The sequence below is a fragment of the Martinezella lusitana genome (assembly GCF_014207095.1).
In the GTDB taxonomy this organism is placed as follows: domain Bacteria; phylum Pseudomonadota; class Alphaproteobacteria; order Rhizobiales; family Rhizobiaceae; genus Rhizobium; species Rhizobium lusitanum_B.
In genome coordinates this window covers 1-83,498 of sequence record NZ_JACHBG010000025.1, presented here as the reverse complement: position 1 = coordinate 83,498, position 83,498 = coordinate 1, and the positions used below count along the sequence as shown (strand labels likewise).

Annotated in this window: 88 protein-coding genes and 2 pseudogenes; 45 read left to right on the top strand and 45 right to left on the bottom strand. The window is 57.8% G+C overall.

Translation table 11 applies throughout. The annotated features are described in order from the left end of the window. Window positions 1–91: 91 nt before the first annotated feature. The 8 genes from GGD46_RS29195 to GGD46_RS29160 form a co-directional block, all read right to left on the bottom strand. Window positions 92–664, bottom strand: a complete 573-nt coding sequence (locus GGD46_RS29195; RefSeq protein ID WP_184710340.1) for a hypothetical protein — start codon at window positions 662–664, stop codon at window positions 92–94. Beyond that, complete coding sequence (locus GGD46_RS29190) at window positions 654–1,214, bottom strand: hypothetical protein (protein ID WP_184710338.1); 561 nt, start codon at window positions 1,212–1,214, stop codon at window positions 654–656. Before GGD46_RS29190 ends, GGD46_RS29195 begins: the two co-directional genes overlap by 11 nt. Continuing rightward, window positions 1,214–1,807, bottom strand: a complete 594-nt coding sequence (locus GGD46_RS29185) for a hypothetical protein (protein WP_184710336.1) — start codon at window positions 1,805–1,807, stop codon at window positions 1,214–1,216. Before GGD46_RS29185 ends, GGD46_RS29190 begins: the two co-directional genes overlap by 1 nt. Before the next feature lie 157 nt (window positions 1,808–1,964). Beyond that, window positions 1,965–2,696, bottom strand: coding sequence for an RNA polymerase sigma factor (locus GGD46_RS29180; protein ID WP_184710334.1), 732 nt, complete (start codon window positions 2,694–2,696; stop codon window positions 1,965–1,967). A 37-nt stretch (window positions 2,697–2,733) separates the two neighbouring features. Continuing rightward, on the bottom strand, window positions 2,734–3,057 hold the full coding sequence (locus tag GGD46_RS29175) for an amicyanin (protein ID WP_184710332.1): 324 nt from the start codon (window positions 3,055–3,057) through the stop codon (window positions 2,734–2,736). A 7-nt stretch (window positions 3,058–3,064) separates the two neighbouring features. Next, window positions 3,065–3,583 (bottom strand): DUF4142 domain-containing protein, encoded by a 519-nt coding sequence (locus GGD46_RS29170; RefSeq protein WP_184710330.1) that lies wholly within the window; start codon window positions 3,581–3,583, stop codon window positions 3,065–3,067. Window positions 3,584–3,774: 191 nt separating this feature from the next. Next, a complete protein-coding gene (locus GGD46_RS29165; RefSeq protein ID WP_184710328.1) occupies window positions 3,775–4,623 on the bottom strand; it encodes an EamA family transporter in 849 nt (282 codons plus the stop codon). After that, the gene (locus GGD46_RS29160) at window positions 4,620–5,234 is read right to left on the bottom strand and encodes a nitroreductase family protein (protein WP_184710326.1); all 615 of its coding nucleotides are present in this window, start codon (window positions 5,232–5,234) and stop codon (window positions 4,620–4,622) included. The genes GGD46_RS29165 and GGD46_RS29160 overlap by 4 nt, the downstream gene beginning before the upstream one ends. Before the next feature lie 107 nt (window positions 5,235–5,341). Here GGD46_RS29160 and GGD46_RS29155 point away from each other — a divergent pair, with 107 nt between their 5' ends. Together GGD46_RS29155 and GGD46_RS29150 are read left to right on the top strand one after the other, a co-directional pair. Next, the gene (locus tag GGD46_RS29155) at window positions 5,342–6,280 is read left to right on the top strand and encodes a LysR family transcriptional regulator (protein WP_184710324.1); all 939 of its coding nucleotides are present in this window, start codon (window positions 5,342–5,344) and stop codon (window positions 6,278–6,280) included. A 166-nt stretch (window positions 6,281–6,446) separates the two neighbouring features. Next, window positions 6,447–6,845 (top strand): DUF1236 domain-containing protein, encoded by a 399-nt coding sequence (locus tag GGD46_RS29150; RefSeq protein WP_184710322.1) that lies wholly within the window; start codon window positions 6,447–6,449, stop codon window positions 6,843–6,845. Between the two features lie 196 nt (window positions 6,846–7,041). Here GGD46_RS29150 and arr read toward each other — a convergent pair whose 3' ends face one another. From arr to GGD46_RS29135, 3 genes are all read right to left on the bottom strand, one after another. Then, window positions 7,042–7,464, bottom strand: coding sequence for an NAD(+)--rifampin ADP-ribosyltransferase (gene arr, locus GGD46_RS29145; protein WP_184710320.1), 423 nt, complete (start codon window positions 7,462–7,464; stop codon window positions 7,042–7,044). A gap of 205 nt (window positions 7,465–7,669) precedes the next feature. Next, window positions 7,670–8,083: a type II toxin-antitoxin system VapC family toxin gene (locus tag GGD46_RS29140; protein ID WP_246806502.1), complete on the bottom strand. Its 414-nt coding sequence runs from the start codon at window positions 8,081–8,083 to the stop codon at window positions 7,670–7,672. After that, on the bottom strand, window positions 8,083–8,325 hold the full coding sequence (locus GGD46_RS29135; RefSeq protein WP_184710316.1) for a type II toxin-antitoxin system VapB family antitoxin: 243 nt from the start codon (window positions 8,323–8,325) through the stop codon (window positions 8,083–8,085). The genes GGD46_RS29140 and GGD46_RS29135 overlap by 1 nt, the downstream gene beginning before the upstream one ends. Window positions 8,326–8,550: 225 nt before the next feature. Between GGD46_RS29135 and GGD46_RS29130 the strand changes: the two genes are divergently transcribed. The 3 genes from GGD46_RS29130 (at window position 8,551) to GGD46_RS29120 (ending at window position 11,203) form a co-directional block, all read left to right on the top strand. Next, window positions 8,551–9,099, top strand: a complete 549-nt coding sequence (locus tag GGD46_RS29130) for a hypothetical protein (RefSeq protein ID WP_184710314.1) — start codon at window positions 8,551–8,553, stop codon at window positions 9,097–9,099. A 346-nt stretch (window positions 9,100–9,445) separates the two neighbouring features. Further along, the gene (gene hmpA, locus GGD46_RS29125; protein WP_184710312.1) at window positions 9,446–10,654 is read left to right on the top strand and encodes an NO-inducible flavohemoprotein; all 1,209 of its coding nucleotides are present in this window, start codon (window positions 9,446–9,448) and stop codon (window positions 10,652–10,654) included. A 75-nt stretch (window positions 10,655–10,729) separates the two neighbouring features. Further along, window positions 10,730–11,203, top strand: a complete 474-nt coding sequence (locus tag GGD46_RS29120; RefSeq protein WP_184710310.1) for an Rrf2 family transcriptional regulator — start codon at window positions 10,730–10,732, stop codon at window positions 11,201–11,203. A 326-nt stretch (window positions 11,204–11,529) separates the two neighbouring features. Here GGD46_RS29120 and GGD46_RS29115 read toward each other — a convergent pair whose 3' ends face one another. The 3 genes from GGD46_RS29115 to GGD46_RS29105 all read right to left on the bottom strand — a co-directional run bounded on the left by GGD46_RS29115 (window position 11,530) and on the right by GGD46_RS29105 (window position 12,662). After that, window positions 11,530–11,739 (bottom strand): hypothetical protein, encoded by a 210-nt coding sequence (locus GGD46_RS29115; RefSeq protein WP_184710308.1) that lies wholly within the window; start codon window positions 11,737–11,739, stop codon window positions 11,530–11,532. Then, on the bottom strand, window positions 11,736–12,026 hold the full coding sequence (gene rpsU, locus GGD46_RS29110; RefSeq protein ID WP_184710306.1) for a 30S ribosomal protein S21: 291 nt from the start codon (window positions 12,024–12,026) through the stop codon (window positions 11,736–11,738). Before rpsU ends, GGD46_RS29115 begins: the two co-directional genes overlap by 4 nt. A gap of 426 nt (window positions 12,027–12,452) precedes the next feature. Continuing rightward, window positions 12,453–12,662, bottom strand: a complete 210-nt coding sequence (locus tag GGD46_RS29105) for a cold-shock protein (RefSeq protein ID WP_184710303.1) — start codon at window positions 12,660–12,662, stop codon at window positions 12,453–12,455. Between the two features lie 714 nt (window positions 12,663–13,376). Here GGD46_RS29105 and GGD46_RS29100 point away from each other — a divergent pair. The 3 genes from GGD46_RS29100 (at window position 13,377) to GGD46_RS29090 (ending at window position 14,946) form a co-directional block, all read left to right on the top strand. Then, a complete protein-coding gene (locus GGD46_RS29100; RefSeq protein WP_184710301.1) occupies window positions 13,377–13,706 on the top strand; it encodes a PadR family transcriptional regulator in 330 nt (109 codons plus the stop codon). 2 nt (window positions 13,707–13,708) lie between these two features. Next, window positions 13,709–14,092 carry a DUF1048 domain-containing protein gene (locus GGD46_RS29095; RefSeq protein WP_184710299.1) on the top strand — a complete coding sequence of 128 codons (384 nt, stop codon included), beginning with the start codon at window positions 13,709–13,711 and terminating at the stop codon, window positions 14,090–14,092. Window positions 14,093–14,181: 89 nt separating this feature from the next. Next, complete coding sequence (locus GGD46_RS29090; protein ID WP_210325755.1) at window positions 14,182–14,946, top strand: alpha/beta fold hydrolase; 765 nt, start codon at window positions 14,182–14,184, stop codon at window positions 14,944–14,946. A gap of 609 nt (window positions 14,947–15,555) precedes the next feature. On the opposite strand, the gene GGD46_RS29085 is transcribed toward GGD46_RS29090, so the two are convergent. After that, window positions 15,556–17,127, bottom strand: a complete 1,572-nt coding sequence (locus GGD46_RS29085) for an acid phosphatase (RefSeq protein ID WP_184710297.1) — start codon at window positions 17,125–17,127, stop codon at window positions 15,556–15,558. Window positions 17,128–17,293: 166 nt separating this feature from the next. Here GGD46_RS29085 and GGD46_RS29080 point away from each other — a divergent pair, with 166 nt between their 5' ends. After that, entirely contained in the window at window positions 17,294–18,532 is a 1,239-nt protein-coding gene (locus GGD46_RS29080; protein WP_184710295.1) for a cytochrome-c peroxidase, read from the top strand. On the opposite strand, the gene GGD46_RS29075 is transcribed toward GGD46_RS29080, so the two are convergent. Next, window positions 18,514–18,777: a hypothetical protein gene (locus GGD46_RS29075; RefSeq protein WP_184710293.1), complete on the bottom strand. Its 264-nt coding sequence runs from the start codon at window positions 18,775–18,777 to the stop codon at window positions 18,514–18,516. The two genes, GGD46_RS29080 and GGD46_RS29075, sit on opposite strands and share 19 nt — an antisense overlap. Window positions 18,778–19,210: 433 nt before the next feature. Further along, entirely contained in the window at window positions 19,211–19,522 is a 312-nt protein-coding gene (locus GGD46_RS29070) for an ArsR/SmtB family transcription factor (RefSeq protein ID WP_184710291.1), read from the bottom strand. A 119-nt stretch (window positions 19,523–19,641) separates the two neighbouring features. Between GGD46_RS29070 and GGD46_RS29065 the strand changes: the two genes are divergently transcribed. The 3 genes from GGD46_RS29065 (at window position 19,642) to GGD46_RS29055 (ending at window position 23,864) form a co-directional block, all read left to right on the top strand. Continuing rightward, the gene (locus GGD46_RS29065) at window positions 19,642–21,057 is read left to right on the top strand and encodes an MFS transporter (protein WP_184710289.1); all 1,416 of its coding nucleotides are present in this window, start codon (window positions 19,642–19,644) and stop codon (window positions 21,055–21,057) included. Window positions 21,058–21,530: 473 nt separating this feature from the next. Then, on the top strand, window positions 21,531–22,859 hold the full coding sequence (locus tag GGD46_RS29060; protein WP_184710287.1) for an ABC transporter substrate-binding protein: 1,329 nt from the start codon (window positions 21,531–21,533) through the stop codon (window positions 22,857–22,859). Window positions 22,860–22,931: 72 nt separating this feature from the next. Beyond that, window positions 22,932–23,864: a carbohydrate ABC transporter permease gene (locus GGD46_RS29055; RefSeq protein ID WP_246806501.1), complete on the top strand. Its 933-nt coding sequence runs from the start codon at window positions 22,932–22,934 to the stop codon at window positions 23,862–23,864. Window positions 23,865–23,955: 91 nt separating this feature from the next. Here the strand turns inward: GGD46_RS29055 and GGD46_RS34330 are convergent, their stop codons facing one another. After that, window positions 23,956–24,081 (bottom strand): hypothetical protein, encoded by a 126-nt coding sequence (locus GGD46_RS34330; protein ID WP_281414754.1) that lies wholly within the window; start codon window positions 24,079–24,081, stop codon window positions 23,956–23,958. On the opposite strand from GGD46_RS34330, the gene GGD46_RS29050 reads away from it, so the two are divergent. The 3 genes from GGD46_RS29050 to GGD46_RS29040 all read left to right on the top strand — a co-directional run bounded on the left by GGD46_RS29050 (window position 24,080) and on the right by GGD46_RS29040 (window position 27,563). Then, entirely contained in the window at window positions 24,080–24,703 is a 624-nt protein-coding gene (locus GGD46_RS29050) for a carbohydrate ABC transporter permease (RefSeq protein ID WP_210325754.1), read from the top strand. The two genes, GGD46_RS34330 and GGD46_RS29050, sit on opposite strands and share 2 nt — an antisense overlap. A 17-nt stretch (window positions 24,704–24,720) precedes the next feature. Next, window positions 24,721–26,487, top strand: coding sequence for a glycoside hydrolase family 36 protein (locus GGD46_RS29045; RefSeq protein ID WP_184710285.1), 1,767 nt, complete (start codon window positions 24,721–24,723; stop codon window positions 26,485–26,487). 89 nt (window positions 26,488–26,576) lie between these two features. Beyond that, entirely contained in the window at window positions 26,577–27,563 is a 987-nt protein-coding gene (locus GGD46_RS29040; protein ID WP_210325753.1) for a LacI family DNA-binding transcriptional regulator, read from the top strand. A 266-nt stretch (window positions 27,564–27,829) separates the two neighbouring features. Here the strand turns inward: GGD46_RS29040 and GGD46_RS29035 are convergent, their stop codons facing one another. From GGD46_RS29035 to alr, 5 genes are all read right to left on the bottom strand, one after another. Next, complete coding sequence (locus GGD46_RS29035; RefSeq protein ID WP_184710281.1) at window positions 27,830–28,828, bottom strand: NAD-dependent epimerase/dehydratase family protein; 999 nt, start codon at window positions 28,826–28,828, stop codon at window positions 27,830–27,832. A 14-nt stretch (window positions 28,829–28,842) separates the two neighbouring features. Next, a complete protein-coding gene (locus tag GGD46_RS29030) occupies window positions 28,843–30,054 on the bottom strand; it encodes a glycosyltransferase family 4 protein (RefSeq protein ID WP_184710279.1) in 1,212 nt (403 codons plus the stop codon). A gap of 424 nt (window positions 30,055–30,478) precedes the next feature. Next, a complete protein-coding gene (locus tag GGD46_RS29025) occupies window positions 30,479–31,507 on the bottom strand; it encodes a M20 family metallopeptidase (RefSeq protein WP_313206340.1) in 1,029 nt (342 codons plus the stop codon). 162 nt (window positions 31,508–31,669) lie between these two features. Beyond that, window positions 31,670–32,590, bottom strand: a complete 921-nt coding sequence (locus GGD46_RS29020) for a DMT family transporter (protein WP_184710275.1) — start codon at window positions 32,588–32,590, stop codon at window positions 31,670–31,672. 97 nt (window positions 32,591–32,687) lie between these two features. Next, window positions 32,688–33,848 (bottom strand): alanine racemase, encoded by a 1,161-nt coding sequence (alr, locus tag GGD46_RS29015; RefSeq protein ID WP_184710273.1) that lies wholly within the window; start codon window positions 33,846–33,848, stop codon window positions 32,688–32,690. 766 nt (window positions 33,849–34,614) lie between these two features. Here alr and GGD46_RS29010 point away from each other — a divergent pair. Genes GGD46_RS29010 through GGD46_RS29000 form a run of 3 tightly spaced genes read left to right on the top strand, consistent with a single transcriptional unit; the run spans window position 34,615 to window position 37,256 of the window. Further along, window positions 34,615–35,592: an ABC transporter substrate-binding protein gene (locus tag GGD46_RS29010; protein ID WP_184710271.1), complete on the top strand. Its 978-nt coding sequence runs from the start codon at window positions 34,615–34,617 to the stop codon at window positions 35,590–35,592. A gap of 8 nt (window positions 35,593–35,600) precedes the next feature. Continuing rightward, a complete protein-coding gene (locus GGD46_RS29005; RefSeq protein WP_210325752.1) occupies window positions 35,601–36,473 on the top strand; it encodes an ABC transporter permease in 873 nt (290 codons plus the stop codon). 9 nt (window positions 36,474–36,482) lie between these two features. Beyond that, window positions 36,483–37,256 carry an ABC transporter ATP-binding protein gene (locus tag GGD46_RS29000; RefSeq protein WP_184710267.1) on the top strand — a complete coding sequence of 258 codons (774 nt, stop codon included), beginning with the start codon at window positions 36,483–36,485 and terminating at the stop codon, window positions 37,254–37,256. 112 nt (window positions 37,257–37,368) lie between these two features. On the opposite strand, the gene GGD46_RS28995 is transcribed toward GGD46_RS29000, so the two are convergent. Then, window positions 37,369–38,214: a LysR family transcriptional regulator gene (locus GGD46_RS28995; RefSeq protein ID WP_184710265.1), complete on the bottom strand. Its 846-nt coding sequence runs from the start codon at window positions 38,212–38,214 to the stop codon at window positions 37,369–37,371. A gap of 106 nt (window positions 38,215–38,320) precedes the next feature. Between GGD46_RS28995 and GGD46_RS28990 the strand changes: the two genes are divergently transcribed. Genes GGD46_RS28990 through GGD46_RS28975 form a run of 4 tightly spaced genes read left to right on the top strand, consistent with a single transcriptional unit; the run spans window position 38,321 to window position 41,894 of the window. Then, window positions 38,321–39,478, top strand: a complete 1,158-nt coding sequence (locus tag GGD46_RS28990; protein WP_184710263.1) for a M20 family metallopeptidase — start codon at window positions 38,321–38,323, stop codon at window positions 39,476–39,478. Next, on the top strand, window positions 39,472–40,218 hold the full coding sequence (locus tag GGD46_RS28985) for a gamma-glutamyl-gamma-aminobutyrate hydrolase family protein (protein WP_184710261.1): 747 nt from the start codon (window positions 39,472–39,474) through the stop codon (window positions 40,216–40,218). The genes GGD46_RS28990 and GGD46_RS28985 overlap by 7 nt, the downstream gene beginning before the upstream one ends. Continuing rightward, window positions 40,211–40,687 carry a RidA family protein gene (locus GGD46_RS28980; RefSeq protein WP_184710259.1) on the top strand — a complete coding sequence of 159 codons (477 nt, stop codon included), beginning with the start codon at window positions 40,211–40,213 and terminating at the stop codon, window positions 40,685–40,687. The genes GGD46_RS28985 and GGD46_RS28980 overlap by 8 nt, the downstream gene beginning before the upstream one ends. A 4-nt stretch (window positions 40,688–40,691) precedes the next feature. Beyond that, on the top strand, window positions 40,692–41,894 hold the full coding sequence (locus GGD46_RS28975) for an FAD-dependent oxidoreductase (RefSeq protein ID WP_184710257.1): 1,203 nt from the start codon (window positions 40,692–40,694) through the stop codon (window positions 41,892–41,894). A gap of 143 nt (window positions 41,895–42,037) precedes the next feature. On the opposite strand, the gene GGD46_RS28970 is transcribed toward GGD46_RS28975, so the two are convergent. The 4 genes from GGD46_RS28970 to GGD46_RS28955 form a co-directional block, all read right to left on the bottom strand. Next, window positions 42,038–42,310 carry a transposase gene (locus GGD46_RS28970; protein WP_184710255.1) on the bottom strand — a complete coding sequence of 91 codons (273 nt, stop codon included), beginning with the start codon at window positions 42,308–42,310 and terminating at the stop codon, window positions 42,038–42,040. A gap of 7 nt (window positions 42,311–42,317) precedes the next feature. After that, window positions 42,318–43,763 carry an HlyD family type I secretion periplasmic adaptor subunit gene (locus tag GGD46_RS28965; RefSeq protein ID WP_184710253.1) on the bottom strand — a complete coding sequence of 482 codons (1,446 nt, stop codon included), beginning with the start codon at window positions 43,761–43,763 and terminating at the stop codon, window positions 42,318–42,320. Window positions 43,764–43,778: 15 nt separating this feature from the next. Then, complete coding sequence (locus GGD46_RS28960; RefSeq protein ID WP_184710251.1) at window positions 43,779–45,494, bottom strand: type I secretion system permease/ATPase; 1,716 nt, start codon at window positions 45,492–45,494, stop codon at window positions 43,779–43,781. Window positions 45,495–45,597: 103 nt separating this feature from the next. Further along, entirely contained in the window at window positions 45,598–46,170 is a 573-nt protein-coding gene (locus GGD46_RS28955) for a PE-PGRS family protein (RefSeq protein WP_184710249.1), read from the bottom strand. 589 nt (window positions 46,171–46,759) lie between these two features. Here GGD46_RS28955 and GGD46_RS28950 point away from each other — a divergent pair. The 3 genes from GGD46_RS28950 to GGD46_RS28940 all read left to right on the top strand — a co-directional run bounded on the left by GGD46_RS28950 (window position 46,760) and on the right by GGD46_RS28940 (window position 49,862). Continuing rightward, window positions 46,760–47,848 carry a hypothetical protein gene (locus tag GGD46_RS28950; protein ID WP_184710247.1) on the top strand — a complete coding sequence of 363 codons (1,089 nt, stop codon included), beginning with the start codon at window positions 46,760–46,762 and terminating at the stop codon, window positions 47,846–47,848. A gap of 647 nt (window positions 47,849–48,495) precedes the next feature. Next, window positions 48,496–49,194: a response regulator transcription factor gene (locus tag GGD46_RS28945; protein WP_184710341.1), complete on the top strand. Its 699-nt coding sequence runs from the start codon at window positions 48,496–48,498 to the stop codon at window positions 49,192–49,194. Between the two features lie 245 nt (window positions 49,195–49,439). Further along, window positions 49,440–49,862, top strand: coding sequence for an SgcJ/EcaC family oxidoreductase (locus GGD46_RS28940; protein ID WP_184710245.1), 423 nt, complete (start codon window positions 49,440–49,442; stop codon window positions 49,860–49,862). A 286-nt stretch (window positions 49,863–50,148) separates the two neighbouring features. Here the strand turns inward: GGD46_RS28940 and GGD46_RS34465 are convergent. The 3 genes and pseudogenes from GGD46_RS34465 to GGD46_RS34575 form a co-directional block, all read right to left on the bottom strand. Continuing rightward, window positions 50,149–50,253: pseudogene (locus GGD46_RS34465) on the bottom strand (MarR family transcriptional regulator); the annotation flags it as partial. 397 nt (window positions 50,254–50,650) lie between these two features. Continuing rightward, window positions 50,651–50,851 (bottom strand): hypothetical protein, encoded by a 201-nt coding sequence (locus tag GGD46_RS34085; RefSeq protein WP_246806500.1) that lies wholly within the window; start codon window positions 50,849–50,851, stop codon window positions 50,651–50,653. Between the two features lie 58 nt (window positions 50,852–50,909). Beyond that, a pseudogene (locus GGD46_RS34575) lies at window positions 50,910–51,014 on the bottom strand (hypothetical protein); the annotation flags it as partial. Window positions 51,015–52,243: 1,229 nt separating this feature from the next. On the opposite strand from GGD46_RS34575, the gene GGD46_RS28925 reads away from it, so the two are divergent. From GGD46_RS28925 to GGD46_RS28875, 12 genes are all read left to right on the top strand, one after another. Next, the gene (locus GGD46_RS28925) at window positions 52,244–52,924 is read left to right on the top strand and encodes a MarR family winged helix-turn-helix transcriptional regulator (RefSeq protein WP_184710239.1); all 681 of its coding nucleotides are present in this window, start codon (window positions 52,244–52,246) and stop codon (window positions 52,922–52,924) included. A gap of 224 nt (window positions 52,925–53,148) precedes the next feature. Next, window positions 53,149–53,697, top strand: coding sequence for a carboxymuconolactone decarboxylase family protein (locus tag GGD46_RS28920; RefSeq protein WP_184710237.1), 549 nt, complete (start codon window positions 53,149–53,151; stop codon window positions 53,695–53,697). A gap of 61 nt (window positions 53,698–53,758) precedes the next feature. Beyond that, a complete protein-coding gene (locus GGD46_RS28915; protein WP_246806499.1) occupies window positions 53,759–54,334 on the top strand; it encodes a TlpA family protein disulfide reductase in 576 nt (191 codons plus the stop codon). 1 nt (window position 54,335) lies between these two features. Continuing rightward, window positions 54,336–55,046, top strand: coding sequence for a glutamine amidotransferase (locus tag GGD46_RS28910; protein WP_184710235.1), 711 nt, complete (start codon window positions 54,336–54,338; stop codon window positions 55,044–55,046). Continuing rightward, window positions 55,043–55,729 carry an MOSC domain-containing protein gene (locus GGD46_RS28905; protein WP_184710233.1) on the top strand — a complete coding sequence of 229 codons (687 nt, stop codon included), beginning with the start codon at window positions 55,043–55,045 and terminating at the stop codon, window positions 55,727–55,729. Before GGD46_RS28910 ends, GGD46_RS28905 begins: the two co-directional genes overlap by 4 nt. A 334-nt stretch (window positions 55,730–56,063) precedes the next feature. Next, entirely contained in the window at window positions 56,064–56,189 is a 126-nt protein-coding gene (locus GGD46_RS34325) for a hypothetical protein (protein WP_281414753.1), read from the top strand. Then, window positions 56,173–57,174: a glycosyltransferase family A protein gene (locus GGD46_RS28900; protein ID WP_184710231.1), complete on the top strand. Its 1,002-nt coding sequence runs from the start codon at window positions 56,173–56,175 to the stop codon at window positions 57,172–57,174. Before GGD46_RS34325 ends, GGD46_RS28900 begins: the two co-directional genes overlap by 17 nt. Beyond that, window positions 57,171–58,994: an ABC transporter ATP-binding protein gene (locus GGD46_RS28895; protein WP_184710229.1), complete on the top strand. Its 1,824-nt coding sequence runs from the start codon at window positions 57,171–57,173 to the stop codon at window positions 58,992–58,994. The genes GGD46_RS28900 and GGD46_RS28895 overlap by 4 nt, the downstream gene beginning before the upstream one ends. After that, entirely contained in the window at window positions 58,975–60,198 is a 1,224-nt protein-coding gene (locus GGD46_RS28890; RefSeq protein ID WP_184710227.1) for a glycosyltransferase family 2 protein, read from the top strand. The genes GGD46_RS28895 and GGD46_RS28890 overlap by 20 nt, the downstream gene beginning before the upstream one ends. After that, window positions 60,195–61,511: a glycosyltransferase gene (locus tag GGD46_RS28885; protein ID WP_184710225.1), complete on the top strand. Its 1,317-nt coding sequence runs from the start codon at window positions 60,195–60,197 to the stop codon at window positions 61,509–61,511. The genes GGD46_RS28890 and GGD46_RS28885 overlap by 4 nt, the downstream gene beginning before the upstream one ends. After that, complete coding sequence (locus GGD46_RS28880) at window positions 61,508–62,248, top strand: class I SAM-dependent methyltransferase (protein ID WP_184710223.1); 741 nt, start codon at window positions 61,508–61,510, stop codon at window positions 62,246–62,248. The genes GGD46_RS28885 and GGD46_RS28880 overlap by 4 nt, the downstream gene beginning before the upstream one ends. Further along, window positions 62,245–63,474 (top strand): glycosyltransferase family 4 protein, encoded by a 1,230-nt coding sequence (locus GGD46_RS28875; RefSeq protein ID WP_184710220.1) that lies wholly within the window; start codon window positions 62,245–62,247, stop codon window positions 63,472–63,474. The genes GGD46_RS28880 and GGD46_RS28875 overlap by 4 nt, the downstream gene beginning before the upstream one ends. A 3-nt stretch (window positions 63,475–63,477) precedes the next feature. Here GGD46_RS28875 and galE read toward each other — a convergent pair whose 3' ends face one another. Both galE and GGD46_RS28865 read right to left on the bottom strand, forming a co-directional pair. Next, window positions 63,478–64,452: a UDP-glucose 4-epimerase GalE gene (galE, locus tag GGD46_RS28870; RefSeq protein WP_184710218.1), complete on the bottom strand. Its 975-nt coding sequence runs from the start codon at window positions 64,450–64,452 to the stop codon at window positions 63,478–63,480. Beyond that, window positions 64,449–65,423, bottom strand: a complete 975-nt coding sequence (locus GGD46_RS28865) for a UDP-glucuronic acid decarboxylase family protein (protein WP_184710216.1) — start codon at window positions 65,421–65,423, stop codon at window positions 64,449–64,451. Before GGD46_RS28865 ends, galE begins: the two co-directional genes overlap by 4 nt. A 677-nt stretch (window positions 65,424–66,100) precedes the next feature. Here GGD46_RS28865 and GGD46_RS28860 point away from each other — a divergent pair. From GGD46_RS28860 to GGD46_RS28850, 3 genes are read left to right on the top strand one after another with little or no spacing between them, the layout of a single operon-like run. Beyond that, complete coding sequence (locus tag GGD46_RS28860) at window positions 66,101–66,421, top strand: hypothetical protein (protein ID WP_184710214.1); 321 nt, start codon at window positions 66,101–66,103, stop codon at window positions 66,419–66,421. Window positions 66,422–66,474: 53 nt separating this feature from the next. Beyond that, the gene (locus tag GGD46_RS28855; protein WP_246806498.1) at window positions 66,475–66,636 is read left to right on the top strand and encodes a BON domain-containing protein; all 162 of its coding nucleotides are present in this window, start codon (window positions 66,475–66,477) and stop codon (window positions 66,634–66,636) included. Between the two features lie 14 nt (window positions 66,637–66,650). Beyond that, window positions 66,651–66,794: a hypothetical protein gene (locus GGD46_RS28850; RefSeq protein WP_184710210.1), complete on the top strand. Its 144-nt coding sequence runs from the start codon at window positions 66,651–66,653 to the stop codon at window positions 66,792–66,794. A gap of 6 nt (window positions 66,795–66,800) precedes the next feature. On the opposite strand, the gene GGD46_RS28845 is transcribed toward GGD46_RS28850, so the two are convergent. The 3 genes from GGD46_RS28845 to GGD46_RS28835 form a co-directional block, all read right to left on the bottom strand. Continuing rightward, the gene (locus GGD46_RS28845) at window positions 66,801–67,127 is read right to left on the bottom strand and encodes a hypothetical protein (protein ID WP_184710208.1); all 327 of its coding nucleotides are present in this window, start codon (window positions 67,125–67,127) and stop codon (window positions 66,801–66,803) included. Between the two features lie 46 nt (window positions 67,128–67,173). Beyond that, the gene (locus tag GGD46_RS28840; RefSeq protein WP_184710206.1) at window positions 67,174–67,497 is read right to left on the bottom strand and encodes a hypothetical protein; all 324 of its coding nucleotides are present in this window, start codon (window positions 67,495–67,497) and stop codon (window positions 67,174–67,176) included. 462 nt (window positions 67,498–67,959) lie between these two features. Next, window positions 67,960–68,829, bottom strand: a complete 870-nt coding sequence (locus tag GGD46_RS28835; protein ID WP_210325751.1) for a LysR family transcriptional regulator — start codon at window positions 68,827–68,829, stop codon at window positions 67,960–67,962. Window positions 68,830–68,995: 166 nt separating this feature from the next. Between GGD46_RS28835 and GGD46_RS28830 the strand changes: the two genes are divergently transcribed. Then, window positions 68,996–69,904 (top strand): quinone oxidoreductase family protein, encoded by a 909-nt coding sequence (locus GGD46_RS28830; protein ID WP_246806497.1) that lies wholly within the window; start codon window positions 68,996–68,998, stop codon window positions 69,902–69,904. Between the two features lie 155 nt (window positions 69,905–70,059). Here the strand turns inward: GGD46_RS28830 and GGD46_RS28825 are convergent, their stop codons facing one another. The 7 genes from GGD46_RS28825 to GGD46_RS28795 form a co-directional block, all read right to left on the bottom strand. After that, window positions 70,060–71,268 carry an MFS transporter gene (locus GGD46_RS28825; protein WP_184710201.1) on the bottom strand — a complete coding sequence of 403 codons (1,209 nt, stop codon included), beginning with the start codon at window positions 71,266–71,268 and terminating at the stop codon, window positions 70,060–70,062. Between the two features lie 57 nt (window positions 71,269–71,325). After that, window positions 71,326–72,315 carry an AraC family transcriptional regulator gene (locus tag GGD46_RS28820; RefSeq protein WP_184710199.1) on the bottom strand — a complete coding sequence of 330 codons (990 nt, stop codon included), beginning with the start codon at window positions 72,313–72,315 and terminating at the stop codon, window positions 71,326–71,328. Between the two features lie 247 nt (window positions 72,316–72,562). Then, window positions 72,563–73,549, bottom strand: a complete 987-nt coding sequence (locus GGD46_RS28815; protein WP_184710197.1) for a GlxA family transcriptional regulator — start codon at window positions 73,547–73,549, stop codon at window positions 72,563–72,565. A gap of 348 nt (window positions 73,550–73,897) precedes the next feature. Beyond that, window positions 73,898–74,824 (bottom strand): alanine--tRNA ligase-related protein, encoded by a 927-nt coding sequence (locus tag GGD46_RS28810; RefSeq protein ID WP_184710195.1) that lies wholly within the window; start codon window positions 74,822–74,824, stop codon window positions 73,898–73,900. 100 nt (window positions 74,825–74,924) lie between these two features. Next, window positions 74,925–75,410, bottom strand: a complete 486-nt coding sequence (locus tag GGD46_RS28805; RefSeq protein ID WP_184710193.1) for a hypothetical protein — start codon at window positions 75,408–75,410, stop codon at window positions 74,925–74,927. Between the two features lie 330 nt (window positions 75,411–75,740). Then, on the bottom strand, window positions 75,741–76,289 hold the full coding sequence (locus GGD46_RS28800) for a DUF488 family protein (protein ID WP_184710191.1): 549 nt from the start codon (window positions 76,287–76,289) through the stop codon (window positions 75,741–75,743). 8 nt (window positions 76,290–76,297) lie between these two features. Then, the gene (locus GGD46_RS28795) at window positions 76,298–76,507 is read right to left on the bottom strand and encodes a DUF2945 domain-containing protein (protein WP_184710189.1); all 210 of its coding nucleotides are present in this window, start codon (window positions 76,505–76,507) and stop codon (window positions 76,298–76,300) included. Window positions 76,508–76,885: 378 nt separating this feature from the next. On the opposite strand from GGD46_RS28795, the gene GGD46_RS28790 reads away from it, so the two are divergent. Next, a complete protein-coding gene (locus tag GGD46_RS28790) occupies window positions 76,886–77,392 on the top strand; it encodes a hypothetical protein (RefSeq protein WP_184710186.1) in 507 nt (168 codons plus the stop codon). Between the two features lie 184 nt (window positions 77,393–77,576). On the opposite strand, the gene GGD46_RS28785 is transcribed toward GGD46_RS28790, so the two are convergent. Both GGD46_RS28785 and GGD46_RS28780 read right to left on the bottom strand, forming a co-directional pair. Next, a complete protein-coding gene (locus tag GGD46_RS28785) occupies window positions 77,577–77,795 on the bottom strand; it encodes a DUF4287 domain-containing protein (protein ID WP_184710184.1) in 219 nt (72 codons plus the stop codon). A gap of 282 nt (window positions 77,796–78,077) precedes the next feature. After that, a complete protein-coding gene (locus tag GGD46_RS28780; protein ID WP_184710182.1) occupies window positions 78,078–79,487 on the bottom strand; it encodes a diguanylate cyclase domain-containing protein in 1,410 nt (469 codons plus the stop codon). A 358-nt stretch (window positions 79,488–79,845) separates the two neighbouring features. Here GGD46_RS28780 and GGD46_RS28775 point away from each other — a divergent pair, with 358 nt between their 5' ends. The 3 genes from GGD46_RS28775 (at window position 79,846) to GGD46_RS28765 (ending at window position 83,182) form a co-directional block, all read left to right on the top strand. Then, window positions 79,846–80,088 (top strand): hypothetical protein, encoded by a 243-nt coding sequence (locus GGD46_RS28775; RefSeq protein WP_184710174.1) that lies wholly within the window; start codon window positions 79,846–79,848, stop codon window positions 80,086–80,088. Window positions 80,089–80,631: 543 nt separating this feature from the next. After that, the gene (locus GGD46_RS28770; protein WP_184710172.1) at window positions 80,632–82,641 is read left to right on the top strand and encodes a putative bifunctional diguanylate cyclase/phosphodiesterase; all 2,010 of its coding nucleotides are present in this window, start codon (window positions 80,632–80,634) and stop codon (window positions 82,639–82,641) included. Between the two features lie 88 nt (window positions 82,642–82,729). Beyond that, window positions 82,730–83,182, top strand: a complete 453-nt coding sequence (locus tag GGD46_RS28765; RefSeq protein WP_184710170.1) for a hypothetical protein — start codon at window positions 82,730–82,732, stop codon at window positions 83,180–83,182. The last annotated feature ends 316 nt before the right edge of the window (window positions 83,183–83,498 follow it).

The following is an 83,498-nucleotide window of genomic DNA, read 5'->3' as shown; positions in this document are numbered from 1 at the left end:
GCGTTCCGATCTGATCCCAATCAACGGCCATACTTTGATCCCCAGCGCTTCACACCATGGTCGACGTTAAACGCAAATTTGTCCACGCCGCCTAGTGCAGGCGCAGTGGAAATGCGATGGCGTTTGGCCGTGTTGAGGCAAAGCTGAGCCGCACCGACAATAGGGGGATCACATCGGCCGGCACGACGAACTTTTCCTCGATGAGCGTGCCGGCTCCCTTGGCGGGAGGTTTGCGGGATGCCGCATCGCAGCCGTCGGCCGGCGTTGCCTGCGGATCGAGATCGCGGCTGATACTATCGGATAGAAGAAAGTTGAGCGGCAGCCATCGCCGCCCGCTCGGATCTGTGAGGGTCAGCTGGCACTCGCTCCAGGAACTGCCGATCTCTTCTTCGGCCTGTGCGGTCATCTGTAGGATCAAAAGCCGCATTTGCCCCGGGAAGGTGATTTTCGTGTTGCGACCGTCGCCGATCAATCTTGTCTGGCTGATGGACCACAGGGCTCCGGCATAAGCCTGTCCGCTGATGCTGCTGTGCACTTGCAACTCGTTTCGCCGAACATATTCCTTGGCATTGCGCCATGCATCAACGGCGAAATTGCCTGCCAGCAGCAAGGGCAGGCTCGCCATGGATACCAGCCAAAGCCGTCGTTCCCGCCTAGATGCCATTGTCGCCAATCTCCGCCCGATCGCGCGTTTCAACGGTGTGTTGATCCAGTTTTACGTGAATTTCGGAGGCCAGTTGCGGTGACGGCTGTTTGGAAACGATCAGCGTCATGTCATGCGCGTCTTCTTCGGGCAGCTCGAATATCATTATGCCGGCGCTCGACAGTCCCGGCTGAAGCATCTTGGTCGACGCGAGGCGAGGGGCACCATCCGCACGGTGGCTCTGTCGATAAAGACGCCCGGAAGCACCCTTGATCGCTGCAGCCTGGATCGTCATCGTTTCCCGTTTTGTCTGAAGCTCGACGCCGGCGATCACCCAGACGCCCTCGCTCTGTCGTTCAATCGGCTTTCCGTAGCGCGTGAACGCCAGTATTCTGGCGCGTATGATCTTGTCGACCTTGATGCTGAAGGTTCTGCTTGAAAGGGTATCCTTCTGCTGACCCACCGTCTTGATCGGGCCTGTCAGAAGAGCATAACTTGGCGTCGTCGATTGCAGGAACGCCAGCAGCAGCGCGCTGAGGCCGATCAGCAGCAGGGAAAGGAGCAGCCGCATCAAGGAGGCGCTCCTTCAGCGGCGACAGCAATCGGCAGATCGACACGCGCTTTGTTGGTGGGATTGAACCAACCGGGCGCGACATAGAGATTGTCCTTGGGCTTATATGTCGTGCCGACGACGGTGACTTTCAGGACCTTGGGCAGTGCCTGTGTTGCCGGCAGCTCCCAAACCGCCTGAACGGTTTCAGGCATCATCGGTTGAAGATCCCAAAGCAGCTCGCGATCCCGAACGAGATAGAATTGCGGCATGGGTGCGTTCGGAATGTTGTCGAGTTTGATTGCATCGCGATAAAGGTTCGAGCTCTCTGCGGTCAGGTTCTCGAGCGTAAGATCGACCGTCAGCGCTTCCTTGCCATCAGATACACGGAGCCCATCCATTGTCTTGGTGGCAAGGCTTGCGGAATTGAGCGTGACTTTCCACTGACCGCCATCGACGGCGGCGCCAACTGCTGCCTGCGGCACGTCTTCACCCGTGCGGGTCTCGTAGATCGATAATCCCATGGACAGCGCACCGGCCAGAAGGCCACCGATCCCGGCGGCAATGCGTGCATAAAGCGCCTTGTTGGTCTTCCTGATGATCGATTGTTTCATCGCTGCATTCAGTTGGAGCTTAAATTTGCCACCAGGAATCGAAGATTTACCAGGCAACAATCTCTATGTGGCACATGCGTGCGATACGGCAAGGGTCAAGTCTGCAATCCGGTCCAATTCAAGAAGCTGGCAATGCCTGCCGCAATTGCAGCGTTGCCTAATCCGTCGATAAAATCATGTTCGACCGCGCGTCTCTCAATTGCCTGACCACGCGGTCCGCCATCGCGGCGCATCGCGCTCCGTCGAACGGGAATAGCTGCGTGAACGCTCCCACCAACTGCTTTTCGATGGCGCCACGCATCATCTTGCGCGCCCGGTGTAGTCGGGTCTTGGCAGTCTCCGGCTTGATGCCGAGATACGACGCGGCTTCTTCGGTGCTCATGCCCTCGACGTCCCGCAATACGAAGATCGCGCGGAATTCGTCAGGAAGCCCATCGATCGCCCGCTCAAGCAGACGGCGTGTCTCGCTGCGGGAAAATTCAGCCTCGGGGTCAGCGACGAAAAGCGAGGTCGGAAATTGCAACAGCTCGCCTCGCCGAGGTTCCGCAGTCATGTCGATCTCCTCCAAACCGACGCTTGGCCGGCGGCGCCGGACACGCCCGAGCGCCTCGTTAAGTGCGATCCGGGTGAGCCAGGTCGTAAATTGTGCCTCATCGCGAAACGTATCGAGACGCGTAAAGGCATGGACATAGGTTGCCTGGACCACGTCCTCCGCTTCTGCATCATCGTGGACGATGGCGCGGGCTGTTCTAAACAGGCGACGATTGTGCCGTTGCACGAGGATGCGTATAGCCACCTCGTCACCTGTTCTGGCATGGGCGACGACATCGGCATTTGATAGAGCTGCCATGTCCGGTATGTGCTGCGCCGCGGCGGGAATACGAACCATGACCACTCCAACATAGTTCAGTGAATGCGAGACCAGCCTATGGCTGAACATCGAGCGTGCCCGTCATCATCGGATGAAAGCGGCAATAGAAATCCACTTTCCCTACCTGTTTGACCACCATGCTTTTTTGCGACTTCGGCGGCAGGTCGATATCGAAGCTCTTGTCACGCGCGGTTGCACTGTGGCGGAATATATCATCATTATGCCAGGTGATCACGTCGCCGACATGCAAAGGCCGCACCGTGCCGAATTGCATCTGGGCGATGATGATGTCGTGATTGGCGGCCACCGCATTTGCGGGGCCTCCAACCACGAACCCTGCAAATGCCAAAACGGCCAAGGCGCGAAGCGTTGCGGGCATGGCGGGCCTACTTGACCATCGCTGCAAGATGCTCGGCATGCGTCTGATGCTCCTTGAAGAGCTTCAGGCCTGTCTGCAACAACGCTTTCAACTCGCCATTCTGTGCTGATGGGATCAGCAGGGTCTCGAGCGCGCCATTGACCTGTTTGTGATAGGCAACTTCATTGTCGACATAGGCCTTGTCGAATGCGGCGCCATGAAGCTTGGAGAGCTTTGTCAGCTCAGCCTTGGCGTCAGACGATAGAGACTTGCTGGTATCGTTGTCTTCTGGCCTGACCTTCAATTTTTGCAGCAGGGCAAGCGCTTGTTTGTTCACGGCCGCATGGTCGCGCTCCATTGTCTCGGCGAACTGCCGAACCTCGGCGTTCTTGCTCATCATGAGCGCCTGTTTGGCAGCGGCGATATCGATCTCGCCGGCCGTATAGGCAATATGCGCGATCTGCGGATCCGTCGGCTTGTCAGCGGCGATTGCCGCGGTCGCGAGGGTTGCCGCCATCGCGGTTGCCGCTAGAAGTTTCGTGAACATGTTGGCCTCCTATCTTCCATGGAATACTCCAGACGTTCCGGCGCCTGAAACAGCCATTAGATGCCGTGGCCAGCAGAAGGTTCCCGAAAATCTCTGCTGATCGCCATCACAGCCGCCTCTCACTCATCAAATTCTGGCTATTTGTCTGGACCTATGGACCGAGACATTCTTCTGTTGAGCGGCGCTGACCATCAGGCGCTTGCGCGCTGACTTAGCCAGATGCTTCCGATGACGAGCCCGATGCCTGCAATTTGAGGTGCGGTTAGAGTTTGCCCGAGGAATGCCCATCCGAGCAGGACAGCGGTCAATGGGCTGAAGAACAGGAGAGAGGATGCGGCCGAAGGCGCTAGTCGTCCGAGCCCGCGGAACCACAAGACATAGGTCAATGCGGCCCCGATTAGCCCCAGCCAGACGAGCCCGAGCAAGTTGGCGACCGTCGGGATGGGAATGGTGTGATCGAAGACGATAACAGCGGGAAGCAACAAAAGGCCACCGGCCGTCAGTTGCCAGGACGTAAAGGTGAGCGGCGACACCGGCGGTTGCCATTTGCGCGCCAAAGTGCCTCCCAAAGCCATGGAGGTTGCGCCTGCCAAACCGGCAGCGATGCCAATCGGATCCAAAGCAGCGTTTGGGGTCAGCACAAGTAAGGCCACGCCACCCATGCCAATTATGGCGCCGGCAATTGCCAGAGGTCGCAGCGGGCTCGACAGGATAAATGACGCCAGGAAGACGACAATCAACGGCTGAGCCGCGAGAACCGTGCCGGCGACACCGCCTGGAAGTCTGTAGGCTGCGACGAACAGCATGCTCAGGAAGATCGCGATGTTCAAGGCGCCAAGGACAAGGGAGCGCCACCACCAGTCTCCCCTGGGGAGCTCGCGTACGATGGCAAGCAGGATAAGTCCGGCTGGCAACGCTCTCAGCATGGCGACCGATATCGGTGAAAAACCCTGCAGAAATTGGGTGGTCACGAGATAGGTGCTGCCCCAGACAACCGGTGCAAGGGCGGTTGATGCGAGATCTGAACTGTTGGTTTTCATGATAGCTGCAGAACCTCCGAGAGCGGACGGCGCGGCTTCTGGGGCCAGTTGCCGGAGGCCGCGCGCCCCACGGCAAGCAGCATCACCGGCGTCTCGCCAGGCGCCAGGCCAAATTCCCGGACGACGCCATCCGCATCAAAGCCGACCATCGGGCCTGTTGCGAGACCCAATGCTTCGGCAGCATAGATCAAGGTCGCTGCACCGAGCGTGGCAGATCGGATAGCTTCATCACGGGCCGCCTGCGGATCGGCATATTGCGCCCTTGTGGCGTCCTGCCATCTCAAAGCCATCGCCTCCGGCATGTGACCGGCTTCGACGAATGGCCGCAGCCTGCTGGGAAGCGTGGCGTCATCGGGGCGTTCTCCGCAGATGATGAAGGTGACGGCCGCATCCGAGACTTTTGCCTGGTCGAATGCCAATTTGCGAAGCCTGGCTTTCGCTCCGGGCTTTCGGACGGCGATAAAGCGCCAATTTTGAAGATTGTAAGCGGTTGGTGCGCGTGTCGCCAGGCGAACCAGCTCCTCGATTTCCGCGTTCGTCAATGTGTGATGCGGATCGAAACGATTGGCCGAGACACGACGCTCGATAAGACTGATGGTTGGGTTTGGCATTGCTTAGAACTCCGGGAAAAATTGCCTCCGCCTTTAGATATTGAGTTCGCTCTTGGATGATAATGCGGTAATTTTGAAAGAGATTATTTGCCAGAGGAAAAGAATAAATGGATCGCTTTACGGCTCTTCAGGTCTTCAAGATTGTGGCAGACCTCGGAAGCTTCGCCGGAGCTGGGCGCAAGCTTGGTCTGACGCCACCGGCCATAAGTAAGAATGTCGCAGAATTGGAGGCCCATTTAGGGGTGCGCCTGATTAATCGGACGACGCGCCGCATGGCACTGACCGAAGAGGGAAAGATCTACCTTGAATATGTCACCCGAGGGCTTGAATCCTTGGCGGAGGGTGAGGCCACGCTTTCATCGGTCAAGTCATCCCCGTCCGGAACGTTACGCGTCAGTGCGCCCATGACGGTGGCGCTTGTTCGCTTCTCCGAAGCCATTCCGGCCTTTCTCGCTCGTCATCCGCAATTGAAACTCGATCTTCATCTCGACGACCGCCGTGTCGACCTCGTCCGCGAGGGGTTCGACGTTGCAATCCGCGGCAGCAGTGCGCTTGATGATTCCAGCTTGATTGCCAGAAAGCTGGCAACGATGCCGCATGTCCTTTGCGCAGCGCCGGCCTATTTCGAGCGATACGGCAGGCCCAAGACGCCGTCAGACTTAAAAGCGCTGGATCAGATTCGCTTTCCATTCGGTGGGAATGCCGACGTATGGGAGTTCAGCAAGGATGGGCGGACCGAACGGATTGCCGTCGATGCGCGCTACTCCGTCACATCGAGCCTTGCCGTCCGCGACGCGCTACGCGGCGGTTTCGGGGTAAGCCTGATCCCGCTCCCATATGTCGTGAATGATTTGAAGGCCGGAAGACTGCAATCGGCTTTGGATGATTGGACCACAGCCGAGACGACGCATTATGCGGTCTATCCCTCTCGTCAGCATCTTGCTCCGAAGATCCGTGTTTTCCTTGAATTTCTGACCGAACAGTTTGGTCGCGATCCCCAATCGGATTTCGAAGCCAACTCGCTTATGGATATCGCCAATCTTTGACCGACCCTCCAAGCGATATCGGATGGAGCTTTAGTCCGAATTTTCGTGGGACCAACGCCCCAAGACATCCGACTGAAGCCCAAGCAAAGGAACAGATCGCGACGTAGTCCTGTTTCACTGACAGTTCCGTCGATGACGGACGAATAGAAGGTGAAAGGAAATTGTTATGAAAACGAAAGTACTTAGTATCGCTGCACTCTCGCTTGGCCTGGCCGCCGGCTGCGCCTTTGCCCAATCGTCGACCGTTACCGGCGCTGCTGGCGGCGCTGTCACCGGAGCCGTGGTTGGCGGACCTGTCGGAGCCGCTGTTGGCGGCGTAGCAGGGGCCATCGTCGGTACTGCCATCGATCCGCCGCCGCAGAAGGTCGTCACCTATGTCCGCGAGCAGCCGCTGCCTGAAGAAGGAACGGTTGTCCGCGAGCGGGTCGTTGTTGGCCAGCCTCTGCCGGGCGCGGTCATCGTGCGAACCGTTCCTGAGAATCCGCGATACGCCTATGCGGTTGTCAACCACCAGCGTGTGATCGTTGAGCCGTCATCGCGCAAGGTTATCCAGATTCTCAACTAACAGCCACTTTTGGAGAGCGGAAAACCGCTCTCCAACCCTTTTTGGGGGCTGAAACCGTCTCTCTCAAATATGTCTGGTAATGAGCCAAAGCGGGCAGTGCAGGAATGATCTGGACATGCCTTAGATTGCTGGAAAGCTGACGGTCTCCTTTTAGCGATTCGATCGCGTAATAAGCACAAGCCCGTTTCGCCTCGCATCAGTTGATGATTTCGCCTCGTTCGTCTGAGCGCAGTGCGCTCAGCCGTTCTCTCCATACCTGTAGTGCTTCAGGCGTCAATCTGGTCCAATACCTGATTTCGCCAATGACTTTGAGCGGTGCGCTGCTGCGATACGATCGAGTAGGGTTGCCGGGAAATTTCTTGTCGGTCACATTCGGGTCGTTCTCGAATGTCCCGGTCGGCTCTACGATGTAAACACGCGGGACCGTGCCGCCCTCGGTGAGTTCAGCAGCGATTTCAGCGGCAAGCCCGGCACCATTCACAACGCTAGTGAAGTAGATGTGGTTCATCACCACTTCAGGACGATAGTTCGACCGGTATCCTGCAGTGAGGAAATCACCCACGCGCAAATCCGCGATTGTGCCATGAAAGAAAGGTCCCTTGTCCAGCACTTCGGCCATCGTGATCGTCCTTCTCTTATGCGTCTGCTTCAAGTCAGAGAGCTAAGCGGTGCCGACGTCCCAGTTGGTGTCGAGAGCGGCTTTCCACAAACCAGACGAGGGATGTTCGTCTTCGGTGCACTCAGACCAAAGGCGCCTTGATGCCACGTCGAGTGTTCTCATAGAATTCACCGGAAATCGTGCATCTGGCTCAGTTTGAGGCGGCTCAGCGCTCGTTGGACAACGCGCTCTTAAGATCGGTTTCACCAAAATCATGACCCTTGAACAGGATCGGCATGTTGAGAGTATCGGCACAGGCATAAGACAAGCAATCGGCAAAATTAAGCTGAGCGGGATGGCCTTTTCCCTTGCCGTAGAGGGCGAAAGCTTCGACTGCGCGTCTGGCGACCGCATCGGTAATCGGAGCCACAGTAATTTTGGCTGCTTGCAGAAAGGAGTCGAACATCTCTTGGGCATCCAGGACCTCCAGGCCGAGAATGCGCGCTAGGTCGATGGTGGCTTCGAGCCGAACATGCGCGCCGGTTTGTCGGCGTGTGGCGCCATCGATTGCGGTAAGGTAACTGTCGGCCTCCGGCTCGTCGGCGAGGATGGCGACGAACGCTGAGGTTTCGATGAACATCATTGACCCCAAAGTGCGTCGCGTTCTTCTTTCGTCAAGGGCGGGGCGGGCGGAAGCTTCGCCTTCGTCAGCGCGCGGGCACGGATTTCTGCGACGTGCTGCTTCAAGGGGACAGCTTCGTCAGCCCGCTCAATTTCGTGCTGCAATGCAAGCTTGATAGCCGCAGTGAGGTTGAGAGCGCCGCGTTTGCGCATGACGGTCTCCGCTAGGGTGCGAACTTCCTGATCCCTGATACTGAGCATGCTGCCCTCACTGTCATGACATTCAGTGTATATACGCAGGTACACCATTTGTCCATACGCAGCGGGAGCCGGGCTCACGGTCGCTTCCCGCTGTCTGGTCCACTTGTGGGCTCCATCTTATCGTGCCATCAATCCACAGCGGTCTCCGGAGGTCTGCATTGCCGTTGGACGGGTGTGCCGACCCCTTCCATAAGCCTGTCTTGTCGAGGATAAGCAGCGTGTCGGATGACGCCGATCGACGCTCCGACCATGAAGAAGATGCGCATGACCGCGCGGGCCGACAATCACCTGCCGTGGCAGGCCGATCAGGTCCGCTCCGGTGAATTTGCCGCCGGCGCCGCCGTCCGTGTCGTCGCGGAGAACATCGCCACCGCTAGTCTGACGCTCGGTATGGATGCTGTTGCTGGCCCAGTTGCAGTCATCAGAGGCGCCCAGTTTCGTGTTGACGAACGGTGCGGTCGGCGCGGGCCAGATGATGCTGTTATCGTCGCGGCTCTTTCCGGATACCAAGGCATGGGCGGACAGGAGATTGCCAGAAGTCGCTGCTCCATACCGATCGACTATCTTCAAAGTAGGTTGCGCCTTCTTGTCACTCTGTCGTGCAACCATCCGCGGCATGGTCGATACCGACGTCAGTGGCAGCAATCCACGAGTGGAGATCGGCAAATGTACGCCAGCCCACGTTCCTGTGGTGTGCGAATTGCCCGTTGCTGCTTTGGAGCAGTGGCAGAATGGATTTTCACCGGAGGAGGCTCTCAAGGATCTATTGCGTGAACATTGCGGGGCTCGCGAGAGCCGTATGTGGACGTCGTTAATTTACCTATGGTTCGCTCTCAACCGATTACCGAGACGCAACGCAAGCGATATTCGACACAGGCCCGCATAGAAGCCATTCAGATGTGAAGCTACTGGGCACGATATCGGGCTGCAATTGCGCTCGAAGGACCGGAGACACCAGTTCGAATTTTCCCGACTTGGTTCCGCCGGTCTCAATGTCCCGCCGCAATGGTCTAAGTGTGACAGAACCGCACAGGACAGGCTCAAGCCTAAAAGATATATTGTAGGTATATGTTTATGGGCGTACATGGGTGCCGCCACCATAACATCACGGAGATCGGAAATGGCTAGAGAGCTGAGCGCGACAACCAAGGCAATCGTGAAGGCCACGGTGCCGGCGCTAGCGGCGCATGGCACGGACATCACCGCTGCAATGTACCTGCTGCTTTTCAAGAATGAGGAGGTTCGCAAGCTATTCAATCAGTCGAACCAAGGCGAGGGCGGCGGTCAGACGAAGGCGTTGGCGCAAGCGATCCTCGCCTACGCGCAGAATATCGATAACCTTGCCGTCCTCGGCCCCGCTGTCGAGCGGATCGCACAGAAGCATGTCGGCCTGCAGATTCAGCCGCACCATTATCCCTATGTTGCCAATGCGCTGCTTGCCGCCATCAAACAGGTCATGGGTGAGGCTGCGACCGACGAAGTACTCGCGGCCTGGGGCGAGGCCTACTGGTTTCTGGCGGATATTTTGATCGGCAGGGAAAAGCAGGTCTATGAGGAGCTGAGCTCTGCGGAGGGTGGATGGAATGGCTGGCGCCGCTTCCGCATCGTCGGCAAGCAACGCGAGAGCGATATCATCACCTCTTTCGTTCTGGAACCGGAAGACCATGAAGCGGTCGTCCGCCATCTCCCGGGCCAGTATTTGACCTTCCGGATCGCAGTGCCGGGAAAGGGAGAATATCGCCGCAATTACAGCATCTCTTCTGCACCAAATGGAAGGACCTACAGAATTTCCGTCAAACGCGAGCCGTCAGGGGTCATTTCGAACTATCTGCATGGCAGCGTGGTGGAGGGCGATGTGCTCGACGTTGCGCCGCCGGCCGGTGATTTCTTCCTCAAGGAGGATACAACGCGGCCGATCGTTCTGCTGAGCGGCGGCGTCGGCCTGACGCCGATGATCAGTATGCTGGAGGCCATGGCGGCAAAAGACGGAAATGCGAGCGTTTACTACGTTCACGGTGCTGAGGATGGCAGGGTCCATGCGATGGGCGAGCATGTGCGCAAGCTCATCCTCGGTCGCGAAGGAATGAGATCGGCAATCTTCTATCGGACACCGCATTCCGAAGACCGGAAGGGCGTTCATTACGATCAGGAGGGCTTTGTCACTCTTGAGTGGCTCGCCGAAAACACGCCGCTGAAGGAGGCCGACATCTATCTCTGTGGGCCGAAGCCGTTCCTTGCCGTTTTCGTCAACGGATTGGCAAAGGCTGGTATCCCCAACGACAGGATCCACTACGAATTCTTCGGTCCTGCCGACAATCTGGCAGCGTAAGGCGAACATCAGGCGGTTGGAACTCGCCCCGCCGCCTGGTTGCCACTATGCTGCAATGGAATCGGGAGAGAATCCATGCGGCTGACAGTTTATTCGGACTATGCGTTGCGGTTGATGATGTATCTCGGCCTGCGCAAGGGCGGAAGCCTGTCGACAATCGACGACGTGGCCGCAGCTTACCATATCTCGAGGGCCCATCTGATGAAGATCACCCATGAACTCGGCCAGAAGGGCTTGATCGAGACCATACGGGGACGCCAGGGAGGAATGCGTCTCGCCCGTGAGGCATCGGCGATCCGTGTCGGGGATATTGTCCGTGCTTGCGAGCCGGACTTCGCATTGGTTCCTTGCATGGAGCCTGACGGCGGCAAGGGCTGCGTTGTCCTGCCCGCCTGTGTTCTCAAGCGCGCGCTTGCAACGGCAGCCGCAGCCTTTCTCGAGGTCCTCGACGGCTACACGCTGGCAGACCTTGTCGGGCCTGCTATCGCGCTCCGGCAACTTCTGGGCATTGAGAATTCCGGCGCTCTGGAGAGTGCGATGAAACCCTGAACAGTCCCGCTTTGCAGTCCTGCCTCTATTGATCGGCAATTGTCATTGGTTCGGAGGCTGCTGCGACAGGCGCTCACCGCGGCCTTTGGTTCCTTGGCAAGAAGATGGCGGCGCTCAAGGCGTGAGCAACCGATCCGGTACTCAAACTCCTCCGAACTGTCTTGCGAGTAACTGCTGCGTTAGAGGCGAACGCACCTGCAAGGCCTGTGCTCGAGGGCTTGTGCCTGCGATGTCACAGCCTTTGCGGCCCTAATGACCAAATATGGCGCCGTCGTTGTTACAGCTTTCAGCGAGCGATTGACTTGCCAAACTCCGGCATCGACCGGCTATACCGTCTTGCCTGTCTTTTTTGTTTTCGGCGCTGGCGAAGTCGCTGCCTCTTGCGCCAACCGGAGCGCGCGAAGTCTGTCTGTCTTCTTTTGCCGAGCAGACGCTTCGCCGGCCAGGATATCCTTGGCAATCGACGTCGTCTGCTCGGACTTCGCCTGCGCTGACAGCTTTTCAGGCTTGAACAGATTGTCTTTCGTCTCTGTCATGTTTCCTCTTTATTAGCGGAAGCACTTGCAAGCGACGGCGGGCGTCCACGACCCAGCCCCATGACTTTTTTCTTAGGCGCGGGTAACAGGCCTTCGCGCTGAGCCTGCTTGCGGGCAAGCTTTCGGGCACGGCGGATTGCTTCGCTCTTTTCACGAGCGCGCTTTTCGGATGGCTTTTCATAGGCGCTGCGGGCCTTCATTTCCCGGAACACGCCTTCGCGTTGTAACTTCTTTTTCAGGACGCGGAGCGCCTGTTCAACGTTGTTGTCTCTGACCAGAACCTGCAAAGTTTCTCCTTACTCAGCTCGCGCTGCGCCAATTTCTTTGTACGGATTGAGCTTGTATTGATCCAGCTCGATTTCGACGTTCTCGGCAATTCGGGCTGCTGTGGCGACAGCGATGATGCCGCCGCCTCAACGTCGATCTCATCGTGTCGGATGCCCCGCTCGAAGGTCTCGTTTTGAAACCGGACCCTGTAGTGAACAACGCCCTGCGAGACCGGCAGGACAGACACGATTCTGCTGGTGCCGGAGGGTTGGGCGCTTCCAAGATTTCCAGGCTCCAGACAATGTTGTCGCCCGGCCGATAAAGACCATGCGCCATGTCGGTCTTCGTTCGAAATAAAAAACAAAAGGTCGGGACGTATCCCGACCTTCCTCGGTCATGATTTCAGCGCGTACGTATATCAACGGTTGCGCGAAGCCGTCAAAAACTTATACGGCCCGAAGATTGTCAGCCGAGCTCTTGCCAGATCTGCGATCCTGCACGATGTCGTAAGAGATCTTCTGGCCGTCGTTGAGCGAGCGCATGCCGGCACGCTCTACCGCGGAAATATGGACAAAAACGTCCGTGCTGCCATCATCAGGCTGAATGAAGCCGAAGCCTTTTGTGGAGTTAAACCACTTTACAGTACCAGTGTTCATAACGATTTCCTTTCGTAGTAACCGTTGTTGCTCCCGCGATACCTTGCGGGGATTGATCGATTATTTGAGAGGAATCCGTCGGGGGCGATAGAGCTCCTCGACGACGTCACAAGCAATGGTCGATGCCTCTGATATAGGTTTAATTTAAATTTTGGCAACAGCAATTTCACAGAAGGTTCTTGCCGGCGACAAGGTTTGTCGGACCGCAGCACGTCCGGCGGCTGATGCTAGGTTGGGTGGCGTGGCTATGGCTCTCTGTCGATCGACGTCCGACAGGCGACTACGTCTTCACCCTCGCTGACTTCGGCCGCCATGTGTTGAACGAAAGCGTGTCGCCGAGTTCGATGAAAAGAGCAGTCTCTCCACTGGAGCTCTTGCAGCGAAGAAGGGCAGGGGAAGCGGGTGAATTATCTGGCCAGCATCGCCTTGGTTGTCCGTCTTGCCAGTGGCCCGAACGCTCGCGACGGGACGACGCTGCGCCGACGCCGGGCCGCATGATTAACGCCAGAGGTAAAGCCCGATCCTTCTGGCGAGTGGCAGCTATCTGCCCGTTGCGACGCGATGTCTTCGTCCGTCCTTGCCGATTCCAATGGCACTCGCTTTTGCAACGGATTGCTGAAGAAATCCGGACAGTTTTTGCAGGCTTGACGCTACTACATAGTAACGCTATATACCGGTACTCAGTCTCGCTGAATAGTCATCTAAGGAGATGCCGTGAGCAAGCAAATGACGGAGATGCTCAAGGGTACGCTGGAGGGCATGGTGCTCGCCATTCTGTCTGGCCGTCAGGCGTACGGCTACGAGATTACGACATGGCTGCGGGAGCAAGGTTTCTCCGATATCGCCGAAGGAACCGTCTACGCGCTGCTTGTCAGGATAGAGCAGCGTGGTCTCGTCGAGGTGGAGAAGGTTCCATCCGAGAAGGGGCCGCCGCGCAAGGTGTACTCCCTCAATGTCGAGGGGCGGAAATATCTCGAAGAGTTCTGGAGGAACTGGCGGTTCCTCGCAGATCGACTGGAACAGCTCCATGAAGGAGGAAGATAGACATGGCTGCAGGATGGATAGAGCTCATCACCGGAACGCTCGAACAAAAGAAGCAATACCAGCAGTCCAAAGCGAGGATCAGCGCGCTACCCGCGAACTATCGGGCGGCCGCCGAGGCGCTGGAGCGGTATCTGATGTACGTTGGAGGGATCGCCAAAGGCGAGGTCGCGGCGCGGATGTATCACGATCTTGCCGACCTGTTCGAGCAGAGCGTAGCGAACGGCACGCCGGTCCGAGATATCGTTGGAGCAGACCCGGTTGAATTCGCGGAGACGTTCATCGCGAACTACTCGGATGGCCAATGGGTCAAGAAAGAGCGTGATCGGCTGACTATGGCTATCGATCATGCGGCCGCAGGAACGACGTTCCATACGGATGACGAATGATGATCCAACCATCCTTCGCTGAGGGCCGCACTTGGCGACCAAATGTGACAGCGGAATGGACAGGTTTGCTTCCAATTGAAGATACAGCCTTGGCCGTCACCGACCTCGGCGGCCATAGCGTAGCTGTAGTTTATCTCAATGGCTCATTTGCCGACCAGTCGCGATGGCGCAAGGTCGTGGCCGACCTCGGACCCAACTGGCGGCATATCCTGTATGATGAGCGCGCACGTGGCCGTTCCAAGCGTTCTGCAGATTATTCCTTCGAGGCGTGCATTCGCGACCTCGATGCCGTCCTGGGTGCCAGAGGTGTGAATCGCGCGCTGCTGGTGGGGTGGTCCTATGGGGCATATATCGGCGTGCAATGGGCAGCTCGGAACCCGGATCGCGCTTTGGGCGTCGTGGCAGTGGAGGGGGCGTTTCCTTGGGGCTGGATCGAGGCGGCCGGGCACGAGAGGATCCGCACTTTGTTTCGGTGGATGCGGTTAGTGTTGCCAATAGCCAGTCGACTGGGCGTTGCGGCGCACATGAGCGCCGAACAACATGCCGAGATCACCATTGAGAAGCATAAGGTTGCTGCCGCCTTCGATCCGGTGCTCGACGGTATAAGAGTGCCCGTCCGATACGTGCTTGCCACCGGTGCCAGTCTCTGCGGTTGTGAAGAGGAATTCAGGGCGATGCGCGAAAGCATCATCCCTGCGCTCGCCCGCAATCGGTACCTTGAGGTTAGTGCGAAGGTCGCCAGCAATCACCGGACGATCCTGCACAAGGACTTTCGCGCAATCGCCGAGGCGGTGCGTGAGATTGCCTCAATGCCACCCATTTGGGGCCTTTCGCGCCAGCCGCTAAACGGTTGACGATGAGATCGGATCCAGCATCTTGGGCCTTCATGGCAAACTTGATGCTGGAGGCGCTGACCATTGCGGAAGGAAGGCAAGCGATGCGCTGGTACTTCCAATCGGCGCGGTGCTTCCACGCGGCCAATCGAAACTTGCCGCCCTCTAAGGCCTTGATCACCATGCTCAGCATTTCATGGCGGGTTGCCCATCGGTGGGCAGAGCATGCTGTGCGAGCTGTTCCAGCAATAGGAATTGCTGATGGAGCGCGGCGATGGGTTCCGATTCAATTGGCGGGTCGCCACGACGCTTCTGACGGCGGAAAATAGCCAAATCCAACGGTGGCGCATCGACGAACTATCGTGGATACTTCAGCATCCCAACGTGACTTTCGTTTCGGATGGGGAGTTGTCTGTGGCCGCTACCGCGATGATCCGACGCCTGAACATCTCCGTCTATTAGTATCACCCCATTGTGGTGGCGCAGCCGTGATCGCCGAGATCAAATCACTCGCATGGACTTCAAGCGGAAATCACTGCTGCTTGCAGTAGCGACAGTAGAGCGGCGGAAGCGATATGGTGACGCCTCCTTCCGCCGCTCACACCACATATGCTGTGCCGATACCCGGTCTTACTTGTCCTTCAGCACGAGCGCGCTGGTCAAGTCGCCGAGCGGCTTTTGTTTATGGGCAGCGACGGAGGCGTCTCGAACGGTGATCCCGTGGAGGGTCGGCAACTCGTAGCGGCGTGTGATGAAGCGCAGGATGGAGGTCGTGTCCATCGGCGTGTGATCGACATAGCCGTGGCGTGCATAGGGCGAGACGATAATGGCCGGAATACGCGAACCGGGACCCCAACGGTCACCCTTGGGCGGCGCGACATGATCCCAGAGTCCACCATTCTCGTCATAGGTGACGACGACAAGCATATGCGGCCATTGCGGGCTCTTCTCAAGATGGCCGATCAAGTCGGCAATATGGGCGTCACCAGCATCGATATTGGTGTAGCCTGAGTGTTCGTTAAGATTGCCCTGAGGCTTGTAGAACGACACTTGCGGTAGCGTTCCGGCGTCGATTGCCTTGATGAACTCAGCCCCGGCGAGGCCGCCATCCCTCAGATGCTCGGCTCGGGCAGGCGTGCCGGGGGCGAAGTTGGCATAATAGTTGAATGGTTGATGGTGATATTGAAAGCTCGGTACCGGGTCCTTGTTGCCATGGTCAAGCACATCCTGCCAGGCACCTCCGTACCAGGCCCACGTCACATGCTTGAGACTAAGCATGTCGCCGATGGTGGGCTCGGTCTGCGCCGGTAAGGTCGTTGGCTTGCCCGGATCGGCAAGCGTCTTGTCTCCATCCGCAGCAGGACCATTGCCGCTAGGTTGATAAGGAGGCTGCATAGTGTTGACGGCATAGAAATCGGGTGTGAGATTGCCATCGCTGACAAACTTCGGGACGCCGTCGATTGCCGATTTCGGTGAGTTGGGGGCGGCCTTCAACGTTACCCCATCTGCCTCGACCGCCGCAATGGAAGGTTTGGCAGCACTTGTGTCGGCATTCGCGTAATATGGCGCGCAGGCGCAGATCAGCCATTGATGGTTGAAGAAGGAGCCGCCGAAAGCGCCCATGAAGAAGTTGTCGGCCAGTACGTATTTCTGCGCGACCTTCCACATAGGCATCTTCGAGCCATCCCAGAGGCTCATCGTCAATGCGCCTGAATCGGCATAGGCGACGAACTTGTCGTTTCGGCCGCCGTTGATCTGCATCTGGTTTTGGTAGTAGCGGTGCCATAGATCGCGCGTGATCGTATTCATGGCGATGTTAAAGCCCTTTGGATCATCCGCGCGGAATGGGCGATTGGGCAGGTGCTCGGTCGCAGCCTGTGTTATTGGTGGCGTCACGCCTTTGGCAGTGAGGCCCTCCCAGATCGGTGGTAGTTCCTTAAACGGCTTGCCGTCCCGGTCGCGCTGGATCCGTGCGCTTGCCGGCGCCTTCGAGACACCGTTAGCGCCTGGGAAGTTGCCATAGAGATTGTCGAAACTGCGGTTTTCCGCATAGATCACGACGACGGTGTCGATCAGCTTCAGGTCACTGGCGGCTTTCCCGTTTGGTCCGGTCTTTGTGTCAGAACTTCCGGCAAAAGCAGGGCCAAAAACGGCCACGGAAAGACCTAACGCACTGATGGCTGCAGCAGTGATCGACTTCATTTGGATTTTCCTCTCCAGGATTTCGGTGGATGCGCCTCCACCTCAATGAGGCAGCATATTCTGGCGGGTAGCCAAGGCAAGTGCTAATTGAAACAGGTCCAAAACCCGGCTAACGATGACGGCTGGATGATATGTGACATTGTGGTAAGGGATAGCGACCATAGCGATGCAATTGACGCCGCATAGAGGACAATGGCTCAGGATCGGCGGTGTCGCCGCAATGTTGCTGTTGACGACCTCGGTCCAATTGGGTCAGGCCCTGTCGCGCGACGAGGTGCGACGAAAGACATCGGCGCTGGCAGCACTCGGCAAGGCTCTCTTCTTCGATCCGTCGCTATCGGCATCAGGCAGAACAGCCTGTTCCTCCTGCCACGACCCTTCCCATGCATTCGGGCCGGCTAACGATCGCTCGGTTCAGCTCGGCGGCGGCGATCTGAACCAGGTGGGGTTGCGGGCGGCACCCTCGCTCAAATATCTGCAGGTCGTCCCGCCCTTTAGTGAGCACTTCTTCGAATCCGAGGATGAGGCGGACGAAAGCATCGACAACGGACCGACCGGCGGTCTGACCTGGGACGGTCGGGTCGATCGCGGCAGTGAGCAAGCCAAAATTCCACTGCTTTCCGATTTCGAGATGGGCAATAAAAGCGGAGTTGAGGTCGGTCGCCACGTGCTAAAGGCTGGCTACGGCAAGGCGATCGCTGATATCGCGGGGCCGAAGGCTGGCGGCGACCCGGCGATCGCGTTTCGCACCGCGCTCAAGGCGCTTGAGGTGTTTCAGCAAGATTATAAGACCTTCTATCCCTACTCGAGCAAATATGACGCAGTGTTGGCCGGCAAGGTCGCGCTCACCCCTCAGGAGGCAAGAGGGCTTGAATTGTTCAATGCCCCTGACAAGGGCAATTGCGCGTCCTGTCATGTCAGTCAGCGCGGACACGACGGCACGCCGCCACAGTTTACCGACTATGGGCTGATTGCCATCGGAGTGCCCCGTAACCGCGATATTCCTGCCAACAAGGATCCGGCATTCCGCGACCTTGGTTTGTGCGGACCTTTGCGCACTGACTTTATCGGACGTCAGGAATATTGCGGGCTGTTTCGTACGCCAACGCTGCGCAATGTCGCCCTGCGTAAGGTTTTCTTCCACAATGGCGGTGTTCATTCGTTGCAAGACGCAGTGCGCTTTTATGTCGAGCGGGAGACCCATCCGGAGCGTTGGTACCCACGAAAAGCCGATGGCAGCCTCGATAAATATGACGATCTGTCGGAGGAGGCGAAAGCCAACGTCAACATGGATCCCCCCTTTGATCGCAAAGCGGGCGAAGAGCCAGCGCTTTCTTCAACCGAGATTGATGATGTGGTTGCCTTTCTTGCCACGCTTAGCGATGGTTACGAGCCGCCAAAGTGAGACGGACGCCCCGTGCGTGGCCGCTGCGCCTTTGATTTCGTGGCGCCGCTTGACCTCAGGTCGAGAAGGCCAAGGACGGAATCGGCACCTTTGCCCGAAGCGTTGATCTTGCCGTCGTCACCGATCTGAAGCTCGGCGCCATTGGCGAAACTGAGAGACCAGCCATCATCTGAAATGGTTCGGCGCCTGTCCGTCAGCTCGATCCCCGCTGCCGAAACCACTGCAATCACTTTGTCAACGTTCATGCTCGTGCTCTCCCTGTTGCTCCACTTTATTCATCCGAAACCTGAGCTGGCTCACTTCATTCCCATCACCGACCCAAATAGCCTCTCGCGAGATCGTCCTGAGGGAACGCTGACGACCTTCAGACCTACCTTACCAAAACTAATTGAAATGAGCTCGACATCGTTACACACTTCGCTGGTCGGTAACGATGCATTTCCTTTCGCGCTTCGAGGGCGCCGTCCCAAATTTGCCCTGCCGTAAACTCGGCGGGGAGCTTGGGATTCCGACTTTTTGCCTGCGCCCTGTCGTCTCTAGCCTGATATCGGCGACCAATGCTGGGGTCTCAGCCCCAGCGCGTGGTCCACAATAGACGTGCGTCATGGAGTTCGGCTCACGAATCTCTGCGGACCTGGATCGCAAACCAACGGTGCGGTAGCGGATCTGGGTGCTTGCTTATCGTGCCTCTATGCGCATTGAGCTTAGCAGCGCATCGATCAAGCCCGGGAACCGCGCATTCAAGTCCTCGCGGCGGAGAGATAACAGAAGCTCTCGGCCCGAAGGTTTTTGCCAGACGACGCCACTTTCACGCAGCGCGCGCCAATGATGCGTCAATGTCGACTTCGAGACACCCTCAAGGATAGAGCCGCAAGGGTGCTCTCCCCCGTCGGCGAGCTTTTTCAGGACACGTAGACGCGTCGGATTGCCGAGCGCCGCCAGCACGTTGGCAAGCTGGATCTGGTCGCGAGATGGGTGAAAGGGCAACATGAGATATAATTGTCCAAATGTACGTGTATTGTCAAACTATTTTTTAATGGTACGTATATACGCGTACAATCGTACGCGCTGCTCTGAAGCCGGCGTGTTAAACCTGTCTGGGGATTTCAATGGATGCTTATAATCAAACGCGATCTCATCACGGTCAAACTGGCCTTGGCTGGAGCTTGGTGCTTCTTGCCTTCGCCCAGCTCATTACCTCTCTCGATTTCAATATCGTCTATGTTGCGCTGCCGGAGTTAGGTGCCAGGCTCGGATTCACCAATCAGTCCCTGCAATGGGTCGTCAGTGCTTACGCATTGACCTTTGGCGGTTTTCTGCTCCTGGGCGGTCGGGCAGCCGATCTTCTTGGTCGACGCACCATGTTCATCGGCGCATTGCTGATTTATGCCCTGTCGTCGCTGCTCGGCGGACTAGCAACAAACTCAACTCTCATTATCGCTGCTCGCGCGCTCCAGGGTATGGGCGGAGCGCTTCTATTTCCGGCCACGCTCTCTCTGATCAACACGATCTTCGAGGAGGGGACGGCGCGCAACAGAGCGCTTGCCGTGTGGGGTGGAGCCGGCGCCAGCGGGCTTACGCTCGGGTCGCTTCTCGGCGGTTTTCTCACTCAGTCGTTCGGCTGGTCCTCGGTATTTTTCGTCAATGTACCGCTGGCGCTGATCGTTGTCCTCGGTGCGATCGTCGCAATTCCAAAAGATGCTGCCGGAAGCCTAAGCGGGCGATTTGATATTGCCGGAGCCGTCACCGTGACAGGTGGTGTCACCCTTCTCGTTTTCTCCCTCATTCAGGGACCCTCATATGGTTGGAGCGCGCCTCTGGTTCTGGCCTCCGATGTTTGTGCTGCCCTCCTGCTTTTGGCGTTCATTGCCGTTGAGAGCCGTAGTCGAGAACCGCTCATGCCGCTTCGATTGTTCGCCAATCGCAGCCTCGTCACGGCCATGCTGATCACCTTCATCTTCATGGGCACTTTCAGCGCACTGCCTTATTTTCTGACTGTACTCTTTCAGAGGGTCATGGGTTACGACGCGCTTCAGACCGGGCTTGCCTTTCTCGTTCCGTCTTTGTCGATTGCACTTGGTACCCAGATCGGTGAGCGGTTGGCGACAAAACGCGGGACGCAATACACTCTCATGATCGGTCTCATCATCGGTGCTGCCGGTACCGCCATCCTTGGTCGTTGCATCTATCCGGGTGGCGGTTACCTTGTACTCGTCCCCGGGCTGATCGTTGCCGGTATAGGCCAGGGTATGACGTGGACGGGCATGTGGATTGCCGCCGCGGCCGGTGTCGACGCGAAGGAACAGGGTGTTGCATCCGGTATGGCATCGACCAGCCTTCAGGTTGGTGGCGCCGTCGGTCTGGCGGTGTTGGTTGCGATCGCGGGTTCTTCTTTTGATGCCTCCGCTGAGGGCATGTCACACCTTGGTATCGTTGAAGGAACGCGAAATGCCATCTATGGGGCAGCTATCGGCATATGCGTTGCGCTTGTCGTCGCGCTATCGGCTCGACGGTCCGCTGAGTAGCAAAAATCGTTGTCGACTTCCGGGTAGCAGGGCAACTGCTGCCCTCTCGAACTGAAAGCCCTGGTCGTACCCCCTTGTCCTCCGCTCCCCTGACAAGAGGGGGCCATCCGGATAGTCGTCTGCGCCAAGATCCAGGTCCTCAGCTCGCGCCAGCGGCGCGTTTCTCGCCGTCAGCACAATGACAGATGTCTCGCTGCTTGCGCGGTGCCGCTGATAGCCTGACAGCGAGCTCCGTCTCATCTTCGACCAGCGAGGGTCGTATCGCCCTATCACCTTCACCATCATTTTCTGGTCAGACATAAGTCTCGGCCATCGAATTCTCGACTGCTCGATAAACTCGCTTGATCGAGCCGCATTTCAAACATTTTCGGCGTTGCAAATTTGCAAAAATAAATTGCAAGAAAATTGAAATGTGCTATCGAATATCGTCAGCGCCGAACATTGCAACGGCGCTTGCGGTCGGGAGGAGGACCATGGCCATGAGTTTGCAGGGGAAAGTTACACGCCGAACCTTCGGCAAGGCAGCGATTGCACTGGCAGCGACAATGACCTGGACCAGCATTGGCTGGGCGCAAGATCTATCCGGGGAAATATCAGTCTGGACCTGGAAAACGCCGGGCGAGGGCCTCAAGGCCGCAGTGCCAGCGTTCAACAAGAAATATCCGAATGTGAAAGTCACCATCGAAGACGTCGGCAACCCGGCGATATGGGACAAAATCACAACCGGTATGGCGGCTGGCGGCATTGGTTTGCCCGATATCATGAACATTGGTATCGACTACATGGGAAACTATGTTGAGACGTTTCCCGATGGCCTTGTCGATTTAAATGCGCTCGGCGCCAAGGATCTGGCCGGCAAGTTTCCAACTGGCGTCTGGGCGAGCGGCTCCGGCGCGGATGGCAAAGTGTACGGCATTCCCTACGAAGCGAACACGGCTGGTTTTTTCTATCGAAAGGACCTGTTCGACAAGGCCGGCATCGACATTTCCAAGATCGAGACCTGGGATGACATGCTCAAGGCCGGCGTGACGCTCAAGCAGCAGACCGGCGTGCCGATGTTCGGCACGGACAAGGCGGCGACCAGGCAGGAGGCGTCGAATCTGTGGCAATTGCTGGCGGCCCAGCAGGGTAGCTTCTTCTTCGATGCCAAGGGCGATATCGCCATGAATGATGCTGCAGGTGTGCGTGCGTTGACGATCATGAAGCAGGCCAATGACGCCGGGATCATGGCCGACATCCCCGGTGGCTGGGATTCGACGATCAAGCAGGTAAAGGGTGAGATCGGGGTGGCGGTGTTGCCCGTCGCCTCATGGATGGCGGGCGTCATTCGAGCTCAGGCACCCGACATGAAGGGTAAGTGGGCCGTCCGCCGCCCGCCGGCGGTTGAGTCCGGTGGGTTGACCGCGGCCGTCACCGGCGCCACTTATCTTTCCATCAACGCACAGAGCGCCAACAAGGACGCTGCATGGGCCTTCATCAACTTCGCCCTCGGCACGCTTGAAGGTCAGAAGCTCGTCTACGGCGGTGGCGGTCTGTTCCCGGGTTATAAGCCGTTGATCGAAAGCGCCGATTTCGTCGCTCCCGATCCATATTACGATGGCGAGAAGGTCAACCAGCTGTTCGTGGACGAACTGGCGCAAAAGACGCCTGCCATCAATTTCACGGGAGATTATGCGCAGGCGCTGAAGGCCTACATGGATGCGCAGACCCAGGTATTGCTGAAGGGCGCCGATCCGAAACAGGCGCTCGATGCGGCAGCAACGCTAGTTGCCGGCCAGACTGGCCGTAAAATCAAGCAATAATGTCTTCCGGCGCCCGTACCCACCCGGCGGGCGCCCGTTCCACCGCACCTCTCAGGCACCGGTACCCTCGTCATGACCATCGACAGAACATTCGCAAGGGATAAGAGATTTGTGGTCAGCCGCGCGATGGTTAAACCAAAAGGTCAATTTTTCCGGCGATTGACCCCATATCTCTTTCTAAGTCCGGTCTTCATTCTCTTTATTGCGTTCAAACTCTACCCATACGGCTATGCATTCTGGCTGAGCTTCACGAGCAGACGTGGGGGAAAAGTCACTTTTGTAGGGGTAGACAATTATCTCCGGCTACTTGGCGATCCGCTGTTTCGCAAGGCCCTCTCCAATACCGCGACGATTCTTGCCATTCAGGTGCCGATCATGCTCGTGCTCGCCATTGCGCTGGCCGTTGCATTCAATTCTATCCTGCTGAAGCTTCGCAGCTTGTGGCGCATGACATATTTTGTGCCGATCGTCATGGGATTGGTTGCCTACGGTATCCTATTCTCGATGCTGCTGAACAATCAGTACGGCCTCGTAAACTATGCACTCAATGCCGCGGGATTGCCGCGTATTCCCTGGTTGGCGGATCCGTTCTGGGCGCAAATATCGATCATGCTGGCACTGACCTGGCATTATACCGGCCAGAACGCCATCATCTATCTCGCACAGCTGCAGACTATCCCGTCGGATCTCTACGAGGCTGCGGCAATTGATGGTGCCAGCGGCTTTCAGCAGTTCCGGCATGTAACCCTTCCGGGACTTAAGCCGGCCATCATCCTAACGACCGTGCTGTCCAGTATCGGTACCTTGCAGCTTTTTGACGAACCCTATGTCCTTACCAATGGCGGACCTGACAATGCGACACTTACCATCGGCATGTATCTCTATCTGAACGGGTTCAAGTATTTTGATTTTGGCTATGCATCCACGATCGGCTATGCGCTGACCATTATCATTGGTGTTGTCTCGTTCATCCAGTTTCGCTTGCTCGGAGATGCTCGCTCATGATGGTCGGTTCTCAATCCAACTTTGGCCCTACGCGCTCGATCGCCCTCAATTTGGTCATAGCATTGGGCGGTCTTTTTATGGTCGCGCCATTTTATTGGTTGCTGATCGCCAGTACCCAACCAGGCACGTCATTCTTCAGCGGTCGGCCCATATTGCTGCCCGGAACGAGCCTTTGGGCGAACTTGTCACGGCTCTTCAGCGAGACTGAATTTGCCATGGCGATTGTCAATTCAACGGTTGTCGCTGCGCTCTACACATTCTTCGGCATGATCGTCTGTTCCATGGCAGGCTACGCTTTCGCCAAATTTCGTTTCGTCGGACAGAGTTTTTTGTTTGGCGTCGTTCTCCTGGCATTGGCATTGCCGTCGCAGGTGACCCTCGTGCCGCTGTTTCAGATCATGGTAGCGCTCAAATGGCTGAACACCTATCAGGCCCTGATCCTGCCGAACCTGGCCCTGCCATTCGGAATTTTCCTCATGCGGCAGTCGATGACATCGATTCCGGACGAACTCATAGAGGCAGCTCGCATGGACGGTGCCGGTGAAGTTCGAATCTTTGCGCAGATCGTAATTCCTGTCGTGCGACCGGCACTGGCGGCGCTCGCGATCTTTCTGTTTCTGGCTCAGTGGAACGAGTTCGTCTACGCGCTGATCGTGTTGCGCGAAAAGCATGCGTATACGATTCCAGTCGCACTGGCATCCATGCTGGATTCCCGCGGAACCGATTACGGCGCGTTACTGACAGGAACCATGCTTTCGGTTCTCCCGGTCCTCGGGGTTTTCCTCCTTCTCCAAAGACATTTCGTGGCCGGCATGCTTGCCGGTGCCGTCAAACAGTAAAACTTAGGAGCTTGTCCTTGATACTCGAAGAATTCGCATCGGATTTGGTGCGCCTTAACGGAACCTGGGCCGGCGCATCGGTCGACATCTCCAAGGATGCGCACCTGGCCGAAGAAGGCAGGTCGAACGATCTCAACGTCTTGAAGATTATTCCCGGTGAAAGTGATGTGTTTCGTGTCGCCATCCGGATTCCCCTCGAATGTGCGGAAGGATACTGGTATCCGGCCGGGCTGCACGAGCGGCCGTTGATGCCGGACTGGAAGGGGACAGATACGATCGGCATCGTGTCATCCTCACCGCTCGGTTGTCTCTACGACGGCGACGGTCGAGCAATGCTTGGTTACGCGACAGATTGGCTGGTGAAGGACTGCCAGCTGCAGTTTGGCGTCTCGGAAGAGGAGATGGCCTTTGTCATCCTCATCCAGCGCAAGCGCGCAGTCGCTGGGGAGCCTCTACAACTCGCTTTGGCCGATCGAGGCGATACGCTTTCCAGGACCGTCGCCGGTTTGCGCCAATGGCAGACAAAGCGTGTTGGCAAAGTGGGTCGCAATCTGCCCGAAGCCGCCAAGGCACCGGTTTACTCCACCTGGTACGCCTATTCCCAGGCAATCGATGCAAGTCTTATCGAGGCTGACGCTCTGGTTGCGCGCGACATCGGATGTCGTGCCGTTTTCATCGATGACGGCTGGCAGAAGATGGCCAATGGTCGCTGGTATGCGGGATGCGGCGATTGGCTGCCCGATGTCGGCAAGTTTCCCGATTTCAGGGCGCATGTGGCTCGGCTGAAAGCTCTTGGCATGTCGGTCGTCGTCTGGGTAGCTCCGCTGTTGCTGGGCAATAAAAGCGATGCATTTTCTCATATGGCTGTCTATGCTCCGCATCACGCGCCTCGTCTGCGCGCAAACATACTCGATGTGCGTTTTCGCGAGGTGCGCGACTTCTTCGTGTCGAGCTGTCTGCGGGTGATCGAGGATTATGATCTCGACGGACTGAAAATAGACTTTCTGAATGATGCGACCGTCTACGTCGGCACTCCAGGTCGCGGCGACATCAATGACGTTGGCGAAGCGATGCAACAGACGCTCGAGCAGCTTCGCTGCTCGCTTGAAGAGCGAGGGCGCGCCGACGCGATCATTGAATTCCGTCAGCCCTATGTGAATACAGCTGTGGCGGCTTATGCGAATGTGGTTCGCGCTTTCGATTGCCCCACCGATGTGGTGGTGGGGCGTCGTGCGATTATCGATACGCGCATGACGTCCAGCGCCGTGGTTCATTCCGACCCGTTGGTCTGGGATCGTTCAGGAGGTGCCCAAGCAGCGGCACGCCAGATCCTGGCGGGATATTTTTCGGTGCCGCAAATATCCATGCGGCTGACCGAGCTTCCCTCGGACCAGCGCGCGGTGATCAATCATGTTCTTGCTCATTGGGAGCGAACACGGGATATCGTCATTCATGGGAAACTGGATGGCGGACTTCCTTCTGCTGGCTACCCCGTCGTCCAATGTGTCGACGGCGCGGGAAATGGCGTTATCGGTGTCTATAGCGACACAATCGTGGATCTGGATTGCTCGGTATTCAGGCAACTGACCTTGCTCAACGCGACCACCAAAAGCAAGCTTGTCCTCCGTTTGAGCGGAGCACCGGCGGAGGTGATCGTCGACGTGAGCGATATGGTCGGGGCTCGCGTTCGGATAGCGAGCCACCGGCTCGATCAGGGGTTCTGGCTCGTTGATGTTCCGCCTTGCGGGATTGCCGTGCTCGATATACGGAGGGTGGACGAATAGATGAGCTCAGAGGAAGTCTGACCGCTGGAATGAAGGAAAAGCCGACCCCAAAACCACGGAAAGGGCGCCCCAGCGCCAGCAATGTAGCATTGGCGACGGTTGCCGAAATGGCTGGCGTCAGCGAAGCAACCGTTAGTCGTGTGCTCAACAGGCGCTATGGGATAGCGAGTGCTACGCGGCAAGCAGTTGAGGACGCTTTGCGCAAGTCCGGCTACGAACGGAGCACGCGCGGCAACATTGTTCTCATCCTGGTGCCGGGCTTGGCGAGCTTCTTTTTTTCCGATTTGTGCGACGCGTTCGCCGTCGAGCTGGGTCGCGCCGGATTAAACACCATCGTCGGGCCGGTCTATCCCGGAACCGTTCAGGAGCGTGATTATGTCGAGTCCCTGGTTCACCGCGGCATCGCTGCGGTGGTGTTCCTTTCGGCAAGCAATACGCTCGTGAATTCCGATCCTGTCGCGCATCAGTTGCTGCACGAACGTGGTGTACCTTTCGTCACCTTCAATGGGGCGTTTGCCGGAGTTGAAGCGCCAGTCTTCTCTACAGACGACTGGCGTGCGGCGGAACTGGCAGTCGGACATCTCTATGATCTCGGCCACCGCAGAATCGGTATCTGCACCGGTCCCGAAGGCAATATGCCCGCCGACCGAAGGCTTGAGGGCTTCCTGACGGCAATGAGGCGCCGGAATATCGCCGGCGTCGAGAAGCTTTGGGTAAGGCAGCCCTACGGGACTGAAGGAGGTCGGCGCGGAGCGGAGATGCTGCTCGCCGAGGGTGTCACAGGGATCGTTGCGGCCAGTGACGAGATGGCACTTGGCGCCATCAGGCATATCACGCGGGAAGGCTTGCATGTCCCGAGCGATATTTCGGTGGTCGGCTACAACGATTCACGTTGGCTGGATTTTACGGATCCTCCGCTTACCAGTGTGCGGCAGCCGGTGGATGATATTGTTAGAAGCATCACGTCCACCCTAAATGACATCATCGCCAACAGATCCTATGGTGTTGGTGAAATTCTGCTTGAGCCGGAACTGCGGGTCCGTGGTTCTACTGCCCCGGTGCCACCGGATAGGTGAGTGTTGTCGCTGAAGTGATGACGTGGGAAATCCTCTTTCTCCCGCAGGCACAATAGGTTCTGACCGATCTCTACTTGCCGCAAATCCGGCATTAACTCGTTTGCGGAGATCATCAAAGGCCGAGAAGATTGCGTCCTTCTATCATGTCGAACACCGTGCGGGGCCAGTCTACCACGAAGTCCTTGACTGGCCGGAAAAGGGTGAGGCTCACGGCGGCGGGCCGCAACATCGGTGTGTAAGCTCGAACTTATATCGGCAAATCCACCCTATATGCCAAGGCGCTGCTGCCCATATGGCGGCTGTTGTGCTCGCAGATACTCCAGCATCCGCGCGATCCCCTCGTGCAGATGGACCAACGGCGCCAGCCCGTAGGAGCGTTGCAGGGCCGTATCACCGCAGCGGTAGAAGACACCTTCGGGATGGTTCGACCGACCCGTGACTGTCGGTTGCCAGCCGATCTGCTGACTGATGGCCTCGGCCAATTCGATGAAGGATATTGCAATTCCGGTCGACAGATTGAGGCTGGCACCGTCGGGAAGCAACTCCTTCGTTTGCCAGATGAATTCGATGCAGTCGGAAATATGGATGAAATCACGGCACTGACGGCCTGAACCCCAAACAAAGACTTCCGCCGCGCCTTGCTCTGCAAGCAGACGGCGACATATCGCCGGGAAAGGGTAAGCCAAATCCTGATCCTCGCCGTAGCCGCTGAACGGCCTGTAGGCGATGGCGCGCTGGCCATAGCGCTCGACATAGAGCTTCATCAGATATTCGCCGGTCAGTTTCGCCCAGCCGTAGCTGAGGTCCGGCATGCCGATGGCCGCGTCGAAATTGATCATCTCCTCCGACAGCAGCCGATGATTGTCGACGGTCTGCAGTGATACAGGATAGGCCGCACTAGAGCTGAAGAATATCACCGAACCCGGTTTGGCGCGTACGGCCCACTGCCATAGCTTCGCATCGACAGCCAGATCCTCGGCGACGTCGAGCGCCTGCGTCTCGAGCGTCACGCGACCGCCGACCAGCGCGGCCAGATGGAAGACATAGTCAAAATACTCCGGCGGGCGAGCGAAGAATGTGCGGCAGTCTTCCTGGAGAAAGACCAAGTGGGAACCCGCAAATGACCGCCACAGATCAGGATGAAGCGCGCCCGTCCCCATGACCAGGGGATCGACGCAGACGACATCCAGTCCTTCCGCGACAAGCCGTCGGATAAGATGTCGACCAACGAAGCCGCAACCGCCCGTCACCAAAGCACGTGCCATTGTCCATCCCCCAACTAATGCGCAAGAAAACCGCTGCGCCCCGTATAAATGTCTACCATTCGCCGCCCCCATTCCGCCCTGCTCGGCGCGATGCGTTGGCCAAGGGCAAACGCACCCTTGCTCAGTCTTCGCATCAGGTGGTCGTCATCCGTCGCTGCCAATTTCTCGGCCAGTGAATCCGCATCGCCGCTTTCGAAGACCAGACCGGCGCTGTTGTTTTCGACCTCCGCCGCAATCAGTGCATTGCTGCTGACAATCACCGGGATGCCGGACATCAGCGCCTCGGCTGCGACCAGACCGTAAGGCTCAGGCATACGCGACGGCATGACGAAGACGCGCGCTTCGCCAGCAAGCCTCGTTACCTCCTCATCACTTAGCCAGCCGGGCACGAAGCAATGCGGCAGAGCGCGCTGCATCTCCCCAAGCAACGGTCCGCGGCCGATGAGTGTCGCCGTCCTTCCGGTCTTGTTGAGCGCATCCGCCAGTGTCCGCACTCCTTTCTCCCAGCACATGCGGCCGAGAAAGATCGTGCGGTGGTTGCGCCATGCTTCTACCGGTCCTCGCGTCAACGGTTCAGTCGGTGTGCGCAGCGTCGTGAAATGCTGGAGAGGGCCGGAGCGCAAATGCGCCTCCATGTTTTCATGCGCCAGCACGATGCCGATGCGGCCCCAGAAATCCTCGCCGACATTCCGCTGCGTCAAAGTACGGCGGAAACGCCAGAGCTTGTGGAAGTAGTTGCGCTTGTCGCAATTGCTCGTGAGACATGCGGCGGACAGCGGCTTGACATGGCAGACATCACCGCTGCGAAAATCGATAAGTCCTCCGTTCGGACAATTCAGGAAGAAGTCATGCGCGGTGACAATGACCCTGGCCTCATGTTTGGCAAGCGCATAAAAGATCGATGGCGACAGGATCTGCGACCAGCCATGGACATGCACGACGGTCTCCTCCGCCGATTCCTGAAGCAATCCCTCCATCGCCTCGTAGGCGCGCCGGTTGTAGTTCTTTGTGAAAACATCGGTGAGGGTCGGGCCTTCCCGAAGAGGACGCTCGCCAAGCGCAACTGTCCGGATGCCGGAAAACCGCGGCTTGAGGCCTTCACCGTCATCGCCGACCAGCACGGCGCAAGTCAGACCAGCATCCCTGCTTGCCTCAAGACATTGCAACGCCACCTTGGTCGCACCACCGCGAACGGTTGAAACATCATTGACGAGTATGAGACGCATGAGATTCGAAACTTGCCCCCCTTATGTCTCTGGTCCGGCTGAAAGATATTGGTGTCTCCCATCACAGGCCCGACACATATAAAGCGACCTAACCCCGTGACATTTCAATTCATCCATTCGCAGGAGGGCATCCTGCTTTCAGGTTGAATCACGCCCTTGTCGGCGGTTCCTCGCTGACAGACCGCCGCGCCAGGTGGTACCTTGCGCGGCGGTGCCCGTACTCGCATCTACTGTGGCTGGAATGGCCGAATTCAATGAGCCACGATCAGCATCTGCAGACAGTGATGCGGCCATGAATACCTGCTGTCTCAACATGCTTCCCGCGAAAGGATGCCAATCTGCGATCATTCTGTATCATGTCGGAAGCAGTGAACCCGCACCGGGAGTTGAAATCCTTCCCAGAGCGGCCAAACGGTCAAGCAGCCTACTTCAAGTAGGATTCTGCGATGGCTCTGTAGATCGCAATAGCCTGATTGAATTTCTCGATCTCGACAAACTCGTCCGTCTGACCGCTCATGCCAAGCTCTCCCGGTCCGATGATCACAAATGGCGTTTCGAAGGCCGAGGTGTAGATCGTCGCATCGGAATAGTAGGCTACACCCGATATCCGAGGAGCCTGCGATCGGTTTGCGGCGCAGGCCTGCAGGCAGGTTTGCGTGAATGGATGATCGATGGCTGTCTCGACGGACGGCTTGAAGTCGAGGATCTCCAGATCCAGTCCTAACGGTTCCAGCAGATCGAGTATTTCCGAGGGAGCGGTTCCGGGGTGGATCCTGACGTCGATGTCGACGAAGCAGCGATCAGGCGTCACGTTCACCGCCGCGCCCCCATGGATCGTTCCGATCCGGATTGTCGGCTCCGGTAGAAGCGGATGATCCGTGCAAGGCAGTGGGACGGACTGAATCTGCGGAAGAATGGATACCATCTTCATGATCGCATTGTCGCCGCCATCACCCGAAACATGCCCGACACGGCCGAAAGCCGTTGCGCGTAACCACAGGACGCCCATTTCGGCAATGATGAGCTCAAGGGATGAGGGCTCGCTGACCAAAATGGCTCCCGCCTCGGCGAATGTCCGCCGCTCCACAAAGCGCTTCGCACCGAGACAGTTGGAACTCTCACCAGCGGAGAAAGCGAGCAGCAGGTCACCGGTCAGCGGCGTTCCCGTGGCCGCGATCTCAAGAAGCGCGGCCGTCATTGCGACAACGCCGCTTTTCATATCCGATGCGCCCCGACCATATAGACGGCCGTCCCTGATATGACCACCGAACGGCTCCTCGGTCCATCCGGTGGTTCCGACCGGGACCGTATCGAGATGAGCGGAGAAGACGAGCGGAGGCTTTGTGCCGGCGCCGGGCAGGCGCGCCAGGAGATTGGCCCGTCCCGGCGCAAACTCATCCAGTTCCACTTGGACTCCGGCGCGGATCAATTCCGCCTCGAGGCTGCGCGCCACCTCGATTTCCCGGCCTGGTGGATCGCAGCTTTCAATCCTCACAAGTTTGCACAGGAGATCGAGTGGCGTGTCGCATGTTCCGGAGGTTAGCTTGTCTTCGATATACATCGCAATTCACCTTTGAACTTGTTCGATCGATCTAAAAAACGGAGGTGGGCGACTTCACCGCTCCTGCGCGGTAAGTTGAAGAGACGGCCGGAGATATGCGGAACGGTCGCGCTCCTGCCGCCTCGCGGCGATCGCGATATAAGCAAAAACCGCGGTCATGATGATCACGCCGCTTACCATCGTTGTTGGCGTCGGCTGTTCGCCGAAAGCCAGCCACACCCACAAGGGAGAAAGCGGACCCTCCAGCGCATTGATCAATGCCGTTTCCTTTGCCGGCAGCATGCGGGCGCCGATGGTGAATAATGTGAAGCTCAAAGCGACCTGCAGGAAGGCGAATAGTGCGAGAAGCGCCGCATCGTGCCAGGAAATGGCCAGTGAAGGAGCCAATGGCAGCGCGATGGCCGCTACGAAGACGTTGGCCAGACAAACATAGGGGAGGAGCGAATATCCCGGCCGGGCTCGTATGGCCAGAGCCACAAAAACCAGTGCCGCCGTCGAGGCAAACGCGAGGAGATCTCCGCCAATTCCATGGCCTTGGCTTGAGGACGACAGCAAGAGAGCGGCTCCGAGAACGACTGCTAGCGCGCAAAGGACCGTGACGCTGTCGAGCCGCTCGCGGAGCCAGAAATAGGCGAGCAATGCGGTAAGAATGGGTGCAGTGGCGTAGATCAAGGCGACATTTGCAACTGATGTGAGCGCGAGGGCCGGCAGAAATGTCGCCATGCTGGCCGCAATGCCGAGCGATACAACGAGCCCGTGACGGACATCTCCTCGCGGCGCTGCAAATCCTTGGCGCTGATGCGCGATGAACGCATAACCTGCCAAGAACATTGCGGCAAAAATGCTTCGCCAGAACGAAGTCGTCCATGGATCGAGGGCGATCGCGCGGAAAAACAGACCGCCCAGACTCCATGCGACGGCTGCGGCGCCAACGAAAAGAACGCCTTTCAGATGGTTTGAGAGATGTGGAGGCATGATGACGCATTTCTCCTTTCGAGCCTTCCGGTCAGAAGGCCGATCGTGTGGAATGGTGGATGGATTTGCCGCGAGGGCTAAAGGCCGCCCGCAAGCATCATGCGACCTTTTCGATCACGGAGCCCGTGTCGCTGCCGCGGCGGCCGACCATGCTGGCGACAGCACCCCATTCGATGGCACGCTCGGGATAGTCGCGCGGGCAGGAGGCACCAAGCCGAATGGCAACTTCCTGGCTGTTCACGCCCGCCGCAGCCGCGAGTTCGTCAATCCCGAAATCATCATAGAGGAAATCAACTGCGCCACCGCGCTCGCGGGCGAATTCGGGCACATCCGTCAAGTCTACCGTGGTGTATTCCATCGAAATGCGACCGACGACAGGAGCGATGTATTGTCCGATCTTGACGTTGAGCTTGTTTGCGCAGGCCCACGGAAGTCCGTGCTTGTACCCGATGCCGACAATTCCCAGACATGTGTCCCGCCTGGTACGGAAGGTTGCTCCATATCCGACAGCCTGGCGGTGGGGCACGTTTCGGATGTCGACAAGAGGTGCCCGGAGCCGAGCAACCGATCGCAACGGGTTCGGATAGATGCGGGCATTGTTCAGGCCGTAGAGGGCCGATCCGATCCGCGCGATATCGAAATGATAGGCTCGGCCGAGCCATAAGCCCGCCGACGCGCTGAGGCTCCTGCTTGCTTCGGGAAACATCTTCGCCGCAGCGATGAAGCGATCCCGTTGCTGCTTGTTCGTGAGATCGTGGGCATTGTCGCTGCACGCGAGATGGCTGAAGATACAGGATGGTGGATTGTTCTGGAAAACCCCCGATGCCTTGAGATCCTGCAAACCATCAATGTTGAGGCCAAAGCGGGAAAAGCCCGTCTCGACATTGAGGAAATAGGGAGCCGGAGCGGTCGCGTCCGCGATCCCCACCAGATCTTCCCTGCTGTTGACGACGGCAACAAGATTTGCCTCACGGTAAACATCTCGAGACTTCACCACGTCGCCTGAGAAAACGACAATTCGGGCGTTCAGACCCGCTGATCTCAGCGATAGCGCTTCATCCAGATTGGCAACGAAAAACAGATTGCAGCCGGCATGGCTAAGTGCTTTGGCGACGCTGGTCAGACCGAGACCATATGCGTCGCTTTTCACGACGGCGGCAATCTCGGTGGCCTTGCCGGCTATGGTGTGCGCATGCCTGTAGTTGAATTCTACGGCGGCCAGATCGACTTGAAAGACTGCACTGGGGATGATCGACATGTTTTCCATCCTGTGAAATCGCAGCGGGTTTGGTTCGACCCTCCCAAGTCGTGGCCACGCCGGTGAACGACCGGCGCTGTTTCCAAGCGTTATAGTGCCCTTGAATCCCCTTTTGAGATTGTTTTTCAGGCGCTTTGCAAACCCCATGCTCGACAACGGAGCTAAGCATTTGCACGTAATTTATGCATCTCTACATTGAACGTTTTATGTCAGGCGCGCGGCGAAATTTTGAATATCAATGATTTACAAATTGATGAATTATAATATCAATATGTCGTTTATTCTACATTTTTCGATGATACTTCCTAAAGTTGCGTGAGTCATAGCAATATATACATTAATAATTCTATATATGTGCCTGATATTGTTTATTATATAATTTAATTGAGTCGTTTGTATCGGAAATATGACTATAGGCGCGTTTTTTGTTGCGGGATTTCGATGCGATCGCCTTTGATGGCCTCGGAATCTGACAAATCCTGGTTGTGTTTCCTACAAATAAGGGTCGAGGCAATTTCTTTAGTTGCCTATTGTTTGGTCACATACATTCGGAATGTAGAGACAAGACAGGGGCTTATAAACCTCGGTCGTTATGCCTTCGGCTATCGACAGGCTGTGGAAGATCTAACCCGATTAAACGAATTCGCGCATCAATCGATAATGAATTTTCGTTAAATATTTCCCGCCACTTGTGGTCCGATCAAAGGTGTATCCAGCGACATCCTGTCGGATCAGGCACGCCAGCAAGAATAAAGGGGATCAAAATATGCTGTCGAAAGTCATTACAAGTGCAATAATTGCGGCCTCATTCCTTGTGACAACCGCATCCGCTTCAGAAAACAAGCCGCTGACCGTCGGCATGACGACGTGGGTCGGCTACGGCCTCCTGCATCTTGCCGACCAGAAAGGCTTCTTCAAAAAGAATGATGTCGAGGTTTCGCTCGTGACGGTTCAGGATAAACCATCCACCTCCGCCGCGATCGCCACCGGTCGCCTCGACGGCTGGTCGACGACGGTCGACACCTTCATTTTCTATAATGCGCAGAAACTCGGCATCAAGCAGGTGCTGGCCGTCGACTTCTCCAAGGGTGGTGAAGGTATCGTTGCCACGAATGAGGTGAAGTCCGTTCAGGATCTCAAGGGAAAGACGCTTGGCGCCGAGGAAGGTTCGAGCACCTACTTCTTTCTCTTGAATCTGCTTGCCGACAACCAGATGACGACGAAGGACGTGAAACTGCAGTCGATGCGGGCCGGAGATGCGGGGGCGGCATTTGCGGCCGGTCGCCTGGATGCTGCGGCGACATGGGATCCCTGGCTCTCGAAAGCCAAGGAGCGTGGCGGGCATATCCTGGCAAGCTCCGCCGACAAACCGGGCCTGATCGTCGACACTGTCGCGTTTCGCACAGATGTGATCGAAAAACGCCCTGACGATATCAAGAATTTCATCAAGGCCTATTTCCAGGCTTATGACTACTGGAAGTCGTCGCCCGACGAAGCCAACGCCATCATGGCCAAGGCGCTGGGCGTCAAGGACGAGGAATTCAAATCGTCACTTGCCGGGCTCGAATTCGTCTCGCGGGAGGCGAACGAAAAGTATATCGGCTCCGGCACTTCTTTGGGCGAGATCAAGAATGTCACCCAGCGTGGTGTCGGCTTCTATACGAAGGCTGGGCTCCTGAAGGAAGCCCTCGATGCCGGCAAGGTCGTCGATGCCAAACCGCTGGCCGCAGCACTCGGAAAGTGAGGCGTCGAATGACCGTCGATTCAATAAAGGAACAGATTGGGGTCATGAGCGGCCCCCATGATGGCCGTTCGGTCAGGAATTCGAGGGCTCGTGGCCTGTTTGCAATCCGCAATCCGCTTTCCAGGCCCGTATCCCTGGCGCTTTCGGTCGCATTTTTCCTCGTCCTTCTGGCCGTGTGGGCATTCGTCTCGGCCACTGGCCTGGTCAGCGACTTTTTCCTTCCCGGCCCTGTCCAGGTTATAGGCGCGGCCTGGAGCCTCTATATCGACAAGGGCTTCCTTGGCGATATCGCTGTCAGCATATATCGCGTGCTCGTCGGCTTCGGCCTCGCCGCGATCGTCGCCGTACCTCTCGGCCTGATGATGGGATCGGTCCAGTTCTTCCGATCGCTTCTCGAACCCTGTCTTGCCTTTACGCGCTACATGCCCGCCACCGCTTTCATCCCATTGCTGGTGCTGTGGCTCGGGATCGACGACGGGCAGAAGTTCTCCGTCATCTTCGTCGGCACCTTCTTTACGTTGACGCTGATGGTGATGGTCAGCACGCTGGCGGTTTCCGTTGCGCTGATCGAGGCGGCGATCATGCTGGGGGCCACCCCCATGCAGATCATCTTCAAGGTGATCCTGCCGGCGGCGAAGCCGGCAATCTTCAACGATCTTCGGATCGTCCTCGGCTGGGCCTGGACTTACATCGTCATAGCCGAGATTGTCGCAGCGTCGAGTGGCGTCGGCTACATCATCCTGAGCGCCTCGCGTTTCATGGACACGGCTACGATCTTCGTCGGCATCATCTCGATCGGCCTCATCGGTCTCATCAGCGACATGATCTTCAATGTCGCGGGGCGTTATTTCTTTCCCTATCTCCAGCGCGGGCGGTCCTGAGGAAAAATCATGTCTGACATTATCGGAATCCATCGCGTCACCAAGACTTTCGGAGACGGTAAAAGCAGGGTCACGGCCCTCGAAGACGTGTCCCTGACTATCCGAGACGGCGAGTTCGTCGTCTTCCTCGGGCCTTCGGGCTGCGGAAAGTCCACGCTACTACGGATGATCGCTGGTTTGAGCACCCTGTCGGCCGGCAACATCTTCATTGATGGCCGGCCCGTCGACGGACGCGATCCGTCGGTCGGCATGGTCTTCCAATCCTATACCTCCTTTCCCTGGCTGACTGTCGAAGACAATATTGCTTTCGGCCTCAATCTCGCGCGAACGGACCGTCATACATGCCGTGAAAAGGTGAGCCGTATCCTTGAGCGGGTATCGCTGACGAAATTCGCCGCGTCCTACCCATCGCAATTGTCCGGCGGTATGCAGCAGCGTGTCGCCATTGCAAGAGCATTGGCGATGGAGCCTAAGATCCTGTTGATGGATGAGCCGTTTGGGGCGCTTGATGCGCTGACACGCGTCGAGATGCAGACCTTCCTGCTGGATCTCCGATCCCAGGATCGAAAGACGGTCGTATTCGTTACGCACGACATCGATGAAGCAATGCTCTTGGCCGACCGGATCGTGGTGTTCTCTCCGCATCCCGGTCGTGTCGCCGAGATCATTGAGGTGGATATTCCGCATCCACGCACCATTGAGCAAACCGAGCGTCCAGATTTCACGCAGCTGCGGCATAGGCTCAGGCACCTGCTGTTCTCCATGGCGAAAAGCGCGGCCTAAATCAGGGCGATTTGAACGCTATTCGACCTTCACCCTGAGCAGTGCCTATCCAAGAATTCAAAGCGGGATGGCGGAAGCTATGAGAGATTTCCGCCAACCCGCTTTGATCACACTACGCATTCATCAGCGCATCCGCCATGACACGCGCAAGAGCCTTGGCGGCAAGGCTTGGCTGCTTTCGGGAATATTTGATGCTGAGCGTGGTATGCGGCAGGAGCGGCAGCATCGCCGTGTCGTCCAGTATCCGTACACCGTTGGTCGCATCGCCCTCCGTCACGACCGAGATTGCAAGACCGGCTCGCACCACTGAGAGAACCCCTTCGAGGCTCGTGCAGGAAAACTTGCATTTCCACGGAATGTTCTGGGCATCCAGTACGGCAGTCGCGGTTCTGCGATAGGCGCAACCACCATTCACCGCGGCGAGCGACACCACCCCATCGACCGGCGGCGACCAGGTCGGCCCGGCAATCCAGACGATCCGCTCGGTCCTCAAGATCTCGCCTGTGCTGCCGCCGACTTCCCGCACCAGCGCGAGATCGAGATTGCGGTCTTGCAGGTCACGCAGATGGTTGGCGCCGAGGCCGGCGCGCATTTCCACCGCGACGCCGGGCTTGTCGGCCATAAAGCCGCCGAGGGCCTCGGTAATCAACCCGAAGAGATAATAGTCGTCCGGAACGCCGATAACGACGGTTCCGCTCAAGAGCTGCGGCTTGAAGCTCTGCTCCAACTCGTCGACGGACTGCAGTACCCGCGCGGCATGGGGAACAAGATCGCGGCCATCCGCGGTCAGCCGGCAATTACGCGTCGTTCGCTCGAAGAGCTGTTTTCCCAGATGTTCTTCGAGCCGCGCGATCTGATGGCTGACCGTGGATTGGGTGATGTTGAGCCGCGCGGCCGCCGCCGAGAAGCTCTTGGTGTCGGAAACGGTCAGGAAGCAACGAAGTAGGGATGTGTCCATGGCGCTCGACTGTATTTATTGCCGTTGTCGATTATTCCATGACAGATTATCGCTTCTTTGAATGAAACGGAACGGCCATTCTTCAATGATCACCAGAGGATGGCTCATGCACGCAACAAATTTACGACAGGACGCCGGCGCGGCCGGACAATTCGATCCGATTACATTTCTGCAGGCGATCGTCGCGATTGACAGCTGCGATCCGCCGGGAGGCGAGCTGGATGTCGCCAGAGAGGTTCACCAACAACTTCTGGCTCTGGGCATCGAATCGGAACTTGAGGAATTCTTGCCGGGTCGGGCGAACGTACTCGGAAGGGTCCGTGGATTGGGCGAGAAGCAAGGCCTCGTGCTGTCCGCCCATATGGATACCGTGCCGGCCGGCACCATGCCATGGCGGCACGATCCGTTCTCTGCCACGATTTCGAACGGACGTCTCTACGGTCGTGGCTCATCTGACATGAAGAGTGCTCTGGTCGCAATGATCTCCGCGGCGGCAAGTCTTGCAGCGCGCAAGAGCCTGCTGAAAGGCGACGTGATCCTGGCGTTCACGGCGGGGGAAAGCGCAAACCTTCTCGGCGCCCGACGCTTCATCGAGCGCGGACTGAAGAACGAGATAGGAGCCTTCCTGTGTGGCGAGCCAAGTGGTCTCGACATTGTTATCGTCGAAAAGGCAGCACTCTGGCTTCGGGCAACCGCCACGGGGCGTCTCGGCCATGTGTCCGGCGACGCGGGTATCAACGCCATCACCACCATTAATGGATTTTTGGCGCGCCTTGCTGAGCTTGAATTGAACTGCGTGGCTCACCCGCTTCTCGACGGACCGACCATTCGTGTCGGTCGCATCGAAGGGGGCTCGGCCGTTAACCTGACGCCTGATCGCTGCTTTGCGGATTTCGACATCCGACTGCCTCCGGGTGCCGATCATCTCGCGGTCATTCGACAAGTCGAAGAGATTGCGCCGGAGACGGTCTCAATCAGTGTTCTGGACTTCAAGCCGGCTGTGGAAAGCGGGTCCAACGAGCCATTCGTGCGACTCTGCAGTGAGGTCTGCACTCGGCACATCGGCCGCGAGCCAGCGCTCAAGGGCGTGTCCTACTACAGTGACGCGACCGTTCTTCTTGAGGGGCTCGATGTGCCCTTTGCGATTGTCGGGCCTGGGGATCTCGGTCTCAGCGGCCAGCCGGACGAGTCGGTATCCGTCGACAACGTGCTGAAGGCCGCGCAGATCTATGCTGATATCGCGGAGGTATGGCTCTCATGCTGATGAAGACGCCGTCACGCCCTAGGGTCGGCATCACGCCCGATCTCAACGATCTCGACGCGCCGGAGACCGAATATGTGGTTCGTCGCAATTACGCCGACGCCCTTTTGCGCCACGGCGGACTTCCTCTCATCCTGCCCTATGTGGATGACGTCACGCCCTATCTTGAGACAATCGATGGTCTTCTGGTCACGGGCGGAATGTTTGATATCGACCCCGCTCTCTACGGCCAGGGCGCCTCGCTAAGCTGTGTCATGAAGCCGCTCCGGACCGCTTTCGAAAAGGCGCTGATCGAAGGAGCACTCGGGTTGGGAATTCCTCTTCTTGGAATCTGCAATGGGATGCAGCTCTTGGCAGTGTGCCTCGGCGGCCAACTCGTCCAGGACATCCCGAGCCAGGTGCCAGGCGCGCTGGAACATAAGCCGGATCAGCCGGCATTTCGTGCGCAGCACGAAATCACAATTGCCTGCCAGCCCCGCTGCCTTCGGGCGGTTGCGCCGGGAAGATATTGGGTCAACAGTGTTCATCACCAGGCCGTTCAGCCCTCCACAGCATATCGGCCAATCGCCGTCGCGTGCGATGGTGTGATCGAAGCGATCGAGGCCGTCGACCATGGCTTTGCCGTTGGCGTCCAATGGCATCCCGAATATGCGGCAGGCGAAGCGGATGCACCGATCTGGCGGAGTTTCATCGACGCGGCGACGGAATTTTGTCTCACCCGATCGGCGGTGCTCCATGGTTGAGACACCGGAACATCGTCTGCAGGCCATGGGATTGCGACTTCCTTCGATCTTGAAGCCCGCCGGCAACCTGCCCGGCTTCAAGATCGACCAGGGTCTGATCTTCGTGTCCGGGCAACTGCCTCTCGAAGACGGCCAATCGCGCCATGTCGGGAAAGTGGGCGCATCAGTTGCCGCAGAGGAAGGTAACAAGGCGGCAGCGTTGGCGGCATTGAACGTCGTCGCTCAGCTTAAGCTGGCGACCGGCGGCCATTTGTCGAGAGTGCGCGAGATCGTCAAACTCTCGGGGTTCGTGAACTGCGCGCCGGATTTCGTCGACATTGGCGCCGTCGTTGACGGCGCATCCGACCTGCTTGTGTCAGTATTCGGCGAGCAAGGGCGGCATGCACGCTTCGCGATCGGGGTTCAGTCACTGCCGCGTGGGGTGCCGGTCGAAGTCGAGGTGATCGCCCGCCTCTCCAACGAGGAATAGCCTGATGTCCGAGATCGTCATATTGGGTGCCGGTGTCGTGGGCATGACATCGGCCTACGCGCTTGCACGGAAAGGGCACGCCGTCACGATCATCGACGCGGCCAACGCTCCGGCTGAAGCAGGAGCGAGCTTCGGGAACGGGGCGCAGCTCAGCTATTCCTACACGGATGCGCTCGCCTCACCATCTCTGGTCCGAAACCTGCCGAAATACATGCTCGGCCTCGATCCGGCATTCCAGTTCCGGCCGACGCTCTCGCCCGGTTTCTGGTCGTGGGCCGCCGCCTTTCTAGCAAATGCGACCAGGGCCAAATTCGAGGCCAACACGATCGAAGTGCTGAAACTGGCCATGGAGAGCCGGCGGGCCTTCGCCAAAATCCGTGATTTGCTAGACTTCGACCATCGTGCGACAGGCAAGCTCACGCTCTATTCCAGCCTGCAGGCCGTGCACAGTGCAGGGGCTCTCAGTCGGTTGAAGAACGCCCACGGAGCTGGACAGGTCATGCTGTCGCCGAAAGAGGCGCTCGAACGCGAACCTGCCCTTGCGCGTTACGGGCATTCCTTTGCCGGTGCTCTGTGGTCGCCATTTGACGAGTCGGGGGATTCGCAACGCTTCTGCCTCGGCCTGCGACATCTGCTCGAGAACCAATATGGCGTGACCTTCAGCTTCGGCACAAAGGTTCGGGCCTTGACGAAACGGGCAGGCAGGCTCGTCGCCATAAGAACCGAAAAGGGTGAGCGGGCCTGTGATCGGGCGGTCCTGTCACTCGGCGTTTGGAGCCGGGACGTCGCGGCAACGGCTGGCATCATGCTTCCGGTCTGGCCGATGCAGGGCTATTCGATGACGATCCCCGCGACGGCGCATGCGCCCATCGCCAGCATCACCGACAGTGCCCGCAAGATCGTCTTCTGCCGGGTTGGCGATCGGCTGCGCATCGCTGGCCTGGCCGACATCGGCCGCAGCAACGGACAATTTGATCCGTCCCGCTTCAATAGGTTGGTGGAGACGGCAAGAGAGATCTTTCCCGACGCCGGCGAGTATGCTGCGGACAAGACTGCCTGGACCGGCTTCCGACCAATGTCCCCCGATAGCCGGCCGATTGTCGGCCCGAGCAAGGTCAAGGGCCTGTTCCTGAACTGCGGCCACGGCTCGTTGGGATGGACGCTTTCGATGGGAACCGCGGCGCGCCTGGCTGAGCTTTTCGATTGACGGGCGAGGGCTGCTCATCTCTCATCGTCCGCCTTTCCAGGATAGGGGAGGGGCGTCGCGAATTTAACGGAATTTGCGCCAGGCTGCGGGATGAGGAACCCTGGCGGGCCGAGACCCGCGCAACCCCTGCTAAAGCCTTGGCTTCATCCTTTTGATGCCTTCGCCAGCATCTCGCTGAGTGTTGCCGCAGAGAGCATGGCCTCGGCCAAAAGCTTCTTGAGCTTCTGGTTCTCGTCCTCCAATGCTCTTACCCTCTTTGTATCGAGACCGGCATTTCCGAACTGCAGGGATTGCCACCGATAGAAGGTCGGCTCGCTGATGCCGTGCCTGTGGCAAACATCGGCAACCGTCACCCCGGCTTGGTGCTCTTTCAGAATGCCCGTAATCTGGTCGTTGTCGAATCTTCTCTTGCCCATCACCGCTTTAGTCCTCACGAAATGCTCTGTTGAAGCTGTCGAGGAGTGGCCTGACAGCATAGAATGCCACGCTGCTTTCGCCCGTTTCGATCATTGTCTGTGCAGGCATGCCTGCGACCAGTTCGACATCGCTCATTTTTGCCAACCGCTCGTCCGTTACCCGGACTGTTGCGGCAAAATAGGGCTGGCCGGTCTGTGCATCCGTGAGACGGTCTGCTGACACGTACTCGACACGACCTTTCAGGAGCGGAACGCGCCGCTGATTGTAGGGGAGGAGGTGGACCCGTGCCTCAAGCCCAGGGCGGACGAGATTGATGTCTTCGGGTCGGACGTGCACAGACACGATCAGGCGATCGGAGCTCGGCAGAAGATCGACGAGCGGTTCGCCCGCGCCGATCACCCCGCCGGCTGTGTGGATGTGCAGGTTCATGATCGTTCCGTCTTCGGGAGCGCGGATATCGGTCCTTGAAAGTTGGTCGTCGATTGCCCACAGGCGCTCGCGCAATTGCATGATCTGGCTTTCCGTGTCGCGCATGCCTTGCGCGACCTCGCTCAACCGGCTGCTCTCAAGCTTTGCAAGGTCGGCCTGCGATTCGCTGATCACCTGATAGGCGCGAGAGATCTGCGCTTCTACCTGTCCCTGCTGGCCGGCAAGGTCTGCCTTTTCCCGCTGCAGGTTGAGAACTGTGTTCTTTCTTTCCAATCCTTTGGCGTTAAGGGCCGTAACCTGATCCAGCTCTTGCTGCGAGATTGCGGCTCTTTCGGCGAGAGCTGTCTTCTGCGCGCCAAGTCCGACAATTTCCTGTTGCACCTGCGCGACTTTCTCATTGGTGATCCCAATTTCGGCTTGCATGACGCTGCGACGCGCTTCGAAGATCTTCCGTTGTCCCGCCAGAATCGCTCCGACAGATGGATCTCTGTCCATTGCTGCCCTGAGGTCCGGTGGATAGGCGACATGGTCGGAGCCCGTCTGCTCGGCAAGCATGCGGGCGCGGCTTCCTTCGGCGTCCCAAAGCTGCCCTTGAATACTGTCGCGCTCCGAGCGGGATTTTGTATCGTCGAGTTCTATTAGAACCTGTCCGGCCGTGACCGTGTCGCCGTTTTTGACGAGTATCCGTCGCACAATGCCGCCTTCCAGGTGCTGAATGGTCTTACGGCTGGACTCCGGCTCAATGACGCCGGGTGCAACGGCAGCGCTTTTCAGCGGTGCCAGAACAGACCAGGCTCCCAATCCGACTATGAAGACACCAACCAACAGGTTACCCGTCCAGATAACGCCTCTAAGTCCCGGCATGGGCGAAGGGGGGGCAGGGCCGCGCTGTTTGGATTCGATCACCGGCGCATAGGCGGCCTGCTGTCTCGCCGGCGCTGCCGATGGTTCAGCAAGCCGCTGGGCCGGCTTTGGTGTGTTCGGAAATCTCGTCGATGTCGCGTCCAGTCGAACAAGGGTCATGGCAGCATCCTTCCCTTATGTTCCTGTCCGCGATGGCGGTTGAAGATAGGTCTCATAAATCCGCTCGCTGTCGCCAAAGGCAGCCACGGTCCCGTTACGCATAATAGCAATCTTGTTGGTGACTGGCAGGATGCCCATACGGTGAGTGATGATGACGACGATCATTCCTCTGGATTTCATGCGCTCAATCGCTCTGTAGAGCATGCGTTCACCGTCATAATCCTGGCTCGAATTCGGGTCGTCGAGCACGATAAGAGACGGATTTCCGTAGGCCGCCCGTGCCAGCCCCAGCTGTTGGCGCTGAGCTCGAAGGAGTAGGTTTCCACCTTCGCCGATATCGGTCTCGTAGCCCCCTGGCAGCCGCATGATTGCTTCGTGCAATCCAACCAGTTTCGCGGCATCAATCGCCTTGCCGGGATCTCCTCCGTCCAGCCGACCTATCACATCCTTGATTGCGCCGCCGAAGAGCTCGATGTCCTGCGGCAGATAGCCGACGTGCCGACCGCCACCGCACAGGCGCAGAGCCGAGATATCCACGCCACCAAGAAGAGCGCATCCGCCCGTCGCTTGCACAACGCCTGCCATGATGCGACCGAGTGTCGATTTTCCCGATCCCGAGGGGCCGATAATCGCTATGCAATCGCCTGGCGCGAGGCGCAATGTGATGCCCGCCAATATCTGCCTGTTGGCAAATGGCTGAACATAGCTGACGTTTTCGAGAATGAGGCCATTGGGTTCCGGTTGTGGCACCGTTCGGGCATCGCGATCCGATGCAACGGCGATCAGCATCCTGTTCAGCCGATTGAAGGCGCTCCGCGCAAAGGTAAAGGAGCGCCATGCACCTATTGCGCCCTCGATCGGTGCGAGCCCGCGCCCTAGCAGTAAGCTGGCAACGAAGATGATACCGGGATTGCTGTTGCTTGCGAGTATCAGCCATGTCGCAGATCCCATCATCAAGATCTGCGCGAGCGTGCGGATCGATTTGGAGAACCCGAGAATGATCTCCGTACGATGCATCGCGACGTCCTGCGCCCTTCTTGCCATTTCCGCATCGCGATAGACGAGCAGTGCTGCACCATATTGCATGCCCATTGCTCGGATGACCTCAATGTTCTTGAGGGCGCTCGCAAATCGCAGATAGCTCCTCGAAAGGGCAATATTGGCCTGGGTAAGCGGCTCTTGTGTCGCCTGTTCCGTCAGGAACGCAAACAGAAGAAGTGCAACTGCACTCAAAAGCCCGATTGCCCCAAGCAGCGGATGAACGAGAAAGAGCAGAAGCAAGAAGACCGGTGCCCAGGGAACGTCGAAAAAAAGCGCGCTGGCCGGTGAATCGAGAAATTGGCGCAGAGTGGCCAGATCCCTGTAGCACTCCGTGGCGGTTCCAACATCGGCGCGGGCAGCATATTCGAACGATGCGGTCAGCACCATCGGCCGCAATCTGTGATCAAGCCAGCTGCCGATGCGGGAAAGAGCTGCCCTGCGAACGATATCCAACACGGAGCCAACCACCACGGCGATGGCGATGATTATTGTCAACATCAGGAGCGTGTCGGTGCTTCGGCTCGACAGGACCCTGTCGTAGATCTGCAGGAGATAGACCGAAGGCGCTAGAAGAAAGAGATTGTAGCCGCAGCTATAAAGGAAGACCAAACTGAAGGCTCCGGCACAAGCGCGGAGTGCAACAACGAGTTGTGTCTGCGGGGTCGATGGCTTTAAAGAAAGCGTTGTCATTACCAGATCTCGCTGCACTTGATACTGACAAGAAGGGGCAGCCGACCGGCTCCGCAGCCTATGAGGGCCGCCAGCTGACACCGGCGACCCTCAGGGCCTGATTTCATGAGCCAAGATGGCTAAGATCGATATGGCCGAAGTCGTTGGTGAAATGATCGAGAGCATTGTTCACCGTCGTCGTTGCGGGATCCGTGTGAACCAATGCCGACGAGATATCGCCGCCTCGAGCTATGTTGCCGTTACCACCGTTGCCGCCGACGCCGGCAAGTATGGTGGCATGCTGATCAGCCAAAAGCTGCGTATATTGTGTCGCCGTCGTATCCGCACCTACAGCAGCTGTATCGCCGCCGCTTGAGTTTCCCTGGCTGCCGTTGGAGTGAGCATCTCCTCCTGCACCGCCGGCCCCGCTGTTCGAGAGCGACGCAAGGAATCCGTTTTGGGCCTGAGTAAACCCACCGGCTCCGCCATCGGCGCTCCAGCCTGCCGTCAGCCCGACATGATCGCCGTTGTGTAGATCGGTAGATGCTCCTTCGACCGATTGCACATTCGCGACATAGGCAACCGGATTGTAGTCAATGTTCCCATTATTATACCCGCCAGCGCCATTGCCGGCGCTCGCGTCGCCTGCGTGTGGGTCGTTGAGTTGAATCGTGTCAGATAATTGTGGAATAGGCATCGATATCCCTCCTACTAACTCGTTTGGTACGTGTTCATTCTACCGCGTGGGTGTCCAGCATCTCACCGCCGTAAATACAACCGCAGGTAAATATTACCCGCGATTTAATCTGCGAGCTATCTAGATATTCGGCGACGTTCTTTCGGGCGTATGCTTGGAGGCAACAAAGCGTCATTTTGACGTGGTACCTGATGATTTGGCACAAGATGGCTTGGTGATGATCGTGTCCCCCTCTGTCCGAGGCGACGCGCTTTTCCGCGCGGCGATCGTCCGCGCCAACGGGCTAAATTGAGGGGTTCCGATCAGGCTTTGCTTGGCGAAGGAGATCTTCCTCTAGGCTGAAAAACGAGTATGTCCGATCATGCGAAAGAGGCTGCGCGCACCAGGAGTTCTAATTCTAGCGCCCTCAAACTCTTGCAGCAGGCCCCGCATCCATGACAGCCAAATGGTTAGAGTATTAGGCAAATGGATGTAGACGAATTGCAGGCTCTGCTTTTCCCACATTCAGATGCACAATGATGGGACAACTCACGCTGCATAAGCTGTACGCTCGGTGGGGCGCGCAGTTGACCGCGGAATGGAGACGGTGATGACGGAAATTCGTCCCTTATCGGAAGATTTGCCCAAAACTGGCACCGATCAGAACCTTACCTCCAGTTTGGCGGCGGGGCATCTAGCTCTGGTGCCAACTTGGCTTCCATTGGATGTTACTTCTGGTCCGAGCTACAATTCAGCCGGCAGCGGTGGCGACGGGATAAGCGACGGTGTCATCAACAGCAACGCATTGGCTGCCTTCGTGCCGTCGAATGCGGCCATTGCAGGCCCCCATTCGGGTGCTGACGCCTTCCAGGGCAATGACGCGCTCATCAATCAGCACCCCACCGAAATGGCCGGGATCGGTGGGAATGGTGGAAACGGCAATATCGCCATCGGCGACGGCGGTGAGGGCAATCATGCCGGCACCGGAGGCAATGGCATCTTCTACGGTGGCCTTGTAAGCTCCGACGTTGCGGTGTTTGCTCCCGTCAACGCTGCCGTGGCCGTCGGGCCTGGTTCGGTGGCTCACGCTGACCAATCGAACAACGCGGTGTTCCTGCAGGGAGCAACCCAGATTGGCGGTATTGGTGGCTCGGGCGGAGACCATAATATCGCGAGCCACGACTCGCCGTTAAGTCCCGGAACTTCCCTGACATTTACCGGAGATAATTATGCGGGCCACGGTGGCGATGGCTACTTCGTTGGCAGCATGGTCGACGTGAACATCGCAATCTTCTCACCGATCAACATCGCCGTGGGCGCTGCAGGCGGCTCGGCGGAGGCCCATCAGACCAACAATGCAATATTCGATCAGGGCGCAACGCAGATTGCAGGCATTGGCGGCAACGGCGGTGGCTTCAACCTATCGTCAGGGACGATTTTTACCGGCGGCCATGAGGGTGGGGGTGGCGGGGTTGGATCGTCAACCGGCAGCATGGTTGACGTCAATCTCGCCTATTTTCACCCCATCAACATCGCCGTCCCCGCCGGCGGGACGGCGGACGCTCAACAAATCGATCATGTTCTCTACGATCAGCATGCGCTTCAATTGGCTGGCATCGGTGGTCACGGGGGAGGCGGCAACCTTACGGATGCCCATTCTGCTCTCGTCGATGACATTCTGGGCCTAATTCATACTTAATTGATAGCGGCCACACTCGCGTTGCGCAGGAGAGCTGGCACGAATCCACTTTTCATGCAATTCTTCAACGCATATGCTACATCATTTTCTCTACCATGCCTTCGTCTTTTCGGCGGAACTCGTGCCGTAGGACAAATCCCCTGAGATACCGAAAATTCAACCCTTAGCCTATCGATATTGCCGAAGATCTCGACTTACGGAGGCCGTTATATCCTGTCGATATACAGCGTGCTCATTCGTCGATGTATCTGCTTTAAGTTGATATATACTATCAAAACAAGATAGATATGAAGATCGTTTAAGGTAAAGTTGATATAGTTCTCATGACTTTCAATGCGTTTCGGAGTGTTCCTGCTTCAATTGATAAACGTGAGTTATCCGAATAATTCGATCATATGTGGCAATTTACATATATAAATATACCCATGAATAATCTACCGCATTCAATATGCAGTCTTTGGTTGCATTTCTATCACATATTGTATGTTTTGATAATTATCGTGATAGATAAGACTATTGATATCGATAGTACCTCTTTTTTATGCCATGACATGAAACGATAACGGGAATAATGTGTCCTGCTGTTGGGCTGAGATAGCCCCCGGGGGAGCACACAGGTGTCCAACAGTGCCAAATCCAGGCGCCAAATGCGGCGCAATACACCGACGATTGTTGTTATTCAGCACTCCACACTGGCACGGACGACTGTGGTGAGGCTTCTTGAGCGTGAACTCACCGGTTGGAGCTTTATCGATATGATCTCGACTGAGAGTCTCGATAAAGCCCTGGGATGTGAGGTGCGTTTGATTGCACTCGATCTGGCCGGCAGAGGTGTTGAGAGCGCAAGTCTGCGCGATGATCTTGCAGCTATTGTTGCACATTTTCCCGAGGCTCCCATCACATTGCTCCTGGGCACGGATGATGCCGACATCGTCCGTCAGGCGCTCAAAATGGGTATTCGCGGCTTTTTCTCGACGTCGCTTCCGATTGACATTGCCCTTGCCGGCCTTCGTCTCGTTCTGGCGGGAGGAACATTCTGCCCTCAACTCTTGGGCGCTGTCACAAGCGATCACAGTCTGTCCAGAAATGAGGTTGAAAAAAGCCTGGACGTCAGGGCGCAGCATTTGGCGATTGCCGATTTCACTCCCCGAGAGGCGGATGTTCTCGCGGAGTTGCAATGCGGTTGCTCAAATAAGGTAATTGCAGGAAAACTCAATCTGTCTGGGCATACGGTGAAGATGCATTTGCAGCACATCATGCGCAAATTGCAGGCGCAAAACCGCACTGAGGTGGTTGCACGTCTGGTTCGCAGAGCTGCTGATGGGGAAGACGCGTCACCGAGCTAGATGGTGTCGCCGTGAGCGAGGCGATGCCGGTGGGATGGCGCGACGTCTCATAGTGAAAACAGCTCCAATGGATATTGACTGCTCGCGCTTCTGACGCTGGCCGTCAAGGGCATCTCCAAAAGTCTATTGCATTATATCTTACTAGTAAGATAAATGTAAGAATAATTGGATCCTGTTGCGGACGAAGAGCCTCATGCGCAGATCCGCCAGATGATAGTGCGATTGGAACGCTGGTGAGAGCTGAGATGAGCGAGATGACCCGACCGGAGATGGTGGCTGGAGCTTTCCAAGCCGCTTGGAACGCCCATGACATGACTGTGCTTGGAGGGCTGTTTCATGAGGATGCGACATTTGTAAATCGGTTCGGACACCTCGTTCGTGGGGCCGATGAAATTGTTGCTCTCCACGCTCCGATCCACCAAACGATTTACAGGGATTCCACACTCGAGAACGAAGTGATCGATGTGATTGCGGTTGGCAGTGACGCAGCCGTCGTTCATTTCTGGAGTAGGCTCACGATCGGCGCTGAGCATCCGGCGGGACCACATTTGGTGGATACTTTGATCCAGGCAGTGTTGACCTGCAACGAAGGCCTGTGGCTGATTAAGGCTCTCGAAAATGTCACGCTGACGGATCCTCGCACTGGCAAACTCGTCCTGCGAAAATAGCCGCGCTTGCAACGGCAGGATTGCGCCGCGAGGTGACGCCTTGAGCGTGACGCTAGATTCAAAGGCGCTGTGTGTCGCCAAGAGACTGCAGGAGTGTCCGCAGGAGATCGGCAAGTTGATCGAGCTTATCGCGATCGAGACCCTTTAGTAGTTGCACCTCATTCTCAATGTGTGGCGCGAAAAGCTGATCGACCATTGCAAGACCATGCTCGGTCAATTGGACCTGGACGATACGCCGGTCAAAACTGGCGGGGATTCGTTGGACAAGCCCTTTGGTTTCGAGACGGTTGATGCGTTTTGTAACGGCGCCAGAGGTAACCATCAACGATTTCACGAGCTGTGTCGGCGTCAATCCATATGGCGCACCGGATCGTCGCAACGTGAACAGCATATCCACCTCGCTCGTATCCAAACCGGACTGCCGGAAAAAAGTCTGAAGCTCATCTTCGAAAAGGCGGGCGAGGCGCTGGGTGCGCCCGATTACCCCGACCGGCCAATTGTCGACGTCGGGCCGCTCTCGGCTCCACGCTCGCTGCGCAACATCTATCGCGTCACTCACTTAAAACCTCACTCGAGCAATCGAGACACTCTTCATGCTATCTTGCCAGAAAGATACCAGAATATGAACTCCTGGTTTCAGGACTGCTTTCGTCCAGCCGTGCCGTCGTCAGGTGAAACGAAGGGCGAAGTCGAGGCGGAATTCAACAGGCCATGCTGTAGATCTCGCTCGGCGTCGCAGATTGGCTTCGGCCCACTCCTGTGCACCCGATGCGTGGCTTCTCTATGCCTCAGATGATAGGGAGCACGACATTGATCATTGTCGGTATTGCAACAATCGCCATGGCCACGAACAAAATCGTCATCTGGATCCGCGGCGATGCTTGCAGGCCTCTGCCGGGGATAAATGCACCACCATTTCGATCTTTTCCGGCGGCGCCACAAGCAGGAAAGGTGCCGACACATTGTGAATGGCCGTGAACCACAGACATTCACTCCAAGCGAGCGGGCAATGTCCGCCTGCGTCGTTGCGAATATTGCATTCGCACCGGCAATGGAACCTGTCACGATCCCGCCGACGGCTCCAACGAAAGGGGCAGCATCCAGATAGGCCATTCCTGCGCCAGCCAATGTCTTCGCCAGAAATGCGGCCATATCCGATGCAGCCATCATGTTACTAAGCACGACGAACAATCTCGTCACGGCAGCGACGCCCAGCCACGATACCCATGCCGCAACGGCTCCTTTGCCGAGTGCCCGGCGCAAACCAGAACGCCGCGGCGAACAGCCACAGAGCGGGCGTAGCAAGGTAACGCCAGTTCTCGGGAAGACCGGCGATCTGTATCGCCGAACCCGCGGCCAATACCTCGCCCAAAAGGATGCGCGCCCGCATTTTCCGCTGTGGCTTTGGTTCACCGGCGGCGCTATTCGGACAATTATGTCAGAGTTGATCTCGCACGCTATCTGGGTGAACTGTCCAACGAGCTTTTTCTGTCCATGGGTGCGAAATGGCGCAGTCGGCGAAATTTGGCCGCGGAGCGAGTTCGTAGACCGACACTCCACGAAAGCATGACGATGGACCAGGCTCACAGGACAAGGGGGCAGCAGCTCGCCTCACTGTCCATCGGATGGGAATCCGACTAGCCTTCGGTTTCCACTCGACGTAAGATCAAATAGCATCTCGCTTCATAGTAGATAGTCAAAGAGAGCATTGGGGATGTCTATGCCGCAGGTCCAATACAGTCTCACAAAGGCAATTGCCCTTGGCATTGTGATAGTTTTTCCCGCTCTTTTCGCTGCGTCTTGCTCGACAGGCGGCGGAACCGGTCGCCAAACTGCTACAGTAGCCGCCAGCAGATCGACGGATCCCGCTAATGCCAAAGACAAGGCAGCAAACCGTCGGCGGTGGGAAGAGAGAGTCCAACGAGATAATGACCTGGCTCCAAGCGGATCGACACCCGGCTATTATGGCTCTTTCGGTCCACGCATCAGTTTTTGAGCGGCAGGTTTGCAGGTTTCCTAATATCAGGCTTTACGGAACGGCCTCGGCATAAATTCCCGATCACCAGTTGATACCCTCAAGGCGAAGAACCTGGGCTTTCAATGAAGGCGGTTTCCATGTTTCGTACTGAACGTTCATCGTGTTCGCAATGTGCGGGCGAATAGGACGCAGGTGATATGAAACGGGATGGTGAGGTGCTGCGGCTTGGCGGCAGCCTCTTTCGGTGCAGACAGCGATCTGTCATCGCGCAAAGCGCAAGCGGAGCATTTTTGCCTAACAGCATCAGAGGTCGCTTCCATGTGCGATCTGCAAGCGATGGCAGACGCCCAAGGACTCCAAAAATAGAGTTGCATTTAAATAGGAGTCCTATATTAATGAAGGTATGGAACCATCGAAGAACCCACTCTCGCTTCATCTGCGCATCCGCGATGGCCTCTCCCGCATCGCCATGGTGATGCGGGTCGACGATTGGAATGCCGCCAAGACGACCGCCCTCAACCCGACTCAGTTTGCGATCCTCTCATTGCTTGCCGCGCGAGCGCGGACCGGCCTCGCCGTTAAAGAGATCGCCGCGCATCTCGGCGTCTCGCAGCCCACTGCAACGGACTCGATCAATGCCCTCGAGCGCAAAGGCTATCTGAGAAAGACGCCAGATCCGAGAGACGGGCGAGCGGTGAGTATTGGATTGACGCCAGAGGGGAGCGAAGCGCTCTTGGCAGGCAAAGCTGAGGACGGTCTTGCTGCGCAGGCAGTCGAGGCGCTTGATGGCGGTGAGCAGGAGGATTTGCTCCTTTGCCTGATCAAAATGATCCGACATCTGCAGGAGCGCGACGCCATTCCGGTCCAGCGCATGTGCGTGACCTGTCGATTTTTTTCACCATACGCACATTCTGATAGTGAGCGCCCGCATCACTGTCATTTCGTGGACGCGCCTTTCGGACAGTCAGAACTCCGTGTTGATTGTCAGGATCATCATGAAGCCGATCCTGCTGCCCGGGCTGCCGCCTGGACTGCCTTTAAAGCGGGATTAACCGACCCCCATTCCCAAAGCGGTAAGGAATAGTATCGTGCTCCGACTATCGCCGACCGATCTCTTTATCGCTCCCGGGCCAACTGTGGCCCGCTCATCTGCCATCAACCGATTTCAACCTCTTCAAGGTCGTTGCCATCAGGCTCAAACCCATAGGTAGGTCTGAGCCTTGCCATGCGATCCTTGTCGCGCCGGTCCGCCGACTGCAATCGACGAACCGGCTTATTCTCCCCTCCAGACCAATAGAGAGAAAGAACATGAGCAGAATTACTCTTATTGATCCCGCAAGCGCAACAGGTATGGTTGGCGATCAGCTCCAACAAATCAATGGCGCCTTTGGCGTCGTTCCCAACATGTTCAAGGCTGTCGCGAACTCGCCAGCGGCTCTTGCCAGCATGTGGGGCTCCTTCGGAGCGCTTGGCGGCGGCAAGATCAGCGCCAAGCTTGGCGAGCAGATCGCCGTTGCGATTGCCGACCGCAACAATTGTAACTATTGCCTCGCTGCTCACACGGCTTTGGGCCGCAAGGCAGGTGCGACCGCCGAGGATATGGCTGAGGCACAGGCGGGACGTTCGGGTGATCCCGGGACCGCCGCCGTGCTTCAGTTCGTTCTCAAAGTCGTCGAGGACCGCGCCGACCTCGCCACAACGGATGTCGACGCGCTGCGCAGTGCCGGTTTCAACGACGAGGAAATCGTCGAGATCATCGCCCACATCGCGCTCAATCTGTTCACCAACTACATCAACGTCGCACTCGATGTACCGGTCGATTTTCCGGGCGTGAAGCTGATGCGCGCTACGCGCTAAGCGTTCACCGCTGGGCGGGCCTCTTCTGGTCCGCCTGGCTTTCGGTAAAAGGATCAAAACAATGGCAACTGCTGCACATCGACTTGCGCCCGAACTCGCCATCAGCGAATGGTTCAACGTCTCAGAGCCACTCTCTCCTGCGAGGTTGCGCGGCCGACCGATCTTCTTACATACCTTCCAGCTTCTGTGTCCTGGCTGCGTGACCGAGGCGATCCCGCAGGTCAAACGCATCGAGCGCCTGTTCGGTCAAACCGACCTGGAGGTGATCGGCATCCATACCGTCTTCGAACATCATGCGGCCATGTCGCCGACGACCCTCAAAGCCTTCCTGCACGAGTATCGTTTGACGTCGCCGGTTGGTGTCGATCTTGCGGAGGAAGGCTCCGACATTCCGGTGACCATGCGTCGGTATGGGCTGCGCGGCACGCCGTCGTCTGTGTTGATCGGGAGAGACGGTGCAATCCTCCATCATGCTTTCGGCGTCGAGGATGATTTGGCGGTTGGCGCGCGGATCGCTTTGGCACTCGCAGCAGCGCCTCCTGAAGATCTCACGGTCGCGGAAGACCAGGACCAGCAGAACTGCAGCGGTGGCCGCTGCTCGGCGACAGCGCCGAGCTTCGAAGGTTCACGAGGTTAACATGCCCAATACCACCCTTGTTTTGCGCCATGTGTATTTTGAAGATCTTGGCTGTTTCGCCGATGTCCTGGAAAGAGCAGACTATACGGCACGCTACAGTGACGCCGGCGATCCCGATTTCGGGCGTGGCGACCCGCTTGAGCCCGATCTTCTTGTGGTTCTCGGAGGGCCGATCGGCGCCTATGAGGATCATCTCTATCCATTTCTGGCACAGGAGCGCGAATTCATTCGCGCTCGGCTGGCTGCGGACTTGCCGACGCTCGGCATATGCCTTGGCGCGCAGCTGATCGCGGCGGCCCTCGGCGAAAAGGTGTTCGCGATCGGTTTGAAAGAGATCGGGTTTTCAAGGCTTTCTTTGACCGATACGGGGACGGCGAGCCCGATCAGGCATCTAGCTGACACTCCCGTGCTGCACTGGCACGGCGATACCTATGGGCTGCCGATCGGGGCAGTGAACCTTGCATCATCGGCGCTGGTCGAGCAGCAGGCGTTTTCACTCGGCTCGAACGTACTTGGCTTGCAGTTCCACCCAGAGGCGTCACTCGATGAGAGATTTGAGCGCTGGCTTGTCGGACATGCAATTGAACTCACTGTGGCCGGAATAGATCTTTCTGCGTTGCGGCGCGAGGCTCAGGAATTCGGCCCACGCCTCCGCGTGGCGGCGATGCAGATGTTTGAAGACTGGTTGACGAATCTGGAGCCTCGCACATGAACGGGATCCCGATCCGAAGCCTTCGTGTCGGAGCGCTGGCGCCGCTTGGCCCGCACGAGGTGCCAAGCGGCATCGCCAAATCCGAGGTGACGTCGGCGCTCTCGCTGGCGGCGACAGGATTGAGCGGGGACCGGCAGGGTGATCGTGAAAAGCACGGTGGCCCGGAGAAGGCGGTCCATCACTATCCATTCGAGCACTATGCCGCATGGTCGAGCGATCTCGGCTCACATTGCCTCCTTGCGGAGCCGGGGGCCTTTGGTGAGAACATCTCAACACTCGGACCGACGGAGGAGAGTGTAGCGATCGGCGATGTCTTCGAGGTCGGAAGTGCCGTCGTCGAGGTCAGCCAGGGTAGGCAACCCTGCTGGCGCCTCAACGCGCGGTTCGGGCGCAAGACCATGGCGCGTGAGGTGCAAACGACCGGCCGTACCGGCTGGTATTATCGCATTCTAAAGCCCGGCATTGTCGCTCCCTCCGATCGCCTGATCCTTGTCGATCGCGCTTCGCCGGAATGGACGATCGGCCGGATTTGGCGGGCCTTTTACGTCGACACGCTCAATCGCGATGAACTCGCCGGCATTTCCGCTCTCAATCATCTCTCGGAGAGTTGGCGAGGTCTGGCGACGCGCCGGCTGGAGAACAATGCAATCGAAGATTGGAGCAGGAGATTGGGAGATCGCTAGTGACCTCCCGGCTGCCCGTGGTCCGGACAGGTGGTCGTATCTCAGAAGCTTGATCGTTGTTCATCTTGTTGGCATCCGCCAAGCTCGGCGACTTTGCAAATGGGGATTGAGGTAAAGCGAATAGGGTGTTCGACATGATCGCAGCTGGCAGTCGTTCCGCTGATTTGAGCAAAGAAGCCGGTTTGTCAGACTAAGGTCCCGTTCCGGACCAGACCTAGGTCCGAAGAGACAATCTTTGGTCCTAATGCCATGGATCGTCCCGACCTTTGCGCCAGTTGTTTCCGGCGATGGAAGCGGCGGGATATCCAGCTGCTCGTGCATGCGGAGAAGATCGATGACGATGAACGGCGTCCTTGAGAGCGGCATCCCGGCCATGGCACGTGCCAATGCTTCCGGCAGCAAGGGCATTATCGGGTTTGTTGGCTTGGCCGCCAACGGTGGCAATGATTGTGGACGATAAGCGAAGTACCACGGTTGCGGTCGTCGTGCCGATGTTCAACGCCGAACGAACGATTGGCGCGACCCTGGCCAGCATCAGCTGCCAGACGCATCAGGCTCTCGATATCATCGTTGTTGATGACGGTTCATCGGATCGATCCCCGTCAATCGTGGCCGAATATGCAAAACAGGATCCGCGAATCCGGATCCTGCAGCAGGCCAATAGCGGCGTGGCCGTAGCGCGGAACCATGGTGCTGCCGCAACCACCGCCGAGTTTCTCGCATTTATCGATGCCGACGATCTATGGGCTCCGTCAAAGATCGCCCTTCAATGGCGTGCTCTTGAAGAGGGCGGGCCATCGGTTGGCTTGGCCTATTGCTGGTATGCATTGATCGACGAACATAGCCGCGTATTTTCCCTGCATAACCGGCCGAGCCATGAAGGGTATGTGCTTCAGCGCATGTGCAGAAACAATTTTGTCGGCAATGGCAGCTCGATGCTTATGCGCCGTTCCGCATTCGAAGAAGCCGGGCAGTTCGACGCGTCCCTAAGGGCACGCAATGCCCAGGGCTGTGAGGATCTTCTGATCTGCCTCAGAATTGCGGAGAGCTACGAATTCCGCGTCATACAGCAGCACCTGATCGGCTATCGCATGACGAATACAAATATGTCGAGCGATGTGAAGCGGATGCTCGCTTCGTGCGAAATCGTCCTTGCCGAGTATCGTGGAAAATATCCGCAATATGGCAGCGACCTCGACGCGCATTTGGTCGACATGATCCACTGGCTGGTCGTTAGAGCTTTTGTCAGCGGGCGATTCTTCGACGGCTGTGATCTGTTGAGGCGATTTCTGGCATTGGAGCCACGCCTGGCGATTTCAAGCCTGCCGAATATGCTGGATGTCTATTGCCGCGCCCGGCTGGTTCCCGATTGGCTCAAGGCCCGCTTGAGGGGGCTGCAACGGAACGCCGAGTTGCGGCCTCTCTACTCGGAGACGATCCAGTGAGCTCGGGCAATTCCCTCCTCGCGCAGCTGCAACGGCTCTTCCGCCTGGCGGAGGCGCCCGCCTGGGCAGGGCTAACCATCGTCGGGCTCGGCCTTGCCGCTGCGGTCCTGGAGGGGGCGGGGCTTTTTCTCTTCATTCCCCTCATTCAAAGCCTCGGTGCTGCGGCGGCGCAAGGGGGAGCATGGCAGCGGATCTTCGACCGCCTTCTCGCACCTGTTCCGCAGAGCCATTTGACGGCATTCCTCGTGGGGGTTCTGTGCGCGAGCATCCTCCTCAAGAATGCCGTCCACCTCATCAATACCTGGGTGACACGGTATATCGATGGTCTCGTCGCACATCGGCTAAGAGCAAAGGTCTTCGACCAGACGATCAGCTCATGCATCGACTACCGGGTGGACAACAAGCGCTCCGATATCATCACGACGATCGCCAACAACACCTGGAAGGTCAGTCAGGCCCTAAGCCTAGCCTATCGTTTGATGATCTGCTTCTGCACCTTCGTCGTCTTCATGCTGCTGATGCTGCTGATTTCCGTCAGGCTGACGTTCTTCTCGATGACGTTCCTGTTCTTCGGGGCCATGGCCATTCGCCTGGCGACGCGTCGCGCAGACCAGACCGGCAAGGCTGTCGTCGAGGAAAACAAGCAGTTCGGTTTGAGAATGTGGGAGAGCATCAACGCGCTGCAATTGATCCGTGCCTTTGCCCAGGAAGACTATGAGCGCAACCGCTTCCGCAAGACCTCAGACAATGTACGCCGGCGCCTTCTAAAGCTCGACATGCTTTGGGCGACACCGGGGCCTGTCTCGGAAATTTCGATTACGATCCTGATCGGCGCGCTCGTTTTGGTCGCTCAATCGGTGGGCCTCGGCATCGCAGCGCTGGCAGCCTTTCTGTCGCTTCTATACCGTCTTCAGGGTCCGACCCGCGAACTTCTGCAATCGAAGATCGCACTCGACGGGCTCGCCGGCAGTATCGACGATGTCGATGATTTCCTTCGTGCAACGGAGAGGCCCTTTCTTTCGCAAGGGCATGTGCAGGCCCCAGCCTTCAGACAGACCGTCGAATTGCGCAATGTCTCCTTCCGCTATGCACCCGGCCAGCCGCTCGCACTGGAGGATGTCTCCTTCAGCATTCCCGCCGGCAAAACCACGGCGATCGTCGGCGAGTCGGGGGCCGGTAAATCCACACTGATGGCATTGCTCTTTCGCTTCTTGGATCCGACATCCGGGGAGGTCGTGGCAGACGGAATACCGCTTACCGAGTTCGATCTGGCTAGCTGGCGCAAGCGCCTGTCGCTGATGTCGCAGGAGGTTCATCTCTTCAATGACGCGATATCGGCCAACATCTCCTACGGCGATCTGGATGCCGGGCCGGCCGAAATCCGCAAGGCGGCCGAAATCGCTAAGGCTGACGATTTCATCCGGTTGCTTCCGGATGGCTACGAGACGCGGATCGGCGATCAGGGAATGCGCCTGTCGGGCGGACAAAGACAGCGCGTGGCGCTCGCCCGAACGATCCTTCGAAACCCCGATATTCTGCTCCTGGACGAGGCGACGAACGCGCTCGATGCCGAAACTGAACAGGCGTTTCAGCTGGCACTCGACGAGTATTCACATAACCGCACCGTCGTCGTGATTGCTCACCGACTATCGACCGTTCTGGCCGCCGATCAGATCATCGTGATGACGAAGGGGCGCGTGGTCGAGGCCGGTTCGCCGGACGAGCTCTTCAAACGGCAGGGACATTTTTCGAGGCTCCTCGAATTTCAGCACGGTCGTCGTGACGGCCGGGAGTTGGGTCATGAGTTACAAGCTAATTGATATCGAATTGTCGAAGCCTCTGGAGCCGATCGAACTTGCGGCCGGACAGACCGGTGTTGGTCTGATCGCGCGGTGGCAAGGCCGGTTGATCGCATTCGAAATGATCGAGCAGCCGGCCGGATCGACACTGACGGTCGAAAATTTGAGAGTTCTTGCCGATGAGCGCTTCGCCCAGCGCATCCTCGTTGCCAAGATGGAGGAGGAGCTGACGGCGCGGTCGCCAGTCAAGGACGCGCCGCTGCCAAGCCTCAGCATCGCCATCTGTACCAAGGATCGGGCACAGCGCCTTTCCCGACTGCTGCGCTCGCTCGACCGGGCAAGGACAGAAGCTGCCTTCCGGTTCGTCGAAATCATCGTGGTTGACAATGCCTCGGTGGATTCGACCACGCGCGAAGCCGTAGAGAGTTTTCAGGATATCCGCTACGTTTTCGAACCGAAGGCCGGGTTGGATTTTGCTCGCAACGCCGCCCTTCATGCGGCCTGGGGCGATATCATTGCTTATCTCGACGACGACGTCGTGGTCGACTGCAACTGGCTTGCCGGTCTTGCCAAGGCTTGCCGCGATAACCCCGGCGTTGGTGGTTTCACCGGCCTCGTGCTGCCGTTTCGTCTGGACACCGAGGCGCAGATCTTCTTCGAGAGGCGTGGAGGATTTGGCCGCGGTTTTGCACGCAGGGAGTTCCACAAGGCGCGCTTCGACAATCCGCTTCATCCCGTCGGTGCCGGCATTCTCGGCGCCGGCTGCAACATGGCCTTCGACCGGTCTTTGCTGCTGGAGCTCGGCGGTTTCGACGAGGCGCTCGATACGGGAGCGCCGCTGCCGGGAGGCGGCGATCTTGATATATTCTACCGTGTCCTGCGCTCCGGACGTCCGATGATCTATGAGCCGGAATATGCCGTTTATCACGAGCATCGCGAAACCATTCCGCAACTGAGGCGTCAATACTGGACTTGGGGCCTCGGCATGATGGCCTTTCTCGTGAAGAGCTATCGCACCGACGACGAGATGCGAGCCCGTCATCGCGCCATGGTCCGCTGGTGGTTCTTTGACCAGTTGAAGGCGCTCGCCCGTGCTGTGACGCGGCTGCGCGGTCACGAGCTGCGCTTCAGCATAGCGGAACTGTGGGGTGGGATCTATGGTCTTGCAGGCGAATATGACCGCTCGCGCGCCCGTATCAGGTCGATCCGGGAGCGCAATCCATGAGGAGAGAACGATTTGAAGTCCGACATATCGATCTGGCCGATGCCGACAACGACAGTGAGGCCGACCGCGGGCCCGCATTGACGATCTTCTGGTGGAGGGATCTGCCGCTCGGAGCACGGGCCTCGCTGGGGGACGAGCTACCCTACGGGACCTCGCAACTGCGTCAGCTCGCCGCCGAATATGCTGCTGCGCAACTGCAGGCGCGCAGCATCGGGCTCGGCGCACCGTTGCGCGCCACCTATGAAGGGCAGCCAAAGCCGGCGCTCTTGCTGGAGACGGCGCTCGAGGCGCAAAACCTGGTCGAAGTGCTCGACGCGATCGCGGCTCCATCCTCCACGTCGGCGCAGAACATTTCCGTCGTCGTCTGCACCCGCGATCGAGGTCCGGCTCTGAGCAAATGCCTGGGCAGCCTTGCGACACAGAGCTGCACTCCCGGTGAAGTCGTCGTCGTCGACAATTCTCCAGCGGGAAACGCCCGGGAAATCTGTCGGCAGTTCCCGGAATTTCGCTATGTCCACGAGCCGCATGCCGGTTTAAGTCGTGCACGAAACACCGGCGTTCAAACAAGCCGCTTTGATATTATCGCGTTCACCGATGACGATGTCGAAGCTCATCCGGGCTGGACCTCAGAAATCGCACGTGCCTTTGTCGAACGCGATGTCGAGGCCTTTACGGGTCTTGTGTTGCCGGCGCGCCTCGATACGGCGGCGCAATGCTCCTTTCAATTCACGATCGGCGGCTTCGGCTCGACCTTCGTGCCGCTCACCTTCGACGGGCGCTTCTTTGAGGAAACGCGGCCGAGCGGCGCGCATGTCTGGAAGATCGGCGCCGGTGCCAACATGGCTTTTCGCCGCTCGGTATTCGAGAGGATTGGCCTGTTCGATGAACGACTCGGCGCGGGAGCGGCCGGATGTTCGGAGGACTCGGAGCTTTGGTACCGATTGCTGGCGGTAGGCGGCGCATGCCTCTACGAGCCTCGAGCGGTTGTTTTTCATCACCATCGCCGCGACTGGTCCGGGCTTAGGCGACAGATCAAGGCCTATATGAAGGGCCACGTTGCAGCCCTTGTGACGCAATATGACAAATTCGGTGATCGCGGAAACATCGTGCGCATCGGAAAGCAGCTACCGGTCTATTTTGCGAAGGCCTTCGTCAAGGCGCTCTTCGAAGGGCCGCCGGGCCGCCTTGGAATTTTGGCAGCTGAAATACAGGGCTGGCTTGCCGGCCTGCAGTTTCTCTTGCGCTTCGGCTGGAGAAGGCGGCGACCCCCGATGGGGATTGCGGTAACCGCTGAGAAAGGAATAATGCGATGATTAGGAAAGCAGCGCTTGGCCAGTTTCTGTCCGGAAACCCCTATCCGAACGGCTTAACGGATGGTCTGTTCTATCGCGAAAAGATGCGCGCCATCCATCGGGTCGCTCCTCTCGAAACCGGGGGCACCGGTCGGGTGCTGGAAATCGGCGGCGGTCGCAGTGGCCTTGCCAGCATCCTTTATCCGCAGGCCGATATCGTCACGCTCGATATCGATCCCGAACTGGCCGACCGTCAGCCCTCCTGGGCCAAATCGACTTTCATCTGCGGTGATGCCTGCTCGCTGCCAATGGATGACGACAGTTTCGATATCGTCACCATGTTCGACGTTCTGGAGCACATTGAAGACGATCGCCGCGCTGCGCAGGAGGCGCTGCGGGTGGTTCGGCCGGGCGGATATGTCCTGATCTCCACCCCGGAGGTCAATTGGCATTACCCTTATTTCAGCGTCATGAAACGCCATTGCCCCCATGAAAGCGAACTGATGCGCGAATGGGGTCATGTCAGGCGGGGATACCGGGATCCGGAACTTGCGTCGTTGTTTGATAGGCGGCCGGAACGGCGCGCCACCTTCATCAACGCTGCCACGGCTTTCTTCCACGACGTCTCTTTTTCCCGCATCGGACGCCGTCGTCGCAAGCTACTTTATGCACTGGCGGCGCCCGTGACCATCCTTGGCTATTTGATGCATCGGCCCTCCACGCGCGGCACAGAGACAGCCTTTGCCTGGCGCAAATGACAGTTGACCAGACGTCCAAAGTGATCGCCCTATTTCCATGGGGCGATGTGATCGAGGAATTCCTCGAACCGATCGGGCTAGAATTTCAGGATTTCGTCGGGCGGATGACGGGAGGTTGGCTATTCGGCTATGCGGCGGCGCTGAGTTTCGCGGGTCACAAGCCGATCATCGTCTGTGCATCCGAGCGTGTGAACAAGATCGAATGCTATGAGCATTCTGGCACAGGCACGCCAATCTGGATCGCACCGGCAAGGCGGCCAAGGCAAGGTCATTCTCCTGCCGCCTATAGCCTCAGGCGCTGGTCTCAAACGCCGCTTTCCGCCTTCCGTGAGATCCTTTGCCGCTCCAGATGCGATCTGCTGCTTGCCCAGGAATATGAATATACGCGTTTCGATGCGCTGGCATGGCTGGCGCGGGGCTTGAAGCTCCCTCTCTATGCTACCTTTCAGGGAGGGGATCGTACCCTGTCCTGGATCGAGGCCGCCGCCAGACAGCTTTCGCTTCGCACATGCCGGGGTCTGATCGTCGCGTCCGCCGCTGAGCGCGAGCGGCTTGCCAAGGCCTATCCGCTCATTGCGTTAGATATTGCGAATATTCCTAATCCGCTGAATACGCGGGAATGGCAAGCGATAGATCGCGGCGAGGCGCGAGCAAATCTCGGTCTGCCGCAGGATTGCTTCATTGTCGTCAATCACGGGCGCATCGATATCCGCCGCAAGGGGCTCGACGTTCTTTTGGGAGCCTGGACGCGCTTCTCCGACGATCCCTCTACCCAGCTGGTGATCATTGGATCAGGCCAGGACAGCGCGACGTTCGCAGGGCTTCTTCGCGAAAGCGGCCTGTCGAATGTGCACTGGCTTTCCAGCTATACGACGGACCGGACTTTGATCCGGCGCTGGCTATCGGCGGCTGACGTCTATGTCACGGCTTCCCGTGTCGAGGGCATGCCGGTTGCGCCACTGGAAGCCATGGCCTGCGGCCTTCCGGTCATCGCTTCGGATGCACAGGGGTTGCCGGATATTTTTGCTGACGGAGAGGCCTCGGGCGGCCTGATGGTGAGGCAAGAACGACCGGAAGACATTGCGCAGGCCTTGGCGGAGTTGAGAGCCGATGAGCCCCTTCGAGCACAGATCGGTGCAGCTGCCCGAAGGCGGGTGACTGAAAAATTCTCGATTGAGGCGGTCGGCGCCGCTCTTCATGCATTTCTGAGAGTAACAGGCAGGTAAGGATCACATGCGGCTGCGATACCAAGCAAGCGCCGTCTCGATAATCCTGTCGATGCTGGAATGGCGGGGTACCCATCCAAGCTCTGCCTCAGCCTTGCCGGCTGCGGCGACGAGGGCCGGTGGATCGCCGGCCCTGCGGGAGCCATAGGCAACGGCAAGCTCTTGCCCGGAAATGCGGCCGACGGCATCAACCAATTCCTTGACGGTCGTCCCGTTGCCGGTCCCGAGATTGTAGACATGGACGCCCTCATCCCGCAGCAGCTTCTCCCCACCAAGGACATGAGCCTGCGCGAGATCGCTGACATGGATGTAGTCGCGCACGGCGGTGCCGTCGCGCGTGTCGAAGTCGGTGCCGTTGATGGTAAAGCTTCGTCCCGATCGGATCGCCGCTTCTATGGCGAGTGGAACGACATGGGTTTCGGGCTCGTGGCGCTCACCGATCTCGCCATCGGGGTCGCAGCCCGCCGCGTTGAAGTATCGAAGCATCACAGCGTTGAGGCCGCGGGCACGCGAGAAATCCTCCACCATCCGCTCGATCATGAACTTCGACCATCCATACGGATTGATCGGCCATTGTGGATGTGTCTCGTCGATCGGCGTATGGGAGGGAATGCCATAGGATGCGCAGGTGCTTGAAAAGATCAGCCGGTTCACACCTGCTTTCAGCATTTCCTCGATGAGAACCAGCGTCCCGAATGTGTTGTTGCGATAGTAGAGCTCGGGAAATTCGACGGATTCGCCGACATAGGCGTAGGCCGCAAAATGGGCGACCACATCCGGTTTGTATTGGCGAAGCGCAGCTGCGACCGCACGAGCGTCGGCAATGTCGCCTTCAACCAGCGGCCCCCATTTTACAGCGTCATGCCAGCCGCGTGACAGATTGTCGTAGGTCACGACCGACCATCCGGCCTTGGCAAACGCCTTGCAGCAATGGGAGCCGATATAGCCGGCGCCGCCTGTGACGAAAACGGTCTTCATTCGGCGGCGATCGCGAGCGAGCGGTCAGAGGACAGTAGATCCTCGAAATAGGCGATCGTTTTGCCAAGCCCGGCTCTTAGCTGAACCTTCGGCGTCCAGTCGAGCTCGCGTGCCGCAACAGCAATGTCCGGCTGGCGTTGTCGCGGATCATCGGCGGGCAGGGGCAGATATTTTGTCGCCGACCGGCTTCCTGTCAGCTCCACGACGAGATTGGCAAGCTCCAGCATGGTAAACTCCGCCGGATTGCCGAGGTTGATCGGGCCGGTGACTTCGTCTTGTGTCCCCATCAGCCGCATCAGTCCGTCAATGAGGTCATCGACATAGCAGAAGGAGCGGGTCTGCTGGCCGCTGCCATAAACTGTTATCGGCTTGTTCTGCAGCGCCTGCACGATGAAGTTGGAGATGACGCGGCCATCGTCTGGACGCATCCTTGGGCCATAGGTGTTGAAGATGCGCGCCACCTTGATCTGCAGTTTGTGTTGCCGCCAGTAATCGAAGAACAGGGTCTCGGCGCAGCGCTTGCCCTCGTCATAGCAGGAGCGCGGTCCTATAGGGTTGACCCTCCCCAAATAGCTCTCCTGCTGCGGGTGGATCTCTGGATCCCCATAGACCTCGGAGGTGGAGGCTTGCAGGATCTTGGCGCCAACCCGCTTGGCGAGCCCCAGCATGTTGATCGCACCGTGGACGCTGGTTTTAGTCGTCTGTACCGGGTCGAACTGGTAGTGAACAGGGCTTGCCGGACAAGCCAGATTGTAGATCTCATCGACCTCGACATAGAGGGGAAAGGTGATGTCGTGGCGAATAATTTCGAAGGACCTGTTGTCGAGCAGATGGGAAATGTTGCTCCTACGTCCTGTGAAGAAATTGTCGACACAGATAACCTCGTGTTTCTCCCGCAAAAGCCTTTCGCATAGGAAGGAACCGAGAAAACCAGCGCCACCGGTGACCAGAATTCGCTTTGTTTGCTGCATGCCGATTATCTCGCAGCCAAAGGCGTGATGTTACGGCCCCGGGTATCGGTACGTGCCAGGGCTTGGATGCCGCTTTCAAGGACGTCGTTCATGTTCATCGACCTTCTCCGCATGCATTAGCGGCCGGATATCCCGCCGCTTCCATCGCCGCAGACAACTGGCGCAAAGGTTGGGGCAATCCATGGCAATAGGACCAAAGATTATCTCTTAGGACCTAGGTCCTATCTGTGGCCGGACTTTAGTCTGATGAAGCCTGAACGCTTTCCAGATGGTACTATGGCGAGCTTGCAGCGGACACGAAATCGCCAGCGTCGACGATATTTCCTCCACGCAATTCGGCGCGATAACCGCTTGAGATCCGCATGTCGTCCTTTTGATCTTTAACGTCAGCATCCCGACGGAACTCGCCAAATGAGCGGCGGATCATGCTGGCAAAATGTGGGATCCGCCGAGTGGCATTCCGGGCAACGAGGGTTTGCTAATCACTTGGTCTATCGATGAATGATTGCGTCAAAATGGACCGGATCAGCGGCGGACTCCCATCAGGAGCAAAATCACTTTCTCGGAATCGGACCGCAGCCGGTAACTGCTAAGGACTTCGAGCTCGGAACATTCCTGCGTGCTCGAGGTTGTCCCCCATGAGACACAAATAGGCCGTCCAGATATGGGAGAAGGCGATGACTGAAATCAACGACAAGATGACGACGGAAAGTCCTCCAGGCACCAGCCCTACACGCACACAACAGGCACTCGACCAGGCAGCCGGCGGCTCCGGCGACATTGCGCTTGAACGGACAGAGCAGGATGATACCGCTGGTTTCCGACCGCAGCACGGAACTGACGATGCACGGTGTGAAGATTCCGGCGAATCCGACCGCCAACGCAAGCGTACCGCCGAGGACGTCATGAGCAAGATTGCTAATGCCGGGACAACGTCGAGCGCGGAAAAGGCGGGGGAGGACCCGCTCGACGATGGCGATACATCTGATCAGGAATAACGGACGCGGCAATTCGCGCGGAGATCGCACGGAGGTTGGAAGAGGACGATCTATTGGATGCAGCCAACATCTTCGCAATCGTGAGCCATGGGCGCGTCATCATCGAAGGGACCGTCGAAAATCATGAAGCAAAGCAACGGGCGGAGGCAATCTCCCGTCAGGCAAACGGCATCACCGCACATGACGCCAATCTTGCCGTCCGCAGGTCGCAATAGGTGAGAAGGTCAATATGCGCACGCTGCTGATCGTCATCCTCTGCCTGATGATCGGATCGGTTCTGGCCATTCTTGTCATAAAGCCGTTCACCGCTGGCGACAGCCGGGACTCGACGGTTACCAAAGGGCCGATCGAGCAGCCTGAACCGAAGCCGTGATGGCCTCTATTTGCTGGGCTGTTGGCTATACTTTGAACCATTTTTCCCATTTTGCCTATCGTCAGGCTTGATGATGAGTGTGTTGCCGACATCCGGCGCGGGCTTTTCCATTTGACTGTCACCAATGGCTGGTGGCTTAAGAACGCCATCACAGTCCGACAGCTTCTTGCTGGGATTGCTGTCCGGTGCGGGACTTGCCTGACCATTTCCTGTCTGCTTGCCTTCCGATTGCTGAGTCGTGTCGGTGGCCTTGCAGCGATCATTGTTTGGTGTCTGTTGAGCATTTGCGAGGCTCGATGTAATGGCTGCCGCAATTGCTGTTGCCAGCAGCATGCAACGACATCTGGGAAGGGTCCCGCTGGTCAGATGCCGCGGCCAGTCAAATCTGCGTCGAAATGATCGTGTCGACACTGATTGTACCATCGATAACGCCGCGTTGGTGATATTCCTTGCCATTGTTCACCTCGATAACGGTGTAGAGTTTCTCGTTGCGAAAGACGCTTGCCATCTTGGTTGTCTTGTCTTCAGCGGGAGCGGCGTCGATGTCCATGAAGTCCAGCTCCCTCTCGGTCGCCACGATGCGAGCATCGCCAGCAGTGCGAGCCGCAACGAGGACTTCTCCATGCGATTTGGCACCAAGCCAATTGGGATCGTCGTCAGCCGCGATCGGAACCAGACGGTAGAGCTTCAGGCGCTCGTCCATTTTACATCTCCTTGAATATTGAAAGGGCCACAGATCGGATGGATAGGAAGCTCGGCTGCCGTTTCGTTGGCTATGGAGAGAAAGCGGAAAAATCTCCATATTCTTCAGCACCATCATGTCCACTTGGCACGATCCGCGACCTCATAGGGCTAACGTCCGCCCGTCTGCATTGTTCCGATTGGTCGGAAGGCGAATGGAGATATGATCAGGAGCATAGGGCACTTGCTGCAGACCGCGGCGGATCAATCGCTTGCTTTTGCCACCGCGAACGCATCACTATTATGTTCTTGCTGACTATTCGCGCCGTTCGCCGTCCTCAAGTATGCGCGCAAGGGTATCGACGTGTGTCTCACGCCTGTCCGGTAATACAAGAGCTGGCCGTGCGGGCATTGGCCTCTAGCCCCATGTCCGAGCATTGCCCGCCGACACAGGGTAGTGGTCGTGAGATAGGAGACTCTCCGGCTAATCAGGATCGAGCAGGCCCTTATATTCCCGAACGGTGTCAACAAGGTGATCCACGACAAGGCGTATACGGGGTGATCGTTTCAGGTCGGGATGATAAGCCAGCCATAAATCCCGAGACGCGGCCGACCCATCGATTGGTAGCCGCTCCAAGGTGGGCTCGGAGTCGCCCATAAACCTCGGCAGGGCACTCAAACCCATACCTGCGATGGTCGCAGTGCGTAAACTTGCCAGATCATTGGTGCGGAACACCAAGGGACGTCCCTTGGCTATCGATAGTAACCAGCGCTGCTGCGGGGTGTGATCAAGCTTTTCGTCATAACCGATGAAGGTCCATAATTCCTCGGCGACGTGATCGAGATAGTTTCGAGCGCCGTAGAGGCCGTAGGCGATCTTGCCGATCTGACGGGCGATGATGGAAGCGGGTTCGGGACGGTTCATGCGGATAGCAATATCAGCCTCCCGGCGCGACAGACTGACAGCTCGATATTCACCGGCAAGCTCGAGAATAATACCCGGGTGCGACGTGCGCAGCGGGGCGAGGCGCGGGACCAAAAACGAGCTGGCAAAGACCGGAGGCGCGGAAATCCGGACTGTCCCAATCATACCCTTTGGGCCGGACGCCGATTGCCGTTGCAAGCCGAAAATTTCATCCTCGATGCTGTAAGCCGCTTCAACGATGCGCTCACCCTCGACGGTCAGGGAATAACCCTTTGCGTCTCTTTCAAACAGGCGCACGCCAAGGGAAGCCTCCAGCGCGGCAATGCGGCGCGCCACCGTCGTGTGTTCGGCGCCGACCAGGCGCGCTGCACCAGACAAGGTGCCACACCGAACAAGCGCGACGAAGTAGCGTAAATCATCCCAATCCATCTGAACTATTATACACAGTTGCTGCGCATATTCTCGCATTTTCTGACAATCAATGCACATTTATTGTCAAGACCTATCCATCAAGGAGGTCTCGGAAATGCCGGCAGCGGTTAGATTGTACTCTCACGGAGGCCCAGAAGCCCTCCGCTACGAAGAAGTTGAAGGTTTGGAGCCTGGCGCAGGCGAAGTGCGCATCCGCCAGAGCTGGGCTGGCATAAACTTTGTCGATATTTATCACCGCACCGGACTGTATCCCTTGCCGTCGCTTCCCGCCTGCCTTGGCGTAGAGGCGGCCGGCGTTATCGATGCAATCGGCGCGGGCGTAACAAATCTCGCCATTGGGCAAAGGGTGGCCTGGGCTGGCGTGCCGGCCGGCGGCTATGCAAAGGCTCGCGTCATCAACGCAGACCGGCTTATCGTCCTGCCCGACGATATAGAGGAGCAGGCTGCAGCCGCCGTCATGTTGCGGGGAATAACCGCACACATGCTCCTGCATCGGGTCTGGCCCGTCCGTCGCGGAGACACACTCCTGATCCATGCCGCCGCCGGAGGGCTTGGTCAAATTCTCACTCGCTGGGCCAAGCGTTTGGGCGCCGAGGTGATCGGTGTCGTAGGAGGCGAGCGCAAAGCCGAACTGGCGCGCGCAGCGGGTGCGGATGTGGTTATTGATCGGCATCGGGCGGATTTCGTCGCCGAGGTTGGCGAGCTTACCGGCGGGCGCGGGGTGAATATTGCCTATGACGGTGTCGGCGGCGAGACTCTTCTTCGCACTTTAGATTGCGTGCGGCCGTTTGGCCTGATCGCCAGCATCGGTCAGGCAAGCGGCACACTGCCCGACATCCCGCTTGCTGACATCGGGCCGCGCCGAAGCCTGATACTCGCCCGGCCAAGCGTATTCGCCTACATGGCAGATCGGGAAAGCTATCGTACTGCGGCGGCAGAGGTGTTTGATCTGTTGCGATCCGGTCTTTCGGTAGAGGTCGATCGGACGTTCCCGCTCGAAGCGGCAGCGGAAGGACATCGCGCATTGGAGAGCGGTGAGACCGTAGGCTCACTGCTTCTTGATCTGCGCTAGGTCGCACATCCGGTGAAGGCGGCCGAGCTTCGGTGAACGACCAGATCGACGTGGCTCTGCGCCTGTATCGCTCGGATAGCAGCTCAGACTGCATGAGTTCGGGGACGCCGCCGACGATGGTCGGCGGCGTCATATCTCATATCCATAGGCAAAGATCAGCCGCGAGGTTGCGCCAGCGACAAAGCGACGGTCGATGCAGCCAGGATGGCGGTAAGGGTCAAGGGTGCGACCGCGCCGTAGTGGTCGACGATGTAGCCACCGAAAACCGCGCCGATACTGATGGCAACTTGAAAGGAAACGACCATCAGGCTGCCGGCTGCCTCCAGAGCGTCCGGTGCCCCGCGGGAAAGATTGGTCGGCAGGACCACCGGCGCCATGCCGAAGGCGAAGCCCCAAAGCGTGACCAGGCCGAACGCGAGGCCGGTTTGAGCGCCCCAGAGTACCAAGGCAAGGGCAGCAAATGCCATCAGCGCAGCAGTGACAACGAGCGCCAGGCGGATACTGGCATCGGCCATTCGGCCGCCGGCGATATTGCCGACCACGGAGGCGACACCAAATCCAAGCAGCGCCAGGGCGATTGATCCGGTTTCCAGGAGCGTCACTTTTTCAAGGAAGGGGCGCACATAAACCGAGCCGGCAAAATGGCCCGTCATCAGCAAAAGGATAGCAAGCATCCCCAGCTGAATGGCACGCCGCCCCGTCAGCCGGAAAACATCGGCGAGACTGTTGCTCGTGCTCGCAGGCAGGGTTGGCAGGCTGAGTAGCTGCAGCAGCATGGCGAGCGTGGCAAGGCCGGCGGTCATCGCCATTGCGGTGCGCCATCCCAGCCAATCACTGATCAAGGCGCCGAGCGAAGGCGCCGCTATGGTGGCGAGCGAGACGCCGAGGGTGACGATCGCCATACCCCGGCCTGTTGCGTTGGCACCGACCAGCCTTGCCACGACGGCAACGGACAGTGCCCAGAAGCCGCTAATCGCGATACCCAGCCCGGCTCGGCCCAACAGCAGCAACCAGAAATCCGTCGCTAATGCTGCCAGAATATTGGAAGCGATCGCCAAGGCACTGAGGCCGACCAGCACCGTTTTACGGTTCAGCCTGCCGATTAGAACATTGCTCAATAGGGCAGTCACCGCGCCGACGGAAGCGGTCGCGGTGACGACCTGTCCGGCTGTTCCCTCGGTAATCCTGAGATCGTGCGCCAATGGCGTCAGCAGTCCTGCTGGCAGGAATTCCGCCGATACCAGAGCAAAACTGGTGGCCGCCATCGAAAGAACGGCGAACCAGGTCGTTGCATTCCACGTGGATAATTCCGGGGTATCCGGGTCAATGGCTACCCCGTCCAACTGCGATATTGTGTCCGTCATATGTATCTCCTTGCGTTGGGATACGTGATAGACGAACTATTTCGGACGGTATGTGTCTTAAAATCCGAAATCCATGTCTATTCGTCCGGAACTTGTGCGGCGCACAACGCCCGGCGAGACACTGGTGATGCGCTTAAAGGCGCGAGCAAAAGACGCCTCGGATTCGTAGCCCAGACGAGACGCGACTTCGGCAACGGACAGGCCGTTTTGCCCCAGCAGATCGCGCGCAAGCTGCATCCGCAAACGGGCTAGATAGTGGGCGGCGCCTTCTCCTAGAATGGCGTTGAAACGCTCGGCGAAGATCGAACGCGATTGGCCCGCCACGCCGGCGAGGCTTTCAAGGGTCCAGTTGTGGCCTGGGTCTCGGTGCATGGCCGCTAGTGCGCGACCGACGTGGGGATCACGGATGGCGGAGAGCCAGCCGGTGGTCGAGCCCCCGTTGCAATTGACCCAACAGCGGATGAGCCGCGCTGCAAGCAAATCCGCCATACGCGACAAGACGGTCGCGCTCCCCATTTGGGGCTGCGTCGCCTCCGCGGACATAGCCTCCAGCAAAGGGCCGACGATCGGATCATTGCCGGCCACATCGCAGCCCCTGATGATTGGCGGCATCAAGGCGATCAAGGGATTAAGCGCATGCGCGCCCAAAGCCATGGAGCCACAGAAGAGGGTACTGGTCGCTCCCGTTCCCTCCCGCACCACGTCGCAGACATTGCTTCCGAGCCTTGTGATATGGCAACTCTTGAGACAGTCGCCCTCAACATCCGGCGCGCTGGCCATCCGATGTGCGATGCCTTGCGGCAGCAGAACCAGATCGCCGTTGTGCAATTCCTGCCATCCCTGGGCTTCAGTATGAATCCAACACGGACCCTGGCTGACAAAATGAAAGCGAAGTAGCTGTTGCTGCGGAAAGGCGATGCTCCATGGATGCCTGAGTTCGCAGCGTCCATAGTTCACGCCACTCAAGCGAAAGTCTTGCAGGACTTCGCTTAAGGCGTCCATCGGGATATTCGGCGGCGACAGCGGTCGAGACGTTTGGTCAAGCATTTGGCAAATTTAGGTCTCAAGCGTCCAGGATTCAAGCGGACTTGCAAGGTGGCACAACTGGATTTTCGCCACTGCAATTTGCGTTCTGGCTTAAGGTCTGAAAGCTGGAACGCTAGTTTAATGCCAATCAAGAGCACAGCGATTGCGGCGTTCCCGAGAATACTGATCAGCTCAATGAGAGATGCCTCTAGGGGAGACAACGGGTCAAGATATCGAAATTGTTGTTGTAGCTTTCGATCCAGGCCCATTACGCATTCGCGCGGCGCAACTCGGTCGGCGACTGGCCGTAGAGCCTGCGGAAGAGCCGAGCAAAGTGGGAGGCGCTATCAAAGCCGACTTCCAGAGCGATTTCGATCAGCGGCGCCTTGGTCTGGAGGACCAGCTGTCTTGCGCGTTCCATGCGAATGCGTTTGTAGACAATTCCGGGAGATGTTTTCATCTCCTCCGTGAACAAACGTTCGAGCTGTCGCCGCGATAGCCCGACGGATGCGGCGAGATTCTCGGTCGACACGACATCCTCCGTATGCCTCTCCATCGCTATCAGAACGGCCTTGAGGCGCGGGTCCTGGCATTGGATGGCGAGCGGCTTGCGCGGCTGTATGTCCAGCCCGGATCGCGCCCGCTCGATCTGCAGCACTTCCAGAGCGTTGCGTTCCGCGTCCCTGCTGATGTGCCGCCGGACCAGAAAGGCGGCCATGTCGGCCGCAGTGCTTCCGCCGGCACACGAGCCGCGGTTCCGGTCAAGGTTGAACAATCGATCAGAACGAACCGGATGGCCCGGGAATTGTTCCCGATATGCCTGATAGTGCAGCCAGCTGACACAGGTCTGGTGCGACTTCATAAGACCCAACCGCGCCAGAATAAACGTGCCGGTGCAGACCCCGATCAGCGGGACCTTTTGAGCGGCAGCTTTCTTCAGATAGTCCGCGGTTTGGCTGTCGATGGTGACATCGGAGTTCAAAAGGCCGCCAACGACGACGATGTAGTGGAACTGGTGCGGATCGAGAAAATCCGAGGTCGGCGCGACCTGCACACCACAGCTCGATGTGATGAGGTGCCGGGTGCTGCCCACCACCTGCCAGTCGGCCAGAACCCGGCCGGACTTGTCAGCCTCGTCGCTTGCCAGTCTCAACGTATCGACGAACAGCGCGAAGGCCGAAAGAGTAAATGATCGCGCAAGGATGAACCCGACTTTCAAGGGACCGCGTCTTGCTTCATCTTTGGCGGATTTCATCAAAATGCCTCACCCGGTCAAGCTCTTCTGTTTTGTCTGGAACCATAAGCCAAGGGATCACGGGCGTCGATGACGATTGTGTTGTGGCCGATAATCCATGCCCAGTCCGAATATGGGTTTGAAGCGGACGCGCCTCCGTTCTTCATTCAGTGGCGATCAGGGGCCGAGAGATTTCAATCCGCGCTCAGTGACGCGGCGTAAGCAATGTGCGTTAGATCCGGCTTTCCATGGGTGCAAACGGCATGGTGTCCTGAGGCAACGAAAAATGCGCCGGGATCGGATCAAAAGTCCGGCGCATTCTTGTTCGCATTGACTGCAGCCCTTGCCATCAGGAGGCTCGATTTCCTGTCATTCGACGTCGCGTTCTCGCATCTCGGCGACGTCGATGCCGTGCGTGTCGAACCACCATTCCGGGCTCATATCCGGGTGTCTGTCGCGAAGACGGCGATACCTGGAACGCAGTCGCATCTGACGCTCGACCTCCTGCGCGAAATATGGATGGTCCAGCGTTCCGCCGATGACGTGGACTCGACGGAGAAGCTTTCGCAGCACATAGCCTTGCTCCTTGCTTCCCGGCCGATAGCCGCTCGCAACGATCCTTGAGACCGTATCGCGTAGCGTGGCCAGAGCATCGTCCGGCAGCGTCCCGTTCACGATCATATCAAGACGTTCGGCGCCGAAGCCGACATCAATGCAGGTTCCGAGCGGATTGACGATGTTTCCGATCTCGATGCCGTCCTTGTAGAACTCGGTGCAGTAGCCACTGACATTGCCGTCGCTCCATGTGCATTCCTCATCCGGAACGATGCGAATGCGGTCGCGATAAAGCGGCGTCCAGTCCTCCAGACGATCCGGATGGATCGTGACATGGTCAGGTACTAGGCCGAGTGTTTCGAGAAACTCGAGCCAGAAATCAATGGCGTCGCCGACAGCCATTTCTCGAAACGAGAAGAGCCCAAGCATTGTGAAGTGGAGGAAATGCGTCCCATCCCCGATTTCTTCAAGATCACCCATTCTCAGGCAGGCCTGAGAATTCGCAACGGTTCCAATGTAGGATGGATCGGAGAAGAAGGGCTTGTACCGCTGCATCCCGGCGCTGCAGAAGAGCGTGGTGTTATCGTGCGGCTGTACGGATTCAATGCGTGTGAAGTCGATGCCTTTGGAAAGGCAAAACTGTTGATATTGCTGGATCAGGCGTCCCGCGATGACATAGGCAACCTCCTTTGCTGTTCGTGTGCCTTCACAACATATAGTCTTGTCGGACGGGAACGGCAATCGCCGCCAAGTTCGACCTGAACACGCCTAAAGCCGTTTCTTCCTCAGTCTTGATGATTGATTTGGACAGTTTTGAAGGCGACATGATCATTGTGGTTGGTCAGCTATCGCCCATTCGTTGCAGCCAGGCACGCATCGTCATCACGACGCTTTCTTTCAATTCGCCGACCCAGCTTCGAACAATCTCAACGCGATCCATGATCCATCTAAGCCACGCATAGGTCAGCAGTTTCTCGCGGCCTGCGTGGAAGAGGCGCTCAACCAGGAGAAAGCTCATGAGGTATGCCAATGCGATTATGATAAGCCCGGAGATCACATGGCCTCTGGCAATGATGATCAATGCGTAAATCTTTAGCGGCTCGGCAATCGCGAGCGGCACGACGAAGAGAACGAGTATAATACCTCGCGGCAGCGAGCCGACAAACTCGCCGAAATGCTTGACGATAGAAAGCGAGGCGAACCAGTTCACCAGCGGCCGATAAACGGGTCGGGCGATCTCGCTGATGATAACAAGCACGGCGATGACGAGCCGCAGGGGCAGCAGGAGGAATTGCCAAAGGGACTGGCGTTGACGTTTGACGACCATCTCTGAAACCCTCAAATCACCGTTGGTTGGTTGGACGTTGCGGACTTCCACTTAAGGAAGAAGTATACGGCTTCTCACTTCACGCACTGAGACCTCTCGGCCCTCACTGTCTTCAAGGACCTTGCAAGCCCAAGCTAACGAAGTTGCAGTCAATGCGATATTTGTGACGTTATTCCGGTTTGTGGGCATCGAGAAGCGCGAGAATATCACCAAAAGCCGCCAACAAAGCCATGCATTTGGCCGCAACCACAAGATTCCACGCGCTGCCATCGATAATGTTTAGGGCGCTTGCGTTTCATCGGGACACTAGCGAGAAAATCGCTTGGCCGATCAAATGTCCTCTTGTGGTGTGGCAGGATAGGTTACGGTTCCATCAGGCTCCGCCACGGCGCCAGGCGTCATTCGGGCAGGCTCAATTCGGTCTGGACCTATGATGTGGAACACCGTCTCGCCGCGGGCGATGAGATAATCGGCTACGATACGCCGATGGCATCGCCACCAGACGGCCTCCGAACACATGATCGCTGACCGCTGCTTATGTCCCTCCTCAAGCAAATGCCGAAGGCCTTCCTGAAACGGAGCAGTCAGCGCATAATCGGCGTAGTTGTGGAAGCTTTCGTTCGTCCATAGACCGTTCATTGCCGTTGGGAATGTCTTGGCGCTGCCGCGAAGGCCGCCGAGAGCCGCGACGTGCTCGTAGGAACTCTGAACATCCGCCAGAGCAGTCGATAATGTGTCCTTGTTAAACTGCGGATTGGCCCGGGACATCGGGATTTTCCGGATATCGATGACGCGCTCCACTTCCGCCTCACGCAAAAGGCCAAGGAAAGCTGGGAGGCTCCGGTTGGAATGGCCGATGGTGAAAAATGGCAATGGCATCGGGTGCATCATGCATAGTCGAGGGCGCTGCCTTTGTGGGCGGCGATATGGTCGGTCTTGTCGCCCTTGATCTCATATTGCGGCTGATCATAGCTGGCGCGATGCCTATGGCCCTTATAGTCGAAGTCGCTGGTGTGGATGGCGATAATCGTCCCCGACACCCGGCCGGCTTCGGAATTCCAGCTGACATGATCGCCGATCGCAAATCGTCTCGTCATTTGCTTAGCCTCCGATTCCAACGGACACAAATCCATGATGCAATGTTCTAGCGGGTGCGAATGGGATACATCGTTGTTTTATACCACCAACGCGTGGGGCGTTTCCACCCAAGCAATTCGAGGCGTAACCCAATTGCGGCTCATGAACCGGCCGTATCCCGTCAACCGCTGAGAGGGTGGATAGGCTCCCCCGCCGGTATCGGCAAGGAATGAGTCGACAATCCATATTTGACTAATGCCCATTCGCCGCGGCTCCCGATGTTGCCACGGCACGGCAATTCTATAATAGCTTCGGGCTGATGGGAGCAGGAGGCGCCTCATCAACGCGAAACATCGCAATTCGTTTGATGATGAACACCAAGGGAAGAGACGAGTATAATGACGAGTTTTTTGGAAAAGTGGTCCGCGAGGAAGTCTGACAAGCCGAAGGCTGGTATGCGCAGTGCCGTTGACGCCTTCCGCGTCAGAGTGGCCGAGCAGAAGGCCTATCTGGCCGAGTTTGAGAGCGACGGCGCCGGCTTCAACAAATGGCGGTCAACCTGGTTTCAGCGCGCCCCCGGCGGCTTTGGCGTGACCATCGGCCGGGATTCGATCGATGCCGGGCAGGGACTAAGCTATGTCGTCGTCGAAACCACGGCACAAGTTGCAGAGTTCCTCGACGACCTTGCACAGCATGCCGACAACGATGTTTCGTTTCAGAAGGCGCTCGAGCAAAACCGTTTGCGCCGTGCCGCACTTCTGAATAGCGCCAAGGCAAAGGTGAAAGCGCCTGCGGCGAAGGCTGCAACGCGGAAACCGGCGACCGTCAAGGCGACGGAAACAAGCCAAGTGTCGGGCGAGGCGAGTGTCGAAAAGCCGAAGCGTGGGCGCAAGCCAAAGGCATAAAGCATCGGGCGCTGAGAGGCCCGCGGGTGCAGGCCTCTCTCCGAACGCTCTTTGAACTTCCCCGCCTGTGAAGGGATAGGCTGCGGACCTCAAAAGCCCGAATTGCCGCCATCGAAACTGCGCATGTCTGGCCGAATATGTCGTCAAGCCGATCTCGTTCACGTTCACCCGTAACGATATCCCGTCAGGATGCCTTCTCGTCCGCCGAGAGCATGTAGGCCACCAGCGCATTCGCGTGGCCGTGGCCCATGCCGTGCTCGCTCTTTAGCATATTGACCAGTTCCATATGCCTAGCTGGATAGTGTAGCCGTACCAGATCCTGCCATTCGGCGATTGGACGGCCGTATGTCTTCTCTATCGAAGGGAAATAGGAAGCAGGTCCTTTGATTTTCTCGTTTGCCATAGCGTCTTCTCTCCTTTGAAGCTGAAAAGGTCACAGCTGTCTTGTTTGCCCTTGATGACTTCTTGACGTGCAAGCGGCCATCGATCCTACACCGGTATCAAAAGAATGCCGTTCCCCTTAGCCTATCTGGTTGTGCTCTCCATCATCGCCAGAAGCTGGTTTCGATCTCCCGTAGTTTCACGGTCAGATCTTTGTGTCTCTGCATCAATGCAAACCACTTGCTCCAGAGTGCGAGAGCAGTATATGCCGGCCTGTCGCCTTCACCCTAGGTGTGAGAGGCTGCTATCCGACCGTTCGGATTGATCCCGGCGCCAATGACACCACGACATGGTTGCGCCCCTTGGCCTTTGCTCCGTAGAGCGCTTCGTCAGCCGCCTTAAGTGCTTCCTCGAAGGCTTCAATGGTCCGCACGGAAACCTCGGCTATTCCGAAAGATGAGCCGACGGCCACTTCTATCCCATCAATCGGATAGGGTTTTGCCAGCAGCGAGGCAAGCTGGCGGCAGCGCCATTCGGCGCCACCCGGCGCGATAGATGGCATCAGGACCGCGAATTCGTCGCCACCCAGCCGGAACACAACATCATCGTCCCGGCACCAAGTTCTGAGGCGCCCGGCGACCTGTTTGAGCAGCTCATCGCCAGCCGCGTGCCCGTACCTGTCGTTGACGCCCTTGAAACCGTCAAGGTCTAGGCAACCGACCGTTATGTTGCCGATTGCCGAAAGTCTGAGAAACTCGGGAGTGATCAACGATCGGTTTGGCAGCCCCGTTAAAAAGTCATGCGTGGCGGCATGACGCATCTTATTCTGTGATTCCACCAGTGACGTCATCGCCTGCCTCGACAGTCGTATCGCGAAAATGCTGCCGGCGATCAGGACGAAGGTTACCGTAGCCGCAAGCGGGATTGATTGATGGAGAAGGTCTCGGGCCGGCGTCGGTGGGAGCCAGGAGAGGACTTCCGACTGCCCGCCGGGCCCGCCGGCAATCTCTACCCAGGCGCGGCCGGGCTCAACTGAGGCGAGGGGTCCGACGGCTGCGCTGTCGAGAAGAAACCGGTCGCCCAGGAATTCCTGTAGGCTGCCGGCGATGGGTATTGCCGAGACAAGCACCGGAGCGTGGCTCCCCACGAGTGTTGCCGTCTTGAAGTCGGGCTGGAAAAGGCTTGCGGTCAGGAGCACTGCGTCACTGCCGATCACCTCGATCTTGCTGAAGGCAACGGGAGCCGGAATACCAGTTGGCTTTCGCGCGACCTCCCTTTTTCGGACGCGCTCGACCAGCGCACCTGCGTCGCTCAAGATTGCCTGTGGGTCACGTTTGAAGAAGGGGCGTTCGCGGACCCCATCTGCCGTCTTCGAGTAGATCAGGCGGTCGTCCCGATCGAGGATCGCGACGAAGCGGGTTCTCGACGTGCCGATGAGCGAGCTGCCAATATTCCGGTCGGTCCACTCCTGATCGAAAGCATTGTCGATCTTTGTGATGGACTCGTCCCAGATCGTCCAGGCGGTCAGTGCGAACTCGACGTCGGTAATCCAGATCGCAATGTTCCGCTCGACCAGGGCTTCCTGCCTTTCGCGGCTTTCTGCGTCCAGGCGGGCCATGCCGTAGTAAGGAATGGCAGCGAGCCCCACGATAAGGATCGCAATCAGGATCATAGCTGGTCCCAGCAGCTTGAACTGATTGATGTTCGTCGTCATGAGGGCGCCCCTGTCTCCTTTTTGGGCGAAGCGTAGAGAGGACCGATTTCGAGGTCGTTATCGCTGCGAAAATTTCGCCGGACGGAGTTAACGATTACCTGCTTGGCGTGCTGTGCTCACCACGCTGCTTCCGACATGAAACGCGCGTTCCTAATCCCGGCGATTGGCGCCGACCCTCGAAGGCAAAGATGCCCCACTGCCTTAACCTTAGTGGCTGCGGCCGGGGTAACTGGCACAAGCCGGTCGGCAGAGAGGCTTCATGAACGATCCGGAGGTGATTGGCTGGCGATAGAAGACGCTGGCGCGGATGGAGGCTGCGGAGTAGCATCCAACCATAGTTAGGTGGTCAGGAACGATGATGACCGAATTCAGCATCCGCTTTGCAGCTCATCTTCGTCCGACAGAGCTATCGAACCTAAAAGGCATCCTTCTTTCCAAAGGGGTCGACGGGAGCGAGACAGATGCCGCCTTCATCCTTGTCGTATCAAGATCTGGTCGTGTGTCCAGAGTAGCAATCACCCTCAACAGTTGGGTTGCCAGCGGCTGGATCGAAGAATGGACTTCCACGCCACCACTCGTTCAGACGGCATCTGCGATCTGAAACTGGTTACTCTGCCGCACGCGAGGAGCACGGCTGCCTAAGGAATATCTCCGCTGCATCTGAGGTGACGTGAGACTGATCAGCCGCTCCCGATGAACGAAGATGCGCCGTGCACGCGATCACGAACTGGCGCTCCTCGTGCCCCAGCCGCTCTTGCTCAGATCACGCCCTTGGTGAGCAGCGTCGCCAGGTAGAGAGACGCGTTATCCTGTTCGATAGCGCTGATTTGGTCGCGAGATCGGCTCGGTATCAATCTGCCGTCGGCAACGCTTAGCCTCCGATCAATCCTCGGGAGGGCATGGGACACGCGTGAGGATTTTTACATCATTCTTTGGGGTTTAATCTACGAGACGCCAATTATATTAGCAACTATATTAGTACTTTCATTACGCTCTTATGGTCCAATCGCCAATATGAGCGCGTCGGCTTTTGCAGGAGAGACGCGGGAAAGGGTCTGTGAGAGGGGCGGCCTTTGGACAGGACGACAGTAGTTGGAAACCGAGGTTGGGTGGTAGCCCGCCGTCCGCGAGCTCGGAGCGGGGCATGACCGGTGCTTCAAGGACGAGCTTGCGTCTAGTAACACTTGCATGGCCGTTCGTTCTCATCGTTATTCTGCAGACCGTGCTTGCCACCTTCAGCCTGCAGGTTACCTCCTCCTTGCGTGCCTTCGTGACAGGTGAGAGCCTGTGGTCGAAGGGGCAGCACGATGCGCTTTACTACCTCAGCCGCTATGTCGCATCCGGCGATCCCTCGTTCGTTGCGCGCTATCACGAGGCGATCGCTATTCCGATGGGCGACCGAGCAGCGCGTCGTGCGCTGGAGGCCCAGCCGCCCTCCGTCGATGCCGCCTTTAGAGGTTTCCTTGCCGGTGGAAACCACCCCGACGATATCCCGAGCCTCATCTGGCTGTTCCGCTATTTTCGTTGGCTCCCGATCATGGATGCCTGTATCCGCGACTGGCGCACGGCCGAGAATGTGCTGATGCAGTTGCAGCCGATCAGTGAGGCAATAGATACGTCCCGGCAAACGAGTGACGCGGAGCGGCGTGACCTTACGCGGCAGCTGGACGAGATCAACGCGCTCGTCACGCCGCTGACGAAGCAATTCTCCGACCGGTTGGGGGAGGGGACGCGTCAGGTGCAAACCGTACTCCTCATCGGTAATACGGCAATGGCGCTGCTATTCATTCTGCTGACCGTCTGGCGGCTGAACACATTCCTCGTGCATCGCCGCTATATTGAGGAGCAACTCTCCCACAACGCCAATCACGACGCTCTTACGGGACTGCCGAACCGCCGGCTCTTCGAGGAGCGGCTCGCAACCGCGCTCGCACAGCCTGATACCTGCCATGCGCTGATGTTCATCGATCTCGATCAGTTCAAAGCGGTGAACGACAATGGTGGCCATGCGGCGGGTGATGCGCTGCTGCGCCGCGTCTCGCAGGATCTTGGCAGGGCGATCCGTGGTACGGATCTGCTCGCCCGCCTTGGTGGCGATGAGTTCGGTATTGTGCTTCCGAACTGCGCTCTGGAGGACGCATTGCGCATCGGCATGCGGCTGCGCGAGACCACCGAAGCGATCGACTTCGTCTGGAATGGTCATCGCTATTCGATCAGCGCCAGCATCGGCGTGGTGCATCTTGCCGAGAGCAGCTTCACACTCCAGGAGGCACTGCGCGCGGCCGACATCGCTTGCTACATGGCAAAGGAAAAAGGTCGCAACCGCGTCCATATCTTCGAGACAACGGACGCGGCACAGACGCAGTTTACCGCCAATCTCAATTGGGTGCAGCGTCTCCACCGCGCGCTGGAGGAGGATAGTTTCCGATTGTTTTCCCAGGAGATCGCGCCGATAGACAGCAACGGAGCGGCGGTGGAACATTGCGAGATCCTGCTGCGCCTTGAGGAGAACGGCAAGATCCTTGCGCCGGCCTCCTTCATTGCCGCAGCTGAGCGTTTCGGTCTGATGCCTGCTCTCGATCGCTGGGTCGTGCGTCATGCGCTCGACATTATCGGCCGGCGCAAAGGCATGGCTTCGGGTACCTATTCGATAAATCTGAGCGGCCTGACCCTGAAGGACGATACGTTCTTGCCGTTTCTGCGTGATGTGTTGAGCCGCAGCCATGTACCAGGCAGTGCATTGTGTTTCGAGATCACCGAGACCAGCGCCATCGAAAACCTCGATGAAGCGATAGCCTTCATGAATGCAATGCGCGCCATGGGATGCCGTTTTGCGTTGGATGACTTCGGCGTCGGTATGTCGTCACTAACCTATCTGAAACGCCTGCCGGTGGACTACGTGAAGATTGACGGAAGCTTTGTCCGCGACATGCTGACTGACAGGGCAGATCGGATGACCGTCGAAATGATCAATCAGATCTCGCATCTCGCTGGTCGCCAAACGATTGCCGAATTTGTCGAGAACGCCGAAATTCTTGCGGCGCTACGCACGATCGGCGTAGATCATGCGCAGGGCTACTTCCTCGGTCGCCCGCAGCCCTTCCTTCCTGATGGGCTCGATACGATTCCACTCAGCCATGCGGACGTCGCCTGACTGGCATGGGCCTGCTACGTTCAGAGTGTGCGTCTTGGCAAGCCAACTGCCGTCGCTCGCAGCGATGAACTGCCTTAGGAGCACCGCGATGTCATCTCCTGACTGGGACAATGACGAACATCTCTTTGCCTCTCTCACTGGTGGACAAGCCGTTTTAGATTGGTTCGGCTTCTGTCCCCGATTCCATGATGCCGCCCTGGAGCGCCTGGAAATTGCAAATGGCAGTGTCCTCCTGGCCATTCGCGCATTCAGGATGGCCGACAAACTTGATCGGCAACGCCGCTTCATTTGCGACCGTCACGCCCGGGTCACGCTACTGATGAACGCAGTATCCGGCATAAAGCTGAATGGAAGCGCAGCCTCAATCATTTTTGATCTTAGAATCCGTCGTCTTGCCGCCGACGAGGCCGCATCAAATTGGGAGACCTGTGACGCGCCTGTCAAAGGCGATATCGTGGTTACATTTGACACGTCGGTTGGGCTTCATGGCTTGATATACACGAAGGATCTGGCGTTTGGGCTCCAGCCAATGCCCGTGTAGAATCGCACGGAGATAACCTGCGTCTTCTATTGCTCGAGACCATCTTTCCAACACCGTCTTCTTCGATCCCCAGGAACAAGGCAGTATCGTTTGCGGAAGGAGCCGACGACGCTCGGCATTTGATTTGGGCGCGACCGTCGAACTGCAAATGAGGCACAGCCGTTTCCACTTAAACTAGGCGGCGTGGACAAATTTGCGTTTAACGTCGACCATGGTGTGAGGCGCTGGGGATCAAAGTATGGCCGTTGATTGGGATCAGATCGGAACGCTGAGCAACACTGTCGGCGGCTACGACATTCGAACCGATCCGCTATGG

Bases quoted from the DNA above. Each gene is read 5' to 3' on its own strand.
- GGD46_RS28915 (WP_246806499.1), top strand. From the start codon at position 53,759: ATGGCAACTGCTGCACATCGACTTGCGCCCGAACTCGCCATCAGCGAA.
- GGD46_RS29190 (WP_184710338.1), bottom strand. From the start codon at position 1,214: ATGCGGCTGCTCCTTTCCCTGCTGCTGATCGGCCTCAGCGCGCTGCTG.
- GGD46_RS29030 (WP_184710279.1), bottom strand. From the start codon at position 30,054: ATGCGTCTCATACTCGTCAATGATGTTTCAACCGTTCGCGGTGGTGCG.
- GGD46_RS28880 (WP_184710223.1), top strand. From the start codon at position 61,508: ATGATTAGGAAAGCAGCGCTTGGCCAGTTTCTGTCCGGAAACCCCTAT.
- GGD46_RS29020 (WP_184710275.1), bottom strand. From the start codon at position 32,590: ATGCCTCCACATCTCTCAAACCATCTGAAAGGCGTTCTTTTCGTTGGC.
- GGD46_RS29005 (WP_210325752.1), top strand. From the start codon at position 35,601: ATGACCGTCGATTCAATAAAGGAACAGATTGGGGTCATGAGCGGCCCC.
- GGD46_RS29095 (WP_184710299.1), top strand. From the start codon at position 13,709: ATGGCTGCAGGATGGATAGAGCTCATCACCGGAACGCTCGAACAAAAG.
- GGD46_RS29150 (WP_184710322.1), top strand. From the start codon at position 6,447: ATGAAAACGAAAGTACTTAGTATCGCTGCACTCTCGCTTGGCCTGGCC.
- GGD46_RS28955 (WP_184710249.1), bottom strand. From the start codon at position 46,170: ATGCCTATTCCACAATTATCTGACACGATTCAACTCAACGACCCACAC.
- GGD46_RS28850 (WP_184710210.1), top strand. From the start codon at position 66,651: ATGCGCACGCTGCTGATCGTCATCCTCTGCCTGATGATCGGATCGGTT.
- GGD46_RS29105 (WP_184710303.1), bottom strand. From the start codon at position 12,662: ATGAACACTGGTACTGTAAAGTGGTTTAACTCCACAAAAGGCTTCGGC.
- GGD46_RS28980 (WP_184710259.1), top strand. From the start codon at position 40,211: ATGGTTGAGACACCGGAACATCGTCTGCAGGCCATGGGATTGCGACTT.
- GGD46_RS28835 (WP_210325751.1), bottom strand. From the start codon at position 68,829: ATGGATTGGGATGATTTACGCTACTTCGTCGCGCTTGTTCGGTGTGGC.
- GGD46_RS28985 (WP_184710261.1), top strand. From the start codon at position 39,472: ATGCTGATGAAGACGCCGTCACGCCCTAGGGTCGGCATCACGCCCGAT.
- GGD46_RS28800 (WP_184710191.1), bottom strand. From the start codon at position 76,289: ATGCCATTGCCATTTTTCACCATCGGCCATTCCAACCGGAGCCTCCCA.
- GGD46_RS28940 (WP_184710245.1), top strand. From the start codon at position 49,440: ATGAGCGAGATGACCCGACCGGAGATGGTGGCTGGAGCTTTCCAAGCC.
- GGD46_RS29075 (WP_184710293.1), bottom strand. From the start codon at position 18,777: ATGAACGTTGACAAAGTGATTGCAGTGGTTTCGGCAGCGGGGATCGAG.
- GGD46_RS28960 (WP_184710251.1), bottom strand. From the start codon at position 45,494: ATGACAACGCTTTCTTTAAAGCCATCGACCCCGCAGACACAACTCGTT.
- GGD46_RS34085 (WP_246806500.1), bottom strand. From the start codon at position 50,851: ATGTCTGTGGTTCACGGCCATTCACAATGTGTCGGCACCTTTCCTGCT.
- GGD46_RS28965 (WP_184710253.1), bottom strand. From the start codon at position 43,763: ATGACCCTTGTTCGACTGGACGCGACATCGACGAGATTTCCGAACACA.
- GGD46_RS29085 (WP_184710297.1), bottom strand. From the start codon at position 17,127: ATGAAGTCGATCACTGCTGCAGCCATCAGTGCGTTAGGTCTTTCCGTG.
- GGD46_RS29140 (WP_246806502.1), bottom strand. From the start codon at position 8,083: ATGTTCATCGAAACCTCAGCGTTCGTCGCCATCCTCGCCGACGAGCCG.
- GGD46_RS28765 (WP_184710170.1), top strand. From the start codon at position 82,730: ATGTCATCTCCTGACTGGGACAATGACGAACATCTCTTTGCCTCTCTC.
- GGD46_RS28795 (WP_184710189.1), bottom strand. From the start codon at position 76,507: ATGACGAGACGATTTGCGATCGGCGATCATGTCAGCTGGAATTCCGAA.
- GGD46_RS28820 (WP_184710199.1), bottom strand. From the start codon at position 72,315: ATGCTTGACCAAACGTCTCGACCGCTGTCGCCGCCGAATATCCCGATG.
- GGD46_RS29050 (WP_210325754.1), top strand. From the start codon at position 24,080: ATGGCGATTGTCAATTCAACGGTTGTCGCTGCGCTCTACACATTCTTC.
- GGD46_RS29055 (WP_246806501.1), top strand. From the start codon at position 22,932: ATGACCATCGACAGAACATTCGCAAGGGATAAGAGATTTGTGGTCAGC.
- GGD46_RS28785 (WP_184710184.1), bottom strand. From the start codon at position 77,795: ATGGCAAACGAGAAAATCAAAGGACCTGCTTCCTATTTCCCTTCGATA.
- GGD46_RS29185 (WP_184710336.1), bottom strand. From the start codon at position 1,807: ATGAAACAATCGATCATCAGGAAGACCAACAAGGCGCTTTATGCACGC.
- GGD46_RS29170 (WP_184710330.1), bottom strand. From the start codon at position 3,583: ATGTTCACGAAACTTCTAGCGGCAACCGCGATGGCGGCAACCCTCGCG.
- GGD46_RS28845 (WP_184710208.1), bottom strand. From the start codon at position 67,127: ATGCTGCTGGCAACAGCAATTGCGGCAGCCATTACATCGAGCCTCGCA.
- GGD46_RS34330 (WP_281414754.1), bottom strand. From the start codon at position 24,081: ATGGCAAATTCAGTCTCGCTGAAGAGCCGTGACAAGTTCGCCCAAAGG.
- GGD46_RS28900 (WP_184710231.1), top strand. From the start codon at position 56,173: ATGATTGTGGACGATAAGCGAAGTACCACGGTTGCGGTCGTCGTGCCG.
- GGD46_RS28840 (WP_184710206.1), bottom strand. From the start codon at position 67,497: ATGGACGAGCGCCTGAAGCTCTACCGTCTGGTTCCGATCGCGGCTGAC.
- GGD46_RS28910 (WP_184710235.1), top strand. From the start codon at position 54,336: ATGCCCAATACCACCCTTGTTTTGCGCCATGTGTATTTTGAAGATCTT.
- GGD46_RS28970 (WP_184710255.1), bottom strand. From the start codon at position 42,310: ATGGGCAAGAGAAGATTCGACAACGACCAGATTACGGGCATTCTGAAA.
- hmpA (WP_184710312.1), top strand. From the start codon at position 9,446: ATGGCTAGAGAGCTGAGCGCGACAACCAAGGCAATCGTGAAGGCCACG.
- GGD46_RS28825 (WP_184710201.1), bottom strand. From the start codon at position 71,268: ATGACGGACACAATATCGCAGTTGGACGGGGTAGCCATTGACCCGGAT.
- GGD46_RS28975 (WP_184710257.1), top strand. From the start codon at position 40,692: ATGTCCGAGATCGTCATATTGGGTGCCGGTGTCGTGGGCATGACATCG.
- galE (WP_184710218.1), bottom strand. From the start codon at position 64,452: ATGAAGACCGTTTTCGTCACAGGCGGCGCCGGCTATATCGGCTCCCAT.
- GGD46_RS28995 (WP_184710265.1), bottom strand. From the start codon at position 38,214: ATGGACACATCCCTACTTCGTTGCTTCCTGACCGTTTCCGACACCAAG.
- GGD46_RS28945 (WP_184710341.1), top strand. From the start codon at position 48,496: ATGCGGCGCAATACACCGACGATTGTTGTTATTCAGCACTCCACACTG.
- alr (WP_184710273.1), bottom strand. From the start codon at position 33,848: ATGTCGATCATCCCCAGTGCAGTCTTTCAAGTCGATCTGGCCGCCGTA.
- GGD46_RS28925 (WP_184710239.1), top strand. From the start codon at position 52,244: ATGGAACCATCGAAGAACCCACTCTCGCTTCATCTGCGCATCCGCGAT.
- arr (WP_184710320.1), bottom strand. From the start codon at position 7,464: ATGGCCGAAGTGCTGGACAAGGGACCTTTCTTTCATGGCACAATCGCG.
- GGD46_RS29160 (WP_184710326.1), bottom strand. From the start codon at position 5,234: ATGCCAAACCCAACCATCAGTCTTATCGAGCGTCGTGTCTCGGCCAAT.
- GGD46_RS28905 (WP_184710233.1), top strand. From the start codon at position 55,043: ATGAACGGGATCCCGATCCGAAGCCTTCGTGTCGGAGCGCTGGCGCCG.
- GGD46_RS29080 (WP_184710295.1), top strand. From the start codon at position 17,294: ATGCAATTGACGCCGCATAGAGGACAATGGCTCAGGATCGGCGGTGTC.
- GGD46_RS28885 (WP_184710225.1), top strand. From the start codon at position 60,195: ATGAGGAGAGAACGATTTGAAGTCCGACATATCGATCTGGCCGATGCC.
- GGD46_RS28775 (WP_184710174.1), top strand. From the start codon at position 79,846: ATGACCGAATTCAGCATCCGCTTTGCAGCTCATCTTCGTCCGACAGAG.
- GGD46_RS29155 (WP_184710324.1), top strand. From the start codon at position 5,342: ATGGATCGCTTTACGGCTCTTCAGGTCTTCAAGATTGTGGCAGACCTC.
- GGD46_RS29010 (WP_184710271.1), top strand. From the start codon at position 34,615: ATGCTGTCGAAAGTCATTACAAGTGCAATAATTGCGGCCTCATTCCTT.
- GGD46_RS29115 (WP_184710308.1), bottom strand. From the start codon at position 11,739: ATGACAGAGACGAAAGACAATCTGTTCAAGCCTGAAAAGCTGTCAGCG.
- GGD46_RS29175 (WP_184710332.1), bottom strand. From the start codon at position 3,057: ATGCCCGCAACGCTTCGCGCCTTGGCCGTTTTGGCATTTGCAGGGTTC.
- GGD46_RS34325 (WP_281414753.1), top strand. From the start codon at position 56,064: ATGACGATGAACGGCGTCCTTGAGAGCGGCATCCCGGCCATGGCACGT.
- GGD46_RS29035 (WP_184710281.1), bottom strand. From the start codon at position 28,828: ATGGCACGTGCTTTGGTGACGGGCGGTTGCGGCTTCGTTGGTCGACAT.
- GGD46_RS28790 (WP_184710186.1), top strand. From the start codon at position 76,886: ATGACGAGTTTTTTGGAAAAGTGGTCCGCGAGGAAGTCTGACAAGCCG.
- GGD46_RS29130 (WP_184710314.1), top strand. From the start codon at position 8,551: ATGACGCCGATCGACGCTCCGACCATGAAGAAGATGCGCATGACCGCG.
- GGD46_RS29065 (WP_184710289.1), top strand. From the start codon at position 19,642: ATGGATGCTTATAATCAAACGCGATCTCATCACGGTCAAACTGGCCTT.
- GGD46_RS29180 (WP_184710334.1), bottom strand. From the start codon at position 2,696: ATGGTTCGTATTCCCGCCGCGGCGCAGCACATACCGGACATGGCAGCT.
- GGD46_RS28950 (WP_184710247.1), top strand. From the start codon at position 46,760: ATGACGGAAATTCGTCCCTTATCGGAAGATTTGCCCAAAACTGGCACC.
- GGD46_RS28865 (WP_184710216.1), bottom strand. From the start codon at position 65,423: ATGCAGCAAACAAAGCGAATTCTGGTCACCGGTGGCGCTGGTTTTCTC.
- GGD46_RS29195 (WP_184710340.1), bottom strand. From the start codon at position 664: ATGGCATCTAGGCGGGAACGACGGCTTTGGCTGGTATCCATGGCGAGC.
- GGD46_RS28920 (WP_184710237.1), top strand. From the start codon at position 53,149: ATGAGCAGAATTACTCTTATTGATCCCGCAAGCGCAACAGGTATGGTT.
- GGD46_RS28770 (WP_184710172.1), top strand. From the start codon at position 80,632: ATGACCGGTGCTTCAAGGACGAGCTTGCGTCTAGTAACACTTGCATGG.
- GGD46_RS28815 (WP_184710197.1), bottom strand. From the start codon at position 73,549: ATGAAATCCGCCAAAGATGAAGCAAGACGCGGTCCCTTGAAAGTCGGG.
- GGD46_RS28890 (WP_184710227.1), top strand. From the start codon at position 58,975: ATGAGTTACAAGCTAATTGATATCGAATTGTCGAAGCCTCTGGAGCCG.
- GGD46_RS28805 (WP_184710193.1), bottom strand. From the start codon at position 75,410: ATGGTCGTCAAACGTCAACGCCAGTCCCTTTGGCAATTCCTCCTGCTG.
- GGD46_RS29165 (WP_184710328.1), bottom strand. From the start codon at position 4,623: ATGAAAACCAACAGTTCAGATCTCGCATCAACCGCCCTTGCACCGGTT.
- GGD46_RS29135 (WP_184710316.1), bottom strand. From the start codon at position 8,325: ATGCTCAGTATCAGGGATCAGGAAGTTCGCACCCTAGCGGAGACCGTC.
- GGD46_RS29120 (WP_184710310.1), top strand. From the start codon at position 10,730: ATGCGGCTGACAGTTTATTCGGACTATGCGTTGCGGTTGATGATGTAT.
- GGD46_RS29000 (WP_184710267.1), top strand. From the start codon at position 36,483: ATGTCTGACATTATCGGAATCCATCGCGTCACCAAGACTTTCGGAGAC.
- GGD46_RS28990 (WP_184710263.1), top strand. From the start codon at position 38,321: ATGCACGCAACAAATTTACGACAGGACGCCGGCGCGGCCGGACAATTC.
- GGD46_RS28860 (WP_184710214.1), top strand. From the start codon at position 66,101: ATGACTGAAATCAACGACAAGATGACGACGGAAAGTCCTCCAGGCACC.
- GGD46_RS28780 (WP_184710182.1), bottom strand. From the start codon at position 79,487: ATGACGACGAACATCAATCAGTTCAAGCTGCTGGGACCAGCTATGATC.
- GGD46_RS28875 (WP_184710220.1), top strand. From the start codon at position 62,245: ATGACAGTTGACCAGACGTCCAAAGTGATCGCCCTATTTCCATGGGGC.
- GGD46_RS29070 (WP_184710291.1), bottom strand. From the start codon at position 19,522: ATGTTGCCCTTTCACCCATCTCGCGACCAGATCCAGCTTGCCAACGTG.
- GGD46_RS29060 (WP_184710287.1), top strand. From the start codon at position 21,531: ATGGCCATGAGTTTGCAGGGGAAAGTTACACGCCGAACCTTCGGCAAG.